The organism is Enterobacter sp. UPMP2060, from assembly GCF_053709655.1.
On record NZ_JBSKJQ010000006.1, the window covers coordinates 1 to 113,886 of the forward strand.

The 113,886-nt window shown below is 55.6% G+C and carries 113 protein-coding genes, 4 tRNA genes, 1 other RNA gene and 1 other annotated feature (1 of these 119 only partly in view); of the genes, 59 read left to right on the top strand and 59 right to left on the bottom strand.

Annotation, left to right across the window (positions count from 1 at the left end):
* Nucleotides 1–479 precede the first annotated feature (479 nt).
* The 3 genes from clpB to rluD form a co-directional block, all read right to left on the bottom strand.
* On the bottom strand, nt 480–3,053 hold the full coding sequence (gene clpB, locus ACWKXN_RS13590; RefSeq protein ID WP_454543910.1) for an ATP-dependent chaperone ClpB: 2,574 nt from the start codon (nt 3,051–3,053) through the stop codon (nt 480–482).
* A 129-nt stretch (nt 3,054–3,182) separates the two neighbouring features.
* The gene (gene yfiH / locus ACWKXN_RS13595) at nt 3,183–3,914 is read right to left on the bottom strand and encodes a purine nucleoside phosphorylase YfiH (protein WP_039263469.1); all 732 of its coding nucleotides are present in this window, start codon (nt 3,912–3,914) and stop codon (nt 3,183–3,185) included.
* The gene (gene rluD / locus ACWKXN_RS13600) at nt 3,911–4,891 is read right to left on the bottom strand and encodes a 23S rRNA pseudouridine(1911/1915/1917) synthase RluD (protein ID WP_023308866.1); all 981 of its coding nucleotides are present in this window, start codon (nt 4,889–4,891) and stop codon (nt 3,911–3,913) included. The genes yfiH and rluD overlap by 4 nt, the downstream gene beginning before the upstream one ends.
* Nucleotides 4,892–5,022: 131 nt before the next feature.
* On the opposite strand from rluD, the gene bamD reads away from it, so the two are divergent.
* The 4 genes from bamD (at nt 5,023) to pheA (ending at nt 7,797) form a co-directional block, all read left to right on the top strand.
* On the top strand, nt 5,023–5,760 hold the full coding sequence (gene bamD / locus ACWKXN_RS13605) for an outer membrane protein assembly factor BamD (protein ID WP_023308867.1): 738 nt from the start codon (nt 5,023–5,025) through the stop codon (nt 5,758–5,760).
* Between the two features lie 268 nt (nt 5,761–6,028).
* On the top strand, nt 6,029–6,370 hold the full coding sequence (raiA, locus tag ACWKXN_RS13610; RefSeq protein WP_003863162.1) for a ribosome-associated translation inhibitor RaiA: 342 nt from the start codon (nt 6,029–6,031) through the stop codon (nt 6,368–6,370).
* A 110-nt stretch (nt 6,371–6,480) separates the two neighbouring features.
* Nucleotides 6,481–6,606, top strand: a sequence feature (Phe leader region).
* Nucleotides 6,482–6,529 (top strand): pheA operon leader peptide PheL, encoded by a 48-nt coding sequence (gene pheL / locus ACWKXN_RS13615; protein WP_100249759.1) that lies wholly within the window; start codon nt 6,482–6,484, stop codon nt 6,527–6,529. (Overlaps the previous feature by 48 nt.)
* Before the next feature lie 30 nt (nt 6,607–6,636).
* Nucleotides 6,637–7,797, top strand: a complete 1,161-nt coding sequence (pheA, locus tag ACWKXN_RS13620) for a bifunctional chorismate mutase/prephenate dehydratase (protein WP_048979764.1) — start codon at nt 6,637–6,639, stop codon at nt 7,795–7,797.
* Here the strand turns inward: pheA and ACWKXN_RS13625 are convergent.
* From ACWKXN_RS13625 to aroF, 3 genes are read right to left on the bottom strand one after another with little or no spacing between them, the layout of a single operon-like run.
* The gene (locus ACWKXN_RS13625) at nt 7,794–8,666 is read right to left on the bottom strand and encodes an SMP-30/gluconolactonase/LRE family protein (RefSeq protein WP_454543911.1); all 873 of its coding nucleotides are present in this window, start codon (nt 8,664–8,666) and stop codon (nt 7,794–7,796) included. The two genes, pheA and ACWKXN_RS13625, sit on opposite strands and share 4 nt — an antisense overlap.
* A gap of 60 nt (nt 8,667–8,726) precedes the next feature.
* Nucleotides 8,727–9,848 carry a bifunctional chorismate mutase/prephenate dehydrogenase gene (tyrA, locus tag ACWKXN_RS13630; RefSeq protein ID WP_211438852.1) on the bottom strand — a complete coding sequence of 374 codons (1,122 nt, stop codon included), beginning with the start codon at nt 9,846–9,848 and terminating at the stop codon, nt 8,727–8,729.
* Between the two features lie 10 nt (nt 9,849–9,858).
* Nucleotides 9,859–10,929 (bottom strand): 3-deoxy-7-phosphoheptulonate synthase AroF, encoded by a 1,071-nt coding sequence (gene aroF / locus ACWKXN_RS13635; RefSeq protein WP_033146251.1) that lies wholly within the window; start codon nt 10,927–10,929, stop codon nt 9,859–9,861.
* Nucleotides 10,930–11,143: 214 nt separating this feature from the next.
* On the opposite strand from aroF, the gene ACWKXN_RS13640 reads away from it, so the two are divergent.
* From ACWKXN_RS13640 to ACWKXN_RS13655, 4 genes are all read left to right on the top strand, one after another.
* Complete coding sequence (locus ACWKXN_RS13640) at nt 11,144–11,518, top strand: DUF2799 domain-containing protein (protein WP_454543912.1); 375 nt, start codon at nt 11,144–11,146, stop codon at nt 11,516–11,518.
* Nucleotides 11,519–11,670: 152 nt separating this feature from the next.
* Nucleotides 11,671–12,207: a YfiR family protein gene (locus ACWKXN_RS13645; RefSeq protein ID WP_033146572.1), complete on the top strand. Its 537-nt coding sequence runs from the start codon at nt 11,671–11,673 to the stop codon at nt 12,205–12,207.
* Nucleotides 12,200–13,420, top strand: a complete 1,221-nt coding sequence (dgcN, locus tag ACWKXN_RS13650) for a diguanylate cyclase DgcN (RefSeq protein ID WP_029741024.1) — start codon at nt 12,200–12,202, stop codon at nt 13,418–13,420. The genes ACWKXN_RS13645 and dgcN overlap by 8 nt, the downstream gene beginning before the upstream one ends.
* Nucleotides 13,421–13,432: 12 nt before the next feature.
* Entirely contained in the window at nt 13,433–13,918 is a 486-nt protein-coding gene (locus ACWKXN_RS13655; RefSeq protein WP_029741023.1) for an OmpA family protein, read from the top strand.
* Nucleotides 13,919–13,920: 2 nt separating this feature from the next.
* Here the strand turns inward: ACWKXN_RS13655 and ACWKXN_RS13660 are convergent, their stop codons facing one another.
* From ACWKXN_RS13660 to ffh, 7 genes are all read right to left on the bottom strand, one after another.
* The gene (locus ACWKXN_RS13660; RefSeq protein ID WP_096151141.1) at nt 13,921–15,291 is read right to left on the bottom strand and encodes a PepSY-associated TM helix domain-containing protein; all 1,371 of its coding nucleotides are present in this window, start codon (nt 15,289–15,291) and stop codon (nt 13,921–13,923) included.
* 38 nt (nt 15,292–15,329) lie between these two features.
* On the bottom strand, nt 15,330–15,734 hold the full coding sequence (locus tag ACWKXN_RS13665; RefSeq protein ID WP_048979772.1) for a DUF2946 domain-containing protein: 405 nt from the start codon (nt 15,732–15,734) through the stop codon (nt 15,330–15,332).
* Between the two features lie 132 nt (nt 15,735–15,866).
* A complete protein-coding gene (rplS, locus tag ACWKXN_RS13670; RefSeq protein WP_002914145.1) occupies nt 15,867–16,214 on the bottom strand; it encodes a 50S ribosomal protein L19 in 348 nt (115 codons plus the stop codon).
* Nucleotides 16,215–16,257: 43 nt separating this feature from the next.
* Nucleotides 16,258–17,025 (bottom strand): tRNA (guanosine(37)-N1)-methyltransferase TrmD, encoded by a 768-nt coding sequence (gene trmD / locus ACWKXN_RS13675; protein WP_014832949.1) that lies wholly within the window; start codon nt 17,023–17,025, stop codon nt 16,258–16,260.
* A gap of 31 nt (nt 17,026–17,056) precedes the next feature.
* On the bottom strand, nt 17,057–17,596 hold the full coding sequence (rimM, locus tag ACWKXN_RS13680; RefSeq protein ID WP_029741020.1) for a ribosome maturation factor RimM: 540 nt from the start codon (nt 17,594–17,596) through the stop codon (nt 17,057–17,059).
* 15 nt (nt 17,597–17,611) lie between these two features.
* On the bottom strand, nt 17,612–17,860 hold the full coding sequence (gene rpsP, locus ACWKXN_RS13685) for a 30S ribosomal protein S16 (protein WP_003863133.1): 249 nt from the start codon (nt 17,858–17,860) through the stop codon (nt 17,612–17,614).
* A 116-nt stretch (nt 17,861–17,976) separates the two neighbouring features.
* Nucleotides 17,977–19,338 (bottom strand): signal recognition particle protein, encoded by a 1,362-nt coding sequence (gene ffh, locus ACWKXN_RS13690; protein ID WP_014884878.1) that lies wholly within the window; start codon nt 19,336–19,338, stop codon nt 17,977–17,979.
* A gap of 166 nt (nt 19,339–19,504) precedes the next feature.
* On the opposite strand from ffh, the gene ACWKXN_RS13695 reads away from it, so the two are divergent.
* Nucleotides 19,505–20,296 (top strand): cytochrome C assembly family protein, encoded by a 792-nt coding sequence (locus ACWKXN_RS13695; RefSeq protein ID WP_014884879.1) that lies wholly within the window; start codon nt 19,505–19,507, stop codon nt 20,294–20,296.
* A gap of 18 nt (nt 20,297–20,314) precedes the next feature.
* A complete protein-coding gene (locus ACWKXN_RS13700; RefSeq protein WP_025759264.1) occupies nt 20,315–21,601 on the top strand; it encodes an HlyC/CorC family transporter in 1,287 nt (428 codons plus the stop codon).
* A 51-nt stretch (nt 21,602–21,652) separates the two neighbouring features.
* On the opposite strand, the gene grpE is transcribed toward ACWKXN_RS13700, so the two are convergent.
* Entirely contained in the window at nt 21,653–22,246 is a 594-nt protein-coding gene (grpE, locus tag ACWKXN_RS13705; protein WP_023333122.1) for a nucleotide exchange factor GrpE, read from the bottom strand.
* A gap of 122 nt (nt 22,247–22,368) precedes the next feature.
* Here grpE and nadK point away from each other — a divergent pair, with 122 nt between their 5' ends.
* The 3 genes from nadK (at nt 22,369) to bamE (ending at nt 25,471) form a co-directional block, all read left to right on the top strand.
* The gene (nadK, locus tag ACWKXN_RS13710; RefSeq protein WP_008502500.1) at nt 22,369–23,247 is read left to right on the top strand and encodes an NAD(+) kinase; all 879 of its coding nucleotides are present in this window, start codon (nt 22,369–22,371) and stop codon (nt 23,245–23,247) included.
* Between the two features lie 85 nt (nt 23,248–23,332).
* Nucleotides 23,333–24,994 carry a DNA repair protein RecN gene (gene recN, locus ACWKXN_RS13715; protein WP_412730062.1) on the top strand — a complete coding sequence of 554 codons (1,662 nt, stop codon included), beginning with the start codon at nt 23,333–23,335 and terminating at the stop codon, nt 24,992–24,994.
* Nucleotides 24,995–25,132: 138 nt separating this feature from the next.
* Complete coding sequence (gene bamE / locus ACWKXN_RS13720) at nt 25,133–25,471, top strand: outer membrane protein assembly factor BamE (protein WP_008502502.1); 339 nt, start codon at nt 25,133–25,135, stop codon at nt 25,469–25,471.
* Nucleotides 25,472–25,573: 102 nt separating this feature from the next.
* Here the strand turns inward: bamE and ACWKXN_RS13725 are convergent, their stop codons facing one another.
* Nucleotides 25,574–25,861: an RnfH family protein gene (locus ACWKXN_RS13725; protein WP_023308884.1), complete on the bottom strand. Its 288-nt coding sequence runs from the start codon at nt 25,859–25,861 to the stop codon at nt 25,574–25,576.
* Nucleotides 25,851–26,288 carry a type II toxin-antitoxin system RatA family toxin gene (locus ACWKXN_RS13730; protein WP_024908332.1) on the bottom strand — a complete coding sequence of 146 codons (438 nt, stop codon included), beginning with the start codon at nt 26,286–26,288 and terminating at the stop codon, nt 25,851–25,853. The genes ACWKXN_RS13725 and ACWKXN_RS13730 overlap by 11 nt, the downstream gene beginning before the upstream one ends.
* A 156-nt stretch (nt 26,289–26,444) precedes the next feature.
* Between ACWKXN_RS13730 and smpB the strand changes: the two genes are divergently transcribed.
* The 5 genes from smpB to ACWKXN_RS13755 all read left to right on the top strand — a co-directional run bounded on the left by smpB (nt 26,445) and on the right by ACWKXN_RS13755 (nt 29,566).
* Nucleotides 26,445–26,927, top strand: coding sequence for an SsrA-binding protein SmpB (gene smpB / locus ACWKXN_RS13735; protein ID WP_008502505.1), 483 nt, complete (start codon nt 26,445–26,447; stop codon nt 26,925–26,927).
* 89 nt (nt 26,928–27,016) lie between these two features.
* Nucleotides 27,017–27,380: a transfer-messenger RNA gene (ssrA, locus tag ACWKXN_RS13740) on the top strand.
* Nucleotides 27,381–27,547: 167 nt separating this feature from the next.
* Nucleotides 27,548–28,768, top strand: a complete 1,221-nt coding sequence (locus tag ACWKXN_RS13745; protein WP_434637448.1) for an integrase domain-containing protein — start codon at nt 27,548–27,550, stop codon at nt 28,766–28,768.
* A gap of 157 nt (nt 28,769–28,925) precedes the next feature.
* Entirely contained in the window at nt 28,926–29,333 is a 408-nt protein-coding gene (locus tag ACWKXN_RS13750) for a hypothetical protein (protein ID WP_102801050.1), read from the top strand.
* Entirely contained in the window at nt 29,333–29,566 is a 234-nt protein-coding gene (locus tag ACWKXN_RS13755; RefSeq protein WP_145931497.1) for a hypothetical protein, read from the top strand. Before ACWKXN_RS13750 ends, ACWKXN_RS13755 begins: the two co-directional genes overlap by 1 nt.
* A 211-nt stretch (nt 29,567–29,777) precedes the next feature.
* Here ACWKXN_RS13755 and ACWKXN_RS13760 read toward each other — a convergent pair whose 3' ends face one another.
* The 5 genes from ACWKXN_RS13760 to ACWKXN_RS13780 all read right to left on the bottom strand — a co-directional run bounded on the left by ACWKXN_RS13760 (nt 29,778) and on the right by ACWKXN_RS13780 (nt 31,554).
* Nucleotides 29,778–30,056 carry a hypothetical protein gene (locus ACWKXN_RS13760; protein ID WP_454543913.1) on the bottom strand — a complete coding sequence of 93 codons (279 nt, stop codon included), beginning with the start codon at nt 30,054–30,056 and terminating at the stop codon, nt 29,778–29,780.
* 186 nt (nt 30,057–30,242) lie between these two features.
* Complete coding sequence (locus ACWKXN_RS13765) at nt 30,243–30,479, bottom strand: hypothetical protein (RefSeq protein WP_172493945.1); 237 nt, start codon at nt 30,477–30,479, stop codon at nt 30,243–30,245.
* A complete protein-coding gene (locus ACWKXN_RS13770; RefSeq protein ID WP_454543914.1) occupies nt 30,476–30,886 on the bottom strand; it encodes a hypothetical protein in 411 nt (136 codons plus the stop codon). Before ACWKXN_RS13770 ends, ACWKXN_RS13765 begins: the two co-directional genes overlap by 4 nt.
* Nucleotides 30,879–31,229: a hypothetical protein gene (locus tag ACWKXN_RS13775; protein ID WP_079836874.1), complete on the bottom strand. Its 351-nt coding sequence runs from the start codon at nt 31,227–31,229 to the stop codon at nt 30,879–30,881. The genes ACWKXN_RS13770 and ACWKXN_RS13775 overlap by 8 nt, the downstream gene beginning before the upstream one ends.
* Complete coding sequence (locus ACWKXN_RS13780) at nt 31,219–31,554, bottom strand: hypothetical protein (protein ID WP_196345183.1); 336 nt, start codon at nt 31,552–31,554, stop codon at nt 31,219–31,221. The genes ACWKXN_RS13775 and ACWKXN_RS13780 overlap by 11 nt, the downstream gene beginning before the upstream one ends.
* A gap of 524 nt (nt 31,555–32,078) precedes the next feature.
* Between ACWKXN_RS13780 and mobQ the strand changes: the two genes are divergently transcribed.
* From mobQ to ACWKXN_RS13795, 3 genes are all read left to right on the top strand, one after another.
* Complete coding sequence (gene mobQ / locus ACWKXN_RS13785; RefSeq protein WP_434637455.1) at nt 32,079–33,380, top strand: MobQ family relaxase; 1,302 nt, start codon at nt 32,079–32,081, stop codon at nt 33,378–33,380.
* Nucleotides 33,381–33,742: 362 nt separating this feature from the next.
* On the top strand, nt 33,743–34,237 hold the full coding sequence (locus tag ACWKXN_RS13790) for a DUF4755 domain-containing protein (protein ID WP_434637457.1): 495 nt from the start codon (nt 33,743–33,745) through the stop codon (nt 34,235–34,237).
* A gap of 36 nt (nt 34,238–34,273) precedes the next feature.
* Entirely contained in the window at nt 34,274–34,651 is a 378-nt protein-coding gene (locus tag ACWKXN_RS13795) for a hypothetical protein (protein WP_196345180.1), read from the top strand.
* A gap of 1,002 nt (nt 34,652–35,653) precedes the next feature.
* Here the strand turns inward: ACWKXN_RS13795 and ACWKXN_RS13800 are convergent.
* The gene (locus ACWKXN_RS13800) at nt 35,654–35,857 is read right to left on the bottom strand and encodes a helix-turn-helix transcriptional regulator (RefSeq protein ID WP_001528738.1); all 204 of its coding nucleotides are present in this window, start codon (nt 35,855–35,857) and stop codon (nt 35,654–35,656) included.
* 716 nt (nt 35,858–36,573) lie between these two features.
* Between ACWKXN_RS13800 and ACWKXN_RS13805 the strand changes: the two genes are divergently transcribed.
* Together ACWKXN_RS13805 and ACWKXN_RS13810 are read left to right on the top strand one after the other, a co-directional pair.
* Complete coding sequence (locus ACWKXN_RS13805) at nt 36,574–36,930, top strand: hypothetical protein (RefSeq protein WP_029740047.1); 357 nt, start codon at nt 36,574–36,576, stop codon at nt 36,928–36,930.
* Between the two features lie 174 nt (nt 36,931–37,104).
* Nucleotides 37,105–37,662: a YceI family protein gene (locus ACWKXN_RS13810; protein WP_182072744.1), complete on the top strand. Its 558-nt coding sequence runs from the start codon at nt 37,105–37,107 to the stop codon at nt 37,660–37,662.
* Here ACWKXN_RS13810 and ACWKXN_RS13815 read toward each other — a convergent pair.
* Genes ACWKXN_RS13815 through ACWKXN_RS13825 form a run of 3 tightly spaced genes read right to left on the bottom strand, consistent with a single transcriptional unit; the run spans nt 37,654 to nt 39,507 of the window.
* Entirely contained in the window at nt 37,654–38,445 is a 792-nt protein-coding gene (locus tag ACWKXN_RS13815) for an anti-sigma factor family protein (protein ID WP_182072746.1), read from the bottom strand. The two genes, ACWKXN_RS13810 and ACWKXN_RS13815, sit on opposite strands and share 9 nt — an antisense overlap.
* The gene (locus tag ACWKXN_RS13820; RefSeq protein WP_454543915.1) at nt 38,442–38,972 is read right to left on the bottom strand and encodes a sigma-70 family RNA polymerase sigma factor; all 531 of its coding nucleotides are present in this window, start codon (nt 38,970–38,972) and stop codon (nt 38,442–38,444) included. The genes ACWKXN_RS13815 and ACWKXN_RS13820 overlap by 4 nt, the downstream gene beginning before the upstream one ends.
* Before the next feature lie 7 nt (nt 38,973–38,979).
* Entirely contained in the window at nt 38,980–39,507 is a 528-nt protein-coding gene (locus ACWKXN_RS13825) for a tetratricopeptide repeat protein (protein ID WP_033146334.1), read from the bottom strand.
* Between the two features lie 761 nt (nt 39,508–40,268).
* Here ACWKXN_RS13825 and ACWKXN_RS13830 point away from each other — a divergent pair.
* The 7 genes from ACWKXN_RS13830 (at nt 40,269) to nudI (ending at nt 56,563) form a co-directional block, all read left to right on the top strand.
* Nucleotides 40,269–50,324 carry a BapA/Bap/LapF family large adhesin gene (locus ACWKXN_RS13830; protein ID WP_454543916.1) on the top strand — a complete coding sequence of 3,352 codons (10,056 nt, stop codon included), beginning with the start codon at nt 40,269–40,271 and terminating at the stop codon, nt 50,322–50,324.
* A gap of 81 nt (nt 50,325–50,405) precedes the next feature.
* Entirely contained in the window at nt 50,406–51,809 is a 1,404-nt protein-coding gene (locus ACWKXN_RS13835; RefSeq protein WP_039263438.1) for a TolC family outer membrane protein, read from the top strand.
* Entirely contained in the window at nt 51,806–54,004 is a 2,199-nt protein-coding gene (locus ACWKXN_RS13840) for a type I secretion system permease/ATPase (protein ID WP_210867613.1), read from the top strand. The genes ACWKXN_RS13835 and ACWKXN_RS13840 overlap by 4 nt, the downstream gene beginning before the upstream one ends.
* A 10-nt stretch (nt 54,005–54,014) precedes the next feature.
* On the top strand, nt 54,015–55,184 hold the full coding sequence (locus tag ACWKXN_RS13845) for an HlyD family efflux transporter periplasmic adaptor subunit (RefSeq protein ID WP_086374946.1): 1,170 nt from the start codon (nt 54,015–54,017) through the stop codon (nt 55,182–55,184).
* A gap of 251 nt (nt 55,185–55,435) precedes the next feature.
* On the top strand, nt 55,436–55,735 hold the full coding sequence (locus ACWKXN_RS13850; RefSeq protein ID WP_033146338.1) for a type II toxin-antitoxin system RelE/ParE family toxin: 300 nt from the start codon (nt 55,436–55,438) through the stop codon (nt 55,733–55,735).
* 10 nt (nt 55,736–55,745) lie between these two features.
* Complete coding sequence (locus tag ACWKXN_RS13855) at nt 55,746–56,093, top strand: HigA family addiction module antitoxin (protein ID WP_033146339.1); 348 nt, start codon at nt 55,746–55,748, stop codon at nt 56,091–56,093.
* Nucleotides 56,094–56,137: 44 nt separating this feature from the next.
* Complete coding sequence (gene nudI / locus ACWKXN_RS13860) at nt 56,138–56,563, top strand: nucleoside triphosphatase NudI (RefSeq protein ID WP_033146340.1); 426 nt, start codon at nt 56,138–56,140, stop codon at nt 56,561–56,563.
* Here the strand turns inward: nudI and ACWKXN_RS13865 are convergent.
* Nucleotides 56,535–57,266 carry a helix-turn-helix domain-containing protein gene (locus ACWKXN_RS13865; RefSeq protein ID WP_454543917.1) on the bottom strand — a complete coding sequence of 244 codons (732 nt, stop codon included), beginning with the start codon at nt 57,264–57,266 and terminating at the stop codon, nt 56,535–56,537. The genes nudI and ACWKXN_RS13865 overlap by 29 nt on opposite strands.
* A gap of 97 nt (nt 57,267–57,363) precedes the next feature.
* Between ACWKXN_RS13865 and ACWKXN_RS13870 the strand changes: the two genes are divergently transcribed.
* Nucleotides 57,364–57,783: a nuclear transport factor 2 family protein gene (locus ACWKXN_RS13870; RefSeq protein WP_454543918.1), complete on the top strand. Its 420-nt coding sequence runs from the start codon at nt 57,364–57,366 to the stop codon at nt 57,781–57,783.
* Between the two features lie 2 nt (nt 57,784–57,785).
* Here ACWKXN_RS13870 and ACWKXN_RS13875 read toward each other — a convergent pair whose 3' ends face one another.
* The 3 genes from ACWKXN_RS13875 to ACWKXN_RS13885 all read right to left on the bottom strand — a co-directional run bounded on the left by ACWKXN_RS13875 (nt 57,786) and on the right by ACWKXN_RS13885 (nt 60,477).
* Complete coding sequence (locus ACWKXN_RS13875) at nt 57,786–58,304, bottom strand: DUF6622 family protein (RefSeq protein WP_069303206.1); 519 nt, start codon at nt 58,302–58,304, stop codon at nt 57,786–57,788.
* Nucleotides 58,305–58,388: 84 nt separating this feature from the next.
* Entirely contained in the window at nt 58,389–59,570 is a 1,182-nt protein-coding gene (locus ACWKXN_RS13880) for an aminotransferase-like domain-containing protein (RefSeq protein ID WP_048979785.1), read from the bottom strand.
* Between the two features lie 19 nt (nt 59,571–59,589).
* Nucleotides 59,590–60,477, bottom strand: coding sequence for a LysR family transcriptional regulator (locus tag ACWKXN_RS13885; protein WP_033146345.1), 888 nt, complete (start codon nt 60,475–60,477; stop codon nt 59,590–59,592).
* Between the two features lie 97 nt (nt 60,478–60,574).
* Between ACWKXN_RS13885 and ACWKXN_RS13890 the strand changes: the two genes are divergently transcribed.
* The gene (locus ACWKXN_RS13890) at nt 60,575–61,177 is read left to right on the top strand and encodes a short chain dehydrogenase (RefSeq protein WP_045888791.1); all 603 of its coding nucleotides are present in this window, start codon (nt 60,575–60,577) and stop codon (nt 61,175–61,177) included.
* Here the strand turns inward: ACWKXN_RS13890 and ACWKXN_RS13895 are convergent.
* From ACWKXN_RS13895 to ACWKXN_RS13925, 7 genes are all read right to left on the bottom strand, one after another.
* Nucleotides 61,171–61,905 carry a class I SAM-dependent methyltransferase gene (locus ACWKXN_RS13895; RefSeq protein WP_316961362.1) on the bottom strand — a complete coding sequence of 245 codons (735 nt, stop codon included), beginning with the start codon at nt 61,903–61,905 and terminating at the stop codon, nt 61,171–61,173. The two genes, ACWKXN_RS13890 and ACWKXN_RS13895, sit on opposite strands and share 7 nt — an antisense overlap.
* A gap of 177 nt (nt 61,906–62,082) precedes the next feature.
* Nucleotides 62,083–63,462, bottom strand: coding sequence for an amidohydrolase family protein (locus ACWKXN_RS13900; RefSeq protein ID WP_454543919.1), 1,380 nt, complete (start codon nt 63,460–63,462; stop codon nt 62,083–62,085).
* 1 nt (nt 63,463) lies between these two features.
* Nucleotides 63,464–64,420: a carbamate kinase family protein gene (locus ACWKXN_RS13905; RefSeq protein ID WP_454543920.1), complete on the bottom strand. Its 957-nt coding sequence runs from the start codon at nt 64,418–64,420 to the stop codon at nt 63,464–63,466.
* Nucleotides 64,417–65,997 (bottom strand): xanthine permease, encoded by a 1,581-nt coding sequence (locus ACWKXN_RS13910; RefSeq protein ID WP_454543921.1) that lies wholly within the window; start codon nt 65,995–65,997, stop codon nt 64,417–64,419. The genes ACWKXN_RS13905 and ACWKXN_RS13910 overlap by 4 nt, the downstream gene beginning before the upstream one ends.
* Before the next feature lie 11 nt (nt 65,998–66,008).
* Nucleotides 66,009–67,424, bottom strand: coding sequence for an oxamate carbamoyltransferase subunit AllG family protein (locus ACWKXN_RS13915; protein ID WP_454543922.1), 1,416 nt, complete (start codon nt 67,422–67,424; stop codon nt 66,009–66,011).
* A complete protein-coding gene (gene fdrA, locus ACWKXN_RS13920; protein WP_454543923.1) occupies nt 67,424–68,965 on the bottom strand; it encodes an acyl-CoA synthetase FdrA in 1,542 nt (513 codons plus the stop codon). Before fdrA ends, ACWKXN_RS13915 begins: the two co-directional genes overlap by 1 nt.
* Before the next feature lie 107 nt (nt 68,966–69,072).
* Complete coding sequence (locus ACWKXN_RS13925; RefSeq protein WP_454543924.1) at nt 69,073–69,678, bottom strand: ankyrin repeat domain-containing protein; 606 nt, start codon at nt 69,676–69,678, stop codon at nt 69,073–69,075.
* A gap of 320 nt (nt 69,679–69,998) precedes the next feature.
* Between ACWKXN_RS13925 and ACWKXN_RS13930 the strand changes: the two genes are divergently transcribed.
* A complete protein-coding gene (locus ACWKXN_RS13930; RefSeq protein ID WP_045888794.1) occupies nt 69,999–70,928 on the top strand; it encodes a LysR substrate-binding domain-containing protein in 930 nt (309 codons plus the stop codon).
* Here the strand turns inward: ACWKXN_RS13930 and ACWKXN_RS13935 are convergent.
* Nucleotides 70,925–71,083: a YqaE/Pmp3 family membrane protein gene (locus ACWKXN_RS13935; RefSeq protein ID WP_023308917.1), complete on the bottom strand. Its 159-nt coding sequence runs from the start codon at nt 71,081–71,083 to the stop codon at nt 70,925–70,927. The genes ACWKXN_RS13930 and ACWKXN_RS13935 overlap by 4 nt on opposite strands.
* A gap of 179 nt (nt 71,084–71,262) precedes the next feature.
* On the opposite strand from ACWKXN_RS13935, the gene ACWKXN_RS13940 reads away from it, so the two are divergent.
* The 3 genes from ACWKXN_RS13940 to ACWKXN_RS13950 all read left to right on the top strand — a co-directional run bounded on the left by ACWKXN_RS13940 (nt 71,263) and on the right by ACWKXN_RS13950 (nt 72,352).
* The gene (locus ACWKXN_RS13940; RefSeq protein WP_063144167.1) at nt 71,263–71,562 is read left to right on the top strand and encodes an ArsR/SmtB family transcription factor; all 300 of its coding nucleotides are present in this window, start codon (nt 71,263–71,265) and stop codon (nt 71,560–71,562) included.
* 9 nt (nt 71,563–71,571) lie between these two features.
* Nucleotides 71,572–72,093, top strand: a complete 522-nt coding sequence (locus tag ACWKXN_RS13945) for a rhodanese family protein (RefSeq protein ID WP_059347771.1) — start codon at nt 71,572–71,574, stop codon at nt 72,091–72,093.
* A 79-nt stretch (nt 72,094–72,172) separates the two neighbouring features.
* Entirely contained in the window at nt 72,173–72,352 is a 180-nt protein-coding gene (locus ACWKXN_RS13950; protein ID WP_023308920.1) for a hypothetical protein, read from the top strand.
* 38 nt (nt 72,353–72,390) lie between these two features.
* Here the strand turns inward: ACWKXN_RS13950 and stpA are convergent, their stop codons facing one another.
* Nucleotides 72,391–72,795, bottom strand: coding sequence for a DNA-binding protein StpA (gene stpA, locus ACWKXN_RS13955; RefSeq protein ID WP_033146355.1), 405 nt, complete (start codon nt 72,793–72,795; stop codon nt 72,391–72,393).
* Between the two features lie 496 nt (nt 72,796–73,291).
* Here stpA and alaE point away from each other — a divergent pair, with 496 nt between their 5' ends.
* Entirely contained in the window at nt 73,292–73,741 is a 450-nt protein-coding gene (gene alaE, locus ACWKXN_RS13960) for an L-alanine exporter AlaE (protein WP_008502567.1), read from the top strand.
* A gap of 32 nt (nt 73,742–73,773) precedes the next feature.
* Here the strand turns inward: alaE and ACWKXN_RS13965 are convergent, their stop codons facing one another.
* Nucleotides 73,774–74,118 (bottom strand): DUF2002 family protein, encoded by a 345-nt coding sequence (locus ACWKXN_RS13965; RefSeq protein WP_023308923.1) that lies wholly within the window; start codon nt 74,116–74,118, stop codon nt 73,774–73,776.
* A gap of 160 nt (nt 74,119–74,278) precedes the next feature.
* Here ACWKXN_RS13965 and ACWKXN_RS13970 point away from each other — a divergent pair, with 160 nt between their 5' ends.
* The 13 genes from ACWKXN_RS13970 (at nt 74,279) to leuA (ending at nt 89,035) form a co-directional block, all read left to right on the top strand.
* Nucleotides 74,279–74,605: a DUF883 domain-containing protein gene (locus tag ACWKXN_RS13970; RefSeq protein ID WP_023308924.1), complete on the top strand. Its 327-nt coding sequence runs from the start codon at nt 74,279–74,281 to the stop codon at nt 74,603–74,605.
* Nucleotides 74,606–74,848: 243 nt separating this feature from the next.
* The gene (gene nrdH / locus ACWKXN_RS13975; RefSeq protein ID WP_039263417.1) at nt 74,849–75,088 is read left to right on the top strand and encodes a glutaredoxin-like protein NrdH; all 240 of its coding nucleotides are present in this window, start codon (nt 74,849–74,851) and stop codon (nt 75,086–75,088) included.
* The gene (gene nrdI, locus ACWKXN_RS13980) at nt 75,085–75,495 is read left to right on the top strand and encodes a class Ib ribonucleoside-diphosphate reductase assembly flavoprotein NrdI (protein ID WP_021241965.1); all 411 of its coding nucleotides are present in this window, start codon (nt 75,085–75,087) and stop codon (nt 75,493–75,495) included. Before nrdH ends, nrdI begins: the two co-directional genes overlap by 4 nt.
* Complete coding sequence (gene nrdE, locus ACWKXN_RS13985; protein WP_454543925.1) at nt 75,468–77,612, top strand: class 1b ribonucleoside-diphosphate reductase subunit alpha; 2,145 nt, start codon at nt 75,468–75,470, stop codon at nt 77,610–77,612. The genes nrdI and nrdE overlap by 28 nt, the downstream gene beginning before the upstream one ends.
* Nucleotides 77,613–77,621: 9 nt before the next feature.
* The gene (nrdF, locus tag ACWKXN_RS13990) at nt 77,622–78,581 is read left to right on the top strand and encodes a class 1b ribonucleoside-diphosphate reductase subunit beta (RefSeq protein ID WP_454543926.1); all 960 of its coding nucleotides are present in this window, start codon (nt 77,622–77,624) and stop codon (nt 78,579–78,581) included.
* Nucleotides 78,582–78,912: 331 nt separating this feature from the next.
* Nucleotides 78,913–80,124 carry a glycine betaine/L-proline ABC transporter ATP-binding protein ProV gene (gene proV / locus ACWKXN_RS13995; RefSeq protein ID WP_167818907.1) on the top strand — a complete coding sequence of 404 codons (1,212 nt, stop codon included), beginning with the start codon at nt 78,913–78,915 and terminating at the stop codon, nt 80,122–80,124.
* Nucleotides 80,108–81,172: a glycine betaine/L-proline ABC transporter permease ProW gene (gene proW, locus ACWKXN_RS14000; RefSeq protein ID WP_182931116.1), complete on the top strand. Its 1,065-nt coding sequence runs from the start codon at nt 80,108–80,110 to the stop codon at nt 81,170–81,172. The genes proV and proW overlap by 17 nt, the downstream gene beginning before the upstream one ends.
* Before the next feature lie 9 nt (nt 81,173–81,181).
* Nucleotides 81,182–82,177, top strand: coding sequence for a glycine betaine/L-proline ABC transporter substrate-binding protein ProX (gene proX / locus ACWKXN_RS14005; protein ID WP_454543927.1), 996 nt, complete (start codon nt 81,182–81,184; stop codon nt 82,175–82,177).
* Nucleotides 82,178–82,391: 214 nt separating this feature from the next.
* Nucleotides 82,392–83,576 (top strand): MFS transporter, encoded by a 1,185-nt coding sequence (locus ACWKXN_RS14010; protein WP_039263411.1) that lies wholly within the window; start codon nt 82,392–82,394, stop codon nt 83,574–83,576.
* A 313-nt stretch (nt 83,577–83,889) separates the two neighbouring features.
* Entirely contained in the window at nt 83,890–84,420 is a 531-nt protein-coding gene (mprA, locus tag ACWKXN_RS14015) for a transcriptional repressor MprA (RefSeq protein WP_023333174.1), read from the top strand.
* 126 nt (nt 84,421–84,546) lie between these two features.
* A complete protein-coding gene (gene emrA, locus ACWKXN_RS14020; RefSeq protein ID WP_240609183.1) occupies nt 84,547–85,719 on the top strand; it encodes a multidrug efflux MFS transporter periplasmic adaptor subunit EmrA in 1,173 nt (390 codons plus the stop codon).
* A gap of 16 nt (nt 85,720–85,735) precedes the next feature.
* Complete coding sequence (gene emrB, locus ACWKXN_RS14025; protein ID WP_032660391.1) at nt 85,736–87,283, top strand: multidrug efflux MFS transporter permease subunit EmrB; 1,548 nt, start codon at nt 85,736–85,738, stop codon at nt 87,281–87,283.
* 96 nt (nt 87,284–87,379) lie between these two features.
* Nucleotides 87,380–89,035: a 2-isopropylmalate synthase gene (gene leuA / locus ACWKXN_RS14030; protein WP_048979804.1), complete on the top strand. Its 1,656-nt coding sequence runs from the start codon at nt 87,380–87,382 to the stop codon at nt 89,033–89,035.
* Here leuA and ACWKXN_RS14035 read toward each other — a convergent pair.
* The 18 genes from ACWKXN_RS14035 to mltB all read right to left on the bottom strand — a co-directional run bounded on the left by ACWKXN_RS14035 (nt 89,022) and on the right by mltB (nt 103,549).
* On the bottom strand, nt 89,022–89,786 hold the full coding sequence (locus ACWKXN_RS14035) for an AraC family transcriptional regulator (RefSeq protein WP_454543928.1): 765 nt from the start codon (nt 89,784–89,786) through the stop codon (nt 89,022–89,024). The two genes, leuA and ACWKXN_RS14035, sit on opposite strands and share 14 nt — an antisense overlap.
* A gap of 54 nt (nt 89,787–89,840) precedes the next feature.
* Complete coding sequence (luxS, locus tag ACWKXN_RS14040) at nt 89,841–90,356, bottom strand: S-ribosylhomocysteine lyase (protein WP_014884972.1); 516 nt, start codon at nt 90,354–90,356, stop codon at nt 89,841–89,843.
* Nucleotides 90,357–90,509: 153 nt separating this feature from the next.
* Nucleotides 90,510–92,054 carry a glutamate--cysteine ligase gene (gshA, locus tag ACWKXN_RS14045; protein WP_023333180.1) on the bottom strand — a complete coding sequence of 515 codons (1,545 nt, stop codon included), beginning with the start codon at nt 92,052–92,054 and terminating at the stop codon, nt 90,510–90,512.
* Nucleotides 92,055–92,137: 83 nt separating this feature from the next.
* Entirely contained in the window at nt 92,138–92,566 is a 429-nt protein-coding gene (locus ACWKXN_RS14050; protein WP_008499541.1) for a YqaA family protein, read from the bottom strand.
* Nucleotides 92,563–93,129: a fructose-1-phosphate/6-phosphogluconate phosphatase gene (yqaB, locus tag ACWKXN_RS14055; protein ID WP_023308940.1), complete on the bottom strand. Its 567-nt coding sequence runs from the start codon at nt 93,127–93,129 to the stop codon at nt 92,563–92,565. Before yqaB ends, ACWKXN_RS14050 begins: the two co-directional genes overlap by 4 nt.
* Before the next feature lie 257 nt (nt 93,130–93,386).
* Nucleotides 93,387–93,463 (bottom strand) — tRNA-Arg (locus tag ACWKXN_RS14060).
* 161 nt (nt 93,464–93,624) lie between these two features.
* Nucleotides 93,625–93,701, bottom strand: a tRNA-Arg gene (locus tag ACWKXN_RS14065).
* A 29-nt stretch (nt 93,702–93,730) separates the two neighbouring features.
* A tRNA-Arg gene (locus ACWKXN_RS14070) sits at nt 93,731–93,807 on the bottom strand.
* Nucleotides 93,808–93,811: 4 nt separating this feature from the next.
* Nucleotides 93,812–93,904, bottom strand: a tRNA-Ser gene (locus ACWKXN_RS14075).
* Between the two features lie 342 nt (nt 93,905–94,246).
* Nucleotides 94,247–94,432 (bottom strand): carbon storage regulator CsrA, encoded by a 186-nt coding sequence (gene csrA, locus ACWKXN_RS14080; RefSeq protein WP_000906486.1) that lies wholly within the window; start codon nt 94,430–94,432, stop codon nt 94,247–94,249.
* Between the two features lie 241 nt (nt 94,433–94,673).
* Entirely contained in the window at nt 94,674–97,301 is a 2,628-nt protein-coding gene (gene alaS, locus ACWKXN_RS14085) for an alanine--tRNA ligase (RefSeq protein WP_454543929.1), read from the bottom strand.
* 131 nt (nt 97,302–97,432) lie between these two features.
* Nucleotides 97,433–97,933 (bottom strand): recombination regulator RecX, encoded by a 501-nt coding sequence (recX, locus tag ACWKXN_RS14090; protein ID WP_033146366.1) that lies wholly within the window; start codon nt 97,931–97,933, stop codon nt 97,433–97,435.
* Nucleotides 97,934–98,001: 68 nt separating this feature from the next.
* The gene (gene recA / locus ACWKXN_RS14095; RefSeq protein WP_023308943.1) at nt 98,002–99,060 is read right to left on the bottom strand and encodes a recombinase RecA; all 1,059 of its coding nucleotides are present in this window, start codon (nt 99,058–99,060) and stop codon (nt 98,002–98,004) included.
* Between the two features lie 89 nt (nt 99,061–99,149).
* Complete coding sequence (gene pncC, locus ACWKXN_RS14100) at nt 99,150–99,647, bottom strand: nicotinamide-nucleotide amidase (protein WP_023308944.1); 498 nt, start codon at nt 99,645–99,647, stop codon at nt 99,150–99,152.
* Between the two features lie 128 nt (nt 99,648–99,775).
* Nucleotides 99,776–100,654 carry a metal ABC transporter substrate-binding protein gene (locus ACWKXN_RS14105; protein ID WP_094934785.1) on the bottom strand — a complete coding sequence of 293 codons (879 nt, stop codon included), beginning with the start codon at nt 100,652–100,654 and terminating at the stop codon, nt 99,776–99,778.
* Between the two features lie 14 nt (nt 100,655–100,668).
* Nucleotides 100,669–101,529, bottom strand: a complete 861-nt coding sequence (locus ACWKXN_RS14110) for a metal ABC transporter permease (RefSeq protein ID WP_454543930.1) — start codon at nt 101,527–101,529, stop codon at nt 100,669–100,671.
* Nucleotides 101,526–102,179: a metal ABC transporter ATP-binding protein gene (locus ACWKXN_RS14115; protein ID WP_069303223.1), complete on the bottom strand. Its 654-nt coding sequence runs from the start codon at nt 102,177–102,179 to the stop codon at nt 101,526–101,528. The genes ACWKXN_RS14110 and ACWKXN_RS14115 overlap by 4 nt, the downstream gene beginning before the upstream one ends.
* A 269-nt stretch (nt 102,180–102,448) precedes the next feature.
* Nucleotides 102,449–103,549 (bottom strand): lytic murein transglycosylase B, encoded by a 1,101-nt coding sequence (gene mltB, locus ACWKXN_RS14120; RefSeq protein ID WP_176690050.1) that lies wholly within the window; start codon nt 103,547–103,549, stop codon nt 102,449–102,451.
* Nucleotides 103,550–103,800: 251 nt separating this feature from the next.
* Here mltB and srlA point away from each other — a divergent pair, with 251 nt between their 5' ends.
* From srlA to gutQ, 7 genes are all read left to right on the top strand, one after another.
* Nucleotides 103,801–104,364, top strand: a complete 564-nt coding sequence (gene srlA / locus ACWKXN_RS14125; RefSeq protein ID WP_454543931.1) for a PTS glucitol/sorbitol transporter subunit IIC — start codon at nt 103,801–103,803, stop codon at nt 104,362–104,364.
* A complete protein-coding gene (srlE, locus tag ACWKXN_RS14130; RefSeq protein ID WP_023308950.1) occupies nt 104,361–105,320 on the top strand; it encodes a PTS glucitol/sorbitol transporter subunit IIB in 960 nt (319 codons plus the stop codon). The genes srlA and srlE overlap by 4 nt, the downstream gene beginning before the upstream one ends.
* Before the next feature lie 12 nt (nt 105,321–105,332).
* On the top strand, nt 105,333–105,695 hold the full coding sequence (gene srlB / locus ACWKXN_RS14135; protein WP_023308951.1) for a PTS glucitol/sorbitol transporter subunit IIA: 363 nt from the start codon (nt 105,333–105,335) through the stop codon (nt 105,693–105,695).
* Between the two features lie 14 nt (nt 105,696–105,709).
* Nucleotides 105,710–106,489: a sorbitol-6-phosphate dehydrogenase gene (gene srlD, locus ACWKXN_RS14140; protein ID WP_033146371.1), complete on the top strand. Its 780-nt coding sequence runs from the start codon at nt 105,710–105,712 to the stop codon at nt 106,487–106,489.
* A gap of 67 nt (nt 106,490–106,556) precedes the next feature.
* Nucleotides 106,557–106,916: a transcriptional regulator GutM gene (gene gutM, locus ACWKXN_RS14145; protein ID WP_454543932.1), complete on the top strand. Its 360-nt coding sequence runs from the start codon at nt 106,557–106,559 to the stop codon at nt 106,914–106,916.
* A 63-nt stretch (nt 106,917–106,979) separates the two neighbouring features.
* A complete protein-coding gene (gene srlR, locus ACWKXN_RS14150; RefSeq protein ID WP_032640855.1) occupies nt 106,980–107,753 on the top strand; it encodes a glucitol operon DNA-binding transcriptional repressor SrlR in 774 nt (257 codons plus the stop codon).
* Nucleotides 107,746–108,711, top strand: coding sequence for an arabinose-5-phosphate isomerase GutQ (gene gutQ, locus ACWKXN_RS14155; RefSeq protein WP_033146372.1), 966 nt, complete (start codon nt 107,746–107,748; stop codon nt 108,709–108,711). Before srlR ends, gutQ begins: the two co-directional genes overlap by 8 nt.
* Here the strand turns inward: gutQ and norR are convergent.
* Nucleotides 108,708–110,222 (bottom strand): nitric oxide reductase transcriptional regulator NorR, encoded by a 1,515-nt coding sequence (norR, locus tag ACWKXN_RS14160; RefSeq protein ID WP_454543933.1) that lies wholly within the window; start codon nt 110,220–110,222, stop codon nt 108,708–108,710. The two genes, gutQ and norR, sit on opposite strands and share 4 nt — an antisense overlap.
* 186 nt (nt 110,223–110,408) lie before the next feature.
* Between norR and norV the strand changes: the two genes are divergently transcribed.
* Both norV and norW read left to right on the top strand, forming a co-directional pair.
* On the top strand, nt 110,409–111,854 hold the full coding sequence (gene norV, locus ACWKXN_RS14165; RefSeq protein WP_064673533.1) for an anaerobic nitric oxide reductase flavorubredoxin: 1,446 nt from the start codon (nt 110,409–110,411) through the stop codon (nt 111,852–111,854).
* Nucleotides 111,851–112,984 carry an NADH:flavorubredoxin reductase NorW gene (gene norW, locus ACWKXN_RS14170; protein ID WP_033146375.1) on the top strand — a complete coding sequence of 378 codons (1,134 nt, stop codon included), beginning with the start codon at nt 111,851–111,853 and terminating at the stop codon, nt 112,982–112,984. The genes norV and norW overlap by 4 nt, the downstream gene beginning before the upstream one ends.
* Before the next feature lie 450 nt (nt 112,985–113,434).
* On the opposite strand, the gene ACWKXN_RS14175 is transcribed toward norW, so the two are convergent.
* A protein-coding gene (locus ACWKXN_RS14175; protein ID WP_048975979.1) for a HoxN/HupN/NixA family nickel/cobalt transporter crosses the window boundary here: on the bottom strand, nt 113,435–113,886 show its end. Its footprint extends 571 nt past the window's final position; the window shows 452 of its 1,023 coding nt (coding positions 572–1,023); its start codon lies off the right edge, out of view; it ends in the stop codon at nt 113,435–113,437.

The following is a 113,886-nucleotide window of genomic DNA, read 5'->3' on the forward strand; positions in this document are numbered from 1 at the left end:
TTAGGCCTGCCGCCAGCGTTCAATCTGAGCCATGATCAAACTCTTCAATTTAAGTTTGATGCTCGTGAATTAAACTTCGTAATGAATTACGTATGTTCACTCAGAGACTTGGTATTCATTTTTCGTCTTGCGACGTTAAGAATCCATGTCACTTTGAGTGCCCACACAGATTGTCTGATAAATTGTTAAAGAGCAGTGCCGCTTCGCTTTTCTCAGCGGCGCGGGGTGTGCATATTACGCTTTCCCGCTTCAGAGTCAAGTGATTAATTTCGCTATTCTCTGCTGACCCGGCGGCGTGTGTGCCGTTGTTCCGTGTCAGTGGAGGCGCATTATAGGGAGTAATTCCGAAGCTGCAAGGATAAAGTGACATTTATTTACTGACCGCTCACTTTCCAGGCAAATCTTACTCCAGACCTCAATTTTCGCCTGGTTTTTAAACAAAAACGAGCCGCAAGCGGCTCGTTTTTGCGTTTTGTGACTTACTGCACTGCCACAATACGATCGTCGTTGGCTTCCAGACGAATAACTTTGCCCGGAATCAACTCTCCGGAGAGGATCTGCTGCGCCAGCGGGTTTTCGATCTGCTGCTGGATAGCACGTTTCAATGGACGCGCACCGTACACTGGATCGTAACCATTCTCGCTCAGCAGCTTCAGGGCCTCGTCGGAGATGTGAATTTCATATCCACGCTCTTCCAGACGTTTGTACAGACGCTGCAGCTGGATCTGCGCAATCGACGCAATGTGTTTCTCACCCAGAGGATGGAATACTACCACTTCATCAATACGGTTGATGAACTCCGGACGGAAGTTATGGCTCACGACACCGAGCACCAGATCCTTCATATGGCTATAGTCCAGTTCACCGAAACGTTCCTGAATCAAATCGGAACCCAGGTTCGAGGTCATGATGACAACCGTATTACGGAAGTCGACCGTTCTCCCCTGTCCGTCGGTCAGACGGCCATCATCCAGCACCTGAAGCAGGATGTTGAACACATCAGGATGCGCTTTTTCCACCTCATCCAGCAGGATGACGGAATAAGGGCGACGGCGAACGGCTTCCGTCAGATATCCCCCTTCTTCATAACCAACGTATCCCGGAGGCGCGCCGACCAGACGTGAGACGGAGTGTTTCTCCATAAACTCGGACATGTCGATACGTACCATCGCATCGTCGCTGTCGAACATAAAGTTAGCCAGCGCTTTACACAGCTCGGTTTTACCGACGCCCGTCGGCCCCAGGAACAGGAACGAACCAATCGGACGGTTTGGATCGGACAGCCCTGCACGACTACGACGAATAGCGTTCGAAACCGCTTCAACCGCTTCGTTCTGGCCAATCACCCGATTGTGTAGATCTTGCTCCATGCGCAGCAGTTTTTCACGCTCGCCTTCCAGCATGCGCGCCACCGGAATACCGGTCCAGCGAGCAAGCACTTCTGCGATTTCTGCATCCGTCACCTTATTACGTAACAGACGCATCGTTTTCCCTTCTGACTGCGTCGCTATCTCAAGCTGTTTTTCCAGCTCAGGAATTTTGCCGTACTGCAGTTCAGACATCCGCGCCAGATCGCCGACACGGCGAGCCTGCTCAATGGCAATTTTGGCCTGTTCGAGTTCAGCTTTAATGGTCTGAGTGCCGGAAAGGGATGCTTTCTCGGCTTTCCACTCTTCTTCCAGCTCAGAATACTGGCGCTCTTTATCGTCCAGTTCTTCATTGAGCATATCCAGGCGTTTCTTACTGGCTTCATCAGACTCTTTCTTCAGCGCCTGCTGTTCCAGCTTGAGCTGAATGATGCGTCGGTCGAGCCTGTCCAGTTCTTCCGGTTTCGAGTCAATCTGCATACGAATGCTCGAAGCCGCTTCATCAATAAGGTCGATCGCTTTATCCGGTAGCTGACGGTCAGCAATATAACGATGCGAAAGCGTCGCTGCCGCAACGATAGCCGGGTCAGTGATCTGCACGTGGTGGTGCAGTTCATAGCGCTCCTTCAAACCACGCAGGATCGCGATGGTATCTTCAACGCTTGGCTCAGCAACAAACACTTTCTGGAAACGACGTTCCAGAGCAGCATCTTTCTCAATGTACTGACGGTACTCGTCGAGCGTGGTGGCACCGACGCAGTGAAGTTCACCGCGCGCCAGCGCAGGTTTCAGCATGTTCCCGGCATCCATCGCGCCGTCCGCTTTACCCGCACCGACCATAGTGTGCAGTTCGTCGATAAACAGGATAACGTTCCCTTCCTGCTTCGCCAGGTCGTTAAGCACGCCTTTCAGACGCTCCTCAAACTCACCGCGGTATTTCGCACCGGCCACCAGCGCGCCCATATCCAGCGCCAGTACGCGGCGGCCTTTCAGGCCTTCCGGCACTTCGCCGTTGACGATACGCTGCGCCAGCCCTTCAACGATGGCGGTTTTACCGACACCAGGTTCACCAATCAGCACCGGGTTGTTCTTGGTACGACGCTGCAGTACCTGAATCGTACGGCGGATTTCTTCGTCACGGCCGATAACCGGATCAAGTTTGCCCTGTTCAGCACGCTCGGTCAGATCGACCGTAAATTTATTCAAAGCCTGACGTTGGTCTTCGGCTCCCTGATCGTTCACGCTTTCACCTCCGCGCATTTTCTCAATCGCCTGAGTCACATTGGCGGTGGTCGCACCGGCAGATTTCAGCAGGTCGGTCAAGGTACCGCGTGATTCAAGCGCCGCCAGAACAAACAGCTCTGACGAAATAAAGTTGTCCCCACGTTTTTGCGCCAGCTTGTCGCAAAGGTTAAGCACGCGCACCAAATCCTGAGACGGCTGAACGTCGCCGCCGGTACCTTCTACCTGCGGTAAACGGCTCAGCGCCTGATCGATAGCGGTGCGTAACTGGCCAGCATTAATGCCAGCGGACGTTAATAAAGGACGTACCGATCCCCCTTCCTGATTCAGCAAGGCGCTCATTAAATGAAGAGGTTCGATAAACTGGTTGTCGTGCCCCAGTGCGAGGGACTGGGCATCGGCGAGAGCAAGCTGGAATTTATTAGTAAGACGATCCAGACGCATAACTCCTCCCATAACAGGTCAAATTTGCTACTGGAGATTAAATGAGGTCATCCCTCAATTATTCAAGGTTAATGACCTGAATTATGTGAAAAGAAAACGGCACGTACCGGATCGTCTTGATTCTTTAGGTTATATCAGCCAAATGAAACTTGCCATACGCCCCGTGGTCTTGTCGCGACGATAGGAGAAAAAATCACCCTTTTCGGTGAATGTGCAGCGATCGCCGCCGAAGATCTGCATCACGCCAACGTTATTCAGACGCTGACGGGCGAGCTGGTAAATATCGGCCAGATATTTATCCCCCGAAGGCAGGAAGGCTTCAACCGCTTGCGGATCTTTTTCCATAAAGGCTTCGCGAACCTCTGGCCCCACTTCGAAAGCGCGAGGACCAATGGCCGGGCCAAGCCAGGCCATAATATTGGCTGGCTCATCGCTAAAGCAGGCGACAGTTTCTTCGAGCACGCCTTCACACAGACCACGCCAGCCCGCGTGTGCTGCAGCCACCTCGGTACCTGCACGGTTACAGAACAGAACCGGCAGACAATCGGCGGTCATCACGGCACAAACGGTTCCCGGAGTATTACTGTAAGAGGCATCAGCGCGTTTAGAAGCATAGGGTTCTCCCGTCAACTTCAGCACTGCGTTACCATGAACCTGTTCCAGCCAGACCGGTTTCGACGGCAAGTTCCCCGCAGCAAACAGACGTCGGCGGTTCTCTTCAACATGTTCCAGGTTGTCGCCACAGTGCGCACCGAGGTTCAAAGACTCCCACGCGCCCTGGCTAACACCGCCAATACGGGTTGAACTGCAGGCGGCCACGCCTGCAGGCAATGGCCACTCCGGGACAATCAGTTTGGTCATAACCAGTCCACTTGATCCTTATGTTCTTCGAAATCAGCACGCATGGCGTCAATAAGGTCCACCATATCCTGCGGGATAGGCGCATGCCATTCCATCTGAATACCGGTGATAGGGTGGTAAAGACGCAGCATAGTCGCGTGCAGCGCCTGGCGATCGAATTTACGCAATACGCTGATGAACTCATCCGATGCGCCTTTAGGTGGACGCGGACGACCACCGTATACCTGATCCCCGACCAGCGGATGGGTAATGTGGGCCATATGCACGCGGATCTGGTGAGTACGTCCGGTTTCCAGACGCAGACGCAGGCGCGTATGAATACGGAAGTGCTCCATAATGCGATAGTGCGTCACCGCCGGTTTACCCATCGGATGCACCGACATATGGGTACGTTTGGTTGGGTGACGGCTGATTGGCTCTTCCACCGTTCCGCCAGAGGTCATATGCCCAATGGCTACCGCTTCATACTCGCGGGTGATTTCGCGCAGCTGCAGCGATTCCACCAGACGGGTTTGAGCAGGAACGGTCTTCGCTACCACCATCAAACCGGTGGTGTCTTTATCCAGACGGTGCACGATGCCCGCGCGCGGGACATCCGCGATCGGCGGATAATAATGGAGAAGTGCGTTAAGTACCGTACCGTCAGGGTTCCCCGCGCCCGGATGAACAACCAGGTCGCGCGGCTTGTTGATCACCAGAATGTCATCATCTTCATAGACGATGTCCAGTGGGATATCCTGCGGCTCGAAGCGGATTTCCTCTTCGATTTCAGCATTGATGGCGACAGCTTCCCCACCTAACACTTTCTCTTTTGGTTTGTCCCAGATCTTGCCGTTTACCAGCACGCGCTGGTCAAGGATCCATTCTTTTATGCGTGAACGCGAATAATCAGGGAACAATTCGGCCAAAGCCTGATCTAAGCGTTGACCGAGCTGATTTTCGGAGACTGTTGCGGTGAGTTCTACTCGTTGTGCCATAAACTGCTTCTTCGTTTAACGTTGGGTTTTACGGCTTTGCCGTTTAATATAGTGTGCTATTGTAGCTGGTCTTAATCGGGAGCAGGAACAGAGTTTCTCCCGGACAAACATTTGAGGAAAGTCAAAACGTCATGACGCGCATGAAATATCTGGTGGCAGCGGCCACGTTGAGCCTGGCTTTGGTGGGCTGCTCCGGTTCAAATGAACAGGTCCCTGACAATCCGCCGAATGAAATCTATGCGACTGCACAACAAAAGTTGCAGGACGGTAACTGGAAACAGGCGATAACGCAACTGGAAGCGTTGGATAATCGCTATCCATTTGGTCCATATTCGCAGCAGGTACAGTTAGATCTCATCTACGCATACTATAAAAATGCCGACCTGCCGCTGGCTCAGGCAACTATCGATCGTTTCATGCGTCTGAACCCGACTCATCCTAACATCGACTATGTGATGTACATGCGCGGCCTCACCAACATGGCGCTGGACGACAGTGCGCTGCAGGGCTTCTTCGGCGTGGATCGTTCTGACCGTGACCCGCAGCATGCGCGTGATGCCTTCAATGACTTCTCCAAGCTGGTGCGCGGCTATCCGAACAGTCAGTACGTGACCGACGCGACCAAACGTCTGGTGTTCCTGAAAGATCGTCTGGCGAAATATGAATACTCCGTAGCGGAATACTATACCCGTCGTGGCGCATGGGTTGCCGTGGTTAACCGCGTAGAAGGTATGCTGCGTGATTATCCGGATACTCAGGCAACGCGCGACGGCCTGAAGCTGATGGAAAATGCTTACCGTCAGATGCAGATGACCGCTCAGGCTGAAAAAGTGGCGAAAATCATCGCCGCGAACAGCAGCAACACCTGATATTGCCTCAATGCAAAACGGCAGCCCGAAGGCTGCCGTTTTTTTATTCATTTTAGCGCGTCGCTGAAGCGCTTAAGCCTCAACACATCCAGTCAACTATGGCCCCAATTTTTGCCTTCGACAAGGTAAATCTCACCTCTTCCTGCCCTGCCTCACAAAAAAGATTCCCTGACAAAAACCGACAAAATAACGTGATCTAAATCACACATTTTGACATTAGGTCGGGTATGCTGGAATCACCAAGACGGAAAGACAAGAGGTAAAATTTATGACAATGAACATTACCAGTAAACAAATGGAAATTACTCCGGCAATCCGCCAGCACGTCGCAGACCGTCTCGCCAAACTGGATAAATGGCAAACTCATTTGATTAATCCACATATCATCCTGTCCAAGGAGCCGCAGGGTTTCATCGCTGACGCAACTATCAATACTCCAAACGGCCATCTGGTCGCCAGCGCAAAACATGAGGATATGTACACAGCAATTAACGATTTGATCAACAAGCTGGAACGGCAGCTCAATAAAGTGCAACACAAAGGTGAAGCCCGTCGCGCCGCAACATCGGTGAAAGACGCCAGCTTCGCGGAAGAAGTTGAAGAAGAGTAATCCTTTAAATTGAGTGTACCGCCAACGCGCCTTCGGGCGCGTTTTTTGTTTTTTATTGACAGGGTGAAAACAGTACGGGTACTTTAACGGTATCAATCACAGGATGACTTTATGAAACTTACGCCGTTCTTCTTCGCATTCTTTTTTACCTTCCCCTGAACGGGAGGCGTTTCGTCGTGTGATAAAGAATGCGAAGACGAACAACAAGGCCTCCCACACCGGGGGGCCTTTTTTATTGATAACGATAAAATGAGACAGGCAACACTATGACACCGGAAAACCCGTTACTGGATCTGCGAGTAAAAATCAGCGCGCTGGATGAGAAACTGCTGGCGCTGCTGGCCGAACGCCGCGCGCTTGCCGTTGAAGTGGGCAAAGCCAAGCTGGACTCCCATCGCCCGGTCCGTGATATCGACCGCGAGCGCGATCTGCTGGAACGTCTCATTCAGCTCGGCAAAGCGCATCACCTCGATGCCCACTACATTACCCGGTTGTTCCAGCTCATCATCGAAGACTCCGTTCTCACTCAGCAAGCGCTGCTCCAGCAGCATCTGAACAAAACCAATCCACACTCTGCGCGTATCGCCTTCCTCGGTCCGAAGGGATCTTATTCTCACCTGGCCGCACGTCAGTATGCCGCACGCCATTTCGAAGAATTTATTGAGAGCGGCTGCGCGAAGTTTGCCGACATTTTTAATCAGGTTGAGACCGGCCAGGCGGATTACGCCGTCGTACCTATTGAAAACACCAGCTCCGGCGCCATCAACGACGTTTACGATTTGCTGCAACACACCAGCCTGTCGCTGGTTGGCGAGCTGACGATCCCTATCGATCACTGCGTGCTGGTCTCTGGCTCAACCGACCTGAGCAAGATCGAAACGGTTTACAGTCATCCACAGCCGTTCCAGCAGTGCAGCCAGTTCCTGAACCGCTATCCGAGCTGGAAAATTGAGTACACCGAAAGCACCTCGGCGGCGATGGAAAAAGTGGCGCAGGCTAACACCCCAACCGTCGCCGCGCTCGGCAGCGAAGCAGGCGGGGCGCTGTATGGTTTACAGGTGCTGGAACGCAATCTGGCGAACCAGACGCAAAATATCACCCGCTTCGTGGTGCTGGCCCGCAAGGCAATCAATGTGTCAGACCAGGTGCCAGCGAAAACCACGCTGCTGATGGCGACCGGCCAACAGGCCGGGGCGCTGGTTGAAGCCCTGCTGGTGCTGCGTAACCACAACCTGATCATGACCAGGCTGGAATCACGCCCAATCCACGGTAACCCGTGGGAAGAGATGTTCTACCTCGATATCCAGGCCAACCTGGAGTCTGCTTCCATGCAGAAGGCCCTGCGCGAACTGGGCGAGATCACGCGTTCCATGAAAGTGCTGGGCTGCTATCCGAGCGAAAACGTGGTCCCGGTTGACCCGGCTTAACGTTCGATAAAGCGGCTTTTCTTCATCCCTGCCACGTTCACCGGCAGGGTGAAGATAGCGCCGGAGAACGGATACTTCGCCACCTCGTCTGCGTCCATATTTTCCCGCGTGGTGGTAATAAACAGCGTTTTCATGTCATCGCCGCCAAAGCAGACCATCGTCGGGCAACGCACCGGCATGCGATACTCTTCCAGCTGCTCCCCTTGCGGAGAAAAACGCGCAATACGCCAGCCGTCAAACAGCGCGCTCCAGTAGCAGCCTTCCACATCCATGGCAGCGCCGTCCGGTATCCCTTCGCCCTCTTTAAACTGACGAAACACCTCGCGCCTGTCGGGTTCGCCCTTCTCATCAAGCGGCGTACGGTAAATTACGCCGTTTGGCGTGTCTGAGGTAAACATCCACTGCTTATCCGGGCTAAACGCTAAGCCGTTGTGGCCGTGAATATCACACTGGATCACTTTCGGCGTCAGGTCGTTGTCGATGCGCATCAGCAGGGCACCGTTGTAATCTCCCGGCCCCCAAAACGTGCCCGCGTAGAATCGTCCCAGAGAATCGGTGCCGCCGTCGTTAAAGCGTGCGAGCTGTGGGTTAGAGGGGTTATCGCACACCTTGCGGCGCAGCAGGCCGTGTTTATCGGTCAGCCAGATACCCGTTCGCATCGCAACGATAAAACCACCCTGCTCGCGCAGCGCGAAACAGCCCACCTCCTCATGGAAAGAGAGTACGGTGTGTTCTGCCGTCGGCAGATGGTAGCGGTGGATCTCCCCTTCCAGAATATCGGCCCAGTAGAGCGCGCGCTCTTCTGCGCTCCACGTCGGGCACTCAGGCAGATGCCCGGTGTAATTCAACAGCAGCTGCGGTTCGGCCATGACAGTTCCCCAAAATAAAAAAAGCCAGCATTGCTGGCTTTCAGTATATACATCATCGCATTACTGGCGACTGTCATTTGCCTGGCGCAACAGCGTCCGGCTCTCACTCTGGAAACGCTGCGCGTAATCGCCAAACCAGTGCTCAACCTTGCGGAAACTGTCGATAAACGCCTGCTTGTCTCCGTGCTCCAGCAGCGTAATGGCTTCGCCAAAGCGCTGATAGTAGCGCTTGATGAGCGCCAGATTGTTCTCGGAGGACATAATAATGTCCGCGTAAAGCTGCGGATCCTGAGCAAACAGACGCCCGACCATCGCCAGCTCCAGACGATAGATAGGTGAAGAGAGCGCCAGCAGCTGTTCAAGCTGCACGTTCTCTTCCGCCAGATGCAGACCGTAGGCAAACGTCGCAAAGTGGCGCAGCGCCTGAATGAACGCCATGTTCTGATCGTGCTCGACCGCGCTGATGCGGTGCAGTCGCGCGCCCCATACCTGAATCTGTTCCAGGAACCACTGATAGGCTTCCGGCTGACGACCGTCGCAGTAAACCACCACCTGCTTAGCCAGGCTGCCGCTGTCCGGGCCAAACATCGGGTGCAGACCCAGTACCGGGCCCGTATGCGCAGCCAGCATCGCCTGTAGCGGACCATTTTTGACGGAGGCCAGATCCACCAGGATGCAATCTTTCGGTAAAGCAGGAAGCTTTCCGATGGTCTGCTCCGTCACGTGGATCGGCACGCTGACGATAACCATCCCGGCATCTTTCATGAGTTCCGGAGCATGCGCCCAGTCCTCTTTTTCCAGAATGCGCACCTGATAGCCAGAAAGCGTCAGCATTTTTTCAAACAGACGCCCCATCTGTCCTGCCCCGCCGACAATCACCACCGGCCGCAGGGACGGACAGAGGGTTTTGAAGCCCTTGTCGTTTTCGCTGGAATAGGATTCCCGCATCACGCGACGCAGAACATCTTCAATTAAATCCGGCGAAACGCCCAGCGCCTGGGCCTCTTTGCGACGAGAGGCCAGCATTGAGGCTTCACGCTCCGGGACGTAAATCGGCAGGCCGTATTTGCTTTTCACCTCACCGACTTCGGCAACCAGCGCCATGCGGCGCGCCAGCAGGTCCAGCAGCGCCTTATCCACTTCATCAATTTGATCGCGCAGTGCGGTCAATTCAGCAACCATAACTAACCTCTTAAGCCAGACGCGTCGCCAGCTGGCCTTTCAAATCTTTGTGGATCTCACGCAGCAGCGCATCGGTAGTTTCCCAGCTGATGCAGGCATCCGTCACGGAGACGCCGTGCTTCATTGCACTGCGTGGTTGTTCAGATGATTGATTGCCTTCATGAATATTGCTCTCAATCATCAGACCGATAATCGAACGGTTGCCATCTTTGATCTGTGCGACCACGGATTCCGCAACCGCAGGCTGGCGACGGTAATCTTTATTTGAATTACCATGACTGCAATCTACCATCAGTGCCGGGCGCAGTCCCGCCTGCTCCATCTCTTTTTCACACTGCGCCACGTCCGCCGGGCTGTAGTTAGGTGCTTTCCCGCCGCGCAGGATCACATGGCCGTCCGGGTTACCCTGCGTTTGCAGGAGGCAGACCTGACCCGCCTGGTTGATACCGACGAAACGGTGCGGCATCGCAGCAGCGCGCATGGCGTTGATCGCCGTCGCCAGGCTGCCATCGGTACCGTTTTTAAAGCCAACCGGCATTGACAGGCCAGACGCCATCTCGCGGTGGGTTTGCGATTCCGTGGTACGCGCGCCAATCGCCGACCAGCTGAACAGATCGCCCAGGTACTGCGGGCTGTTCGGGTCCAGCGCTTCGGTTGCCAGCGGCAGCCCCATGCTGACCAGCTCCACCAGCAGGCGACGCGCAATCTTCAGGCCTGCTTCCACATCAAACGAGCCATCCATGTGCGGATCGTTAATCAACCCTTTCCAGCCGACGGTCGTACGTGGCTTCTCAAAATAGACGCGCATCACCAGATAGAGGCTATCGCTGACCTCCTCCGCTAACGCTTTAAATCGACGAGCATATTCAATGGCGGTTTCAGGATCGTGAATGGAGCAAGGACCGCATACCACCAGCAGGCGCGGATCGCGGCCGGCGATAATGTCAGAAATGGTCTGGCGAGAGTGCTCGATCTGAGCCTCCTGCGCGACGCTCAGCGGAAATTCCGCTTTCAGTTGATCCGGAGTGATTAACACCTGTTCGTCAGTGATATGTACGTTGTTCAGCGCGTCTTTTTGCATGATGGCGATCCTGTAAAGCTCGTTTGCGATAGTTGTTTTCCTCAATGAGGTGAAACCACGATACCATAAAAAGTAAACATTTCAATCCAAAATACGTACACATTACTTTACAGATGCCAATTTATTGCAAAAATCAGCCGATAAAAACGTAAACTTTAAATTACAGACAGGTTTTCTTTAGCCAGGCTATGCTGAAGAAAAAAGGAGAATGGCTATGCGTTCAATTGCTCTCGCGCTGTTGTCGATGTTTTTAACGGGCTGTCAGATCAATCCTTACACCTTCCAGCCCGACTGGACCAGCCCATCCTGGTTTGATGCAGGTAAAGAAGACGCCATGAATGGCCTGCCGGTTAAAGATAACCAGACCCTGGCCGATAGCTTTAACGACACACACGTTGATCGTAGTGAATATCTTCGCGGCTATGCTGATGGTCAGAAGAAAGTCTGCGAAGAAGGGTTTATTCACGCCTGGGGATTAGCAGGCAAATCTTTCCCTGCCAGTTGCGATACAGCCGAAAACGCGGCAAAACTGCGTGCGTCATGGCAGCAAGGGATGGATGAAAGTATGCGCTCCAGCAGACTGAATTAATCTATTTTTATCCACCGGAAAATAAACAACTGTAGGATTTAGCTTAGGTCGGCCTCATGCTATTTCTGACATAATGACGGCCCTGATAAACAATGGTATTCTGCCCGCAACTCTTAAGGACATCTATTTCCAGAGCGATGTGGCGGATTCTGGTGAGAAATTTATTCTTGATCTCTTTTTTCCGACTCACTCTGGTGATAATGCTGTTCCTTATGGTGGGCCCTGCGGCGGCAGGCACGCTTACGGAAACGGATAAATCGGTACGCTCGATTGTCTCAGGCATCGTGAGCTATACACGATGGCCGTCACTTTCCGGTCAGCCTAAACTCTGCGTCTACGCCACTTCGCACTATACGCACGCCCTCAGCGGCGATGAGGGGCATAGCGAGTTACCTTATACTCCCGTTATTGTACGTAACGATCAGGAAGCCCTGGCCGCGACGTGCGATGCGATCTATTTCGGGTCTGAATCACCGGCAAAACAACTTGAATTAATAAGTCAATATCAGGGCAGAGCGTTGCTATTAATCTCAGAGCAAAATCCGGAATGTGTAATTGGCAGTGCCTTTTGCCTGATAATCGATCGCGGCCAGGTACGGTTCGCCGTCAATCTGGATGCATTGACGCGCAGTGGCGTAAGAGTCAATCCGGATGTATTAATGCTTGCACGGAATAAGCAGCATGGATAAAGATTTCACTTCAACGCCACGTCCGACGTTTAAAAGAACGTTGAGGCGAAACAGCATGATAAGCGTCATCATCACGATGACGTTAATATGGCTGCTGCTCTGTTTTGCTTCCGTCGTGACGTTAAAACAATACGCGCAAAAGAATCTCGAATTAACCGGCGCAACAATGAGCCACAGCCTGGAAGCCTCGCTGGTGTTCAACGACTCGCTGGCGGCCAACGAAACGCTGGCTGCGCTGGGCAAACAGGGGCAGTTTGCCGTGGCCGAGGTTATTAACGCGCATAAAAAGCGGTTTGCCTACTGGTCCTGGAACCCGGAGGACAACAACGACACGCTGGGCGCACTGGTCAGCCGCTGGCTTTTCCCCGTACCGGTTGCGCAGCCCATCATGCATAACGGCGCAACGATCGGCGAAATTCGCCTGACCGCGCGTGACAGCCTGATCGGCCATTTCATCTGGATGTCGTTTGCCGTTCTGACCGGCTGTATTCTCTTTGCAACCGTCGTCGCGCTCACCATTACCCAGTCTTTACACCATGGTATGGTCACGGCCCTGCAAAACATCACTGACGTGGTGCATGACGTTCGTACTAACCGCAACTTCTCCCGCCGGGTGAAAGACGGCCGTATTGAAGAGTTTCACCAGTTTGGTGAGGACTTCAACAGCCTTCTGGATGAGATGGAGGAGTGGCAACTGAAGCTTCAGGCGAAAAATGCCCAGCTGCTGCGTACCGCCATGCACGACCCGCTCACCGGTCTTGCCAACCGCGCTGCGTTTCGTAACAGCATTGCAGCCTTAATGAACGACCCTTCAGCCAAAACAAACTCGGCCCTGCTCTTCCTCGACGGTGATAATTTCAAGTTTATTAACGACACCTGGGGGCACGCGGCAGGTGACTGCGTGCTGATAGAAGTCGCCAGCAGGATGATGGAGTTTGGCGACAAACGTCACCAGGCATACCGCCTTGGCGGTGACGAATTCGCCATGGTGCTGTACGGCGTACACTCTGAGCTCGAGGTTCAACACATTTGTGCTGCGCTATCGCAGCAGTTTATCCGTCCGTTTGATCTTCATAACGGACAAAAAGCATCGATGTCACTCAGCATTGGCTTTGCTCTGGCGTGGGAAAATGCTTCCGTGGAAGCATTACTGGAGAGGGCTGACCGCAACATGTATCAGGTGAAAAACCAGCGTACGAAAACAACAAGTTAGAAAGGATACACTATGTTAAAACGTTACTTCGCGCCGATAGTTCTGGCCTCACTGGTTCTGGCAGGCTGTCAGTCGCCCCCGGAAGGCAAATTCACTCCTGAGCAAATTTCGGCGATGAAGTCTTACGGTTTTAACGAACTGAACGGTGACTGGTCGCTTGGCATGTCGGACACCATCCTGTTTGATAAAAATGACGCCAGACTGCGCCCGGAAAGTGAAACGCAGATCCAGTCCATGGCCTCTCGCCTGGCGGAAACCGGCCTGAACCACGCGCGAATGGACGGTCACACGGATAACTACGGTGAAGAAAGCTACAACGAAGCGCTGTCGTTAAAACGCGCCAATGCCGTGGCCGATGCCTGGGCGAAGGGGGCAAATATCCCGCGCAGCAATCTCACCACGCGGGGGTTAGGTCAAAAATACCCGGTTGCGAGCAACAGCACTCCGCAAGGGCGCGCTGAAAACCGCCGCGTCGCAGTGGTGATCAGCACGCCATAGAGTTATTTAGCGGATGATTCGGCGAGCGTCACCCTGGTTGCCGCTCGCCAGCGCAGCCAGTCCACCACAACAAACAGCGTCAGACTCACGCCCATGACCGGCAAGGCGAGTCCTAGCAGTATGCTGATTACCACCGTAACGCCTCTTCCCCATCCTGACAGCGCCAGCCAGCTCTGGCAAAGCGTCTGCACCGGATCCACGGCCGACCGTGCAGGACGACGCATCCACCACATCCGGTAACCCCAGACGATGAGCACGCACAGGGCGAGGCCGAACGCCACCAGCAGCAGCTGATTCACCAGCCCGAATAAGATCCCCATATGGAAATCCACGCCCCAGCGGGTCAGTTTTGCCATTAACGGGAAATCCTCGAATCGGGTTCTGTCCACGACCTGCATCGTAGAAGGATCAACCGCAACGGCGTCCACCTGGGTCGGCCAGCTACGATCGATTTCCGTCACGGTCCAGGCGCGATCCGCCGTTTTTGCCGGGCGGATCTCCAGCCTGTTGGCATCAATTCCCGCGTTACGGGCCGCGCTTAATACTCCGTCAAACTGCGTCAGATCCATCGCCATTTCCGGCATCATCATTCCGCCGTGATGGCCTCGGTGTTCGGCGTGCTCATCCACGATCTTCTGTTGACCGGAAAGCATCGTGTTCACCTGCGGGGTAAGCCAGTTCATCTCTGCCCGCAGCTTATCAACGTTCCCGCCAGCCCACTGGGACCAGGTCAGGCCGGTTGCTGAGAACAACAGCATTCCGCCCAGCAGACTCCAGCCCAGCGTCACGTGCATCCGACGACGATTCTGGAAGCGATTATTGATTCGCCGTTTGGGCCGGGTATAAAACCACAGGGCAGCACCGCCCAGCGCGGCAACCCACATCCAGGAGGCTGCAAGCTCGCTGTAGAGCCGCCCCACGTCGCCCAGCATCAAAGAGGTATGCAGATAATCAATGGTCTGACGCAGCGGTAAAATCCCGCTGGTGCCGTATACCGTCATATCTCCCAGCACCGCCAGGCTTACTGGATCAATAAAGATAGCCCGGTTCTCCGATGGGCCAAGCGTCGGATCGGCAAACATCACGCGGGTGGTTTCGCCTTCAGCCAGCCCCGGACGCACGGCGTGCAAATGCAAATCTGAGCCAACGGTTTTTTCCGCCACGGCGATTTGCTCCGCCAGCGGCTGCAACTCGCCTACGGAATTCGTGTGGAGCGCGTGCCGGTAGAGCGCATTCTCCAGCTGCGGGGTCGCCACATACAGCGTACCGGTCAGCGCGGCAAAGAAGATAAACGGACCAACAAAAAGCCCGACATAGAAATGGAGGCGACGCAGCAGGTTTCCCCATGCCGCGCGCGGAGTGCAGGTAGTCATACTTTTCCTTTTTAAGGCAAAAAGTTATCGATTTAGTTTTAAAGGGAAAAAGCAGACTGCCGCGGCGGCGCGCGGGTATCAGGGTAAAGCCAGGGGAAAAAGTGCCAGTGGCTAACCGCCTGGCGCGGCGGCTTAATGCGAAGCCTCTGTAATACCGCGCTGAGCAGGACGATCAGCGCCAGCATCACGCCAGGGACATGCGCTAACAGCACGCAGTAGCCGCACGCTTCCGCATGGTCGACAGGCATCGTATGCGGCATATCGCCCTGATGCTCGTCCATCGACATCATGCTCATGTCATGATGCATGCCCGGCATCGCGCTCATGGGATCTTTCTGCAAGGAGACGGAGATAAGCGGCGCTACCACGATCAGCAGGATCGCAAACAGCGCGGTCAATGCCGCTGCGCGCTTCCGGTCAGGCTGATGCAGTACGTTATCCACGTCCCCTCCATTCAAGAGGCAAGCATTGTAAATGATTTATGACAAAAGGGTTAACGTGAGAAATGCGCAGGGATAAAAAAAGGGCCAGCCTTTCGGCCAGCCCTTTCTAACAGGATGTCGCTTAAGCGAATCTTAGTTCAGACGCTCTTTAATACGAGCAGACTTACCAGTACGCTCACGCAGGTAGTACAGTTTAGCTTTACGTACAGCACCACGACGTTTAACAGCAATGCTGTCAACTACCGGAGAGTGAGTCTGGAAGACACGCTCAACGCCTTCGCCGTTGGAAATTTTACGAACAGTGAATGCAGAGTGCAGACCGCGGTTACGAATAGCGATAACCACGCCCTCGAATGCCTGCAGACGTTTTTTGGAACCTTCAACAACCCATACTTTCACTTCCACGGTGTCACCTGGACGGAAGGAAGGTACGTCCTGCTTCATCTGCTCTTGTTCAAGTTGCTTAATAATGTTGCTCATAATTTAATCTCTTATCCTGGGTAAACTGATATTCGGGAGCGTATTACGCATTCCCATCATGTTCATGCTGCTGGTGCGCGTGTTCAGTTTTGAACTCGGCCAGCAACTTTGCTTGCTCTTCAGTCAGAGCCAGGTTTTCCAGAAGTTCAGGTCTTCTAAGCCAGGTTCGGCCCAGCGACTGCTTCAAACGCCAGCGACGTATCTCGGCATGGTTTCCAGACAGTAACACTGCCGGTACTTCCATCCCTTCTAACACTTCAGGACGAGTATAGTGTGGACAGTCCAGCAACCCATCGGCAAAGGAATCTTCCGTTGCCGAAGCTTCATGGCCCAGAACTCCCGGAATGAACCGGGCGACGGAGTCAATCAGCGTCATTGCGGGTAACTCACCACCGCTGAGAACGTAATCGCCGATAGACCATTCTTCGTCAATCTCGGTTTGAATTACGCGCTCATCTATTCCTTCGTAGCGCCCACAGACCAGAATCAGCTTTTGATTCGTCGCCAGTTCGCTCACGCCCGCTTGATCAAGCTTGCGTCCCTGAGGTGACAGATAAATCACCTTTGCGCCTTCACCTGCCGCGGCTTTTGCTGTGTGAATGGCGTCCCGTAAGGGTTGCACCATCATTAGCATCCCCGGTCCGCCGCCGTAAGGACGATCGTCCACGGTACGGTGCCGGTCATGAGTAAAGTCACGAGGACTCCAGCTCTGGATGCTCAGCAGGCCATTCTTTACTGCCCGGCCAGTTACCCCGTAATCGGTAATCGCGCGGAACATTTCAGGAAACAGGCTAATTATGCCAATCCACATAGCGCCGTCTTTTACCGTTTATCCGGAGAATTTAAAAACCAGGATCCCAATCTACTTCAATGGTTTGAGTAGTGAGATCGACTTTCTTGATAACCTGTCCATCGAGGAACGGAACCAACCGCTCCTTGATGCCAAATGCATCTTTCAGGTTTGCCTTAATGACGAGAACGTCATTTGACCCGGTTTCCATCATATCGATGACTTTCCCCAGGCTGTAGCCTTCGGTAGTGACTACCTGGCAACCCATAAGGTCTTTCCAGTAGTAGTCGCCCTCTTCCAGCTGTGGCAACTGCGACGAATCCACGACAATTTCACAATTAGTCAGCGCATTCGCGGCATCACGATCGTCAACGCCTTTCAGCTTGATGATGATGTCCTGATTGTGGTGACGCCAGCTTTCCAGCTCGACCTCTTCCCACTTACCGCCTTTCTGGATAAACCAGGGCTGGTAATCAAAAATGCTATCAGCGTCTTCAGTGGAGGAAAACACTCTGAGCCAACCACGGATACCGTAGCAAGAACCCATTTTTCCCAATACGATCGGTTCAACAGGTGCTTTATTGCTCATCATGACCACCGTGACAGATTAAGCTGCTTTGTTTGCTGCTTTGATCAGCGTAGCAACGCGATCGGAAACAGTAGCGCCCTGGCCAACCCAGTGAGCGATACGATCCAGATCCAGACGAGTTTCTTCTTCTGCGCCAGCGGCCAGTGGGTTGAAGAAACCAACGCGCTCGATGAAGCGACCGTTGCGTGCATTACGGCTGTCAGTCACAACAACCTGGTAGAACGGACGCTTTTTAGCGCCGTGACGAGCTAAACGAATAGTTACCATAACATCCTCTTGTGTGAATAAAACAACCGGGCCCCATCGAGGAACGGAGCCCGGGTGTCATATTAAAAGCCCGAAAATTTTACTCATTTTCGGGCAAAAAGCAATCTCAAAAGCGATTAACGCCCTGGAAAACCGGGTGGCATCATGCCTTTCATGCCGCGCATCATCTTCGCCATGCCGCCTTTCTTCATTTTCTTCATCATGCGCTGCATGTCGTCGAACTGTTTAAGAAGACGGTTAACGTCCTGCACCTGCATGCCGCAACCGGCTGCGATACGGCGTTTACGGGAACCTTTGATGATATCCGGGTTAGCGCGCTCTTTGAGGGTCATCGAGTTGATGATCGCCTCCATACGCACCAGCACCTTGTCATCCATCTGCGCTTTCACGTTGTCAGGGATCTGGCCCATGCCCGGCAGTTTGCCCATCAGGCTGGCCATGCCGCCCATGTTTTTCATCTGACGCAGCTGCTCAAGGAAGTCGGTAAGATCGAAACCGTCGCCTTTTTTCAGCTTGCTGGCCAGCTTCTCGGCCTGCGCGCGGTCAACCTTGCTCTCGATATCTTCGATCAGCGACAGCACGTCGCCCATGCCGAGGATACGGGAGGCAATACGATCCGGGTGGAACGGCTCGAGCGCTTCAGTTTTCTCGCCCACGCCGAGGAATTTAATCGGCTTACCGGTGATGTGACGAATCGAGAGCGCCGCACCGCCGCGGGCGTCACCGTCTACTTTGGTCAGCACTACGCCAGTTAACGGCAGCGCTTCGTTAAACGCTTTCGCGGTATTCGCCGCATCCTGACCGGTCATGGCGTCGACAACGAACAGGGTCTCTACCGGGTTGATAGAGGCATGTACCTGCTTGATCTCGTCCATCATCGCTTCGTCAACGTGCAGACGACCGGCGGTATCCACCAGCAGCACGTCGTAGAATTTCAGCTTCGCTTCTTTCAGCGCCGCGTTAACGATGTCGACAGGCTTCTGCGCCACGTCGGACGGGAAGAAATCTACGCCGACCTGCTCGGCCAGGGTTTCCAGCTGTTTGATCGCCGCCGGGCGATAGACGTCCGCAGAGACCACCAGCACTTTCTTCTTGTGCTTTTCACGCAGGAATTTACCCAGCTTACCGACGCTGGTCGTTTTACCCGCACCCTGCAGGCCCGCCATCAGCACCACGGCCGGCGGCTGAGCCGCCAGGTTAAGCACCTGGTTCTCTTCGCCCATCGCCGAAACCAGTTCATTACGAACGATTTTGACGAATTCCTGGCCCGGGGTCAGGCTCTTGTTAACTTCATGACCAACCGCCTTCTCTTTAACGCGGTTGATAAAATCACGAACAACCGGCAACGCGACGTCTGCTTCCAGCAGCGCCATGCGCACTTCGCGCAGCGTTTCCTTGATGTTCTCTTCAGTAAGGCGTCCGCGGCCGCTGATGTTGCGCAGCGTGCGCGACAAACGATCGGTTAAATTATCAAACATTGTCTCTCGCCTGAGTAGAAACGTTGGGCCGCCATGGGCGACACATACACAGAATTTTGCCGGAGTATAACATGAAGGCGCCTTTGTTGTTATGCAACGGTTGGAGCAGGCGTCACGTAACGTTATACTGCTTCTCTTTCTTATTAAGACAACTGTCGATGCCTATATGCCTGTTTTCGCACTGATCGCCCTTGTTGCCTACTCAGTCAGCCTCGCGCTGATCGTTCCCGGACTGCTGCAAAAAAACAGCGGCTGGCGGCGCATGGCTATTCTTTCCGCGGTGATCGCACTGATCAGCCACGCGTTTGCGCTGGAATCACGCATCATTCCCGGCGACGGCAGCGTGCAAAACCTGAGCGTCCTTAACGTCGGCTCGCTGGTCAGCCTGATGATCTGCACGGTAATGACCATCGTCGCGTCTAAAAATCGCGGCTGGCTGCTGCTGCCGATTGTCTATACCTTCGCGCTGATCAATCTGGCCCTCGCCACCTTTATGCCTAATGAATTCATTACGCATCTGGAGGCGACGCCGGGGATGTTGGTGCATATCGGCCTGTCGCTCTTTGCCTACGCGACGCTGATCATTGCCGCGCTTTACGCCATGCAGCTCGCCTGGATTGACTATCAGCTGAAAAACAAAAAGCTGGCGTTTAACCATGAGATGCCGCCGCTGATGGTCATTGAGCGTAAGATGTTCCACATCACCCAGGTGGGCGTTGTGCTGCTGACGCTGACGCTCTGCACGGGCCTGTTTTACATGAAGAACCTGTTCAGCGTGGAGAACATCGATAAAGCGGTGCTCTCCATCATCGCGTGGTTTGTCTATATTGTCCTGTTATGGGGCCATTATCATGAAGGCTGGCGCGGTCGTCGCGTGGTCTGGTTCAACGTCGCGGGTGCGGGCATTCTCACCCTTGCCTATTTTGGCAGCCGCTTCATACAGCAATTTGCTGGCTAAGAAACAAAGGAGTTCCCCCTGGAACACATCTCTACCACCACGCTGATCGTTATCCTGATCGTCATGGTGGTCATCTCCGCCTATTTCTCCGGCTCGGAAACCGGCATGATGACCTTAAACCGCTACCGGTTACGTCATCGTGCTAAACAGGGTAACCGTGCCGCTCGTCGCGTTGAAAAACTGCTTCGCAAGCCGGATCGCCTGATAAGCCTGGTGCTCATCGGCAACAACCTTGTCAACATTCTGGCCTCCGCCCTCGGCACCATCGTTGGGATGCGCCTGTACGGCAACGCCGGGGTGGCGATTGCCACCGGCGTGCTGACGTTTGTGGTACTGGTGTTTGCCGAAGTGCTGCCGAAAACCATTGCCGCGCTTTACCCGGAGAAAGTCGCCTACCCGAGCAGCTTCCTGCTGGCACCGCTGCAGATCCTGATGATGCCCCTGGTCTGGCTGCTGAACATGGTAACGCGCGTACTGATGCGGATGGTGGGAATCAAAGCCGATGTCACCATCAGCAGCGCGCTCAGCAAAGAGGAGCTGCGCACCATCGTGAATGAATCCCGCTCGCAGATCTCCCGGCGCAATCAGGACATGCTCCTGTCAGTGCTGGATCTGGAAAAGGTGAGCGTCAACGACATTATGGTGCCGCGTAACGAAATCGTCGGTATCGACATCAATGACGACTGGAAAGCCATCGTCCGCCAGCTGACGCACTCCCCGCACGGGCGCATTGTGCTCTATCGCGATTCGCTGGATGACGCCATCAGCATGCTGCGCGTGCGCGAAGCCTACCGTCTGATGACCGAGAAAAAAGAGTTCACCAAAGAGGTGATGCTGCGCGCCGCCGACGAGATTTACTACGTGCCGGAAGGAACGCCGCTCAGCACGCAGCTGGTGAAATTCCAGCGCAACAAGAAAAAAGTCGGCCTGGTGGTCAATGAGTACGGCGACATTCAGGGGCTGGTGACGGTCGAAGATATTCTGGAAGAGATTGTCGGGGACTTTACTACGTCAATGTCACCTTCCCTCGCGGAAGAGGTCACCCCGCAAAACGACGGCTCGGTGCTGATTGACGGTAGCGCGAACATTCGCGAACTCAACAAAGCCTTTAACTGGCATTTGCCGGAAGATGAGGCTCGCACGATTAACGGGATGATTCTGGAAGCGCTGGAAGAGATCCCGGCGGCGGGCACGCGGGTGCGCATTGAGCAGTACGATATTGATATCCTGGACGTGCAGGACAATATGATTAAGCAGGTGAAAGTCCTGCCCGTAAAACCCCTGCGCGAAAGTATCGCTGAGTAAGGCTGTAGGCCGGGTAAGGCGAAACCGCCACCCGGCACTACGAATGGCAAATTACGCTTTCGCTTTCGCCACGGTCACCATCGCAGCGCGAATGGTACGGCCGTTCAGGGTGTAACCTTTCTGCATCACGCCCAGCACTTTACCGGCTTCCACCTCTTCTGACTCCACCATTGCAATCGCCTGGTGGACGTTTGGATCCAGCGGTACGTTGGTATCGGCAATCACTTCCACGCCAAACTTACGCACCACGTCGAGCATGGATTTCAGCGTCAGTTCAATACCTTCGATCATCGCCGCGTTGTCCGGATTCGCTTTGTCAGCCACTTCCAGCGCGCGATCGAGGCTATCGATTACCGGCAGCAGTTCGTTGACGAATTTCTCCAGCGCAAATTTATGCGCCTTCTCAACGTCCTGCTCGGTACGACGACGCAGGTTTTCCATTTCCGCCTTGATGCGCAGAACACCATCGCGTTCGCGATTCTGTGCTTCTACCAGCTGGGCTTCCAGATTCGCAATTTTTTCATCGCGCGGGTCCACCTGCTCAGCAGATGCGTCTGGCTCTACAGCCTCAACTTCATCGTGCTGTTCCGTGATAATTTCTTCAGGGGCTTGCCCCTCAGGCGTTTTCTGTTCTTTACTACTCATGAATTTCTCCGCGTTTTTCTGCATTCATCTCGCTAACTTCGCTTATTATGGGGATCAGTTTCCGGGATTCAAGGGAACAAGACAGATTGTCATCATTCATCAGGCACAAGGACCTCCAGAAAATGAATAATCATTTCAGGTGTATTGGGATCGTCGGGCATCCGCGTCACCCTACCGCACTAACGACACATGAAATGTTGTATCGCTGGTTGTGTAGCAAAGGCTATGAAGTGATGGTCGAGCAGCAGATTGCGCAGGAGCTTCAGCTGAAGAGCGTCAAAACCGGCACGCTGGCGGAAATTGGCCAACAGGCCGATCTCGCCGTGGTGGTGGGCGGCGACGGCAATATGCTCGGCGCGGCCCGCACGCTGGCGCGTTATGACATTAAGGTCATCGGCATCAACCGTGGCAATCTCGGCTTTTTAACCGACCTCGACCCGGACAATGCGCAGCAGCAGCTGGCTGACGTGCTGGAAGGGCACTATATCAGCGAAAAACGCTTTTTACTGGAAGCACAGGTGTGCCAGCAGGACTGTCAGAAGCGCATCAGCACCGCAATTAACGAGGTGGTTCTTCACCCCGGAAAAGTGGCGCACATGATTGAATTCGAAGTTTACATCGACGAAATCTTTGCCTTCTCCCAGCGTTCCGACGGGCTGATTATCTCCACTCCGACCGGCTCAACCGCCTACTCGCTTTCTGCCGGCGGCCCGATCCTGACGCCTTCGCTGGATGCCATCACCCTGGTACCGATGTTCCCGCACACGCTCTCCGCCCGCCCGCTGGTCATCAACGGCGACAGCACGATACGTCTGCGCTTCTCGCACCGCCGTAACGACCTGGAGATCAGCTGCGACAGCCAGATAGCGCTGCCGATCCAGGAAGGTGAAGATGTTCTCATTCGTCGATGTGATTACCACCTTAATCTGATTCATCCGAAAGATTACAGCTATTTCAACACATTAAGCTCGAAGCTTGGCTGGTCAAAAAAATTGTTCTGATTTTGCATCCAGTACTTTACTGTATAAAAAACCAGTTTATACTGTATGAAAACACAGTTATGGTTTTTCATACAGGAAAACAATTATGCTGGCACAACTGACCATCAGCAACTTTGCCATTGTTCGTGAGCTTGAGATCGATTTCCACAGCGGCATGACGGCGATCACCGGGGAAACCGGTGCAGGTAAATCCATTGCCATTGATGCCCTCGGCTTGTGCCTTGGTGGCCGCGCAGAGGGCGACATGGTGCGCATGGGCGCAAACCGTGCCGACCTGTGCGCCCGTTTCTCCCTGAAAGACACCCCTGCCGCCCAGCGCTGGCTGGAACAGAACCAGCTTGAAGATGGACGTGAGTGTTTACTTCGCCGCGTGATCAGCAGCGACGGTCGTTCACGTGGCTTTATCAACGGCACGGCGGTCCCGCTCTCCCAGCTTCGCGAACTCGGCCAGCTGCTTATCCAGATCCACGGTCAGCACGCGCACCAGCAACTCGTCAAACCTGAACAGCAGAAAGCGCTGCTCGATGGCTATGCGGGTGAGTACGCGCTTACTCAGCTTATGGCGGAGCACTATCGCCAGTGGCATCAGAGCTGCCGTGAACTTGCCCAGCACCAGCAGCAAAGCCAGGAGCGCGCAGCACGTGCGGAGCTGCTGGCGTACCAGCTTAAAGAGCTCAACGAATTCAACCCGCAGCCGGGTGAGTTTGAGCAAATCGACGAAGAGTACAAACGTCTGGCGAACAGCGGCCACCTGCTCTCAACCAGCCAGAATGCGCTCAACCTGCTGGCGGACGGCGAAGACGTGAACCTGCAAAGCCAGCTGTATAACGTCCGCCAGCTCATTACCGAACTGGTTGGCATGGACAGCAAGCTTTCTGGCGTCCTGGATATGCTGGAAGAAGCGGCCATTCAGATCTCCGAAGCCAGTGACGAACTGCGCCACTACTGTGAACGTCTGGATCTCGACCCGAACCGTCTGTTTGAGCTGGAGCAGCGTATCTCCCGTCAGATTTCACTGGCGCGCAAGCACCACGTCACGCCGGAAGAGCTGCCAGGATTCTATCAGTCTCTGCTGGAAGAACAGCAGCAGCTTGACGATCAGGCTGACTCGCAGGAAACCCTCTCTCTCGCGGTGAACCTGCATCATGAACAGGCGCTGGCGACAGCGCAAAAGCTGCATGAAATCCGTCAGCATTACGCCCAGGAGCTAAGCCAGCACATCACCGACAGCATGCACACGCTGGCGATGCCGCACGGTATCTTCACCATTGATGTCCGCTTTGAAGAGAACCACCTGACGGCAGAAGGTGCGGACCGCATCGAGTTCCGCGTCACCACCAACCCGGGGCAGCCGCTGCAGGCTATCTCCAAAGTGGCCTCCGGCGGTGAACTTTCGCGTATTGCGCTGGCGATTCAGGTGATTACCGCGCGTAAAATGGAAACCCCGGCGCTGATTTTCGATGAAGTGGATGTCGGCATCAGCGGCCCAACGGCGGCGGTGGTGGGCAAACTGCTGCGCCAGCTAGGCGAATCAACGCAGGTGATGTGTGTCACCCACCTGCCGCAGGTCGCGGGCTGTGGTCATCATCACTTTATCGTCAGTAAAGAAACCGACGGTGAAATGACCGAAACGCATATGACGCCGCTGGATAAACGTGCGCGTCTGCAGGAGCTTGCTCGCCTGCTCGGCGGCAGCGAAGTCACGCGTAACACGCTCGCGAACGCGAAAGAACTGCTGGCGGCATAAACTTTTTCGGGATCTCAGGGTCATACAGAACAACAAAAACGCCGCCAGACCGGTTTCAAAGTGGGGCAAGGTCTATTATCATCGGCATATTACATATGAGCCGCGTTCTGCTCGGGCCCGAAAAGGAATCAAATCACTATGCGTTGTAAAATGCTGACCGCTGCCGCAGCGGTTCTTCTGATGTTGACCGCAGGCTGTTCCACTCTGGAGAAAGTGGTTTACCGTCCTGACATCAACCAGGGGAACTACCTTACCCCTAACGATGTGTCTAAAATCCGTGTGGGGATGACACAACAGCAGGTCGCTTATGCACTGGGAACCCCGATGATGTCCGATCCGTTCGGCACTAACACCTGGTTCTATGTATTCCGTCAGAAGCCGGGCCACGAAGATGCGACCCAGCAGACCCTGACGCTGACCTTCAGCAGCGCCGGTGTGTTGACCAACATCGACAACAAGCCTGCCCTGACCAAATAATCAGAAGTCAGAAATGCAAAAAGGTGCTCATTGAGCACCTTTTTGTTTTTCTTTTATCCCCTCGCCCCTTTGGGGAGAGGGTCAGGGTGAGGGGAAAACACGCTACTTACCCGCTTTCTCCGCACGCTGACGTCGCAGCTCTTTCGGGTCAGCAATCAGCGGGCGATAAATCTCAACCCGGTCGCCCTCTTTCAGCACATCACCCAGCTTCACCGGACGGCTATAAATACCGACCTTATTTTTCGCCAGGTCGATATCGCTGCGAAGTTCGAGGATGCCGGACGCGCGGATAGCCGCCTCAACGGTTGCCCCCTCTTCCAGCGTCACGCGCTGCAGATACTGCTTCTCCGGCAGCGCATACACCACTTCTACAGCAATCTTATGCGACACTGTAAACCTCTTTGGCGCGGGTGGTGAACGCCTGAACCATATTCGAAGCCAGCTCTTTAAAAATGCGGCCAAACGCCAGCTCAATCAGCTTATTGGTAAATTCAAAGTCCAGCTGGAACTCGATGCGACAGGCGTCAGCGCTCAGCGGCGTAAACTTCCAGCCCCCCATAAGGGTTTTAAACGGACCATCCACCAGATGCATCAAAATACTCTGATTGCTGGTCAGCGTATTGCGGGTGGTGAACGTCTTGCTGATCCCCGCTTTGGAGACATCCACCGCCGCAGTCATCTGCGTCGGGCCGGACTCCAGAACGCGGCTCCCGGTGCACCCCGGAATAAATTCTGGATAAGACTGAACGTCGTTCACTAACTGATACATTTGTTCCGCGCTGTAAGGCACAAGCGCAGTACGGCTAATCTGAGGCATAGCATTTCCCATGGTCACACAACGGACAAATAATAACATTTATCACCTGTTAAAAAAACGCTAAGCCTCATCTCGTGCTAAGATAGCGCGTTAGACCTCACAGGACGCAATGAGGTGACTTTTTGAAATCAGATTACCGACGGCTTTACGACACTTATGACGAAGAAAAAAGCACATAAACCAGGCTCGGCGACCATTGCGCTCAACAAGCGTGCTCGCCACGAGTATTTCATTGAAGAAGAATTCGAAGCTGGCCTTGCGTTGCAGGGCTGGGAAGTAAAATCGCTGCGCGCCGGGAAAGCCAACATCGGCGATAGCTACGTGATCCTGAAAGATGGCGAAGCCTTCCTATTCGGCGCGAACTTTACGCCGCTGACCGTCGCCTCCTCACACTACGTGTGTGACCCAACGCGCACCCGAAAGCTGCTGCTGAACAAGCGTGAGCTGGAATCCCTCTACGGACGCATCAACCGTGAAGGTTTCACCGTTGTAGCCCTGTCGCTGTACTGGAAAAACGCATGGTGCAAGGTGAAAGTTGGCGTCGCGAAGGGTAAAAAACAGCACGACAAACGTACTGACCTGAAAGAGCGCGAGTGGCAGCTTGATAAAGCGCGCATCATGAAAAACGCAGGACGTTGATTCTGCACACTTATTGTACTATTCAATAAGTTAGCGTTCCGGGCTGGTATCCAGGAAGTGAAATCTGGTATACTTAGTTCAACACTATTGGGGCTGATTCTGGATTCGACGGGATTTGCGAAACCCAAGGTGCATGCCGAGGGGCGGTTTGCCTCGTTAAAAGCCGCAAAAAAATAGTCGCAAACGACGAAAACTACGCTTTAGCAGCTTAATAACCTGCTCTGAGCCCTCTCTCCCTAGCTTCCGCTCTTAAGACGGGGATCAAAGAGAGGTCAAACCCAAAAGAGATCGCGTGGAAGCCCTGCCTGGGGTTGAAGCGTTAAAACTAATCAGGCTAGTTCGTTAGTGGCGTGTCTGTCCGCAGCTGGCGTGCGAATGTAAAGACAAACTAAGCATGTAGTACCGAGGATGTAGAAATTTCGGACGCGGGTTCAACTCCCGCCAGCTCCACCACTTTTTAGTAAAATGACGTCTACTCAAGTCTACAAAGGCCGCATCCCACAAGGGTTTGCGGCCTTTTTCATGTCCAGTGAAGTCTACTGAGAATTGCTAGAAACCATTCCTTATGGCACCCTCCTATTATCCCTCGTCGATGAGGGAGTAAAAACGAGGGAGCAAAAATGCCGAAAGTAGCAACAAAACTCACTGACACAGAGATCAGAAAGGCCAAGCCCACAGAGAAAGAGTTCACGCTATGGGATGGAGACGGCTTGTTCCTGCGTATCAAACCAAGTGGCAAAAAAATCTGGCACCTCGGCTATACCGTTCCTTTAACCAAGAAACGGGCCAAAATGAGTCTTGGGTTCTATCCCTACCTGACACTTGCTCAAGCAAGAGCGCTACGGGATGAATACCTCTCTTTGCTTGCACAGGGTATCGATCCCCAATCCCACAATGAGCAAAAAGCTCAAGCGCTCAAAGATGCCACTGAACACACATTCCAAACAGTGGCGAAAAAGTGGCTTGATGAAAAAATTAAAACATCAGGCATATCGCAAGATCATGCTAAGGATATCTGGCGTAGCCTTGAACGAAACATCTTTCCAACATTGGGGGATATTCCTATTAAAGAGATCCGCCCTAAAATGTTGAAACAACATCTTGACCCTATCGAGCAAAGAGGTGTTCTTGAAACTCTACGCCGTATAATTTCCCGACTGAACGAAATTTTCCGTTATGCGGCCACAGAAGAGCTTATTGAGTTCAACCCCGCAGATAATCTCACACAGCGTTTCAGCAAGCCAAAAAAGCAAAACATGCCAGCCCTACCCCCCAGCGAGTTACCAAGATTCATAGTGGCTTTAGCAAACGCATCTATACGCATAGAAACACGCCTGCTGATTGAATGGCAACTTCTTACATGGGTTCGCCCCGGAGAGGCTGTCCGTGCTCGTTGGACTGACATCGACGAAGAGAACCGATTCTGGAACATCCCCGCTGAGTTCATGAAGATGAAACGGCCCCACAAGGTTCCATTGAGTAAAGAAGCTATGCGTATTCTTGAATCCATGAAACCAATCAGCGGTCATCGTGAGTGGGTTTTCCCCAGTATCAAAGCTCCTCTTAGCCATATGCACGAGCAAACAGCTAACGCAGCGATCATCCGCATGGGTTTTGGCGGTGAACTGGTGGCACATGGTATGCGTTCTATTGCCAGAACAGCAGCCGAAGAAGCGGGGAAGTTTAGGATTGAAGTTCTTGAAGCAGCTCTCGCTCATTCTAAAAAAGATGAAATCATTGCGGCTTATAACCGTGCAGAATATTTAGCCGAACGGATAGAGTTAATGCAATGGTGGAGTGATTACGTTCAATCCCAAAAATACAAAGTCATTGCAGCATAGATTTTATTGTTCCATACTTACAATGTATCTTTGCTACTCTGATCAATACAGAGTCTAACCCTCCTCCGTGCGGCGGGAAAGGTCTGAGGTAAGTATCAAACGTGTTATCATTCACTCGCATGCAAAATTTTAATCTATCTATTTAAAGGTATTAATTGTGCCTGAATTTAAAATACTTAATCATGTAATAGATTATATGGAATCAACGGGTTCAACGAGTAAGTTAGTGACTTTATCTGTTGACCAAGAGCTTCTAGAAGAGATAAATGCAGAAAACAAAACTTCATATACACTTTCCGAATTAGAAAAAGCTACGGATAAATGCTTGGCGCATGAGTGGCTTGAGCATACATCGCTTGGAGGTAAAAAATACGGACATTTACGAATCACTCCGAAAGGAGTTGGTGCGGCAAGGTCAAAACGCAAGTCAGAAGAACAAAAAGCTTCTCGGAGCTTTTTTAAAAAGGCATCCGATTACGTTGAAGATCATAAAGGGTTATTTGTTGTTTTAGGTTTTTTATTAGCCTTAGCAACATTTTCACTAAAATTTTTTGGAGTAAATTAATGAAAGATAAAAGTTTCTCTGTAGAACTCAAGTGTTTATTTTGTGATTGCCCTTTAGAAGGAGATACTACAAAAGAGTATGTTTCTGGGGATATGCTTGAATGTCAAAATTGCCATGAACTTAATGATTATGATGCCTTAATCGACGTCGCAGCCGAAGAAGGTAAAGGGCTTGCAACTGAATATGTAAACAAAGAGATGGAAAAGATTCTGAAGGGTCTATTCAAAAAGTAAATGTTAAGTACAAATTTTTGTAGCCATTTTTCACTCAGACTCAGCACATATCGAAAATCTTATTATAAAGAGTTTATCAGGTGGATGGCTCACTACGTGAACCACCCACCTATGCAAAATGGTATTTGTTCTGAATATCATCAAGAACAATAGCGGAACCCTTAAAAGGGAACCCCCGCCATTCTTCTTGACGTCCTAAATATAGGGATTGTCATTTAGTCTTACTGGAGAGATTGCGACGTTCCATGAATAACTTATAACGTTCATCAGCTTCTTTTTGAAATTTCTCAGCGTCAAATGTGTCAGTTTCTATTTTTATTTTTTGTTTAACAGCTTCATCTAATATTTTATTTTCTTTCAGTCTTTCCTTTTCATTTAATATTAACCTATAGTATTTCATTTTAATATTAAAACTTGCTTTTACAAACTCGTTAGCATCAAAATCTATATTGTATTTTTTAAGAAGCTTTAATATATAATCTATATTCATTTTTTCACTTCCTTTTTTATTTTTTCTTCATGCGCATCTTTTTTTATACTCCCACTTTTTAACCATTGCTTAAACTTATAGCTGTTATAATGCTGCCACTGATATATTTCAGACGCATATATAACCGACAACATGCAAGCAATAAAAAATATGACCATAAAAAATATACATATTAAATAAAACATATCAGCCCCCACCTTTCTTTCTATACTGCTCTTTTATTAGTGCTATGTGATATTTTTTTGCATTGTTTATACTCACGTCTGCTGAATTTTTAGCAGAACGAAAAGCACTAGAAACAACAGAGGCAATGATAGCAACTAAAAAAGCACAAATAAAAAAACCCATCGCGGCTGGAATGAGACTACCGCCGCCATCGTCTACCGGAGGTTTTGCTTTTGCTATTAAACCTAATATATTCATATATTTTTCTCCTCAATAGTTTTAATCGCTGTTTCTATTCTTTGTTTTACAAAGTCTCTAAACACATAACCTATTATTCTCGCATCCTCCCCCATGTCTAACTCATCTTTTTTATTAAAATATAAATCAGCGCTCAATAGTTCTTCACTTTGAATATCTAACATTTTGCTAGCAAGTGATATTCTAATAATATTTAATATTTCTAAATCTAAACTTGCTCTATCATGCTTGTTTAAAAGCTGGAGCGGGTGAAAATCTTTTTTTCTTTTCATTTCTTGTATGTCATTATCAAAATCTATCATTAAAAAATGTAAGCAAGTAAAAGACGTATCATAGAAGTTCAGGCGGTTAATCATGTCCGCCGTTCCCTCGCGTGAAGGGTTCGGGTTAGGTCTTAAGTTATTCATCCGTTTTACTCCTTTTTTTATTATTTTTTATCTTCCATTCGTTAAGCCTCTTATCCCCTTCCGCTCTCAAAAACTCACGCTGATCGTATATTCTTTTTAAGACCATATGATTAGTTAAAGCCCCGACCAATAGTGATAAATCATTAGTAAAATCTAACTCGTCAGATACTTCTTTGCTATTTTCTCTAACTATTCTTATTAACTCAGCACCAATTTTTATTTTACGCGCTGTATCTTCTTTTCTTTTTTCAGCTTTCATTTCTTGCTCCAACCTATTTAGCAAGTTTGCTTTTTGTTCAAGTTCTTTTTTCACTTTATTATATTTATCAATATTAAATGCCATTTTTAAAACCTCTCTTTTCTTTTATCATAATAAAAAGCGCAATCAATCCAGCTATAAACAAAATCGGCAGCGTAAAAATAAACCCTAACAATAAAACAACGGTAAACCCAAAAACTCCGGACATTTCGTATAAATGACCAAAAAACGAATTTTCATTTTTATACTCAATCATTTTCTGTAAAACAGATTTTTTTTCTTGCTCTTGTTCTCTTAAATAATCCTCTCTATATTCGTCATCTTCACAGCTCAAAGGGATTTCTATAGTGTCATCATTTAAATACTCATTATCATCATAGTCGTAATCATTATCATAATTTCCAATCATTCTAGATCTCCCCCTAACGTGTCATAAACAACAGTAAAATCGCTTTCATGAGAAAAAAGATTGTAAGTTATAAATAAGCTTGTTCTACATATAACATCCGTATTTTCATCTTGTAGTTTTTTTTATAATCAATCGAACGAGTTCAGACGCTGCCACTTCTATTTTTTTATCAATATCATTCATATTTCACCTCTTTTATTTTTATGTTTTTCTGATATATATATTTTAAGTAATATATTTATTTATTTAAGTAAAGCGCGATATATGTATTTTCATTTCCAGAGCGCGATTTTATAGATGAAAGGTTTACGTGTAGCGGCTATTTTGGTTTTGCTAAAAACTACAATAGCGCACTTATACATTCTTCGAATGTGTGCGCCCCATAAATGGGGATTTACTAACGCATAAAAATAAAAAGTAATATTCGCTTTATGCTTAATATTACTTAATCGCTTTTTAAAAAAAGCAAATATATTTTGCTTGTTTTAAAAAGTATGTGCTTTCAATATCAGGAGATAAAAACAATGGCAATATTTCATATGAGCGCTCAAACAATAACACGCAGCAAGGGGCATAGTAGCGTAGCTGCGGCAGCTTATCGCCACGGCGAAAAGTTAATGGACGAACACACAGGAGAGATCCACGACTACAGCAAAAAGAAAGGTATTTCAGACAGTATGATATTAATACCTGAAAGCGCAGACCGTAATTTTTTAAAGCCTGCGTATTTATGGAACACGATAGAAAAAAGCGAAAAAAGAAAAGATGCGCAGTTAGCACGCGAGTTTAATATTGCGCTTCCTGTCGAAATGACAGACGAACAAAAAAAGGTGTTAGCAATAGATTTTTGCCAAGAGCATTTTGTAAAAAATGGAATGATTGCTGATATAGCCTTCCACAAACTCGATAGCGACAACCCGCATTTTCACGTAATGCTAACTACTCGCCGCCTTACTCCTGACGGCGCGGGGTTCGGTCAGAAGGAAAGGAAATGGAACGATAAAGAACTGTTAGAGCAATGGCGCAAGAGTTGGGCAGACACAGCAAACGAGCACATGCAAAAGGCTGGCATCGATGCGCATATCGATCACAGATCACTGAAAGAACAAAAAGCAGAGTTTGACGCTATCCTGCCCCCTCTCAGAACGGTTGAGCAAGAGGCGCAGGCAATCAGCTTAGACAGACCGCCGACTATCCATAGAGGCCATAGCCGCAATCCAGAGCGACAAGCACGCTTTGACGTGCTCCAAGAAGTGAAAGTATCACAAGAGGCAAAAGCACTTAACCACATTGAACAGAAACAGCTTAAGCCCTCGCCGCTGGCTCCAGCTTCCTCCCCTGCCGCATCTTTGCAAGATGCTACACAGGGAGGCAATGAAAACAACCCGCAAAATAGACTCGGCGAAGTTGGCGAATATCTTCAATCTAAACTCAATAAAGAAGATAAAGCAGATCTTAATGCTGATAATGAAATCAAAGTTCACACCACTAAAAATAATAGTAAAAGCAGTTCAGCAGCGGCTATAGGTTCAACATCAAATATTAATTTAACCGATGAGAAAGTAGATAAGAATCTACACTTAACAGAAGCACAAAAAGAAGAGTTAGAGGATTTAGAAAATAAAGAAGCAGCAGCAAAGAAAAAAGCTTATCTGATGGTCGGCGCTGCCGTTCCTGAACTTTCTCAAGATAACAAAACACAGTCAAAAAGTGAGTTTAAAAATAAACTTCATACAGCTAAACAATCAATATCATTAACTGAACAGAGATTTAATGAAGAACGTGAAACATATGAGAACAGAAGAAACCGACCAATACCGCGCTAGATATTTTGCTCATTTTTTATCCCCAATGAATGACTTGGAGTTATATTCACTTTAAACAATTGATAGTATTGGTTTATTTTCACCTGCCATCGTATCGTTTATATCGATCAAAATCAATATAATGATAGTTAATACCTATCATAAAGTCACTATCGATCGATTAAAACAATTGATACACCGATCGATAATCACTTTTTAATCGTTAAAAACTATCAATATTAAATAATTGATCTGTAATAACGATCATTTTACTTGAGAGCAGCCCTCTTCATGGTATGCTCGGAGCGTGGAAGACCGGGCGAATCACCTTGGTATCTTCATGATTAAGTTAAAAACTATCGCTCTATGAGGAATGAAATTTTATGAAAACCGAAAACATTATTTTTCTTTTTTGGGCAGTGATTTTTTTCCTGATTCTCTGCCAACTGTTTTACTTTGGCCCTAAAAAAAGAAGATATCTCAATACTTACACAGAGGTATTAGATGGTGATGTCCTCTCATATGAATGTCAAAACACCGGTGTAGTCATTGATACTAAAAAACACACAGTACGTATTTTCAATACAGATAAGGACAGCACTTTCAAATACGACAACATCAGGGAAATAAATTATACGCTATCCGAAGCCGGAAAAATTTATAGCACAGGTAATAATCTAAACTCTATGATAAAGTCCGCTGGAGCTAACAGTAATGAACAAATGTTAGCTAATCAGCGTTCCGGTATTTTTATACTGACAGATGATATAAAAAATCCTTCATGGAAAATCAATCTACCAATGAAAAACAAAACATCATCGACCAATCAGGAGATCTGCGATCGCTGGCTTCTCATTTTTAATAAATATGTTTTATAACCTTGTTATGTTTTATTATTTATATTTGGAGTTGATATGAAAAGATTGTTTGCGGCAGCATTTATTATTCTTCCTTTGGTGAGTTGTACCGTTTATGGAAACAAATCTATTAAAGACGAAACACAGCAAAATATAGCCTCTAAGATTATCAAGGGTAAAACTACTCAACAAGATATCCTTCGTTTTTATGGGGAGCCTCAGACTAAAGAAACTAACGATGGTAAAGAAATGTGGGGGTATTCTGTTATGTCCGGTGAATCCCAGATTTCAAATTACATACCGGGATTAGCATTATTAAAGAACAGCAGCACAGCGCACATGAAAGATCTTGAGATCTGGTTTAAAGGTGATGTTGTTGAACGCTATACCTTTAGACAAACGGCAAGTAAAACTTCTCGCGGGTTGTTAGATTAATCTAAATCCAATACCATTTTATCTATAAAAGAAGTTGGTGTAATCCGACTTCTTTTATATTTTATCCATGATCTGACATTACTTATACTTCTATTAGTGCTTCATGAAATGGCACTTTACTTTTTATATTTTTTATCTGGTCTTTTATCCTTATTTTTATTAAAAAAATTGTACTAGTAGTACTAATTAATTAATTTAAAAGTTTTTGGTTTTAAGGTTTTGGGGTTTGTGTTTTAGCGGGGCGGCTTTCAGCCGTAGTAGTTTTCCTCCGAAGGAGGAAATAGTTTTTCTTTAAGCATTCCCCCCCTACCCCCCACGCCAAAAAGGCTGAAATAGAGAGATAGGAGATGCTCATTGCGCCTTGAAAATATTCAGAACGTTTCCATTCTGATACTTCCCCCACGACCCACGCAAACACAAATCATGAAACTTTCAAACAACTCTCGTTTTACTAAAGAGTCTATACTACTGTTTGTAAATTTTTTAGATTGTGCGATTCAGGTTGGCAGCTACGCATATCCCGGTTAACCGCTGCCGCAATATTCTAAGTTTCACCAAACACTCGATGTCCTTCGTACTTAGACCTTGATACAACAAGGGTAATATTATATTGCTTTTGTAGATTAAATGTTTCTGGAAATGGTATTGTCATTTTATCTATGTCAAAGTCGGCGAAACTTGTTTAATCATGCAGATTAGAGGCTTCTGGAAGTGGTATTTAACATTAGTTAAAAGTCGACGAAGCATTTCTAATCTTTTGTATCTTTATATTATATAAATCTATATATAACATCAGTCAATAGATAAAATCAAAAATATTTTAAAAACATGATTAGATGAAAAACAAAAAAAAGACCAGATTAAACCCCAGTCTCTGTTTTACTTAATATCAGTTATGTTTTTCATATATAGTTCTAAAACGCTCTGTACGCGATTTTGAGACGTTTTACACTGGAAGCCGTGTAATCATATAAATAATAAAATAGAATACTGTAATGATTTTTACGCCGCTTGATTACGCGAATAAAAAATCTTTTCATCAATCCATTCGTCAACTTCACTTTCAACAAATGCGATAGTTCTTTCACCAGTCTTGATCGGAGAAGGGAAATCACCCCGGCTAATCAGCCGATAGATCCACGCTTTACAAAAACCAGTCTTGTTTAACACTTCGGGTAAGCGGATAAGTCTTTTTCTTTCGTTCATATATTTCCTCATAGTTGTTTTGATGAGGCTATTATTCGAATATCGCTTATGACAATCAACAACTTTTTTAGCAAAAAGTGCTTTTTTAGTTGACTATTTTAAATTAACAGTCATTCATTCACCTTCGGAAGTTGAACTCATGAGTTCAACTCCTCACCGCTAGTCATGACATTCAAAATGTGCTTATTTTTTAGCCACAATATTTTTTTTATCCCTTCATTGCACCTAAATGTAAAACACAAATAATTAATATATTTAATAATCAAATGATTAAACAGTCGATTACAGGGACGCCAGCCCAAAATTCTCCATCGGCGATCACCAGAGTCGACTGATGAAGTCCTGAAAGCCCGCACGGCGCAAGCCCTGCGGGCTTTTTTGTGCCCCATGCCCACGGTTCCTTCCATCCCTTTGACAAACATCAACCCCTCCCCCCTTCTCCTGTGCAAAATTACCCACACCACCCAGCGCTACGGAATAGCCGCTCAACCCGGAAGGAACCCCACCATGTACAGACCCATAACCGTTATTATCTTCATTCTCCTGACTCTCGCCGCCCTTGCTGAAATAGGCTTTTTATCCTTTGGATAATCCTCAGGCGAAATATCCCTCAGCAGGGCACATTGATCTCATTACAGTTTTTTCCTAAAGCCATCCCGTTTCGCCTGTGCCATGCTGAATCACGCTCATAACCGATAACGTTAAATGAGGATATTATGAAAAAAACAATTATCGCATTATCTGCCGTTCTGCTGGCTTCCCCAGTATTTGCTGCGACCACACATGCAACTGACGATACCGTCGCTGCGGCGAACGCAAACGCCAACGAGGCGAAGCAAAAACTGCACGAAGAGCAGAACAAAGGTGAAGAGCTGAAGCTGAAACAGAAGCATGCTGCGGAGGGTAAAAGCGAAAGCCTGGGCAGCAAGGTCAGCGAAGATTCCCAGAAAGCCTGGCATAAAACCAAACAAGGCACCGAGAAAGGGTGGGATGCCACCAAAGAAGGCGCTGAGAAAGGCTGGAACAAAACCAAAGAAGGTGCCAGCGAGCTGGAAAAGAAAGTCACTGAGTAATCCCTTTGAAAGGCCGCGCAAGCGGCCTTTTTTATTCCCCGCAGCTCTGCGTTCTCAAGGCTACACTTGTCACCAGGTCCGGTTGTCGCGCTCCGGTTGAAATAACGTCAACAAAGCCGAATAGATCCCGGGGGTGACGCGTTTACTCCCTGCCCCCCTAAAAGAGATCCTGAGATGCTTCGACGCCTGGTGATAGTGCTTGTTTTGATTTGTCCGTGGGCGATGGCTGCCCCGAAGAGCTACATAATTGACACCAATAACACCGCCATTCGGCTGTCGTGGCATGCCTTTGGCGGCATCCTCTCCTGGGCGACGTTCAGCGGCGTGACGGGCGCCGTGACGCTCAACCCGGAAAATGACGTCGACGACCATATTCACGTCACCATTCCCGTAGCGACTCTCGTAGCCTCAAACAAGCTGCTCACCTGGCAGCTGAAAAGCGATATGTTTTTTGAATCCGAGCGCTACCCGACTATCGAGTTCATCAGCTCTCGCGTGGTCGCCCAGGGCGACGGGCGGTTCAGGGTGTTCGGCACGTTGACCGTACGAAACATCGCCCGCCCGGTGATCCTGGAGGCCATCGTGAAAGACCCACACGCGCAGGCCCTCACGCTGGATGCCACGACGGCGATCTCGCGCGCGGCCTACGGGATGGATAAGTTTGCGCTGGTCGTGGACGATCGTATTGCCATCGCTATTGCGATTCAGACGAACGACGTGCCGTCATCCTGAGATGAGGCGCTGTAGCTGCTCCGCGTTTCCCCGCAGGTGAGACGGCGGGTTGCGGCCAATCAGGACAAACTGGTAGCCCGCCTCCTGCCACCACGCCAGGTTCATGCCGTGCCGCTGCTCCTGGCGCAGAGAGGCCATAGTCTTCTCATCTACAGGAGAGATACAGAGCGCCATCGGGCCGTAGTCGGCGTTAATCCAGGCAATCTGCGCGATCGAGGTGGTTTCATAGCGCAGCATTCGCACCATTTTCAGCTCTGCCCCCTGCAGGACAAGCTGCGACATGTGCAGCTTGATGCCGATGTCCTGCGCGGCTCGTTCCAGCCCGCGCTGCAGGACCGGCGTTGCGCTGTCCATATCCAGCAGCGTCTCAACGCTGTACAGGGACATATATTGCGCTTCGAGGTCGCGAATATGAGCGTTCTCATCCGCTGGCGCGGAAGCGGGCCGCAGCAGGTAGCCCAGCCCGGATCCGACCATCAAAAAACTGACCGACGCGGCGATCAGCGCCCGCCTGCTGACGCCAGCCGGCGTGGAGGATTGTGGATCGGGAAGTGCCGCCAGACGCGCCTGCATTGCCTCAAGTGGCGCCTCATCCAGCATGTGGGCAAACGCCCCGGCGAAATCCTGGCTGCTTTTCATCAGTTCGTTGGTTCGCCCGGAGAGGCGTTCGTCACTTTTCAACTGTTCTTCAAATTGCTGCGCGTCGACGCGGCACATCTCGCCATCTATCCATGCCACGATAGCGTCGTCGTTATAGGGCGGTGCAAAACGGTGCGAGTTCAAGAGCGTTTCTCCTTTGCCGGAGGCAGTGCGTCAGCGGATCTGGCAAGCCGAGCCCGCGCCGTCGCCAGCCGGCTCATCACGGTACCGACAGGCACCGCAAGAGTGTCCGCCGCCTCCTGGTAGGTAAAGCCTTCGACATAAACCAAAAATACCGCGTTGCGCTGGGCTTCAGGCAGCGCGTTGACGCGCTGCATCACCTTCATGTAATGCAGGCGCGTCTCATCCTGTTCGCGGGTGTCCGGCGCCAGAAGCTCGTCGCTGGCCACAAATCCCTGCCCCTGACGCACGTGTCGTGCCCGAAGCTCAGAGATCCAGATGGAGTGCAGTATCGCGAACAGCCACCTGTCGATGCGCGTGCCCGGCGTATACTGGCTGCTCCTTTCAAGCGCACGCACGCAGGTGGACTGAACCAGCTCTTCGGCGATATCCCTGTTTCGCGACAGCACCAGCCCATAGCGCCAGAGGCGCGGCAGGTGTGCGGCTAACTGTTGACGAACCTCACTGGTAGCGATGTGTTTTTCCTCCACGAGAAAATCAGGATTCCGGATGCCCGTTGATGGCGGCCTGCAGGTCACGGTACTCCTCGCAGGACTGGCCACAAATACCGGCAATCACCTTCAGCTGTTCTTTCGCGAGGTCAGGACGTCCTTTTACCATCCACGCTTCACCGAGGTATTCCCGGGCTTTGGCATAATCCGGTGCGATAGCCAGCGCGCGCTGGTAGTAACCAATCCCTTCGTCCGTGCGGCCAAGCTTGCGCGTGGCGAACCCGCGATAGTTCCACGCTTCAGCCGTATTGCCATTTTTCAGCGAATCAAGCAGGTTCAGCGCCGCCTGGTACTCGCCTTTCTTCGCGAGATGGTACGCATAGTTGGTTTTGTCCTGGTCGCTGAGGCTGCTGCTCTTGTCCGGCACGCATTTCTGGGTGGCGCTGTCATACACCTGTCCGGAAGGACAATCGGGCGTTTTGCTCTCGGTACTATTATTGCCCATTGCCAGCGCCAGGGGGGACAGCAGGGAAAAAATCAGCACCGGGATCAAACGAAACGAGATCGTGTTCATATAAAGCTCCAGGGTAAGAAGGAAGTGACGTCAGTAAACGCCCGACTGACGATTTTTATTCATTCTCCCCGTGAATTTTTTGCTGTCGCTAAATCATGCTGACGTCGTAGCACCAATGGAAATAAATCAGGTTATTTTACCCTTTACTTAACGCTATTATTTTCGCGTGATAGCAGAGTTTTAAGCCTGCATAAGAATATATTTTATTGTGTGAGTGACATAATATATCTTATATCAAAAACGTTACCCTAACTTAAATGCATATTAAGCGCGCTTAAACAATAACGTTTTATATTATATTAAAAATGTCCCCTACCAATTATCATACTGCGTAAATCATATTCAGAATCAACGTCACCGGTTAAAACTAAAATGATATAAAACAAAAGGTTGAGTCAAGTAAATTATTAACCACCCCAATACATTAATGCCCTCTTCATTGTTTTGGCACTTATTTACGAAAGCTTAATTTGCACAACCTTCGTTTTCTGTCTATATCATTTTTATATTCTAAAAAATAATTCCTCTATTAATTACAGGGTTTTACACGATACAAAACACCCATAAAAATTGTTCACTTTTATAAGTCATTAGATTCGCTCTGATGTTGCCACTCTGAATTCTGGCGGGCATCGTGCGCGCTAAAAACAACGGTCAGTGCTGCGTAATAACAGCGACTGCGCCGGGGGCGCCCTTTACCTTCTGCAGAGATGGCTCGTCTTGCTCGCCGTTCATGACACATCTGCTGGAGTAATGCCTAAATGAGCCAAATCTCTGTTATATCGAAACTTACTGGCGTGGAAACGACCACGGAAGGCACACAGGTTACCCTGAGCCATTCCTCTATCGTTGAGCTTAATGTCGAGCGAGCGAGCGTCTCCCACTTCGCGCGAAACGGTAACGATCTGCTGGTTACGCTGCACTCCGGCGAGGTGATCACCCTTAAAAACTTCTACGTCACGGACGCGCAGGGCGTGAGCCAGCTGGTACTGCAGGACAGCAACGGCGCATTATGGTGGATTGAAGATCCGACCGGAGCCGCCACGTACGAATCTATCGCGTCCACGGACGTGCTGCTTGCGGCCTCCGGGAGCGACGCCGGTGGTGCCGCCATCTGGCCATGGGCACTGGGCGGAATTGCCGCAGCGGGCGGCATCGCGGCGGCGGCAAGCACCGGCGGCGGTGATAGTGGCGGCAGTAACAATTCGGCCAATGCGGATACGACAGCGCCGAACGCGCCTTCCGGCCTTAAGTTCTCTTCAGATGGCAAAACCGTCACCGGTACCGCAGAACCCGGCAGTACCATCACGCTGAAAGACGCGAACGGCAACGTCATTGGCACAGGAAAAACGGGCAGCGACGGCAGCTTTACCGTCTCTCTCGGCACACCGTTGACTAACGGCGAGCAGGTGACCGCCACCGCGACGGATAACGCCGGGAATACCAGCCCGGGCACAACGCTCAACGCGCCGGACACCACCGCGCCCGATGCGCCAGCAATCACCAGCGTAACGGACGATATCGACCCGCAGACGGGAGCAGTCAGCAACGGCGGCAGCACCAACGATCAGCGTCCGCAGCTTACCGGCACCGGCGAGGCGGGCTCGACCGTGACGATTTATGACGGCGGAGTCGCCATTGGTACGGCGGTCGTCGCCAGCAACGGCACCTGGACCTTTACCCCGTCGGTTGACCTGAGCGAAAGCACTCACCAGATTACCGTGCGGGCAACCGACGCCGCCGGCAACACCGGGCCAGCCTCGCCGGTGTTTACCCTGACGGTGGATCTTACTCCGCCGGACGCGCCGAGCGCGATTGTGCTGACCGACGATACGGGCCTTATCAAGGGAACCATCACGTCTGTCGCGCCAACCGATGCTTCACTGCCCATCCTCGCGGGAACCGGCGAGCCCGGCGGAACCATCACCATCTACGATAACGGCGTGGTGGTTGGCACAACGACGGTGTTGCCCAACGGCACCTGGAGCGTCACGCCGAACGGCCCGCTCCCGGACGGGACACACTCCATAACCGTCACTGAAACCGATGCCGCCGGAAACCTGAGCGCGACCTCAGAGCCCGTCATTTTCACCGTGGACACCACGCCGCCGTCTGCCCCGGGTAATCTCGTGGTGTCGAATGATGGCGGCACCATCAGCGGCATCGCGGAAGCTGGCAGCACGGTGACCATCCGTGAAGGTAATGTCACCCTTGGCACTGTTGTTGCTGACAGCGAAGGGAACTTTAGCCTGACGCTGACCCCGCCGAAGCTCAACGGCGAAATCCTGACCGCTGACGCCACCGACGCGGCAGGCAACACGGGGCCCGCAACCTCCGCGGCATCACCGGATATTACCCCACCGCAGACGCCAATTATCGTGTCGGTGATTGATGACGTGCAGGCCACCACCGGCCCCGTGGGCCAGAACGGCCTCACCAACGACCGGGCCCCGACCGTGAACGGGACGGGCGAAGCGGGCTCGACCATCACGATTTATAACGGCAGCGATGTCCTCGGTACGACGGTTGTTCCCTCCTCCGGCCTGTGGAGCTTTACGCCGCCCGCACCGCTGACCGATGGCACCTGGGTGCTGACCGCGAAGGCGACGGATCCCGCCGGTAACCCAAGCGGGTTATCAGACCCGTGGACAATTAACGTCGACGGCACGGCACCTGGCGCCCCGGTGATTTCACAAGTTGTGGACGATGTTCCCGGTCGCACCGGCTCGCTCGACATTAATGAGACCACTAACGACGCCACCCCGACGCTCAGCGGTACCGCCGAAGCAAACGCGACGGTCACCGTGCGCGTGGACGGTGTTGCTATTGGTACGACCGTCGCCAATGGTCTTGGCGTATGGATCTTTACGCCTTCCTCGCCTATCGCCGAGGGCCCCCACGCCCTGACCGCCGTCGCGACCGATGCGGCAGGTAACACCAGCGGCGTCTCCAACACCTGGACTCTGACGATTGACAGCGTCGCGCCTGCCGCCCCGGTCATTACCCAGGTGCTGGATGATGTGCCGGAGCGCCTCGGCGCGCTCAACCCCAACGACAGCACCAACGACACCACGCCGACGCTTAACGGCACGGCTGAACCTGGCTCAAGCGTCACCATCCGCCTGGATGGCACCGATCTTTTCACGGTCCTGGTCGACGACAACGGCACGTGGACCTATACCCTCACCACGCCTCTTGGCAGCGGGCCTCATACCTTTACCGTTGTCGCCACCGATGCGGCGGGTAACACCAGCCAGCCGTCAGGCGGCTTTACCCTGACCGTCGATACCACGCCGCCTGCGGCGGCAACCATCGCCACCGTGACCGATGACGTCGGCGGCGTTCAGGGCACGCTCATCAGCGGCGATACCACGGATGACACCACACCGCTGCTGCAGGGCATCGCCCCGGCTGATGCGGCGATCACCGTCTATGACGGCGCCACCCTGCTCGGCACCGCCACCCTCGACGGCAGCGGGGGCTGGAGCTTTACGCCCGTTACCCCGCTCACCGACGGCCCGCATTCGCTGACGGTTCACGCCACGGATGCCGCCGGCAATACCACTGTCTCCAGCCCGTTTGTGTTGACGGTAGATACCGTCGCGCCCGCCACGCCGGACGTCCCGGCCATCACCGTCAATCCTGACGGAACAGCAACAACGCTAAACCCGGGCGAAACCACCCGCGACACCACGCCAACCCTGAGCGGTACCGGCACGGCGGGCGATACCGTGACGATCTACAACAACGGCGCCAAAATCGGCGACGCTGTCGTGGACAGTACCGGCAGCTGGTCGTGGACGCCATCACCCCCACTGTCCGGCGGTACCTATGACATCACCCTGACCGTCACCAACGTGGACGGCACGGGCAACGAAAGCGCCCCGTCGCAGCCGGTAACCATCACCATTGATACCGAAGCGCCGGCTACGCCTGCGGCACCGACCGTCACCGACAGCGTCACCCAGATCACCGGCCCCGTACCCGATGGCGGAACCACCAACGATCCGCGCCCGGTCCTGAGCGGCAACGGCACGCCGAACGACGTCATCAACATCACTGACACCGTCAACGGCATATCGACCGTCGTGGGCACCGTCACGGTAGACAGCAGCGGCAACTGGAGCTGGCGCCCTGGCAGCGACATTGCCGAGGGCAGCCACGCCTATACCGCCACCGCCACCGATGAAGCGGGCAACGTCTCTGATCCGTCGCCAGCGATTACGATCGTCGTGGATACGCTGGCGCCGGATACGCCGGTGATTAGTGCAGTGGGCGGTGAGCCGAACGGTGGCTACATCACGGATACCACACCGACAGTGGGCGGAACCGGCGTTAACGGTGAGACGGTGATCGTCTACAACAACGGCGTCGAAGTGGGCCGTGTCGTGGTGGCTAACGGGGAATGGAACCTGACGCTTCCAACGCAAACGGACGGTCCGCTCAACGTTACCGTGGCGGGCGTGGACGCAGCGGGTAACGTCAGCGCACCGAGTTCGGTCTTTACCGTTACCCTCGATACCGTTGCGCCTGAGATCCCCGTCATTAGCGCCGTAGCTGACAGCCAGCTGTCTAATAACGTGCTCTACACGAAGGACGGCACGCCAACCCTTACCGGGACCGGTGAACCCGGTACCACCGTTATCGTTTCCGTAGACGGCACGCCATCTACGGTGCTGGTGACGGTCCAGCCGGGCGGCACCTGGAGCTGGACTGCCGACACGACGCTGCCGGATGGCCCGCATACCTTCACCGTCTCTTCCCGCGACCCCGCGGGTAATCTCTCAGGCAGTTCAGCGCCGCTGAGCGTAACGGTAGACACCGTCGCCCCGGCAGATCCGGGCAACATGCTGCTGGCTGATGAAGGAACACCGCTGACCGGTACCGGTGAAGTGGGAAGCATCATTACCGTGACAAACGGTTCCACGGTCATTGGTACCGGCGTTGTCGGCAGCGACGGCAACTTCTCCATTGCGCTGAGCCCGGCGCAGCTGGATCCGACCACGCTGACCGTGACCGCTACGGATGCCGCAGGGAATGCCAGCGCGGGCGTGCCTTTTGTCGTCGTCGATTCACCGCTCGACCTGCCGCAGGTGCCCGTCATCACGGCGATCGTCGATGACGCAGACCCGATTACTGGCGATGTTAAAGGCAAAACCACTAATGACACCACGCCAACGCTTACCGGTACGGCCGAAGCGGGCAGCCTGATTACCATCTATCAGGACGGTAGCGCGACGCCATTGACGACGGTGACCGCCGACGGCAGCGGCAACTGGAGCTATACGCCAGACGCACTTGGCGAAGGGCTGCACACCTTTGAGGTGACGGCGACCCTCAACGGCCAGACCAGCGGCCGCTCTCCGGCGGCCAGCGTCACCGTCGACCTCACCGCACCGGGCACGCCAGCTATCGGCGCGGTGATTGACGACGTCGGTCCGGGCACCGGACCGCTGACCAGCGGCCAGACCACCAACGACAACCAGCCGACCCTCACCGGCACCGGCGCGGTCGGCGATACCATCTCCATCTACAACAACGGCGTGCTGCTGGGGACCGCGGAGGTCGGCAATACGGGCACCTGGAGCTACACCACGCCCGTCCTGACTGAAGGCAACCATATCCTGACCATCCGCGAGACCGATCCGGCGGGGAATCAGAGCGGTCCTTCGGCGGGCTTCACCGTCGTGGTGGACTCCGTTTCCGCCACGCCGGTCATCACCAACGTCACGGATAACGTCGGTAACGCCGCCACCACGGTGGTCAGCGGCACCGAGACGAACGATGCCACGCCAACCCTTTCGGGGACAGCGGACGCAAACAGCGTGGTGACCATTTTCGACGGCGGCACCCAGATTGCCGTGGTGACGGCTGATAACAATGGTACATGGACGTTTACCCCTGACACCGCGCTCGGCGAAGGCTCGCACAGCTTCACCGTCCGGGCGACCGATCCGCTGGGCAACGTCAGCGCGGTCTCAGCTCCCTGGAGCGTGGTGGTTGACCTGACGGCACCGACGGTTCCGACGCTGGATAATGTGAGCGACAACGTCCCTGGCGGCGTCCAGGGTAACCTCACCAGCGGCCAGGTGACCAACGACAGCACCCCGACCATCAGCGGCACCGGGCAGGCGGGCAGCACGATTCACATCATGAATAACGGCACGCAGATTGGCACGACGATCGTTGACGGCAGCGGGAACTGGTCCTTTACGCCGACCGCGCCGCTGGGTGACGGCAGCTACTCCCTGCGCGCGTATGCAACGGATACCGCAGACAACGCCTCGGCTAACTCATCAGTCTTCACCTTTACCATTGATACCGCAGCCCCCGGCGTACCGGTGGTGACCAGCGTGATTGACGACGTCGGTCCGGTCACCGGGGCGCTCACGTCGGGTAACAGCACCAACGACGCGCGCCCAACCTTCAACGGTACGGGCGAGGTGGGTTCTACCGTGCACGTGATCGTTGATGGCAACGAAATTGGCACTGCGGTGGTGAATGCCCAGGGCAGCTGGACCTTCACCCCGGGTACCGATCTGGGCGAAGGTCCACACGCCATCACCTTCAATGCCACCGACGTGGCTGGCAATACCGGCAGCACGACGACACCGTTTAACCTGACGGTGGATACGGGCGTGCCGTCGGCGCCGGTCATTTCGACCGCGAGTGACAACGCGGGCAGCATTCAAACTCCGCTCTCTTCCGGGCAGAGCACCGACGACACCACGCCGACGCTAAACGGCACCGCGACCGCCAACGCCACGGTCACCGTGTATGAGAACGGGCAGCCGGTCGGCACCGTTCAGGCGGACGGTACCGGCGCATGGAGCTTTACGCCGTCAACGCCGCTGACCAACGGCAGCCATACCTGGACCGCCACGGTCACCGATGCAGCGGGCAACGTCAGCCTGAACTCGCCGGACTTTACCCTGATTGTGGATACCACCGCACCGAACGCGCCGGTTATCAGCCAGGCGATAGACGACGTGGGCACCATCACCGGCCCGCTTACGTCCGGGCAAACAACCGACGACACCGTTCCGCGCCTTGTCGGAACCAGCGAACCGTTTGCTACCGTGAAGATCTATGAGGGAACTACCCTTGTCGGAACGGGCACCGCGGATGGCAACGGAAGCTGGAGTATCTTGCTCAACACCACGCTGACCGCGGGCGCGCACAGCTTCACCGCGCAGGCGACGGATGCGGCAGGCAACACCAGCGTGTCGTCCACCAGCTTTAGCCTCACCGTCGACACCACGCCACCTGCGCTGCCGGTGCTGACCAGCATTCTGGATGACGTGGGCAATGCGGCGACGCCGGTGGCGAACGGCGGGTTCACCAACGACGCGCAGCCAACCCTCAGCGGTACGGCGGAAGCCGGGTCGACGGTGAAAATCTTCGATAACGGCGTACAAATCGGCAGCGTGACGGCGACCGGCGGGGCGTGGAGCTTTACGCCATCCCCGGCGCTGGGCAACGGTCCGCACAATTTGACCTTTACCGCCACCGATGCGGTGGGCAACGCCAGCGCGCCGACCGCCGGGTACGTGATTAACGTCGATACCCTCGCGCCGGGCGCGCCGACCATCATTTCAGTGATTGATGACGTCGGCAGCGTTACCGGCCCGGTGACCGGTACGAATCCGACCAACGACACGCGCCCAACGCTGAGCGGGACGGCCGAAGCGAATGCCACGGTGCGGATCTACGATGGCATTACGCTGGTGGGCACGGTGACCGCCGACGGCAGCGGCAACTGGACCCTGCCGCAAACCACCACGCTGGCGCAAGGCACGCATAACTTCACCGCCACGGCCACCGATGCGGCGGGCAACACCAGCGTGGCGTCAGCCGTGACGACGATTATCGTCGATACGACCGCTCCAACGGCGCCGACCGGAACCTTCAACGCCGACGGTAGCGTCCTGACCGGGACTGCGGAAGCAGGCAGCACCGTCGCGATCCGCCTTGCGGACGGCTCGACGGTGACCGCCATTGCGGGCAGCAACGGCACCTACACCTACACCTTCATTAACAAACAGACCGAAGGCCAGACGCTGCAGATCACCGCCACCGACGCCGCGGGCAACACCTCGCTGCCGGGCTCCGCCCTTGCGCCGGTGGTGCCGCTCTCCGCCAGCAATAACGTCGAAGAGCTGAACCTCAGCACCACGGCAACCGTGACCAACAGCCAGTACAGCGATTACGGCTTCCTGCTGGTTGGCGCCGTGGGCAACGTCCTGACGCTGCTGGGCAATGATACGGCCCAGGTCAACTTCACGGTGGGCAGCGGCGGCAGCGCGGATATCGTGGTGAACGCCAACGCCACGGGTGCGGTGCTCTCTCTGCTCAACACCCTTGAGCTGGTGGTTCAGCATTACGTCAACGGCGCCTGGACCACCGTGGTGGATACCGGCCAACCGCAGTTTGCCGATCTCCTTACCCTCGGCGCAACCGGCGTATCGCTGAACCTGACCGGGCTGGCCGACGGCAACTATCGCGTGCTCAGCTACAACACCAACCTGCTGGCGACCGGCTCCTACACCAGCCTCGACGTGGCGGTGAAAGAGACCGGTCCGGGTACGGTCACGGGCGATACCAGCCTCAACGGCAACGTGATCCTCGATACGGACCCGACAGCCGGCAGCGACAACGCGCCGGCCGGAACCACCGTTTCCGCAGTCACTAACGCCCAGGGCGTCACCACCAGCGTGAACGCCGACGGCACGGTGATCCAGGGCAAATACGGTACGCTGACCATCAACCGCGACGGCAGCTACACCTACAACCTGACCGACACCAGCGCCGCGGTCGTTGGCCGGACGGAGAACTTCACCTACACCATCACCCATAACGGCGTCAGCGCGTCGGCGCAGCTGGTGTTGTCTCTGGGTGCCGGTACGGTAATCAACGGCATTGTGGCGGTGGACGATACGGCCTCGCTGACCTTTGACACCACCGTGAGCGAGATTAATAACGGCGCCTCGTCTCAGAACGGTTTTACCCTGGTGGGCATTAATCTCGGCAGCACGCTGGGGCTTAACCTGCTGGACGACATGACCAACCCGATTATCTACAACGTGGAGGAAGGCACGACCCGCACCATGACCATCCAGGCCTCCGTGGGCGGCGTGGCGCTGGCGTCGGTATTCGATCTGTACGTCTATAAGTTCAACAACGCCACCCAGACCTTCGAGCAGGTTCGCGTCGAGTCGGGCTGGCTGCGCGCTCCGCTGTTGGGGGGCTCGTCATCCCAGCTTACGCTGAATCTGCCGGCCGGGGAGTACCTGTTCTTACTCAATACCGCATCGGGGATCGCCGTCCTGACGGGCTACACGCTGAGCGTCCTGCAGGATCATGTCTACAGCGTGGCGAGCATCAGCGAAACCACCACGGGCGACGTGCTGGCGAATGACCCAGTTCCTCCAGGCACGTTGGTCACCGAAGTGAACGGCGTGGCGGTCAACAGCAGTGGAACCACCACCATTCAGGGGGAATACGGCACGCTGACCATCAATTCGTCCGGACAGTACACCTACACCCTGAGAAGCGGCGTGGGAGCGGACCATATCAGCACGCCGGATACCTTCGTCTACACCGTTACCGCGCCTGACGGCTCGAAGGATACGGCATCGCTCAACATCACCCCAACCCCTCGGGCGATGGATGCGGTGAACGATGTCAGCGCCACGATGGACCTCACCTCGGTGCACCACACGTCGGCATACTCGGATACGACCGTGGGCACCGCCAGCTGGACGACGGCCCTGCTCTCGTCAACCCAGGGCTCCGGCAGCGGAACCTTCGTGGTCGACGCGAACACCGCGCTGCACAACGTGTCGCTCCACTTTAACGTGGCCTCGCTGCTGGCGCTGGGCGGGCTAACGGTAAACTGGTCCATCAGCGACGGCTCGGGCGTGATACGCAGCGGCTCCTTCAGCGGCGGCTCACTGCTGGGCGGCAATATCGACATCCCGCTCACCGGGCTGGATCTGAACGCCGGAACCTATACGCTGAACTTTACCGGTAGCGTACCGGGGCTGAGCGTGGGGAACATCACCATCACACCAAGCGTGAACGGCACCACCTACTCGCTGAGTGATTTCGACGTCACCGGCAGCCACACCGTCAACGGCAATATCTTTGACGGCACCGATTCTGGCGGCGTGCTGGATCAGCTCCACTCGGTGGATACCCGTCTGAGCGTGACCGGGTACAACGGCGTGACCACCACGCTGGATCCGTATACCGGCAGCGCAACGGTGAACATCACCGGCCATTACGGCGTCCTGGCGATCGGCGCTGACGGCCATTACACCTATACCCTCAACAGCGGGGTATCGCTCTCATCCATGACGTCGAAGGAGACCTTCAACTACACCCTGACCGACTCTACCGGGAGAACGGACAGCGCCACGCTGACCATCAATATGGCGCCGCAGTTCATCAGTTCGGAACATAACGACGCCATCACCGGTACGGCTTACGGCGATACGCTGATTTACCAGGTGCTGAACAGTACGGTGGGGAATGCCACGGCGGGTAACGTCAGCAGCACCGCGGGCGATCACTGGACCGGCTTCTCGCTGGCGCAGGGGGACAAAATCGACATCGGCGATCTGCTGGTGGGCTGGAACGGTAGCGCCGCGACGCTGGGGAATTATCTCCATGTCACTAATAGTAATGGCAATACCGTGATCTCCATCGACCGTGACGGTGCGGGAGGCACCTACACTAATACCACGCTCGTTACGCTTGATGGCGTTCAGACCACCTACGACGAGCTGGTTAACCAGCAGCACATCATTACCTGATAGCACCTGCAAGAGATGACCCGGGCGCACAGCGCCCGGGCATAAATAATAAAGACATACTCTTTTTAATAGGGACATGACATGGGAATGAAGATGCCTCACTGGTGGCTCTCGTGCTGCCTGATATCTGTGCCCGCTCTTTGCGCGAACCCGGCGGCAATCATCAATACCGGACAGCTTCGCGAAACGCAGGAACTCCCCTCGCTCAATGGCCGCGTCGCACCTGCGGCTGGCAAAGCCGCACCCGGTTCATTGCAGCTTGGCGATGCCGTCAACCGCGCCGTCACCTGGCACCCGGCCATCAGCGAAGCCGTGGGGAAACTCTACCAGCAGAGCGAAGAGGTGGACGTCGCTAAATCAAAATACTATCCGCAGATTAATGCCGGCGTGGACAACGGTTATTCCCACGACGGCGACCAGAACGGCTTTACGCCGTCGCTGGTGCTTTCTCTCTCACAGATGCTCTACGACTTTGGCAAAGTGGACAGCCAGGTGCGGGCCGAGAGCGCGGGCGTTGCCCAGCAGCAGGCCAACGTGCTGGTGAGTATCGACACCATCGCTCACGATACCGCCATCGCCATGGTGCAGGTGCAAACCTGGCAGCAGATGGTCGAGACCGCTAAAGAGCAGCTCGACGCCCTCTCCTCCATTGGCACGCTGACCCGCCAGCGTAACGACGAAGGGGCCACGTCGCTCTCTGACGTGGTGCAGACCGATGCCCGTATCGAAGGCGCCCGCGCCCAGCTGATGCAGTACCAGGCCAGCCTGGACAGCGCCCGCGCCACGCTGATGAGCTTTCTCGGCTGGAACAGCCTGAACGCCATCAGCAATGACTTTCCGCAAAAGCTGGGCCGGAGCTGCGACATCGCCGAGCCGGATGACCGTCTGGTTCCCGCGGTACTTGCCGCCTGGGCGCAGGCTAACGTCGCCCAGGCTAACCTCGACTACGCCGACGCGCAGATGACGCCAACCGTCTCGCTGGAGCCGGAGGTGCGTCACTACATGAACGATCGCTACGCGGGGAGCGAAACCCGGGATCGCACCCAGTATTCCGCATGGGTGAAAGTGCAGATGCCGCTCTATCAGGGCGGCGGCCTCACCGCCCGGCGTAACGCTGCCGGACACGCGGTGGAGGCGGCGCAGTCCACCGTTCAGCGCACGCGCCTTGATGTCCGCCAGAAACTGCTGGAAGCCCGCAGCCAGGTGATGAGCCTGCAAAGCACGCTGCAAATCCAGGGTCGCCAGGAAGCCCTCAGCGCCCGCACCCGCGAACTGTACCAGCAGCAGTATCTCGATCTCGGCTCGCGCCCGCTCCTCGACGTGCTCAACGCCGAGCAGGAGGTCTACCAGGCGCGCTTCACCCAGCAGCAGACCCTCGGTCAGCTGCACCAGCTGCAGCTCAACTGCCTGTATAACACCGGGCAGCTGCGTCACGCGTTCGATCTTGATAACCGCACCATCCAGACCGTGGAGATCCAGCCATGAAGCAACGCGAAATCCCGCAGGGCGAAACGATGACGGATGAGGCGCTGGCGCAGTGGGCACAGGCCTTCGGTTTTGTCGCCACGCGCTACCGCGTGGCCTGCTCCCCCGGCGCGCTGATCGCAGGCGCGCCGTGGCTGAAAGGCAAACCGATGGTGCCCGCCCTCACCCAGCTGGCCCGCGAAGCGGGGCTGTCGTTTCAGCTCCTTACCGACGATCGGCAGGCGATCAACAGCTGGCGTCTGCCGGTGGTGGTGGCGATGAATGACGGCAGGATCGGCGTGATCGAGCATTTCGACGGGGACGATACGCTGGAAGTCAGCTTTTTCGACGATGAGACCTACACCAACCGGCTGTCGATGACGGCGATGCTGCCCGCTATCCGCCACGTCATTGCCCTGCGTCCACTCGCCGCGCTGAAGGACAGCCGCGTGGATGCCTATATCTCAAAATACCGCCCGGACTGGCTCTACCGGCTGGTGATGCGCGACCTGCGCCCCTACAGCTGGGTCATGCTGGCCGCCCTCTTTATCAACGTGCTGTCGCTCTCCGGGATCGTCTTTTCCATGCAGGTGTACGACCGGGTGATCCCCGCCCAGTCTTATCCGACGCTTTACGTCCTGACCATCGGGGTGCTGATTGCCACCCTGTTTGGCTTTGTGCTGCGCGTGGCGCGCGGGCACATTATGGATCTGCTCGGCAAGCGCTCGGACATGCGCGTTTCGGATCGCGTCTTCGGCCACGCGCTTCGGCTGCGCAACAGCGCGATCCCCCGCTCCACCGGCAGCTTTATCTCTCAGCTGCGCGAGCTGGAGCAGATCCGCGAGATGGTCACCTCGTCCACCATTTCGACCATTGTCGACCTGCCGTTCTTTCTCCTGTTCGTGGTGGTGCTGGCGATCATCGCCCCGCAGCTGGCGTGGATCGCCCCGGTCGCGGCGGTGATCATGGTCCTGCCCGGCCTGCTGCTGCAGAAGAAGCTGGCGGAGCTGGCAAAGCAGTCGGCCCATGAATCGACCCTGCGCAACGCGGTGCTGGTGGAGAGCGTGCAGGGGCTGGAGGACATCAAGCTGATGCAGGCGGAAAACCGCTTTTTGCAGCAGTGGAACAGCTATATCCAGATCACCGCGGAATCCGGCCTGCGCACCCGCGAGCTGACGCAGAACCTGATTAGCTGGGGGATGACCATTCAGAGCCTGGTCTACGCCGGGGTGATCGTGGTCGGCGCCCCGATGGTGATCGACGGCACCCTGACCACCGGTTCGGTGGTCGCCGCGTCGATGCTGGCCTCCCGCATGATCGCCCCGATGGCGACGCTGTGCGGCGTGCTGGCGCGCTGGCAGCAGGTCAAAGCGGCAAAAGAGGGGCTGGACAGCATCATGCAGCTTCCCACCGAAAATCAGCGCGAGGAGACGCCGATCCGCCAGGACGTGCTGCGCGGTCATTACCTCTTCGAGCAGGCGCAGTTCCGCTATCAGCCGGACGATCCGCGCATGGCGCTGCGCATTAACCGGCTGGAGATCAGGCCGGGTGAGAAAGTGGCGATCCTCGGGCGCAACGGCGCGGGCAAATCGACCCTGCTGCAGGCCATGGCGGGCGGAATGGATCTGGCGGCCGGCGAGCTGCGGCTTGATAACTTCAGCCTGCCGCATCTCGACGTCGCCGACGTCCGGCGCAACGTCGGCTTTATGACCCAGAACGCCCGGCTGTTTTACGGCACCCTGCGCGAAAACATCACCCTCGGCATGCCGCGCGCCACCGACGAAGAGATTTTCGAGGCGCTGGAGCTGACCGGCGCGGCAGGCTTCGTGCAGAAGCTGCCCAAGGGGCTGGACTACCCGATCATGGAAAACGGCGTGGGATTATCCGGCGGGCAACGCCAGTCGATTCTGCTGGCGCGGATGCTCCTGCGCGATCCGAATATCGTGCTGATGGATGAACCCACCGCGTCGCTGGACGAGCACACCGAGCGGGAATTCATCCAGCGTCTTGGCGACTGGCTCGGGCATCGCACACTGATTGTCGCCACGCATCGCGTACCGGTGCTGGAACTGGTGGAGCGCGTCGTGGTGTTGAAAGAGGGGATGCTGGTGATGGACGCGCCAAAAGCCCAGGCGCTGAACAACAGCCGTATGCAGCAGCAACAGCAGCAGGCAGCAACCGGACGGGAGTGGAAAAATGAAAATCAGTCAGCGTGACGTGGCGGCAATGGACGATCTGGATAACGCCCTCGACTCCGAAAGCGGCTACACCGGCGCGCGTCGGATCGTGATCTTCTCGCTGCTGATGTTTGTGGTGCTGGGCGTCTGGGCGTGGTTTGGCGTGCTGGATGAGGTATCAACCGGCTCGGGTAAAGTGATCCCCAGCTCGCGCGAGCAGGTCTTACAGTCTCTCGACGGCGGGATCCTTACCGAGCTGAACGTCCACGAGGGCGATCAGGTGCAGGCCGGGCAGGTGCTGGCGCGGCTCGATCCGACGCGTTCCGAATCGAACGTCGGCGAAAGCGCGGCGCGCTACCGGGCTTCACTGGCCTCCAGCGCCCGCCTGTACGCCGAGGTGAACGATCTCCCGCTGAAGTTCCCCCCTTCGCTGGCAAAGTGGCCGGATCTGATTGCTGACGAAACGCGGCTCTACAACTCCCGCCGCGCGCAGCTGGAGGATACCCAGCGGGAGCTGCGCGCCGCGTTAGATCTCGCCAATAAGGAGCTGGCGATCACCCAGCGGCTGGTCAAAACCGGCGCCGCCAGCCACGTGGAGGTGCTGCGCCTGCAGCGGCAGAAAAGCGACCTGGAGCTGAAGCTCACCGACGTACGCTCGCAGTATTACGTTCAGGCGCGCGAGGCGTTATCCAAGGCCAACGCCGAGGTGGATATGGTTTCGGCGATCCTCAAAGGCCGCCAGGATTCCGTCACCCGTCTGACGGTAAAATCCCCGGTGCGCGGGATCGTGAAAAACATCAAGGTCACCACCATCGGCGGCGTGATCCCGCCCAACGGCGAGCTGATGGAGATTGTGCCGGTGGACGATCACCTGCTGATTGAAACCCGCCTGTCGCCGCGCGATATCGCCTTTATCCACCCGAACCAGGAGGCGCTGGTTAAAATCACCGCCTACGATTACGCCATTTACGGCGGCCTGCACGGGGTCGTCGAAACGATCTCTCCGGACACCATCCAGGACGAGGCCAAGCCGGAAGTGTTCTATTACCGGGTGTTTATCCGCACCAGCCAGGATTACCTGGTCAATAAGGCGGGCAGGCACTTCTCGATTGTGCCGGGGATGATTGCGACGGTGGACATTAAGACCGGCGAGAAAACGGTGCTGGATTATCTGATCAAGCCGTTTAACCGGGCGAAAGAGGCGCTGAGGGAGCGATAGTCAATCGCCGGGTGGCGGCTCCGCCTTACCCGGCCTACATACCCGGAGGCCCTTGCAAGCGCAGCGCCGCCGGGTATTTAACCGCACGTCAGAACTGGAACCTACCTCGAAATATTAATCTTTAGTCATGCATCCCACTTCCCTTCAGCCATCGCCAAGGTAATATTAACCGCAGACAAAAACGCACTTGCGCACTGTGCAGGAGTGCATTACTATTCAATCAGCTTCAAGGACTGGAGCTCAGCACCATTATGATTAGTTATTTTCGGGATCAATGGCTTGAGGATTTTTTTCTTTACGGCAGATCGAGCAATGTTATTCCTGCAAATCTGGAAACAGCGCTTGCGAGAAAGCTCGATATCATCAGGGCAGCAACCTCGCACAGGGATTTGCGATCGCCACCGGGCAATATGTATGAAGCATTGAATCCTCCACTGAAGGGATATTCCTCAATCCGGGTAAACAGGCAATACAGGCTCGTATTTCGCTGGACAGAGGGTAAAGCAGAAGATCTCTACCTCTCTCCACACAAGTACACGCAACACAAGTGAGGCATCACCTATGACACTTCAACAGGCACTCCGCAAACCCACCACGCCGGGCGACGTGTTGCAGTATGAGTATCTTGAACCGCTCAATCTGAAAATCAGCGATCTGGCGGAGATGCTCAATGTTCACCGCAACACCATCAGCGCGCTGGTCAATAACAATCGCAAGCTGACTGCCGATATGGCGATCAAACTGGCAAAAGCCTTTGATACCACGATTGAATTTTGGCTTAACTTACAGCTGAACGTCGATATCTGGGAAGCGCAATCCAACCCCAGGACGCAGGAGGAGCTAAGCCGTATAAAGACCGTTGCGGACGTCATGGCTAAGCGAAAATCTGGCCAGCCGGATGTAGCCTGATTCGGTAAACACTTCACCTATTAATACTTTTTCAGGAAGAAATCATGCGCCAACGAACCATTGTCTGCCCCATCATCCAGAATGACGGTGCCTACCTCCTGTGTAAAATGGCCGACGATCGCGGCGTGTTCCCCGGCCAGTGGGCTCTCTCCGGCGGTGGAATGGAGCCGGGCGAAACCATGGAACAGGCGTTGCGCCGTGAGATCCGCGAAGAGCTGGGCGAAGCGCTGGAGATTGTCTCGGTTACGCCATGGGCTTTTCGCGATGACATTAGGGTGAAAACCTACGCCGATGGCACTACAGAGGAGATTTACATGATCTATCTGATCTTCGACTGCATCAGCGCCAACCGGGAAGTCACGTTTAATGAAGAGTTTCAGGAGATCGCCTGGGTTAATCCGGAGTCGTTAAAAGAGCTGGATCTCAACGCAGCCACGCGCATTACCTTCGCCCAAAAGGGCCTTCTTTAATCACCCACTGCCCCGGCGTTTTACCTGTCCATGCTCTGAAAACCTCAATAAATGCGCTGACGCTGCTGTAGCCGCAGGACAGCGCAATCCACCCTACCGGCTTCCCCGCCGCCAGCCACTCCATTGCCCGCATGACGCGAGCCAGCTGCCGCCAGTTAACAAAATTCATTCCGGTCTGGGCGCTAAACCGACGGTTGAACGTACGCACGCTCATCCCAGCATGAATAGCATGGCTCTCGACCGTCTGGTTATCATCGACAAACTGCAGCAAATGGCTGACCACGTTCTTCAGACGCGGATCCGTCGGCACGGGCAGAGAAAAGCGAGCCTGGGGCGTCAGGGCAAGCTCATCCAGCAGCAAAGAAAGCTTTCGCGGATCGTACTCGCTCTCTGCATCGCATAAACGGGAAAACAGTGCATGGGTGAGATCGTCGGGCTCGAACAGCGCGGGCGCATCGGGAAGCATTGCGCACACGGCGGGGTCAAGAAAGATAGCGCAGCCTTCTACCGCACTTTCGGAAAAAGCGGCGTGCTGCCGATCCGGAGGGATCCAGCCGATGTGTTTTGCCGGTACGACCGATCGCGCCTGCTGCGTCTCAATGACCAGCAGCCCCGTTGCAATGCGCCACAGCTGGCCGGTACGATGACTGTGCCGGGGCGTTCGGTACCCGCCGGGATGAAGGAGCGTTTCAACACTGACCATATCATTTTGACCGAAAATCGTTATTCTTCGGCGTATTAGAGAAACTGCGACTTCGGCTGTCAAGGATAATGGTGATTCAACCACATAAGGAGCCCGCATGAGCATTATCACGTCCCTGATAGCCCACACCGACAACGCCGCGCAGCGCGAAAAGATGGCCTGCCTGTTAACCCGCTTATTCAACGGCGATATCGATCCGGCAGAGGTATTTACGCCCGATTACCAGCAGCTTACGGACGGTCACGCGCTTGACTACCGGGGTTTTGTCCAGCATCTGAGCCACGTCAGCTCACAGATCCGCGCAATCGCCTTTACCGTGGTGGAGATAGCCTGCCATGACGAACTTCTGGCTGACCGGCATATCGTAACGGTCACGTATCCTGATGGTCGTCAGGCAGAGATCGAGGTTTACCTGTTTGCCGCGCTGCGTGAAGGGAAAATCTGGCGGATCCATGAAGTCACGCGAGCACTCAGCGGCGATGCTGCAGATCGCACGCTGGCACACGCGACAGAATAACCTTACTCCGCCGGGCGCGGTGCGGCACTGTTATACACCCCAACGTAACGCGCAAATTTCCCGAGAAACACGCCGGCAAACACGCCGCCGGAGACGATCGCCAGCGCGCTCATGGCGGGCTGCTGCATCGTCTGGGGAGAGACCGCGCTCATCACGCCCAGCACATACTTCACGCCGAACGCCAGCATCATAAACGGCAGCGCGGTGTAGTCTGCCTGGCGGTAAAGGGTGCGCGGCGCATCTGCGCGGGTGATAACCGCCTGCTTAATCAGGATATACCCCAGCGCGGCCCCGGCGAGGATCCCCGCCGTCCACAATGCGACAGTTCCGGGCGTCAGGGTGCGGTAGACCACCAGATCGTAGATATCCCAGATTAGAAATATTGCCGGAATGATGGCAAGCCTCTCCAGCGTGACGGTGGCGGGCCTGCGGGCTTTAATGCCGCGAGAGATAAGGAAGATAAACAGCACCCACACCCAGGCGGGCGTGTGCGTAACGACACCGAACAGAAATTCAAACATGGAGATCTCCATGGACGATTGCGGCCCGTGCCGCCTGAACGCGTATTGCGCATAACGGCAGGAAAACCATTATGCGCAGGTCTTTTACAGCGATTTTTTCAGGCGTTGAACCGCCTCCTTCAGCTCTTCATCCGTTGGCGTGACAAACGACATACGCAGCGTTGAATGGTCTGGCTCATTGCAGTAGAAAAATTCGCCCGGCACAAATACTACGCCGTTACTTAACGTTTTTTCCAGCCAGCGGGTGGTATTACTACCATTTTTCATATTCGCCCACAGGAACATGCCGCCCTTCGGCTTGTGGAACGACATCACATCGCCCAGCTCGGCCTCCAGCTCGGTTGCGAACGTCTGGTATTTCTGGCGATAGGCTTCGCGGATCGTTTTAATCTGATCGGGCAGGCGACCGGTTTTCAGGTATTCATACGTCATCAGCTGCGACAGCGTGCTGGTGTGCAGGTCGGTGGTTTGCTTAAGGTTTACTACTGCGCGCTTCAGCCATTCCGGCACCAGCACCCAGCCCACGCGGGTTCCTGGAGCAAGAATTTTGGAGAAGGTTGAGGTATACACCACGTTCTCTTCGTTGCCGATATCTTTGGCATGGGCAATTAACGGGCGGAAAACTTCATCGGTATAATTAATTTCGCTGTACGGATCGTCTTCAATAATGACGAAGTCATAGCGCTTCGATAATTCCACCAGCTGTTTGCGACGCGCCTCAGAAAGGGTTACCCCGCCAGGGTTGCCAAACGTCGGAACAATATAGACCGCTTTGATGGTTTTATTTGCCGCCAGCGCTTCAAGCTCGTCGACCTTCATTCCGTCGCCATCGGTGCCAACGGATTCAAAATTCGCCTGCGCCAGGCCAAATACCTGCAGCGCAGCAAGATAGGTTGGACGCTCAACCACAACGGTATCGCCCGGGTTAATTAATGCACGCGCCAGCACGTCGAGGGACTGCTGTGAACCGGAGGTCACGACCACATCATCCGCCTTGCAGCGGATCCCGCGCCCTTCACAGATGCGCTGAATTTCTTCCCGCAGCCCCGGTACGCCTTCGGTCAGACCGTACTGAAAGGCCTCACCAAAATGCTGTGATAATACGGCATCAGCGGCAATTTTCAGCCCTTCGTGATCGAACAAGGCCGGGTTAGGAATACCCCCACCCAGCGAAATGACGCCGGCCATTTTGCTATGTTTTAATAATTCACGGATGGCAGATGATTGCAGGCCCTGCGCGCTGCTGGCGAGTTTATTCACAGACATTCTTTGCATACCTTCTTTTTTATAGTGTGCCCAATCTTAGCAGAATATGGGCGATAAATTCCGTTAGCTTAGGGAGAGGTCGTAAATCCTGACGCCACAGCAAATGCACGGGTCTCGGCGCCGGAATATACGCCTCCAGCACCCGCACCAGCCTGCCGCTTTCCAGATCTTCCGCCACCAGCACTTCCGGCTGCAGCAGCAGTCCCGCCCCGGCTCTCGCGGCCATCCGCAGCCCGTAGCCGTCGTTGCATCTTAAGACCGCGTCCCGCTTCCAGCGCACTTCGCCCTCAACGCCCGGCAGCCGCCACTCGTTGCGCGCGGTCCACACGCTGTGGGACAGGCAGAGATGATCCACCAGATCGGCAGGGGTTTGCGGCGTACCGTAGCGCGCAAGATAGTCCGGCGCGGCGCAGATCACCATCCGGTAAGGGCAGAGGTATTTCGCCACCAGATCGTCGTTGTGAATGTCGCCAATGCGAATGGCCAGATCGATACCCTCCTCCACCAGATCCACCATCCGGTTGGTGAGATCCAGCTCAATGCGCACCTCCGGGTAGCGTTGTAAAAAAGAGGCCGTAAGCGGCGCGATCGCGCTGCCGCCAAACGAGGTGGGCGCCGTCACGCGCAGGGTGCCGGACGGCGCGGCGCGCAGGCGTTCCACGGCGCTTTCGGCGATCGCGACTTGCTCCAGCACCCGCTTCGCCTCGTCGAAATAGACCCGCCCGGCGTCGGTCAGGCTCTGGCGCCGCGTGTTACGCTCCAGCAGGCGGGTACCGAGCTGTGATTCCAGCAGCGCAACGTATTTCCCCACCATTACCGCCGACATCTCCAGCCGTGCCGCCGCGCCGGTAAAGCTGCCGCTTTCAACCACGGCAATAAAGGTCTCCATGCTGCGAAGCTTATCCATATTCCAAACTCCTGGTTAGCAATCTTTTAACTTTAGCCCAGTTTATCTCCATTTTTATTTATTAAAGAATGGGGGCTCACAACATAAGGAGTCAGCTATGAAAATCGTCATTATTGGTGCCAGCGGTACGGTTGGTCGTGCGGTAACGGAAGAGCTGAGTCGTCGCCACGAGGTCATCCGCGTCGGCCGCACGCAGGGCGACGAGCAGGTGGATATCACCTCGCAGGCGAGCGTCCAGGCGCTGTTTGAGAAAATCGGTCCGGTGGATGCGATTGTCTCCGCCAGCGGTGGCCTTTACTTTGGCCCGCTCGCGACCATGAAGGACAGCGACTTCAACCAGGGCCTGCAGGACAAGCTGCTCGGGCAGGTGCGCCTGGCGCTGACTGGCCAGCATTATCTGAACGAAGGCGGCTCGATTACGCTGATAAGCGGCATCGTGGCACACGAGCCGATTGCCCAGGGCGTGAATGCCACCACGGTGAATGCGGCGCTGGAAGGGTTTGTCCGCGCCGCAGCCTGCGAGCTGCCGCGCGGGATCCGCATCAACCTGATTAGCCCGACGGTACTCACCGAATCCGTCGAAACCTACGACGGCTTCTTCCCGGGCTTTGAGAGCGTTCCCGCCGCGACCGTGGCGCAGGCCTATCGACGCAGCGTGGAAGGCGTGCAGAGCGGGCGGGTGTATAGGGTGGGTTATTGAGCCTTACGGGCGGCGATCAGCACCAGCATCGGGCGCTCCGCCTCTTCGGCCAGCGCGGGCCAGGCGTTAATCTGCGCCTGCGCTGGCCCCCACTCGTTGACGTCGCTTATCGTTAATCCGGCCCCGATCAGCGCGTTAAGCGTGGTGCCGAGCGTGCGGTGGTATTTCACCACCCCGTCCGCCAGCCAGTTGCTGACGCGTTTGCCTTCATCCTGATAATGGTTCACGCCCCAGAACCGCTCGCCGTTATCGTCGGTCAGCCAGCCCTGACGGGTGGCGCAGGTGTAGATCGGGTGCTCCATTGAGAACACCAGGCTGCCGCCGGGCTTGAGCGCGCGCTGAACCCTGGCGAATAACGTATCCAGTTCCGGCAGGTAGTGCAGCGCCAGCGAGCTGTAGACCAGATCGAGGCTATTCTCGTTAAGCTTAAGAGATTCCAGATCGCTACGCTGATAGTGAATCTGTGGGTCAGCGGTAAGCTCCGCCGCGCGGGCGAGCATCTTTTCTGAGATATCGACCCCCGTGATGTCAGCAGCGCCCAGCTCGCGGGCCGCGCGGCAGAACCAGCCGTAGCCGCAGCCGAGATCGACAACCGATTTGCCGGTTAAATCCGGCAGCATACTTTTTAGCGCGGGCCACTCCGGCGCGCCGTCCAGACCCTGCACCGAGCGTGGAAGCCGGGCGTAGCCTTCAAAAAACGCCGGATTGTCGTAGATATTTTGTGCCATGGCAGATTCCTCTTTGAGAATGTGCATAGCAGTATACTGCATTGTCGGGTGGCGGCTTCGCCTTACCCGACCTACGGAAGTGCGGCCTGATGCCCTCACCCCAACCCTCTCCCACAGGGAGAGGGAGAAATGCACCTCACCCCAACCCTCTCCTACAGGGAGAGGGAGAAATGCACGTCAACCCACCGAGCCCCAGACAAGGTTGCCCTTATGGAACGTCGCGGTGCGCGGTGAAATGCGCGCCACCGCCTCGGAGGAGCAGGAGGCATCCACCAGCACAAAGCTGGCGTCGTCCTGCGCTTTCGGCCACACGCGCTCGCCTTTGTCGTTCAGCGGCAGCACGTCGCCGGTGGCAATACCGAGCGCGCGGGAGAGCGTCTGCTCGTTCGGGCGGATGTAGAGCTGAGCGTAAAGATTCGCTTTCTCCAGCATGTCCCCCAGACCGTACGGCGACCAGTGATCGATCACGCTGTCGGTCCCCGTCATTACGAACACGCCCTTCTCGCGCAGCTGCTTCAGCGGCATATGCAGGGTGCCAATCGGCACGGTGGAGGCGATGGTCACCCGCTGCGCCGCCATGCGGGTGGCGATCTCATCCACCTGCTGCTCGTTGAGCGTCGCCAGCGCGAAGGCGTGGCTGATGGTCAGCTTGCCCTTCAGCTCCGGCGTTTTCTCCACCGTCTCCACCATATAGTTCACCGCCGCCACGCCCGCCGGGCTGGTTTCATGCAGGTGGATATCCACCCCTTTGTCGTAGTCCAGCGCAATCTGGAACATGGTGTCGAGGGATTTCTCCATCGCGCCGTCGACGTTGGTTGGATCCAGCCCTCCCACGTAGTGCGCTCCGGCCTGCATCGCCTCGCGCATCAGCTTTTCGGAGTTTGACAGCAGCAGCCCGTGCTGCGGGAAAGCGACGATTTCGCAGTCAAAGCCGGGCTTACGGCGCGATAAAACCGCCTGCAGGTTTTCCAGATTCTTCAGGCCGGAGGTCGGCTCGATATTGCAGTGGCTGCGGGCGATGGTGGAGCCTTTCGACTGGATCAGATCGATCAGCTTTTCCGCGCGCTCCTGGGTGTAGGGCTGTAGCTCCGGCAGCAGCTTCTGCTCAAGGCGGATCATGTCCTGAATCGTCGTGCCCGCGGGGCGGTTCAGGGAGCGCCACGGACCGCCGTAAAAGGTTTTATCCAGGTGAATGTGCATGTCGCGCATCGCCGGGAGCATCAGCTTGCCGCCTGCGTCATAGTGCGGCAGCGTGGCGTCGGCGTGGCGCTTGTTATCGCGCAGGGCGACGATCTTCCCGTCGTTAATTTCCAGCGTTTTCAGCTCGGTGCGGGTGCTCGTCGCCACGCCGCCGTCGACGTTGAACCCGGCCTCCAGCAGCACGTTGTCCAGATAGTAATGCTTCGCGGTGATGCTCATCGGTTTACCCGTCTCGCAGGTTGGCTTCGCGGAGTCAGCAGCATACGCGACGGATCCGGTGGCGCCAAACAGCGCGCAGGCGGTGACCATTTTGCCGCTCTGGCTGATAAATTCGCGGCGGCTTTTGTTTTCACTCATCTTATCTTCCTTCATTAACAATATGGGTGCCGGTTTCCCCGCGCAGCGCCGCGGGCAGGCTGTCCGGCGAGGTGATAATCACGCGCCTGCCGCCGTGGTGTAAAAATTCCAGCGAGGCGACGATTTTGGGCAGCATGCTGCCCGCCGGGAAGTGGCCCTCTTCCCTGTAGCGCGTCATCTGCGCCACGCTGACGGTGTCCAGCGCCTGCTGGTTCGGCTTGCCGAAGTTGATGCACACCTTCTCCACGCCGGTGGTGATCGCCAGCACGTCGGCATCGATCTCCCGCGCCAGCAGCGCGGTGGAGAGATCTTTATCAATCACCGCATCGACGCTCTGGTAGTCGCCCTGCTCGCTGCGAATCACGGGGATCCCCCCGCCGCCCGCGCCGATCACCACAAAGCCTTTTTGCGTCAGCGTTTTGATGGCGTCGGCCTCAACGATGCGCAGCGGCTGCGGTGAAGCCACCACGCGACGGTAGCCACGGCCTGAATCCTCGACAAAATGCCAGTCCGGGTGTGCCTGCTGCAGCTCGTCGCGCTGCGCCTCGGTGAAGAACGCACCGATAGGTTTCGTCGGGTGCGTAAAGCCCGGATCGTTTTTATCCACCTCCACCTGCGTGACGACCGTGACCGCTTTTTGCTCCCCGCGCGCGGCCAGGCGGTTGTTGAGCGCCTGCTGGATCAGGTAGCCAATCCCGCCCTGGGTGTCCGCCACGCAGTTTGCCAGCGGGGTTAGCGGCAGCCCTTCCCGCTCGTGGGCGATTTCGGCGCGGCGCAGATCCAGCCCCACCTGGGGGCCGTTGCCGTGGGTGAGCACGATGTCATAGTCGGATGCCAGCATTTCCAGCACCGACTCTGCCACCGCTTTCACCGCCTGCGCCTGGTGTTCAATCGACTGGCTGGCGTTGTCTTTGATAATGCTGTTGCCGCCGATGGCGACGACCATAAGCTCTTTCATTTTGTGTCCTTTAGAAGGTGCGTTCTGGTGCCCTCACCCCGGCCCTCTCCCACAGGGAGAGGGGGAGTAACAGAGATATCCAGCACATGCTTCACCACAAACATGCCGCCCATCATCAGATACGCGGTGACGAACATCAGCGAACTGCCCTCGGCAAAGCCCACCACCGGGGCATGGATCACGCCAAACAGCGCCAGCAGCGCCCCGACGGCGGCGGCAACGGCTCCGCGCAGCGGCTTGTTGATGATGGCGAAAATGGCGATACAGCCCCACAGCATGCTGGCAAGCGGCGCGCCGTTGCCAAGATGCACCAGGCCTTCGTAGTAAATTCCTTTGCTGTGCAGCACGTCGGTGCCGATCTTCGCCGCGCTGGTGCCCGCCGCCCCCATCACGCTGTTCATCATCGTCAGCGCCCAGTTGGCGATCCACGGGAACAGGCAGATGAAGATCACCGGCACCTCCACTTTGGGCGTTTCCCTCACCACCTGGTTGGCGGTGACGACGCCGATAAACACCAGAATCGGCACGATGGCGGTCATCGGAATGATGGCGAGCATAAACGCCCCCAGCCCGAACAGCGGCACGATGAACATAGTCACGCCGGAGGCCAGCGTATAGCCGATGCTCGCGCCCATCGCTTTCCAGCCAGGGTGGCCAACGTAGACCGTCACCGGGAACGGGTTCCCCATCAGGCAGCCGAGCATCGACGCCAGACCGTTCGCCAGCATCACCTTACGCGTCGGGTACGCATCTCCCGCCGCGTGGGCGCTTTCGATGTTCTCCAGGTCAAAGATGTAGTTCGCCAGCCCCAGCGGCACGGCAGAGGCCAGATACGGCAGTGCGTGCGGCAGGCCCTGCATGAAGCTGTCCACGTGCACTTCCGGCGGGTTAAAGCCGAAGGATGACATGGACGCTTTAATCGCTTCCGGGCTTTGCAGGCCGGAGATCCACGCCAGTGCCGTACCGGCAATCAGCAGCAGCAGACCGGTCGGGATACGGGCGAAAATCGGCTTTTTACCGAACCAGTTGATGAAGATCAGCAGCAACACGATGAACGACACGGTCGGCGCTTCGAACGCCTGCAGCATCGGGTTCATCGCCAGCAGCAGCAGGCCCAAACCGGAGAGGCACGACAGCAGCACGGTGCGCGGGATCATCTTGCGGATGGTTTCACCGAGGAACGAACCGCCCGCGAGGATCATCGCCTCCACGAAGCACCACACCAGGCCAATCTGGAGCGCGAAGTCCGCATCGCCGGTTTGCTGATAAACCGGCATCAGGACCAGGAAGGTCACGGTAAAAATCGACGGCGCGCTCGGGCCGGACGGCAGCGCGGTCACGTCCGTACGCCCGGTGGCGCGCGCCATCTGCATGCCGAACCAGGCGTAGCAAATACTCGCGACCAGCACCGCCAGCCCGAAGGCCGGCGCGATGCGTCCATAAACAATCTCCTTCGGGATGCCGACGACAAAAATGAGCAGCCCCATCATGGTCAGCAAATTGGTCAGGTTATTGGTCATCAACCCGAAATACGCCGCCCAGTCACCTCTTTTCCACTCCAGCTTCATGTTTTTCATGGATGCATGCCTTATAAAAAGTAGCGATCGCGGAAAGTCAACAGCGCCTTTTCAAAACAGCTAAACGGCGGGTGAACGATGCCCGCCCCAATCATGCCGATGCCCGCGTCTTTATGGGCAATGGCGGTGTTAATCACCGGCAGAATGCCGCTGCCCGCGACTTTGGTGATGTCGATAGCGGTCGGAATGCCCATAAACGAGAGCAGCGGAATGGTGACGTTCGGGTTTTCGCCGAGGGTGATTTCGTGCATCTGACGGGAAAAGTCGATGGCTTCCTCCACCGTGCCGCCCACCAGCGCAACGATTGCCGGGGCCGTCGCCATCGCAAAGCCGCCAATGCCGTAGGTTTCGGTGATGGCGCTGTCGCCGATGTCCAGCCCGGAGTCTTCCGGCTTATAGCCCGCGAACATCGGGCCAATTACCTGCTGCGCCGGGCCGGTGAACCACTGCCCCGGCAGGCCGGAAACGCGCAGGCCGAACTCGTATCCGTTACGCGCCATGGTGGTGACGACGGTGCTGTACTCAATGCCGTGAGCGGCGTCCAGCGCAGCCTTACACATCACCATCCACGTCGGGCCGGAGAAGTAGTCGCTGCTGGCGACAAACTCGAACACCTCGCGCTGCTGCTCCACCGGGTAGCCCGCCTGAATCAGCCCCGGCGTCAGCGCCTGGATCAGCAGCGTGGTGCCCGCGTTGTTGCGGTTGTGGCACTCGTCGCCCATGTGCAGCGCCTGGGCCAGCATCAGGCGCAGGTCGATTTCGCCGACGATCTTCATCGCGTCGCGCAGCATCGGGCCGAGCACGTCGCGCATCCAGTTCAGGCGGTCGATCACGCTCTGGTCGTTGGCGCCCATGCGCAGGATCTTCGCCATCTGCTCACTGAGGTTGGTGAACGCGCGGTTGCCGTAGGTTTTGTTCTCCACGATGTGCATAAACATCGACGCGGAGGTGACGCCCGCCATCGAGCCCACGCAGTCGTGCTCGTGGCACGGCGAGAAGGTAATTTCTCCGGAGGCGGCGAGCCTTGCCGCGTCGTCCAGATCTTTCGCCAGCCCTTCAAACACCAGCGCCCCGGTGACCGCCCCCTTCATCGCCCCGCACATGTTCTCCCAGGCGACAGGCGGACCGGCGTGCAGAATGGTGGTGCGGGTCATGCCCGGCACAACGTTAATGGCCTGGTCATAGCCCACCAGCACCGGATGAGACTGAATAATGCGCTCAAGGGCGATTTGGTTAGCGGCGGCGATTTTCTCCGCCAGCGGTTTTTCCGCCAGCCGATCGAGCGCTTCAACGACCTGCATATTGCCCCGCCCCGGCGGCGTCCAGTCGAGCTGGGTGACGGGAACGTGCTGTTTTTTGAGATCGTCGCTGAACATCGCAATGCCGACGTTAATCACGTTCAGCGGCTGGTTGAATAAGGTCGTCATTATGCTTTCTCCCCTTTGCAGACAAATTCGCGTGCCAGTAATCCGGTGTTGGTGCTGCTGCTGGCCCAGATGACGCCTGCGTCGGTCAGCAGCTGGCACTGCTGCGCCAGCGACTGCGGATCCTGGTCGGTGCCGAGCACGTAGCCGAGAATTTCCAGCGGACGGTTATCGGCCTTCGCGATGGCCTGCGCCTCTTTAATGGCGTCGATCATTACGCCGACCGGATCCTCGTGCGCGCCGAAGCCCAGCACGAAGTCCATCACAATTACCCCGACTTCCGGGTCGCGGGCTTCCTGCAGCAGTCTGCTGATGCGGTTGGTCGGGTCGATCATCGGGTGCGGCTTGCCGTTGGTGAAATCGTCGTCGCCAAAGTCGAGGAAGGTGTGGGCTTTACTGACGCTTATGTCGCTCAGGCGCTTAGCCGGATCCGGCTGGATGTTGCTGTAGACGTCGTCGAATTTCGCAAGCGCCGCGAACATCGCCTCGTCGCACAGGGTGCCGCCGCAGAACAGGCCGCGAATGTACTTCTGCTGCGGGGTCAGGCGGGCGCGCACTTCTTCAATCAATGGCCAGTTGAGCGGATGTAGATCGAGGGACTCTTTATTGATGCCGGTGAGCAGGACCGCCTTCAGGGCCGCCTCTTTGGTGCCGCGCGCAAACTGCAGGCCGTCTTCATCGGCGGGCGGTTCGCTGCGGCCGAGGAAGCAAACAACCACCGGCTTGCGGCAGGCGCGCGCGCGGGCCAGCACTTTTTCCGCTACGGCTGGCGCTGGCGGCTTGGAGATCAGCGCGATAACCAGGGTGTCCTCGTCGGCTTCCAGCATGTCGATGGCGTCGAGCATCATCAGGCCGCCAATTTTCTCGCTGAGATCGCGCCCGCCGGTACCAATCAGCTGCGACACGCCGCCGCCGAATTCGTGAATGCGCACGCTCAGCTCCTGGCTGCCGGTGCCGGATGCGCCGACGATGCCAATCGGTCCGCGGCGCACCGCGTTGGCGAAGCACAATCCCGCGCCGTTGATGATGGCGGTGCCGCAGTCCGGCCCCATCATCAGCAGCCCTTTCTTATGCGCCAGCTGCTTCAGGGCCAGCTCGTCGTCGAGCGACACGTTATCGGAAAACAGCATCACGTTAAGATCGTTTTCCAGCGCCTGGCGCGCTTCGCGGGCGGCGAAGGTGCCGTTGACGGAAATCACCGCGAGGTTGCTCTCCGGCCGATGGGTTTTGGCGCTGGCAATCGTAGCGTAGCGCGCTTCATGGGCGCCGCCGCTCTCTTTACGCGTGAACAGCGCTTCGATGGCCGCCAGCGTTTCATCATTCGCCGCGTCGCCTTTAATTACGATCATCAGGTCGCCGTTTTTGGCTTCCGCTAATTCCGGCGTTAATAGCCCGAGGTTTTTTAATACGCCTTTGTTCATTTCCGTCGCCATCGCGACAAACGCCTGCTCGACGCCCGGTAATTTATTGGCTTTGGTGGAAACGGACATTAATGAGACGGAGTCAAAATAGGTGTTCTTTTTTATGACGATTTTTGTGGGCATTATTTTCTCCTGAACGCGGATAAAAGGGGGCCACCGTCGTGCAAAATGCACGTCGGTAAAAATGCTTTTTAAATTAACGGCCAGCCGGACGCGGCTGACCGAATGCGTTATGCGCCCGCTGCCAGCAGCAGGTCAGCTATTGCATCGAAGCCTTTTTCCCGCGCCAGCTCGAGCGGGGTTTTACCGTATTTATCGGTCATGTGCGGGTTCGCGCCGTGATCCAGCAGCAGCTTCACGATCTCCTGCTGCTTTGCGCCGCCGTCGTTGAGCACGATCGCTTCCAGCAGCGGCGTCCAGCCGACAAAGTTGGTGTGGTTGACGTTGATATCCGTTTTTTCCAGCAGCTCGCGCACGCTCTCCACGTGCCCCTTTTCACTGGCAGGGGTAATGCCCACGCCGCCAAAGCGCGTCAGGCGATCGAGATCCGGATTTGCCGGAAGGACAAGGCGCAGCAGGGTGATATCGTTGGTCAGGCAGCTAATCAGGAAAGGGTTAAAGCAGGTCTGATCCTGTTTATCAATATCCGCCCCGGCGGCAATTAATAACGCCACGCAGTCATAATGCTTTTTCAGGCTGGCAATAATAACGGCGGTTCTTTTCTGTCGATTGGTGGCGTTAATATCCACGCCTTTCTCCAGACAGGCTTTTAGCGCATCGCTATTGCCCTCTTCTGCCGCCAGCAGAAATTCAGTAACGAGTTCGTTCGCAGACATATTCAGACTCCCGATGTTTTTATTTCTGTTGACCTGAGAATAGCAACAGCCTGGTCATAAAAGAATCCGCTTAAAAATGATTCATCGACAGTCAATTCATTGTTGAGGTAAATTCAATAAACTGGTTAAAACGTGCGTCTGTGCAACCTTTTTCTTATGTTTCTCCGCTTTTTAGCGCTTCTGGCTGCATTATGCTTATGCCTGACGAAGCCTTACTGCGTGCGGCTTTCGACAAAGAGTCAGAACTGTGATCGGCTTCAAATGCGTTGTAACGACGCTGTTAAAATATGTTCAAAACTGATGGCTGAAGGGAGTGAGATATGAATTCCATCTTTACCGAGGAAAACCTGCTGGCCTTTACTACCGCCGCACGCTTCGGCAGCTTCAGCAAAGCCGCCGCCGAACTGGGCGTGACGACATCTGCCATCAGCTACACCATTAAGCGCATGGAGACCGGGCTGGACGTGGTGCTGTTCGTCCGCAGCACGCGCAGCATCGAGCTGACCGAGTCCGGGTTTTACTTTTACCGTAAGGCCACCGACCTGCTGAACGACTTTCACGCCATCAAGCGCGGGATTGATACCATTTCTCAGGGCATTGAGGCGCGGGTGCGCATCTGTATCAACCAGCTTTTGTATACCCCACGCCACACGGCGCGGCTGCTGCAGGTGCTGAAAAAGCAGTTTCCCACCTGTCAGATCACCGTGACCACCGAGGTCTACAACGGCGTCTGGGACTCCATTATCAACAACCAGGCCAACATCGCGATTGGCGCGCCGGACACGCTGCTGGACGGCGGCGGGATTGATTACACAGAGATCGGCGCCATTCGCTGGGTGTTTGCCATCGCGCCGGAACACCCGCTGGCATTCACCCCGGAACCAATAGCGGAAAGCCAGTTGCGCCTGTATCCCAACATCATGGTGGAAGATACCGCGCACACCATTAACAAAAAGGTTGGCTGGCTGCTGCACGGGCAGGAGGCGATTCTGGTCCCGGACTTTAACACCAAATGTCAGTGTCAGATCCTGGGCGAAGGGATTGGTTTTTTGCCGGAATACATGGTCCGCGAGGCGGTAGACACGGGGCTGCTGGTCACCCGACGGATTAACAACCCGCGTCAGGACTCGCGCATGCTGCTCGCCACGCAGCATGCCGCAACCGGCCAGGTCACGCGGTGGATCAAGCAGCAGTTTGGTCCGGCGGGGGTACTGACCGATATCTATAGCGATTTACTGTGGCGCGCCTAGCTTTTGCTCTGTACCCAAAACGCGTGAATGAGGCCGGGGAAGTAGCCCAGCAGCGTCAGAAGAATATTGATAATAAACGCCCAGCCAAACCCTTTACCCAACAGCACGCCCAGCGGCGGTATGAGGATCGTAAAAACAATACGCCAAAATCCCATATAAACACTCCGTTCAATCTAATCCATTGAAAATAATAAAGAGAACGTTGTAAGCATAGCCAGTTTATTCGTCTGTACCAGTTCCGGGCCTCGCGTTTACCCTCTTTTACGCTTTTGACGCTGGTTTAATGCACCGGATTAGTTTAGAATTCACTTAATTAAGCAAATACTAAACTATTATGACCGAACTCGAACAGCTTCAGGCCAGCGCCGGGCAGGCCGCCACACTTTTAAAAGCGATGAGCAACCCGCGTCGGCTGCTGATCCTCTGCACCCTGTGCGGAGCGCCCGGCACCAGCGCGGGGGAGCTTGCGCGAGCCACGGGGCTAAGTCCTTCCGCCACGTCGCAGCATCTGGCGCGCATGCGTGAGGAAGGGCTTATCGACAGCACTCGCGACGCGCAGCGCATTCTCTATTTCATTAAAAACGATGCGGTACATCAGCTTATCAGCACCCTGAAAACCCTTTATTGCCCGTAAGGAGTCGCCATGTCACTTCCTCTTCTTTCACCGCGCCAGGCCAATGCCCGCGTCGCTGAAGGCGCAAAACTGATTGATATACGTGATGCCGACGAGTACGCCCGCGAGCATATTCCCGCCGCTCGGTCCGTGCCGCTGGATACCTTACCCGGCGCACTTAACGCGCAGGCGGGCGATACGGTGATTTTTCACTGCCAGTCCGGCGCCCGGACGTCGGGGAATGCCGACCGCCTTGCTCAGGCCGCCGCGCCCGCAGAGGCATTTGTGGTCGAGGGGGGCATTCAGGGCTGGAAGCAGGCCGGACTGCCGACCGTTGAAGACAAATCCCAGCCGCTGCCGCTGATGCGTCAGGTGCAAATTGCCGCTGGGCTGTTGATACTCTGCGGCGTGGTGCTGGGCTATAGCGTCTCCAGCGGCTTTTTCCTGCTCAGCGGTTTTGTCGGAGCCGGGCTGCTGTTCGCCGGTGTGACGGGCTTTTGCGGCATGGCGCGACTGCTCAAGGTGATGCCGTGGAACCGGCGTACCTCGTAAGCAGTAATCGGTGAATTACGCTGTACCCGGCGTCATGCGTGGGCTAAGGTGAAGATCGCTAAAACGATGAGGAGGTAATATGTTTTCTGTCGGTGATTATGTGCAACCGCGTAAAGGCGGCCCGAAACTGAAAGTGCTCGAAGTGAACGGTGACAGCATTGTGGCGGTCCAGGCCAGCAATGAGCAAGGCGAGAAATATACGCTGAAAGCCGCCGACGTGGCGCCTTATACCGAAGAAGGCGATTTCGGCGTCTGCTGAACAGTCAGCCGGGCGGAGTGTTCCGCCCGGCTCATCCGTTAGATCAGAAAATCATCCAGTGATTTACCGTCTGCCAGCGCGCTGGCGATAGGCTTCGGCGTGCGGCCCTGGCCGGTCCACGTTTTCTCTTCGCCGTTCTGGTCAATAAAGCGATATTTTGCTTCACGCGGCTTACGCTTTTTCGCTGGCTTACCCGCCTGCGCCAGTTCAGAACCCAGCAGGTCAGTCGGGGAAATACCATCGGCTTTCATCCGCTCCAGCAGGGCATTAATTTTTTCCTGCTGCTCAGCACGCTGCTGCTCTAATTCCGTCAGCTCGCTGCGTTTCTCTTCAGTAACGACCCTGACCTTTTCCAGCATTTCCTCAAGAACGTCCAGGGATAATTCACGCGCCATAGCGCGCAGGGTTCGGATATTATTAAGATTCTGTAACGTCAAAGACATATTATTTGAAAACCTTTTCTTTGGGGGATAAATAGATAAATCGCCGACAGAATAATTCATTTGAGTTGAAATATCTACCCAAGGGTCCGTACGGGCATCAGCGTTAATATATTTAGAACTCGCTGTTAATAATAGCGCAAGGCGCTGACAGGACACCGGTGAATCCAATCACCACATTAATATAAATAGCTAACTTTAATCCAAACCACAGCATACTCCACCGCCATCAGGTGGGGATTCCTGCTTCTCGCCACCCACAAAAACAAGCTGTTGATTTTAATATGAAAAATATCAAACGAGACAGATTATAACGATCGGAACAAAAAACGAACAACTTTAGAGAATTTTGTGGACAAAAGGCGATTAAATAAAAATTAATCACTAGTTGTTAGTTCAAACACAGAGATATACGCTATACACGTCAAACAAACCAACCTAAAGCACTAACCGCTGAAGGAAAATCGTTTCTTTTGTGTTCTTCTCAAGGAGTTCAGACATGTTCTCGCCGCAATCTCGCCTGCGCCACGCGGTGGCGGATACTTTCGCGATGGTTGTTTACTGTTCCGTCGTGAACATGCTGATCGAAATATTCCTCTCCGGAATGTCCTTCGAGCAGTCGCTTTCTTCTCGTCTGGTGGCGATCCCGGTCAATATTATTATTGCATGGCCTTACGGTTTATACCGCGATGCGGTAATGCGTTTCGCGCGTCGTATCAGTCCTGCAGGCTGGGTGAAAAACCTGGCGGACGTTCTGGCGTATGTGACGTTCCAGTCGCCGGTTTACGTAGCCATTCTCCTGACAGTCGGTGCAGACTGGCACCAGATCGCTGCGGCGGTCAGTTCGAATATTGTTATTTCGATGTTGATGGGAGCCGTTTACGGCTATTTCCTCGACTACTGTCGCCGCCTGTTTAAGGTCAGCCAGTACAGCCAGGCAAAAGCGTGATGTGAAGCGACTGGCGCACGCCAGTCGCGGATTTACTGTACGTCGCCAAACAGTCCCTTCAAAAATCGCTCCAGCGCCATACGCGAGCTGAAACCGTGCGGAATACCATAATGCTCATGCCGTTCACCGCCTAAATAGAGCGGAAATTGCTGATAATGATCGCAGGTTTTAATATCCGAGGCAGGCTCAGCAAATGACAGACTTCTGTCTTTCAGCGTCGGGTGAATAATGAGAGCGGTACGTCCCATTCTTGCTTCGCGATTAACATAAACATAATTCTCGCCGCGGCGATATCCATACGCTTTTGGCGTCACCTCATCCATGGTGAATCCCTCTTTTTCAAGAACGCGTGCCACCTCGTCAGGTCGTAAATACATATCTTTTCCTCGTTATCTTTTCCTGCCCGGCAACCTTACAGTATTCAGCAATAGCAGGGCTTTCAGAATAGTCCATAAACTGCCGGATAACGCGTGATGCGCTTCAGATATTAAATTTCTGAACTAAACTGAACGGGAACACAAAATTACGGAGGATCGTATGTTTAACAGACCGAACCGAAACGATATTAACGACGACGCTCAGGATATTCGTAATGATGTCAGCCAATTAGCGGACACGCTGGAAGAGGTGTTGAAGTCCTGGGGAAGTGACGCGAAGGACGAAGCGGATGCCGCAAAGCGTAAGGCTCAGTCTCTGCTCCGTGAAACCCGCGCCCGTATGAACGGACGTTCACGCGCCACGCAGGCTGCCTGCGACATGGCAAGCTGTGCTACGACCTTCGTGCGTGAAAAACCGCTATGTACTCTGGGAACCGTCGCGGCGGTCGGCATCTTCGTCGGTGCCCTGCTCAGCCTGCGTAAATAATCCCGCGTATTCTGCCCCGGTAGCCTCAGGCGCCGGGGCATTTTTATGCCCGTTAGCCTGAAAAACCCGTACAGCCTGCCCTGCCCCGCTGTGCTCATCACAGGGGCGATATCAATCTAAATTTCCCATATCTTGTATGGTTGAAACTTAAGACAACTACATCTAGTATTCCTTTTAGCAAGACATACACAACCCGACGCGATGATTCGCGCCGTACCCTCATTTTAAATGGAAATACGAATCATGAGCATTATTATTTACACTCGTAACAATTGTGTTCAGTGCCACGCGACCAAACGGGCAATGGAAAGCCGCGGCGTGGCGTTTGAAATGGTGAATGTTGACCAGGTCCCCGAGGCCGCAGATACCCTGCGCAAGCAGGGTTTTCGTCAGCTTCCGGTGGTGGTCGCCGGGGAAACAAGCTGGTCTGGCTTCCGCCCGGACATGATTAACCGCCTGAGCGCTCAGGCCGCCCGGGCATGAGTGGGCTGGTTTTCTTCTCCAGCAGCTCGGAAAACACGCTCCGCTTTATTGAGCGCGTCGGGCTGCCTGCGGTGCGCATTCCGCTGAACGAGCGGGAGCGGATCCGGGTAGAGGAACCTTACATTCTGGTGGTGCCCAGCTATGGCGGCGGCGGCACGGCAGGAGCCGTGCCTCGCCAGGTGATCCGCTTTCTGAACGATCCTCATAACCGCGGGCTAATCCGCGGCGTGATCGCGGCGGGGAATCGCAATTTCGGCGATGCCTTTGGCCGCGCCGGGGATGTCATTTCTCAAAAATGCGGCGTGCCGTATCTCTATCGTTTTGAGCTGATGGGGACACAGCAGGACGTCGAAAACGTGCGTAAAGGAGTGAACGAATTTTGGCAACGACAACCGCAGAACGGGTGATTCAGGCGACACCGGATTACCACGCATTAAACGCCATGCTTAACCTCTACGATCGGGAGGGGCGCATTCAGTTCGATAAAGATCGTGAGGCGGTGGACGCCTTTTTTGCCGCCCACGTGCGGCCCAACAGCGTGACGTTTGCAAGCCAGAATGAACGTCTCGACTATCTGGTTAACGAGGGCTACTACGACGCGCGCATGCTCACCCGCTACGACCGCGCCTTTGTGGTGAAGCTGTTTGAGCGCGCCCACGCCAGAGGCTTTCGTTTCCAGACCTTCCTCGGCGCGTGGAAGTATTACACCAGCTACACCCTGAAAACCTTTGACGGTAAACGCTACTTAGAAAGCTTTGAAGATCGCGTGGCGATGGTGGCGCTGACCCTGGCGCAGGGTGATGAAGCGCTGGCGGAGCAGCTCGCCGACGAGATCCTTTCCGGACGCTTCCAGCCCGCCACGCCGACCTTCCTCAACTGCGGCAAAGCCCAGCGCGGCGAGCTGGTCTCCTGCTTCCTGCTGCGTATCGAAGACAATATGGAGTCGATTGGCCGCGCGGTGAACTCGGCGCTGCAGCTTTCCAAACGCGGCGGCGGCGTGGCGTTTCTGCTCTCGAACCTGCGTGAAGCGGGCGCGCCGATCAAGCGCATCGAAAACCAGTCCTCCGGCGTGATCCCGGTGATGAAGATGCTGGAAGATGCCTTCTCCTATGCCAACCAGCTTGGCGCGCGTCAGGGCGCGGGCGCGGTTTACCTGCACGCGCACCACCCGGACATTCTGCGTTTTCTCGATACCAAACGCGAAAACGCCGACGAAAAAATTCGCATCAAAACCCTGTCGCTCGGCGTGGTGATCCCGGACATCACCTTTAAGCTGGCCAAAGAGAATGCCGAGATGGCGCTCTTCTCGCCGTACGACATCGAGCGTATTTACGGCAAAGCGTTTGGCGACGTGGCCATCAGCGAACTTTATGACGAACTGGTGGCCGACGATCGTATCCGCAAAAAAACCATCAACGCCCGCGATTTCTTTCAGCGGCTGGCGGAGATCCAGTTTGAGTCCGGCTATCCCTACATCATGTTTGAGGATACGGTGAACCGCGCGAACCCGATTGCCGGGCGAATCAACATGAGCAACCTGTGCTCGGAGATTTTGCAGGTCAACAGCGCCTCCACCTACGACGAAAACCTGGACTACGCGGACATCGGGAAAGATATTTCCTGCAACCTCGGGTCGCTGAATATTGCCCACACCATGGACTCCCCGGACTTTGGCCGCACGGTGGAGACCGCCATTCGCGGGCTGACGGCAGTGTCGGACATGAGCCACATCCGCAGCGTGCCGTCCATTGAGGCGGGCAACGCCGCGTCGCACGCCATCGGGCTGGGGCAGATGAACCTGCACGGCTATCTGGCGCGGGAAGGCATCGCCTACGGCAGTCCGGAGGGGCTGGATTTCACCAACCTCTATTTCTATACCGTCACCTGGCACGCGCTGCATACGTCGATGATCCTGGCGCGCGAGCGCGACCAGCGCTTCGCGGGCTTTGAGCAGTCGCGCTACGCCAGCGGGGAATATTTCAGCCAGTACCTTGAAGGCGAGTGGCAGCCGAAAACCGAAAAAGTGCGCGAACTGTTTGCCCGCGCGGGGATTACCCTGCCGACGCGAGAGATGTGGCAGCAGTTGCGAGACGAGGTGATGCGCTACGGCATTTATAACCAGAACCTGCAGGCCGTCCCGCCGACCGGATCGATTTCCTACATCAACCACGCCACGTCGAGCATTCACCCGATCGTGTCGAAAATTGAAATTCGTAAGGAAGGCAAAACCGGGCGCGTTTACTACCCTGCCCCGTTTATGACCAATGAGAACCTGGCGCTGTATCAGGACGCGTATGAGATCGGCCCGGAGAAAATCATCGATACCTACGCGGAGGCGACAAAACATGTGGATCAGGGGCTGTCGCTGACGCTGTTCTTCCCGGACACCGCCACCACGCGGGATATCAACAGAGCGCAAATCTACGCCTGGAAGAAAGGCATCAAAACGCTCTACTACATTCGCCTGCGCCAGCTTGCGCTGGAAGGCACCGAAATCGAAGGCTGCGTGTCCTGCGCGCTGTAAGGAGAAAGGATGAAACTGTCACGCGTGAGTGCCGTTAACTGGAACAAAATCCAGGACGATAAAGACCTGGAGGTATGGAACCGCCTGACCAGCAACTTCTGGCTGCCGGAAAAGGTTCCGCTCTCCAACGATATTCCGGCCTGGCAAACGCTCGGCCACGCCGAACAGCAGCTGACGATCCGCGTCTTTACTGGCCTGACGCTGCTGGACACCATTCAGAATACCGTCGGTGCACCGGCTCTGATGAGCGATGCGCTGACGCCGCACGAAGAGGCGGTGATGTCGAACGTCAGCTTTATGGAAGCGGTGCATGCCCGCTCCTACAGCTCGATTTTCTCCACCCTGTGCCAGACCAAAGACGTGGACGCGGCCTACGCCTGGAGTGAAGAGAGCGAGTCACTACAGAGAAAGGCGGAGCTGGTTCTGGAATATTACCGCGCCGACGAGCCGCTGAAGAAAAAGATCGCCAGCGTGTTCCTGGAATCTTTCCTCTTTTATTCCGGCTTCTGGCTGCCCATGTACTGGTCGAGCCGGGGCAAGCTCACCAACACCGCCGATTTGATTCGGCTCATCATTCGCGATGAAGCGGTGCACGGGTATTACATTGGCTATAAGTATCAGAAAGGGCTGGAGAAAATCAGCGAGGCGAAGCGCGAGGAGCTTAAAGGCTTTGCGCTCGATTTGCTGATGGATCTGTACGACAACGAGCTGAGCTATACCGAGGAACTCTACGCCGGCACCGGCTGGGAGGACGACGTGAAGGCCTTCCTCTGCTACAACGCCAACAAGGCGCTGATGAACCTGGGCTACGACGCGCTTTTCCCGCCGGAGATGGCGGAGGTGAACCCGGCGATTCTGGCCGCGCTGTCGCCCAATGCCGACGAAAACCACGATTTCTTCTCGGGATCTGGCTCATCGTATGTGATGGGCAAAGCGGTGGAAACCGAGGATGAAGACTGGGATTTTTAATGAACGCTAACGTTCGTTAATTTAATATAAACCCAACAACTCCCGCTCTAATATTTACAAAACAACTACACTGTAATTTCCACGTCATATTCGCCTGAATCATTTCGATTCAGGCGAAATTTCCCGATGCAGCAGCAAAAAATTGAGAAAAATTCAAACCGCCCTCAGCCCTTTATTCATGGGAAATTCAGCCGTTTCGCTTACTTCAAAATTCCGCCCTTAGCCCGACTCAGGGTTGTCTCAGATTCTCAGTATGTTAGGGTTATGCCCGTTAACAATTTACCATGGTAATCATATCGGCATAAACAAATAACAGGACACTCTCTATTGCATGGCAATTAAATTAGAAGTGAAAAATCTTTATAAAGTATTTGGCGAGCACCCGCAGCGCGCATTCAAATATATTGAGAAAGGCCTTACGAAAGAGCAAATTCTGGAAAAAACCGGGCTATCGCTTGGCGTTAAAGACGCCAGTCTGGCCATTGAAGAAGGCGAGATTTTTGTCATCATGGGATTATCCGGTTCGGGTAAATCCACTATGGTTCGCCTTCTCAATCGCCTGATTGAACCCACCCGCGGGCAGGTGCTGATTGACGGCGTGGATATCGCCAGAATATCAGACGCAGAGCTTCGCGAGGTGCGCAGAAAGAAGATCGCAATGGTGTTCCAGTCATTCGCGCTGATGCCGCACATGACTGTGCTGGATAATACCGCTTTCGGCATGGAATTAGCCGGCACGCCGGCTCAGGAACGTCAGGAAAAAGCCCTTGATGCGCTGCGTCAGGTCGGGCTGGAAAATTATGCGCATGCGTACCCGGATGAACTTTCCGGCGGTATGCGTCAGCGCGTGGGATTAGCCCGAGCATTAGCCATTAATCCAGACATATTATTAATGGATGAAGCCTTCTCCGCCCTCGATCCGTTAATTCGCACCGAGATGCAGGATGAGCTGGTAAAATTACAGGCTAAACATCAGCGAACGATTGTCTTTATTTCCCACGATCTGGATGAAGCCATGCGTATTGGCGACCGCATTGCCATTATGCAAAACGGTGAAGTGGTGCAGGTCGGCACGCCGGATGAAATTCTCAATAATCCGGCGAACGATTATGTGCGCACCTTCTTCCGCGGCGTGGATATTAGCCAGGTCTTTAGCGCCAAAGATATTGCCCGCCGAACGCCAAACGGCATTATCCGTAAAACGCCAGGCTTCGGCCCGCGCTCGGCGCTGAAGCTGCTGCAGGATGAAGACCGTGAATACGGTTATCTGGTTGAACGCGGCAATAAATTTGTTGGCGTTGTCTCCATCGACTCCCTGAAAACGGCTCTTACTGAGAACCAGGGAATCGATGCGGCGTTAATTGACGCTCCGCTTGCCGTGGACGCCGAAACGCCGCTCAGCGAGTTGCTCTCTCACGTGGGCCAGGCGCCGTGCGCCGTGCCGGTCGTGGGTGAGGAACAACAGTACGTCGGCATCATCTCAAAAAGGATGCTGCTGCAGGCTTTAGATCGCGAGGGGGCAAACAATGACAGATCAATCTAACCCGTGGGGCGCCACTGAGGCAGCGGACAGCGCTGCGCAATCCGCCGACGCGTGGGGTTCCACGCCAGCGCCGACCGATGGCGGCGGCGCGGCAGACTGGCTCAACAGCGCACCCGCGCCTGCGCCAGAACACTTCAACATCATGGATCCGTTCCATAAAACGCTGATCCCGCTGGACAGCTGGGTCACAGAGGGGATCGACTGGGTGGTCACGCACTTCCGTCCGGTCTTCCAGGGGATCCGCGTCCCGGTGGATTACATCCTGAACGGCTTCCAGCAGCTGATGCTGGGCATGCCGGCGCCGGTGGCGATTATCCTGTTCTCCCTGATCGCCTGGCAGTTCGGTAGCGCGGGCATGGGGGTCGCCACGCTGATCTCTCTGATCGCTATCGGCGCGATTGGCGCGTGGTCGCAGGCGATGATCACCCTGGCGCTGGTGCTGACCGCCCTGCTCTTTTGCATTGTCATCGGCCTGCCGATGGGGATCTGGCTGGCGCGCAGCCCGCGAGCGGCGAAGATAATTCGTCCCCTGCTGGATGCGATGCAGACCACCCCGGCGTTCGTCTATCTGGTGCCTATCGTGATGCTGTTCGGCATCGGCAACGTGCCGGGGGTGGTAGTGACCATTATCTTCGCCCTGCCGCCGATTATTCGTCTGACCATTCTGGGGATTAACCAGGTGCCTGCGGACCTGATCGAAGCGTCACGCTCGTTCGGCGCCAGTCCGCGCCAGATGCTGTTTAAGGTTCAGCTTCCGCTGGCTATGCCGACCATCATGGCGGGCGTTAACCAGACGCTGATGCTGGCCCTGTCGATGGTGGTCATTGCCTCGATGATCGCCGTTGGCGGACTGGGTCAGATGGTGCTGCGCGGCATTGGCCGTCTCGATATGGGGCTGGCGACCGTCGGCGGCGTCGGCATTGTGATCCTCGCCATTATCCTTGACCGCCTGACTCAGGCCGTCGGTCGTGATTCACGCAGTCGCGGCAACCGTCGCTGGTATACCACCGGCCCTGTCGGGTTACTGACCCGTCCATTTACAAAATAAGGAACAACGATGCGACATAACGTACTTTTTGCCACAGCGTTTGCCACCCTTGTCTCCACCAGCGCGTTTGCGGCTGACCTGCCTGGCAAAGGCATTACCGTACAGCCGGTGCAGAGCACCATTTCGGAAGAGAGCTTCCAGACCCTGATCGTCAGCCGCGCGCTGGAGAAGCTGGGCTATACGGTTAACACGCCGAGCGAAGTAGATTACAACGTGGGCTACACCTCGATTGCCTCCGGTGACGCCACCTTTACCGCCGTCAACTGGCAGCCGCTGCACGACGACATGTATGCCGCCGCCGGCGGTGACAAGAAGTTCTTTCGCGAAGGGACCTTCGTGACGGGTGCGGCGCAGGGGTATCTGATTGACAAGAAAACTGCGGACCAGTACCACATCACCAATATTGAACAGCTGAAAGATCCGAAGATCGCCAGGCTGTTCGACACCAACGGTGACGGCAAGGCCGACATGATGGGCTGCTCGCCGGGCTGGGGCTGTGAAGCGGTAATTAACCACCAGAACAAAGCATTCGATCTGGCGAAAACGGTCGACGTGAGCCACGGCAACTATTCAGCGATGATGGCCGACACCATTGCCCGCTTCAAAGAGGGGAAACCGGTGATCTACTACACCTGGACGCCGTACTGGGTAAGCGACGTGCTGAAGCCGGGCAAAGACGTGGTGTGGCTGCAGGTGCCGTTCTCCTCCCTGCCGGGCGAGCAGAAGGATATCGACACAAAACTGCCGAACGGCATGAACTACGGCTTCCCGGTGAACACCATGCATATCGTGGCCAACAAAGCCTGGGCGGAGAAAAACCCGGCGGCGGCGAAGCTGTTCTCGGTGATGAAGCTGCCGCTGGCGGACATCAATGCCCAGAACGCGATGATGCATGCGGGCAAATCGTCTGAAGCGGATGTGAAAGGCCACGTGGACGGCTGGATCAAAGCCCACCAGCAGCAGTTTGACGGCTGGGTTAAAGAGGCGCTTGCGGCGCAGAAGTAAAAACAAAACCCTACCCCTCACCCTAACCCTCTCCCAAAGGGAGAGGGGACGATGACCTCCCTCTCCCCTTGGGAGAGGGCCAGGGTGAGGGGATCAAACCGCACAATCCCCCTAAACCGCACAATACATCACCCAACAATCCCCCAACTTTCACAATCATTAGCTATTATGGTTTCCGGAAAAATAATCACTCAACTAACGATTCCTGAAACTAATGACTAAAACAGCTCAAGGGCTTAGCCCCGCACTCATCCTTTTAATGTCCGTGGCAACGGGTCTGGCGGTCGCCAGCAACTATTACGCACAACCCCTTCTCGACACCATCGCCCGCGCGTTCAATCTCTCCGCCAGCTCCGCAGGCTTTATCGTTACCGCAGCACAGCTGGGCTATGCCGCCGGGCTGCTGTTCCTGGTGCCGCTCGGCGATATGTTTGAACGCCGAATGCTGATCGTCTCCATGACCCTGCTGGCCGCCGGTGGGATGCTGATCACCGCCAGCAGCCAGTCGCTGACGATGATGATCGTCGGAACCGCGCTTACCGGGCTGTTCTCCGTGGTGGCGCAAATCCTGGTCCCGCTCGCCGCGACCCTCGCCTCTCCGGAAAAACGCGGCAAGGTGGTGGGCACCATCATGAGCGGCCTGCTGCTGGGGATTTTGCTGGCGCGTACCGTTGCCGGGCTGCTGGCAAGCCTCGGCGGCTGGCGCACCGTATACTGGGTGGCGAGCGTGCTGATGGTCGTTATGGCGCTGGCGCTGTGGCGCGGGCTGCCAAAGGTGAAGCAGGAAAACCACCTGAACTATCCTCAGCTGCTGGCCTCCGTTTTCAGCCTGTTTACGCAGGACAAGCTTCTGCGCACCCGCGCCCTGCTGGGCTGTTTCACCTTCGCTAACTTCAGCATTCTCTGGACGTCAATGGCGTTTCTGCTGGCCGCGCCGCCGTTCAATTATTCCGAAGGGGTGATTGGCCTGTTCGGCCTGGCCGGTGCCGCAGGCGCGCTGGGCGCACGCCCCGCTGGCGGGCTGGCCGACAAGGGCAAATCCCACCTGACCACCTCAGCAGGGCTGGTTTTACTTCTGCTCTCCTGGGCGGCGATCTGGTACGGACACATCTCGGTGCTGGCGTTGATCGTCGGTATCCTGGTGCTCGATCTCACCGTTCAGGGCGTTCACATCACCAATCAGACCGTCATCTATCGCGTGAAGCCAGAGGCGCGTAACCGCCTGACGGCCGGATACATGACCAGCTACTTCATCGGCGGCGCAGCGGGTTCGCTTATTTCAGCGTCGGCGTGGCAGCATGCGGGCTGGTCGGGGGTATGCGCGATCGGGGCCATCGTCGCCACCCTCAACCTGCTAGTATGGTGGCGCGGTTATCACCGCCAGGATGCAATTAACTAACATTTACATTGAGTTGGCCTCTTAGGGTGTTAAGAGGCCCTTCACTCTGTTAATGTAAACGTAATCATTTATCCCAGAAATTTTAATGTGGGTGACATATTTACAATCGGCATGAATAGTTCAGACCCCCGTCCTCACATCCTCTCTTCAGCGGGTTCACACCCAACGCTTTCTGTGCTCACCGGGTCACGGACTTACCCGGCGCTTTCTGATGGTGACATAAGTTTGGCGGATATAACCGCACAAATAATTCATTTACATTATTTGTCACTATCGTTACTATATCGGCTGTAATTAATGAGGTTATGCCCAAATGGATAGTTCGTTTACGCCCATTGAACAAATGCTTAAATTCCGCGCCAGTCGCCATGAGGACTTCCCGTATCAGGAAATCCTGCTGACTCGCCTGTGCATGCACATGCAGGGTAAGCTACTGGAAAACCGTAATAAAATGCTGAAAGCTCAAGGGATTAACGAGACGTTGTTTATGGCGTTGATTACGCTGGAGTCTCAGGAAAATCACAGCATTCAGCCTTCCGAACTGAGCTGCGCGCTGGGCTCCTCCCGTACCAATGCGACCCGTATTGCCGATGAACTCGAAAAGCGCGGCTGGATTGAGCGCCGTGAAAGCGACAACGATCGCCGCTGCCTGCATCTGCAACTGACCGATAAAGGTCACCAGTTCCTGCGCGAGGTGCTGCCACCTCAGCACAATTGCCTGCACAAACTCTGGTCTGTCCTCAGCACCGCCGAGCGCGACCAGCTTGAGCACATCACTCGCAAGCTGCTCACCCGTCTGGACCAGATGGATGAAGACGGCGCCGTTCTTGAGGCGCTGCGCTAACGCGACGACACGCTCACCATTCCAGATTCATAAGAAAACCGACAGGCCAGCACGTCACAGTGCTGGCCTTTCTGACAACAGGTCGGCTCAGCCGATGTGAAAATAAGAAGATCGTGGAGAACAACAATGAGCGCAAATGCGGAGAGCACTACCCCGCAGCAACCGGCCAACAAGAAAGGCAAACGTAAGAGCGCCCTTCTTCTGTTGACCTTGCTCTTTATCATTATTGCCGTGGCATATGGGATCTATTGGTTTTTAGTACTGCGTCATGCTGAAGAGACTGACGACGCGTACGTGGCAGGGAACCAGGTACAAATTATGGCGCAGGTGTCGGGCAGCGTGACGAAAGTCTGGGCTGACAATACCGACTTTGTGCAAAAAGGCGATGTGTTGGTGACCCTCGATCCAACCGACGCCCAGCAGGCGTTTGAAAAAGCACAGACCACGCTGGCCTCCAGCGTCCGTCAGACCCGCCAGCTGATGATCAACAGCAAACAGCTGCAGGCCAACATCGACGTGCAGAAAACGGCGCTAGCGCAGGCGCAGAGCGATCTGAACCGCCGCGTACCGCTCGGCAGCGCCAACCTGATTGGCCGTGAAGAGCTGCAGCACGCCCGCGACGCCGTTGCCAGCGCTCAGGCACAGCTGGATGTGGCGATTCAACAGTACAACGCCAACCAGGCGATGGTGCTGGGCACCAGTCTGGAAAACCAGCCTGCCGTACAGCAGGCGGCGACCGAAGTGCGCAACGCGTGGCTTGCCCTGCAGCGTACCAAAATCGTCAGCCCGATGACCGGCTATGTCTCCCGTCGTTCCGTCCAGCCAGGGGCGCAGATTAGCCCAACCACGCCGCTGATGGCGGTCGTGCCGGCAGACAATCTGTGGGTAGACGCCAACTTTAAAGAGACGCAGCTTGCCCATATGCGTATCGGCCAGAGCGCGACGGTTGTCAGCGACATCTATGGCGATGACGTGAAGTACACCGGTAAAGTGGTCGGCCTGGACATGGGGACCGGCAGCGCTTTCTCCCTGCTGCCTGCGCAAAACGCCACCGGTAACTGGATCAAAGTGGTTCAGCGTCTGCCCGTGCGTATTGAGCTGGATGCCAAACAGCTTGCGGATCACCCGCTGCGTATCGGCCTCTCAACGCTGGTGACGGTCGACACCGCCAACCGCGACGGTCAGATCCTGGCAAGCCAGGTGCGCAGCAGCCCGGCTTATGAAAGTAACGCCCGTGAAATTAGCCTCGATCCGGTCAACAAGCTGATCGATGACATCGTGAAGGCAAACGCCGGTTAATCCGAAGGTGAGCGTTATGCAACAGCAAAAGCCGCAAAAACCGCTGGAAGGCGCGCAGCTGGTCATTATGACCATCGCGCTGTCGCTGGCGACATTCATGCAGGTGCTGGACTCCACCATCGCAAACGTGGCGATCCCGACCATCGCCGGTAACCTTGGCTCGTCGCTGAGCCAGGGGACCTGGGTCATTACCTCGTTTGGGGTGGCAAACGCCATCTCCATTCCGATTACCGGCTGGCTGGCAAAGCGCGTCGGTGAAGTGAAGCTGTTCCTCTGGTCAACGGTATTGTTCGTTCTTGCCTCCTGGGCGTGCGGCATGTCCAGCAGCCTGACGATGCTGATTTTCTTCCGCGTCATTCAGGGGATTGTCGCCGGGCCGCTGATCCCGCTGTCGCAGAGCTTACTGCTGAACAACTACCCGCCAGCCAAACGCTCGATTGCGCTGGCGCTGTGGTCAATGACCGTGATTGTCGCGCCGATTTGCGGGCCTATCTTAGGCGGCTATATCAGCGACAACTATCACTGGGGCTGGATCTTCTTCATCAACGTACCGATTGGCGCCCTCGTGGTAATGCTGACGCTCCAGTCGCTGCGCGGCAGAGAAACCCGGACGGAACAGCGGCGTATCGACGCCATTGGTCTGGCACTGCTGGTTGTCGGCATCGGTAGCCTGCAGGTCATGCTCGACCAGGGCAAAGAGCTGGACTGGTTCAACTCCCGGGAGATCATCATCCTGACGATTGTCGCGGTGGTGTCGCTGAGCTTCCTGATTGTCTGGGAGCTGACGGACGATAACCCGATAGTCGACCTGTCGCTGTTTAAGTCGCGAAACTTCACCATAGGCTGTCTGTGTATCAGCCTCGCCTACATGCTCTACTTCGGCGCGATTGTACTGCTGCCGCAGCTGTTGCAGGAGGTATACGGCTACACCGCAACCTGGGCAGGTTTAGCCTCGGCGCCGGTTGGATTGATTCCGGTTCTGCTGTCGCCGATTATTGGCCGCTTCGCCCACAAGCTCGACATGCGCCGGCTGGTGACGTTCAGCTTTATCATGTACGCCGTGTGCTTCTACTGGCGCGCGTATACGTTCGAACCGGGAATGGACTTTGGCGCGTCCGCGTGGCCGCAGTTTATTCAGGGCTTTGCCGTGGCGTGTTTCTTTATGCCACTGACCACCATCACGCTTTCCGGTTTACCGCCTGAGCGCATGGCGGCCGCATCGAGCCTGTCGAACTTTACGCGAACGCTGGCGGGCTCGATAGGTACGTCGATCACCACCACCCTGTGGACGAACCGTGAATCGATGCACCATGCCCAGCTGACCGAAGCGGTGAACCCGTTCAACCCGAACTCTCAGCAGATGTACAACCAGCTGCAGGGAATGGGCATGACGGAGCAGCAGGCGTCAGGGTGGATTGCCCAACAGATCACCAACCAGGGTCTGATTATCTCCGCCAACGAGATTTTCTGGATATCGGCGGGGATCTTTATCGTCCTGCTGGGGCTGGTGTGGTTTGCTAAACCACCGTTTGGCGCCGGTAGCGGCGGCGGTGGCGCGCACTAAATCGCGTTGTCCAGAACGCGACAGCGATTGTCAGTGTCGATAAAGCAGCGCTCCTGAAATCAATTCACGATAGTGAAAAGACAACAGGAGCGCATCATGCTGAACACACCCGCCGACAAGTACCAACCCTATCCGACCCTTTCCCTGCCCGACCGCCGCTGGCCGGAGCAACGCATCACCCGCGCGCCGCGCTGGCTCTCAACCGACTTACGCGACGGCAACCAGGCCCTTGCTGAGCCCATGGACAGTACCCGCAAGCTGCAGTTCTGGGATCTGCTGCTGGGCTGCGGCTTTAAAGAAATTGAGGTGGCTTTCCCTTCCGCCTCGCAGACCGACTTCAACTTCGTTCGCCAGCTGATTGAAGAGAACCGCATCCCGGATGACGTCACGATTCAGGTATTAACCCAGGCGCGGGAAGATCTCATCCATCGCACTTTCGAATCCCTGCGCGGTGCGAAACAGGCCACCGTCCATCTGTATAACGCCACCGCCCCGCTGTTCCGCCGCCTGGTGTTCGGCATGGAAAAAGCGCAAATCGTTGAGCTGGCGACGCGCTCCACGCGGCTAATTCGTCAGCTGTGTGAAGAGAACCCGGACACTCGCTGGCAGTATGAGTATTCCCCGGAGACCTTCTGCTTTACCGAGCCGGAGTTTGCACTGGAGATTTGTGAAGCCGTGGCGGAGATCTGGCAGCCGTGCGACGAACGGCCCATGGTGATCAACTTACCCGCAACCGTCGAAGTGAGCACGCCGAACGTCTATGCCGACCAGATCGAGTATTTCTGTCGCCACTTCAGCCGCCGCCGGGATGTCTGCATCAGCGTGCATCCGCATAACGACCGCGGTACCGGCGTCGCCAGCGCCGAGTTGGCCGTGATGGCGGGCGCAGATCGCGTGGAGGGCTGTCTATTTGGTAACGGCGAGCGCACGGGCAACGTCTGCCTGGTGACGCTGGCGATGAACCTCTACAGCCAGGGCGTCAGCCCGAATCTCGACTTTAGCGATATGAACCGGATCGTGGAAGTGGTGGAAGCCTGCAACCAGCTGCCGGTGCATCCGCGCCACCCGTGGGCCGGACGGCTGGCCTATACCGCCTTCTCCGGCTCGCACCAGGACGCGATCAAAAAAGGCTTTGATGCCCGCAGGCCTGGCGATCGCTGGGAGATGCCGTATCTGCCCGTCGATCCGCAGGATATCGGCTGCACCTACGAAGCGGTGATCCGCGTAAACAGCCAGTCAGGGAAAAGCGGCAGCGCGTGGCTCATCGAACAGAATCATGGCCTGAAATTACCCCGCACCCTGCAGCAGGATTTCAGCCAGCACGTGCAGCAGGAAACCGATCGCCACGGGAAAGAGATGACGCAAAATGCGCTGTGGCAGCTTTTCCGCACCCGCTACGGCCTGGTAGCTTCGCCGCAGTTTGCGCTGCAATCCTACCGCAGCGACAGCCAGCAGGACGGCCAGCTGCGTTTGACGGCAAGCATCGCTACGCAGGGGGGAACGCGTCAGCTGGAAGGTCAGGGTAACGGTCTGCTGTCCGCCGCCGCTCAAGGCTTAAGCCGCTGGATCAGCGCCCCGTTCGTGATTAAGGATTATCACGAGCATACGTTAGGCGAACGCAGCGACAGCCGCTCGGTGGCCTACATCCGCTGCCTGTTCCAGGACGGGAGCAGCCGCTGGGGCGTGGGCATCGACAGCGACGTGGCGCGCGCGTCGCTTCAGGCGCTTTTAAACGCCGTCAGTCGTTCTTAAAGTAATCGCTGGGAGAGATGCCCATAACCCGGCGAAACATCGCCGTAAAGGCGCTGTGGCTGCCGTAACCCAGATCCAGCGCCACGCGTAGTACCGGCTGGCCCTGCGCCAGCCGCACTAAGGCTTCCAGCAGGCGCGCCCTTCTCAACCACTCGCCGTAGCTTAATCCCGTCTGCTGCTGAAAATGGCGGTTCAGGGTGCGTTCGCTCACGTTCATCATGCTCGCGGCCTGCGCGCTGCTCCAGCTCTCCCCCGCGTTTTGCCGGATTTGCAGACACAGGTGACGTAACGCCTCGCTTTCCGGCTCCGGCAGATGAAACGGCAGCACAGGCATAGTGCGGATTTCATCAAGAATGAGTTCATAGACGCGTTCATCCCGGCTGCCGGGCGAGTACGATTCAGGTAAAGCAAGAGAGACGAGGATCAGCTCGCGCAACAGCGGCGCGATCTGCACGATCTGACAGGTGGCCGGGAGATCGGCCCGCGCCAGCGGATCGATAAACAGCGTTCGCGCCGCCACGTTGCCGGTGATGCGAAGCGAGTGGCGGGTCCCCGCCGGTAGCCAGACGCCGCGACCGGGAGGAACAACCCAACAGCCCGAAGCCGTATCGACCCGAACCACGCCGCTCAGGGTGTGCAACAGCTGTGCGCAGTCGTGCTCATGCCACGGCTCGCTGTCACCATGAACGTAATCATGGGCGAACGGAACGAGTGGACGATGGGTAAAGAAGAATGTTGAGGTTGTGGTCATGGGGTTAAACCACCCTCACCCTACCCTCTCCCGGAGGGAGAGGGAAAAGGTGCACTAGATGTGCAGTTCCTGCAGTTTTTCTTTTGGCAGGGCCAGCTCTTCGTTGCTGTTCACGCGAACATCACGCTCGATGATGTGACGCGCGATGTCCTGCGCTTCTTCCAGAGAGTGCATCTGGTAAGTACCGCACTGGTAAACGTTCAGCTCAGGGATCTGGTTCTGCTCTTTCACCTTCAGCACGTCTTCCATCGCCGCTTTCCACGCATCAGCGACGCGTTTCTCTTCTGGCTGGCCAATCAGGCTCATGTAGAAACCGGTACGGCAGCCCATCGGAGAGATGTCGATGATCTCAACGCCGTTGCCGTTCAGATGGTCACGCATGAAACCGGCGAACAGGTGTTCCAGGGTATGAATGCCTTTCTCTGGCATCACTTCTTTATTTGGCACGCAGAAACGCAGATCGAAGACGGTGATCGTGTCGCCGTGCGGGGTGTGCATGGTCTTCGCCACGCGTACTGCAGGTGCTTCCATACGGGTATGGTCGACAGTAAAGCTATCTAATAACGGCATACGTCACCTCCGACAGTGATTTTTTTTAAAATAAACTGAACTCTTCTACAGAATGCACGTCTGAGTATATGAAAGACGCGCATTTGTTATCATCATCCCTGAATTCAGAGATGTATATTTTGGCCACAGCGATGTGGCCTTTTTCTTTTCTGCTTAAGCCTGCTTCGCCAGAAACGCCTCAAACGACTCGGTATCCGCCGCTTCAACCTCTTTCTGACGCACCACGGACGCATCGCGTTCCGCGACAAAATCCGCTTCGCTCAGCACTTCTAACGGCTCCTGCATCAGCATCTCGCGGTACTCCGCTGAGAGTGAACGCCCGGTGCCGCCAATGCCCTGATCGATCATAGAACGCAGAATACGCGCTGAGAACGTCAGTTCCGGATTATCAAAACATTCCACCAGCTGGTCGCAGATCTGTTGATACGCGTCGCCGCCGTCGATGCTGTCCATTGTGCGTGCAACACGCTTCAGGTCGCGGAACAGATCTTTGCCGACTTTGGTCAGCGGGAACTGTGCCGTTTCGCAGCCAATACCCAGCGTCAGGCCCGGCTTACGCCCTTCCAGAATCACGCGATTCCAGTTTGTACGGGTACAGAGCAGTTCGTCTGAACTCATTTCCGGCGCATCCGCCAGCACGCACCAGACCATAAACAGATCCAGGAAGCGAATCTGCTGCTCATCAACGCCAATCGGTGAGAACGGGTTGATATCCAGCGAACGCACTTCAATGTATTCGATCCCGCCGCGCTGCAGCGCATCCGACGGGGTTTCACCGCTGCGCGTTACGCGCTTAGGACGAATAGGCGCATACAGCTCGTTTTCAATCTGCAGCACATTGCTGTTGATTTGCAGGCGCTTGCCGTCTTTTTCGAGGCCGATTTTCTCGTACTCTTCCGACGGGGTTTTGATCGCCCGCTTCAATCCTGCCACATATTCGTGCAATTCGTTAAACGTAATACCGAGATTGCTTTGCGATTTATTGGTATAACCGAGATCGCTCAGGCGCAGAGAGGTGGCGTACGGGAGATAGTACATTCCGCACTCGGTCTTCTCGAACGGCAGCGTGGTCGGTTTCCCCTGCAGGAACGAAGAACAGATCGCCGGGGAGGCACCAAACAGATACGGGATCACCCAGCCGAAACGGTAATAGTTGCGGATCAGGCGGAAGTAGCCTTCAGAGATCGCGTCTTTATCCGTTTCACCGCATTTCGCCTGCCAGAACGCCATTGGCAGCGAGAAGTTGTAATGCACGCCCGAGATCGTCTGCATCAACGCGCCGTAGCGGTTTTTCAGCCCTTCGCGATAGAGCGTTTTCAGCCGGCCGATATTTGACGTGCCGTACTGCGCCAGCTCAATCTCCTGGCCCTGCTCGATATAGCACGGCATGCTGAGAGGCCACATACGTTCGTCGCCCATGTTGCGCGCGGTGTAGCGATGGATATCGCGCATGATCGTCAGCATATGATCAATATCACCCTCTACTGGCGTGATGAACTCCAGCAGTGCCTCAGCGAAATCGGTTGTGATCCATTTATGTGTCAGCGCCGAGCCTAACGCCTTCGGGTGACCCGTCGTCGCTAAGCTACCGTCCGCGTTAACGCGCAGCGTTTCACGCTCAAGACCACGCTGAATACCCTTCAATGCCTGAGGGTGGTTTTCCAGCCAGGCCAGCGCCTGAGATACGTCCGGGATCAAATTGACCTCCCGCCTGTCAAAGTAATGTTACTCAGCATAATTGTAATGGTTGACGATTGAAGGTCGCGTATTCATTCCACCAATTAGTGCCACCACGTCATACCCTGTAGTGTTGCCCACGCCACGAGAACATAGCGCAACGCCTTGCCAAGGCACAAAAAAAAGAGCACCGGTCCCCAGGAGATGCGCATCCATCCCGCCAGCAGACACAGTAAATCGCCTATTACAGGCATCCAGCTTAATAACAGCGTGGCAGCGCCATAGCGTTTTAGCCAGCCGACTGCCTTTTCCTGCCAGCGCGATTTTTCGCGCAGCGGAAAGAAACGCCCAAGAATAACGTTAGTCAGCCCTCCAAGGCTATTACCCATTGTTGCTATTAATACAAGCAGCCAGGGCTGACTCACGCCGGACAACAGCATCGCCACCAGCACCACTTCCGAATTTCCCGGTAACAGCGTGGCGCTTAAAAAACTGCTGGCGAATAATGAGGCAAGTGACAGCGCGTCACTCACAGTAAGCGCACATCCACCGCATCCATTCCGGCATCACGCGCGGCCTGAATGCCGAAATCGGCGTCTTCAAACACGACACATTTTGCCGCCGGGACGCCCATTAATTCTGCGCAAAGCAGGAAGGTGTCCGGTGCGGGCTTGTGATGTTTAACATGATCGGCGGCGACCACGGCAGAAAAATAGTGGCGCAGGCCAAGATGGTTGAGCAAAGCTTCTGCAATCGAGCTTTCACTGCCTGTTCCTACCGACATCGGACGGCGCCCGTGCCACTCTTTTACCACATCAATAAGCGGCAGAGGGCGCACGGTATCTAAAAGCATGGCTTTTACCGCATCGGTTTTTTCGCGCGCGAGCAGGTGCGGGTCGAGATCGGCCTGATTCAGTTCAATCACGGCCTGCGCAATACGCCAGGTGGGGGATCCGTTGAGGGCAATCATCGCCTGAAGATCGAAACGCATGCCGTAGCGGCCCAGGACGTCAGTCCAGGCTTGACGATGCGTGGGTTCGGTATCCAGGAGAGTGCCGTCCATATCGAAGATCAAACCGTCATACTGTGCGTACATCGTGCTCTCGCTAAACGATTAACAAAGCATTACTTTATCGTAAATGGTGATTTTTGTCGCTGACTGAGAAGCCATAACTACGAGAGTGATTAAGAAATAAACATCGAAGGGAATAACAGAAGAGATGGTGCATCCGGGAGGATTACTCGGCTGCGCCTCGCCCTACGGGCCGTTGCTTAAGCAACGTTATCCTCCCTGGTGCTTGCGATTAACTCGCAGACCTTGAAACAACAGCGTGGCTATTATCTCGGAGAATATGGTGCATCCGGGAGGATTCGAACCTCCGACCGCTCGGTTCGTAGCCGAGTACTCTATCCAGCTGAGCTACGGATGCATCAGGGAACTACTTTCAGAAATAATAAATGGTGCATCCGGGAGGATTACTCGGCTGCGCCTCGCCCTGCGGGCCGTTGCTGAAGCAACGTTATCCTCCCTGGTGCTCGCGATTAACTCGCAGAACTTGAAACAACAGCGTGGCTATTATCTCGGAGAATATGGTGCATCCGGGAGGATTCGAACCTCCGACCGCTCGGTTCGTAGCCGAGTACTCTATCCAGCTGAGCTACGGATGCATCAGGGTACTGCTTTCAGAAATAGTAAATGGTGCATCCGGGAGGATTCGAACCTCCGACCGCTCGGTTCGTAGCCGAGTACTCTATCCAGCTGAGCTACGGATGCAAAATGGCGGTGAGGCGGGGATTCGAACCCCGGATGCAGCTTTTGACCGCATACTCCCTTAGCAGGGGAGCGCCTTCAGCCTCTCGGCCACCTCACCACACAACGCCTCTTTCGAGTGCTTCGAGTTACTCGTTAAGAGCTTCTCGTCGCTGCGTGGCGCATATATTACTTTCTGGGACTTATAAGTCAAACAATTTTCCAAAAGCTTTTATCGTTTGCACAAATCACACGCAATTCGCATGTAAAAGCCGCAAAGAGGGTGTTTTATAAGCGGATTTTGCAGGCATCTTCACAGAAAACCTTTGCAGAAATAGCGGCGTAAGGGCGAGTTTAGGGTAACGGAGTGGTTAAAAAGAGAGCGTTTGAAATTAAACGGTAACGTTGAGCAGGAAAAATGACAGGAGGGTTGCGTCTCGCCCGACAGCGAGACGCGACAATATCAGTAACTGGACTGCTGGGATTTTTCAGCCTGGATACGCTGGTAGATCTCTTCACGGTGGACAGATACTTCTTTAGGAGCGTTAACACCAATACGTACCTGGTTACCCTTTACCCCTAAAACTGTCACGGTGACCTCATCCCCAATCATGAGGGTCTCACCAACTCGACGAGTCAGAATCAGCATTCTTTGCTCCTTGAAAGATTAAAAGAGTCGGGTCTCTTGTATCCCGGCATTATCCATCATATAACGCCAAAAAGTAAGCGATGACAAACACGTAAAGTGTAAGCAGTCACGGCATCACATTCTGTTAAACGTAAGTTTAGCCGATATACACAAACTCAACCTGACTTTATCGTTATCGATAGCACAGTGAACAAGACGCCATAACGTTACCGCTATGGCGTCTGCTTGTGCTTTGTAGTTATTACAGTTTCGCGCTTACCCAGCTTTCAACGCTGGCCAAAGCTTGCGGAAGTGCCGCTGCATCCGTACCACCGGCTTGCGCCATGTCCGGACGACCGCCCCCCTTGCCGCCCACCTGCTGAGCGACCATACCAATCAGTTCCCCTGCTTTAACGCGGTCGGTCACATCCTTAGAGACGCCCGCAATCAGAGAAACCTTACCTTCTGCCACTGTCGCCAGCACGATAACGGTAGAACCAAGCTGGTTCTTGAGATCGTCGACCATAGTACGCAGCATCTTAGGCTCAACGCCCGCCAGATCGCTGACCAGCAGTTTGACGCCCTTAATGTCTACAGCCTTGCTGGAGAGGCTTGCACTCTCCTGCGCCGCAGCCTGCTCTTTCAGCTGCTGCAGCTCTTTTTCCAGCTGACGCGTGCGATCCAGCGCAACGCGCACTTTCTCGCCCAGGTTCTGGCTATCGCCTTTCAGCAGCTGCGCGATGTCGTGCAGCTGATCGCTCTGCGCATGCAGGCTGGCAATCGCACCTTCACCGGTCACCGCTTCAATACGACGCACGCCTGCCGCCGTACCCGACTCGGAAACAATGCGGAACAGGCCGATGTCACCGGTGCGCGATGCGTGCGTACCGCCGCACAGCTCGGTAGAGAAGTCGCCCATGCTCAGCACGCGAACGCGGTCGTCATATTTCTCACCAAACAGCGCCATCGCACCTTTTTTCTTGGCGTCCTCGAGCTCCATGATGTGGGTCTCGATTGGCAGGTTACGACGGATCTGCGCGTTCACCAGATCTTCCACCGCGCGGATCTCAGACGGTTTCATCGCTTCAAAATGCGAGAAGTCGAAACGCAGCACTTTGTCGTTAACCAGAGAACCTTTCTGTGCAACGTGGGTACCGAGTACGTCGCGCAGGGCTGCGTGCATCAGGTGGGTTGCAGAGTGGTTCAGACGAATGCGCGCGCGGCGAGCTTCATCCACGTTAGCCTGTACGCCCTCGCCCACTTTCAGAGAACCGGAAACCAGTTTGCCCTGGTGACCAATCGCCTGACCGTATTTCTGGGTGTCGCTGACGCTAAAGCTAAAGCCGTTGCCTTTCAGTTCGCCCTTATCGCCAACCTGACCGCCGGACTCCGCGTAGAATGGCGTTTTGTCCAGAATGACAACCGCATCCTGACCCGCGCTGATGCTGTCCACGGCTTTACCGTCAACAAACAGGGCGGTCACTTTGCCGGTCAGTTCCAGCGCGTCATAACCTTTGAATTCAGACGCGCTATCAACGCGAATCATCGCGTTGTAGTCCGCACCGAAACCGCTGGACTCACGCGCACGACGACGCTGCTCTTCCATCGCGGCTTCGAAGCCCGCTTCGTCAACTTTGATGTTGCGCTCGCGGCAAACGTCCGCCGTCAGGTCAACCGGGAAGCCGTAGGTGTCGTACAGGCGGAAAGCGGTTTCGCCATCCAGCGTGTCGCCCTTAAGTTTCGCCAGCTCTTCGTCCAGCAGCGCCAGGCCGCGCTCAAGTGTACGCGCAAACTGCTCTTCTTCGGTTTTCAGAACCTGCTCTACCTGCGCCTGCTGGCGTTTCAGCTCATCACCGGCAGCACCCATCACGCCAATCAGTGGCCCAACGAGTTTATAGAAGAAGGTGTCCTTCGCGCCCAGCATGTTGCCGTGACGGATGGCACGACGAATGATACGACGCAGCACGTAGCCACGGTTTTCATTCGACGGGATAACGCCGTCGGCAATCAGGAACGCACAGGAACGAATGTGGTCCGCGATAACGCGCAGCGATTTGTTGTTCAGATCGGTCGCGCCGGTAACGTTCGCAACGGCTTTGATCAGGGTGCTGAACAGATCAATTTCGTAGTTGGAGTTAACATGCTGCAGAACCGCGGCAATACGCTCCAGACCCATACCGGTATCGACGGAAGGCTTCGGCAGCGGCTCCATCGTACCGTCGGCCTGACGGTTGAACTGCATGAACACGATGTTCCAGATCTCAATGTAGCGATCGCCGTCTTCTTCCGGGCTGCCCGGAGGCCCACCCCAGATATGGTCGCCGTGATCGTAGAAGATCTCGGTGCACGGACCGCAAGGGCCGGTATCACCCATCTGCCAGAAGTTGTCAGACGCGTATGGCGCGCCTTTGTTATCACCGATGCGAATAATACGCTCGCGCGGGATACCGACTTCTTTTTCCCAGATTTCGTAGGCTTCGTCATCGGTTTCATAGACGGTAACCCACAGACGCTCTTTCGGCAGGTTGAACCAGTTTTCACCGGTCAGCAGTTCCCACGCATATTGAATAGCATCGTGTTTGAAGTAGTCGCCGAAGCTGAAGTTACCCAGCATTTCGAAGAACGTATGGTGACGCGCGGTGTAACCGACGTTTTCCAGGTCGTTGTGTTTACCGCCCGCACGCACGCAACGCTGTGAGGTTGTGGCGCGGGAATAATTACGCTTGTCGAGACCAAGGAACACATCCTTGAACTGGTTCATCCCGGCGTTGGTAAACAGCAGAGTCGGATCGTTGTTCGGTACCAGGGAGCTGCTGGCAACAACCTGGTGTCCCTTACTATGGAAAAAATCGAGAAACGCCTGACGGATCTCAGCGGTGCTCTTGCTCATAATTATCCTGAAATCAAGCTAACGAAATGTCGTAGCCAGCCTGTATCGGTAAACCGTTGGACAGACCAGCTACTGGAAAAAGTGGGAATAAGATAAGTTTTCTTTAGTGGGAAGTAAAATCCCGCATGCGTTCAATCGGCAAAATTACGCCAGATATCCTGAATATCTTCCATCAGAAAGCCGCGGTAGAGCAAAAAGCGCTGGATTTTAACTTTTTCTGAAAACTCACGCGGCAGCGGTTCGCCGTATTTACGAATCGCCTGTTCTCTGGCCAGCTCGCACCAGTCAGTATCGCATTCGCGCATCGCTTTTTCGATGGACTCCCTGGCCACCCCTTTCTGGTTCAGCTCCTGCCGGATGCGCGCGGGCCCATATCCTTTACGGCCGCGGCTGGCGAGAAACCGTGAGGCAAAACGCTCGTCATCAAGATAACGATGCTCATAGCACCAGGCAATCACGCGGTCATAATCTTCCGCGGTGGCATCAATCTCTTCCGGCCCGTTTTTACTCATCACCGGAGCCGACAGTTTTCGCCGCAGCTCCTGTTCACTGTGGTCACGAACGGCCAGGATGCGCACCGCGCGGTCCAGTAAGCGTGCATACGCGGGTCGACGTGTTGTCGGTTCACTCATAAAAAACCTGCTGATTCAGAAATGCAAAAAGGGCCGCATCAGCAGCCCTTCATTTTTAAACGAAACAATTAAAAGTCTTCGTTAGTTTCTTCAGCATCCGCGGCATCGACCACGAAATCAGGTTTGGAGTCCTGGTTGTTCAGCAGAAGCTCACGCACCTTCTTCTCAATCTCTTTCGCCGCAGCCGGGTTCTCTTTCAGCCAGGAGATCGCGTTCGCTTTACCCTGACCAATCTTGTCACCGTTGTAGCTGTACCAGGCGCCCGCTTTTTCAATCAGCTTCTCTTTCACGCCCAGGTCAACCAGCTCGCCGAGGAAGTTGATCCCTTCGCCGTAGAGGATCTGGAACTCAGCCTGTTTGAACGGCGCAGCGATTTTGTTCTTCACAACCTTCACGCGGGTTTCGCTACCGACTACGTTTTCGCCCTCTTTCACCGCGCCGATACGGCGGATATCCAGACGGACAGAGGCGTAGAATTTCAGTGCGTTACCACCGGTAGTGGTTTCCGGGTTACCGAACATCACACCAATTTTCATACGGATCTGGTTGATGAAGATCAGCAGCGTGTTGGACTGCTTCAGGTTACCCGCCAGCTTACGCATCGCCTGGCTCATCATTCGTGCCGCGAGGCCCATATGAGAGTCACCGATTTCACCTTCGATTTCGGCTTTTGGCGTCAGTGCGGCAACGGAGTCGACCACGATAACGTCAACGGCACCAGAACGCGCCAGCGCGTCACAAATTTCCAGCGCCTGCTCACCGGTGTCCGGCTGAGAACACAGCAGGTTGTCGATATCCACGCCCAGCTTGCGGGCATAAACAGGGTCCAGCGCGTGCTCGGCATCGATAAACGCACAGGTTTTACCTTCGCGCTGTGCCGCGGCAATCACCTGCAGCGTCAGGGTGGTTTTACCGGAGGACTCTGGCCCGTAGATTTCTACGATACGGCCCATAGGCAGACCGCCAGCGCCCAGCGCGATATCCAGAGAAAGCGAACCGGTGGAGATGGTTTCCACATCCATGGAACGGTCTTCACCCAGGCGCATGATGGAGCCTTTACCGAATTGCTTTTCGATCTGGCCCAGTGCTGCCGCCAACGCTTTCTGTTTGTTTTCGTCGATAGCCATTATTACTCCTGTCATGCCGGGAGAAGCGACTGTGCTTCACCGTGGATTTCTGTTCTGTTGGTGCAATTATACTGTATGGTCATACAGTATCAAGTGTTTTGTAGAAATTGTTGCCAGAGCGTTTTTAACGCATAAACGGTTGCCTGACGACGCACGCTTTCGCGATCGCCGCTGAAGCACTCCCGGCGGGTGATCCCTTCCCCTTTGGAGGTGGCGAACCCAAACCAGACGGTGCCGACAGGCTTCACGTCGCTGCCGCCGTCCGGGCCCGCAATGCCGCTAATGGAAATCGCGTAGTCTGCCCGCGCCTCTTTGAGCGCGCCAATGGCCATCTCGATCACCACCGGTTCGCTGACCGCGCCATGCTGTTCAAGCGTGGATTCACGCACGCCAATCATCTGAGCTTTAGCTTCGTTACTGTAGGTCACAAAACCGCGTTCAAACCAGGCGGAACTGCCGGCAATATCGGTAATCGCTTTCGCCACCCAGCCGCCGGTGCAGGATTCCGCAGTGGTGATTGTCGCGCCACGCTGCTTCAGCGCAAGGCCAACGATCTCGCTAAGCTGCATCAATTCATGGTCAGTCATTCTCGCTCCAGGCATCAGAAAAACGTGCTGCACAAGATAGCACTTTCTCGTCAGATGTGGGGATGGACTTCCGGTTTTACGAGGGGGCTTCAGAAAAAGCCGGTACGGACGCACCGGCGGTAGAAAGGTTATTTCATGCTGTCAGCGAGAGTGTTCACATTGTGGCGAAACGCCTTAATGTAGGTGTCTGCCACCCCACCTTTTGCCGACAGCGCTTCGGGGTAAAGCTCGCCCCCGGGCTGTGCGCCCGTCGCCGACGCAATCTGTTTCACCAGACGCGGATCGAGCTGATTTTCCATAAACCAGGTTTTCACGCCGTCGGCTTTGATCTGATTGATAATCTCAGCGACCTGCGCCGCGCTGGCTTCGCTCTCAGACGACAGCCCCTGCGGCGCCATAAACGTCACGCCGTAAGCGCGGCTGAAATAGCCGAACGCGTCATGGCTGGTCAGCACTTTACGCTTCGCCGGCGGGATCTGGCTAAAGCGCGTTTTGGCCCAGTTATCCAGTTGCGTCAGCTCCGCGATATACGGCTTACCGGTAGCCTCGAGCGCCGCTTTATCTTGCGGATCGGCTTTCACCAGCCCGTTCAGAATATTTTGCGCATAGAGCGCCCCGTTCGCCGCGCTGTTCCACGCATGGGGATCGGTCACAGTCTTTCCATCTTCCTCAAGCGTGTGGGTTTTCACCCCTGTTGAGGCGACAACCAGTTGCCCTTTGAACCCGGAGGCTTTCACCAGACGATCAAGCCAGCCTTCCAGCCCCAGGCCGTTCACCACCACCACATCAGCCTTGCTCAGGGCCGCGCTGTCTTTCGGCGACGGTTCGAAGGTATGCGGATCGCCGTCCGGCCCGACCAGCGTCGTCACGTTCACATGGTCGCCGCCCACCTCCTGCGTGATATCCCCCAGTATCGAAAAGCTGGTCACCACATTCAGCGTTTTCGCCATCACGCCGTGCGACATCATCCCCAGCGCGAGCGCCACTACAAATCCTGTACGTTTCATCGTTTCCCCTTGCGTTAAAAATACGCCCGCAGGCTGCCAGCGAGCCTGCTTCGCGTACCCAGTAAAATGGAAATAAAGAACAGCGCGCTGGCGGTGAGCACGATGGACGGCCCGGCCGGCAGACTCATCGCCCAGGAGAGGCTCAGCCCCAGCCATGCGCAGAAGGTACCGCTGATACCCGCCATCAGGAGTAAGGCAGGTAACGTGCGCACCCAGCAGCGGGCTGCCACGGCCGGAAGCATCATCAGCCCGACGGCCATCAGCGTGCCGAGCACCTGAAAACCGGCCACCAGGTTAAGCACCAGCAGCGCCAGAAACAGTCCGTGCAGCAGGCCAGGCAGCCAGCGGGCATTCACCTGCAGCCAGGCGGTATCAAACGCTTCTGTCACCAGCCCGCGATAAAACAGCGCCAGCGTGATAAGGGTGAACATGCAAACGCCCGTGACGAACAGCGCGGCGTCGTTGTCCACGGCGAGGATGGAGCCAAACAGCAGATGCAGCAGATCGACATTCGACCCGCGAAGCGACACCAGCGTGACCCCCAGCGCCAGCGAGCCGAGATAAAACCCGGCAAAGCTGGCATCTTCTTTCAGCGGCGTGCGTCGACTGACCAGACCGGCCAGCAGCGCCACGGTAATTCCCGCGATAAAACCGCCAATACTCATCGCCAGCAGCGACATACCGCTGAGCAAATACCCCACGGCGACACCCGGCAAAATGGCGTGAGAAAGGGCGTCGCCCATCAGGCTCATCCGACGCAGCTGAAGAAACACGCCGAGCGCGGTGGTGCTGACCGAGAGCGCCAGGCAAACCACCAGCGCGCGACGCATAAAGCCGTACTCAATAAACGGCTGAAAAAAGAGATGCCAGATCATGCCACCCTCACCCGCTCGGTTTTCCACTGGGGAACGTCAGCATCCAGCCGCAGCGTCTGCGGGAAATGGCGCGACACGCGCTCGCTGTCGTGCAGTACCGCGAGCAGCGTTTGCCCCTTCATATACATCTCCAGCATCAGATCCATCAGCACGTTGCAGGTGGCTTCATCGACTCCGGTAAAGGGTTCATCCAGCATCACCAGCGGCGCCTGCTGCACCAGGACGCGGGCAAACAGCATGCGCTGAAACTGGCCGCCGGAGAGTTCATCAATGGTGGATAACGCCATGGACTCAAGCCCAACGCGCTCAAGCGCGCTGGCAATGCGCAACCGCGTTTCGCGACGAAACCCGGAAAAAAGCGACATGCCCGGCCAGCAGCCCATGCTTACCACGTCCTGTACGGTCAGCGGAAACTGCGCCTCCAGCGCGTGACGCTGTGCCAGCCAGCCGATTACCGGCCGCTTACCCTGCCAGCGGAAGCCGCCGCTGACGGGAGGAATAAATCCCGCCAGCGTTTTCAGCAGCGTGGATTTCCCGCAGCCGTTAGCGCCGATAATGGCGGTCATGCTGCCGCGCTCAATCGTGCCCGAGAGGGGCCGCGTAACGGGCTGGCGTTCATATCCCGCGACCAGTTCATTCATCACAATCATGGCAATGCCACCGCCCAGCGCACGGCCAGCCCGATAAAGGCAACAAGCACCAGCGCCAGCAAAAGCCGAACCAGAGCAGACAGAGAAAAAAGGGACGTTGACATTCTGACACCACATTAAATGTTATAACATAACAATAATAAAAGGCGGTTAAGATGTAAATGGCGGGTTTGAAAAGGGAGTGTGCCGAAATGTTTCTGCAGGAAATAGGTGCGCGCGGGTGCCCTCACCCCAGCCCTCTCCCACAGGGAGAGGGGGAATAAGATGACTTACTGACTAAACGGAGACGCTGCCGGCACGCGGGCCTGCGATACCGCCAGCCCCAGCTGCCATACGGCCATCGCATAGTGGGTACTGTGGTTATAGCGGGTGATGGCGTAGAAGTTCGGCATGCCGTACCAGTACTGATAGCCCGTCCCGACATCCAGACGCAACAGACTTACCTGATCGACATTGCCCAACGGCTGAGTCGGTGTTAAGCCCGCCGCCGTCAGCTGCGCAACGCTGTATTTAGTTTTGAAGCCGTTTTCCAGCCCCGGTGCCTGACCGTTCGCCTGCACCGCCACCTGGCCGCCCGGCACCCAGCCGTGCGCTTTGAAGTAGTTCGCCACGCTGCCGATGGCATCCACCGGATCCCACAGGTTGATATGACCATCCCCGTTAAAGTCGACGGCATATTGCTTATAGGAGGACGGCATAAACTGGCCGTAGCCCATCGCGCCGGCAAACGACCCTTTCAGATCGAGCGGATCGTCCTGCTCGCTGCGCGCCATCAGCAGGAAGGTTTCCAGCTCGGAAGAGAAATACTCCGCGCGGCGCGGATAGTTAAAGGAGAGCGTCGCCAGCGCGTCCAGGATGCGGGTTTTACCCATCACGCGGCCCCAGCGGGTTTCCACGCCGATAATCCCGACGATGATTTCCGGCGGTACGCCGTACACCTGCCACGCGCGGTTGAGCGCATCTTCATACTGATTCCAGAACACCACGCCGTTTTGCACGTTGTCCGGGGTAATAAACTGTTTGCGATAGCGCAGCCACGCGCCGTTCGGCCCGCTCGGCACCTGGGCGGTTGGAGCCTGCCTGTCCATCAGGCGCAGCACGTAGTCCAGTCGCTTGGCCTGAGACAAAATTTCGTGCAGCTGCTGTCTGTCAAAGCCGTGCTTGCTCACCATTTTATCGATGAACTGCTCGGCCGCCGGGTTATTCGCGAAGTCGCCGCCCATCTGCATCATATTGTGCTGCGGCTCCAGCAGGAATCCTCCGGAAGGCGCGCCCGCCGTTTGCTGAACGGCTTCGGTCTTAGGTTTGCTACTACAGGCAGACAGCAGAATAAGCGCAGGCAACAGCGCTGCATAACGACGCTTGAACATGAGACATCCATTTAACGGGTTCGATAAGAACCCAGTATGGTAAAGCATCCGCAACACCTCAAGGAAGCGGTACGCGCCTCCCCCACGCAAATCCGCCCTTTTTTCCACCGAAAATCATTGACCCCATCAATAAACTTTCAAAATAATCCATTTTTCTTTCATTGTGAGATCTAACTAACACTTTAAAACCTTTCAAAGTGATTATTATTAGCCCCGCAAGACAAAAACAAAAAGCCCCACAGGAGAGAAGAATGATAGAAACCATCACCCACGGCGCCGAGTGGTTCATCGGGCTGTTTCAGAAAGGCGGAGAAGTGTTCACCGGCATGGTGACCGGGATCCTGCCCCTGCTGATCAGCCTGCTGGTGATCATGAACGCGCTGATTAACTTTATCGGCCAGCAGCGCATCGAACGCTTCGCCCAGCGCTGTGCCGGGAATCCGCTGTCCCGCTACCTGGTACTGCCGTTCATCGGCACCTTCGTGTTCTGCAACCCGATGACCTTAAGCCTCGGCCGCTTCATGCCGGAAAAGTACAAGCCGAGCTACTACGCCGCCGCCTCCTACAGCTGCCATTCCATGAACGGCCTGTTCCCGCACATTAACCCCGGCGAGCTGTTTGTCTATCTCGGGATCGCCAGCGGTCTCACCACCCTTGGCCTGCCGCTCGGCCCGCTGGCGGTGAGCTACCTGCTGGTTGGCCTGGCCACCAACTTCTTCCGCGGTTGGGTGACCGACCTCACCACCGCCATTTTTGAGAAAAAAATGGGCATCCAGCTTGAACAGAAAGTTCATCTTTCAGGAGCCACAGCATGAACCGGATCCGCATTGAGAAAGGCACGGGCGGCTGGGGCGGCCCGCTGGAGTTCGACGCCACCGAAGGCAAAAAGATCGTCTACATCACCGCAGGCACGCGCCCGGCGATCGTCGACAGGCTGCGCGAGCTGACCGGCTGGGAAGCGGTCGACGGCTTCAAGGAGGGCGAGCCGCCGGAAGCGGAAATCGGCGTGGCGGTGATCGACTGCGGCGGCACGCTGCGCTGCGGTATCTATCCGAAGCGCCGCATTCCGACAGTGAATATTCACTCCACCGGAAAATCCGGCCCGCTGGCGCAGTACATCCTTGAGGACATTTATGTCTCAGGCGTGAAGGAGGACAACATCACTCTGGTGAATGGTACTGCCGCGCCGCAAAAAGCGGCCCCGCGCGAGTACGACACCAGCAAGAAAATCACCGAGCAGAGCGACGGCCTGCTGGCGAAGGTCGGGATGGGCATGGGGTCCGCCGTAGCGGTGCTGTTCCAGTCAGGGCGCGACACCATCGACACGGTGCTGAAAACCATCCTGCCGTTTATGGCATTCGTCTCGGCGCTGATCGGCATCATCATGGCGTCCGGCCTGGGCGACTGGATTGCTCACGGCCTCGCCCCGCTCGCGAGCCACCCGCTCGGGCTGGTGACGCTGGCGCTGATCTGCTCCTTCCCGCTGCTGTCGCCGTTCCTCGGCCCTGGCGCGGTGATTGCCCAGGTCATCGGCGTGCTGATTGGCGTGCAGATTGGTCTGGGGAACATTCCCCCGCACCTCGCCCTGCCCGCCCTGTTCGCCATTAACGCCCAGGCGGCGTGCGATTTCATCCCCGTAGGGCTGTCGCTGGCCGAAGCGCGCCAGGACACCGTGCGCGTGGGCGTGCCGTCCGTGCTGGTGAGCCGCTTCCTGACGGGCGCGCCGACGGTGCTGATTGCCTGGTTTGTCTCCGGCTTTATTTATCAATAAGAGGTTCCTGCGATGACCGTCATTTACCAGACCACCATTACCCGCATCGGCCAGAGCGCGGCTGACGCGCTGAGCGACCAGATGCTGATCACCTTCCGCGAAGGCGCCCCGGCGGATATCGAAGAGTTTTGCTTTATCCACTGCCACGGCGAGCTGAAGGGCGAGCTGAAGGCCGGGAGCCAGCTGGAGCTGGGCGAGGCGCGCTATGCCGTGACCGCCGTCGGCGACGTGGCCGAGCAAAACCTGCGCGAGCTGGGCCACATCACCCTGCGTTTCGACGGCCAGCCGCAGGCCGAATATCCCGGCACGGTTCACGTGGCGGGCCCGGTTCCGCAGGCTGTCACCCCAGGCTGCACGTTAAAATTTGTTGCGTAATTAAGGAGAAACACATGAGTCAGGTTGCCGTTGTCATTGGTGGAGGACAAACCTTAGGCGAGTTCCTCTGCCGTGGGCTTGCCGCAGAGGGCTACCGCGTGGCGGTAGTGGACATTCAGAGTGAAAAAGCCGCCCGCGTGGCGGACACCATTAACACCGAGTTTGGTGAAGGGATGGCGTACGGGTTTGGCGCCGACGCCACCAGCGAACAGAGCGTGATGGCGCTGGCCCGCGGCGTGGACGAGATTTTTGGGCGTACCGACCTGCTGGTCTACAGCGCGGGGATTGCGAAAGCGGCCTTTATCAGCGATTTCGAGCTGGGGGATTTTGACCGCTCGCTGCAGGTGAATCTGGTGGGCTATTTCCTCTGCGCCCGCGAGTTTTCCCGTCTGATGATCCGCGACGGCGTTCAGGGGCGCATCATTCAGATCAACTCCAAATCAGGGAAAGTGGGCAGCAAGCATAACTCCGGCTACAGCGCGGCGAAGTTTGGCGGCGTGGGGCTGACGCAGTCTCTGGCGCTGGATCTGGCCGAGTACGGCATTACCGTGCACTCGCTGATGCTGGGCAATCTGCTGAAATCGCCGATGTTCCAGTCCCTGCTGCCGCAGTACGCCACCAAGCTCGGCATCAAGGCTGAGGAAGTGGAGCAGTACTACATCGATAAAGTGCCGCTGAAGCGCGGGTGCGATTATCAGGACGTGCTGAACATGCTGCTGTTTTACGCCAGCCCGAAAGCCTCGTACTGCACCGGGCAGTCGATTAACGTCACCGGTGGGCAGGTGATGTTCTGATCGAGCGGCCTGATGCCCTCACCCTAACCCTCTCCCACCGGGAGAGGGAACAAAACAAGGAGCCGATATGGTCACCGCAGTCATCACCGTCGCCGCCCTCGCCTGGATTTGCCAGATGGCGTTTGGCGGCTGGCAGATCCACCAGTTTAACCGCGCGTTTGACGCGCTGTGTCAGAAAGGTCGCGTCGGGGTCGGGCGTTCCGGCGGACGCTTCAAACCGCGCGTGGTCGTCGCCGTTGCGCTGGATGAAAACAATCACGTCTGCGATTCCCTCATCATGCGCGGCATGACCGTCTTCGCCCGTCCGGCGAAAATCCAGGCAATCAACGGCATTTCGCTGCAGGAATTACGGCCTGATGTGATCTTTCCCCATGATCCACTCTGTCAGAATGCACTATCATTAGCGCTTAATCTGAAACATGGATAATTTCGTTGTGAAAGCTATAGACTTGCGAAATTATCATTTCGCAACCTAAGGAACGAAGCGCCTATGAAACCTCGTCAGCGGCAGGCGGCCATTCTCGAACATCTGCAAAAGCAGGGAAAATGTTCGGTAGAGGATCTGGCCCACTACTTTGACACCACCGGCACGACAATACGCAAGGACCTGGTATTGCTCGAAAACTCTGGTGCCGTCATTCGAACCTACGGCGGCGTGGTGCTCAATAAGGACGAAGCGGACCCGCCTATCGATCACAAAACGCTGATCAATACCCACCAGAAAGCGCTGATTGCCGAAGCCGCCGTCAAATTTATCCACGATGGCGATTCCATCATTCTGGATGCAGGCAGCACCGTCCTGCAGATGATCCCGCTGCTCAGCCGCTTTAATAACATCACGGTGATGACCAACAGCCTGCACATCGTCAACGCCCTGTCGGAGTTCGACAGCGAGCAGACCATCCTGATGCCCGGCGGCACCTTCCGCAAAAAATCGGCGTCGTTTCACGGCCAGCTGGCGGAGAATGCCTTCGACCACTTCAGCTTTGATAAACTCTTTATGGGCACCGACGGCATCGACCTGAACGCGGGCGTTACGACGTTCAACGAGGTGTTCAGCGTCAGTAAAGCCATGTGCAACGCCGCGCGGGAAGTGATTTTGATGGCCGACTCGTCGAAGTTTGGCCGCAAAAGCCCCAACATTGTCTGTAGCCTTGAAAGCGTTGATAAGCTGATTACCGACGCGGGTATTGACCCGGCGTTCAAGAAAGCGCTGGAAGAGAAAGGAATCGACGTGATCGTAACCGGAGAGAGAGATGAGTGATTTTCTGTTAGAAACGGGCCGCCAGACGCTGATGCTGGAACTGCAGGAAGCCAGCCGCCTGCCCGAACGTCTGGGAGAGGATTTCGTCCGCGCGGCCAACACCATTATCCACTGCGAAGGCAAAGTGATCGTGGCGGGCATCGGTAAATCCGGCCATATCGGCAAAAAGATTGCCGCGACGCTCGCCAGCACCGGCACCCCGGCGTTCTTCGTGCATCCGGCAGAGGCGCTGCACGGCGATCTGGGGATGATTGAAAGCCGCGACGTGATGCTGTTTATCTCCTACTCCGGTTCGGCCAAAGAGCTGGATCTGATTATTCCGCGCCTGCAGGAAAAATCGGTCGCCCTGCTGGCGATGACCGGAAAATCCCGCTCGCCGCTGGCGCTGGCCGCCAAGGCGACGCTGGATATTTCCGTTGAGCGTGAAGCCTGTCCGATGCACCTCGCCCCGACCTCCAGCACCGTTAACACCCTGATGATGGGCGACGCGCTGGCAATGGCGGTGATGCAGGCGCGCGGCTTTAACGAAGAAGATTTCGCCCGTTCGCATCCGGCGGGCGCGCTCGGCGCACGCCTGCTCAACAAGGTTCACCACCTGATGCGCACCGACGATGCCATTCCGCAGGTCAAGCTCGATACCAGCGTCATGGACGCGATGCTGGAGCTCAGCCGCACCGGCCTTGGGCTGGTTGCGGTGTGCGATGACGGCGGGAGCGTTAAGGGCGTGTTCACCGACGGCGACCTGCGCCGCTGGCTGGTGGGCGGCGGCAGGCTGGAAACCAAAGTGTCGGACGCCATGACCAAAGGCGGGCTGACGCTGAACGCCGAGAGCCGCGCCATTGAAGCCAAAGAGGTGCTGATGAAGCGCAAAATTACCGCCGCACCGGTGGTGGATGACGCCGGCAGGCTGTGCGGCGCCATCAACCTGCAGGATTTCTATCAGGCCGGGATTATCTAACCCTTCAGTCCCAGACGCTTCGCCAGCCTGTGCAGGTTGGCGACGTCCATCTCCAGCGCCCGCGCGCACGCCGCCCAGCTGCGGTTATTCTGTTCCAGCGCGCGGGTAATCATCTGACGCTGAAACGCCTCTGTAGCTTCACGCAGATTTTCATTCGCTATCTCTGGCGCAGCCTGGGCGATAGCCGGTACGGTTTCATCCTGCAGCGCAAAATGCCGCGCGTGGAGCACCACTTCATTACCCGAACGCGTCGCCCGCGCCAGCACCACCGCGCGGTGGATCGCATGCTCCAGCTCGCGCACGTTGCCCGGCCAGCCGTAGCTCAGCAGATGCGCCCTCGCTCCCGAGCTCAGCACCACGCGGGAAAGCCCCATCCTGAGACGGCACTGCTCGCAGAAAAAGCCCGCCAGCAGCACCACGTCGTCACCGCGCTCGCGCAGCGGCGGCACGGTAAGCGGGAACACGCTCAGGCGATGGAACAGGTCGGCGCGGAACTGCCCTGCCAGCACCGCTTCACGCAGGTCACGGTTGGTGGCCGCCAGCACGCGAACGTCCACTCTGTGGCTGCGGTCATCCCCCACGCGCTGGATGTCGCCGTACTGCAGCACGCGCAGCAGCTTGGCCTGCAGCGACAGGGAGAGCTCGCCGATTTCGTCCAGAAACAGCGTGCCGTTATCGGCCATTTCGAACTTGCCGCTGCGGTTGCTGATGGCTCCGGTAAACGCCCCTTTTACGTGACCAAACAGCTCGCTTTCCGCCACGCTTTCCGGCAGCGCGGCGCAGTTGAGGTACACCAGCGGGTTCACCGCGCGCGGCGACGCTTCGTGAATGGACTTCGCCACCAGCTCCTTGCCGGTGCCGGTTTCCCCGAAGATCAGCACGTTCAAATCTGAGGCGGCGACAATCTCAATCTCTTTTTTGAGCTGCGCCATGCCCGGAGAGAGGCCGATCATCTCCGTGTGCGTCACCTGCTCAAACGCCGCCGGGCTGCCGGGAAGAATGTTCTGGCTCTCCAGCTGTTCAATCAGCAGGGCATTGTTCAGCGCCCCGGCGGCCAGGGCGGCAATCAGGCGCAGCTCTTCATCGCTAAAGGTGTCGAACTGGTCCGGCGACAGGCCGTCGAGGGTCAGTGCGCCGATCAGGTTTTGTCCGGCAAACAGCGGCAGGCCGATACAGGCGTGCACCTTCAGGCTCTCCTGTCCGGGAATCAACCCGTCGTACGGGTCGGGCAAGTCGCTGTCCGCCGGGAAGCGCACCACGTCACCCGCGCGGGCGATGGTTTCCAGACGCGGATGGCCCTCTAGGGTAAAACGCCGTCCGAGCACGTCCTTCGCCAGCCCGTCGATAGCCAGCGGAATAAACTGCCGCCCCTCGTAGCGCAGCAGCGCGGACGCATCGCACTCAAGCACGTGGCGCAGCGTGGAGATCAGCCGTTGAAAGCGGTCCTGATGGCCGATACCGGTCTGCAGCTCAATGGCGATCTTCGCCAGCACGTCTACGGAAAAGCTCATAGTGACCTCGCTGTCATTTTGACAATGAATATTGTCATATTGACACTAATTTTGATAGTCATAATGACTACCCATTACGGATCATAAAAATATTAATTAAGTAAAATCAATAAATTAAAAACTGGCACGCAACTTGATATAGGCAAAACATCTTATTTGAAAATGCTGTATTACGTAGAGGTTGCTATGTCTATTCTGGTTAAAAATAACATTCATTGGGTGGGTCAACGTGACTGGGAAGTGCGTGATTTTCACGGGACGGAATACAAAACGCTGCGCGGCAGCAGCTACAACAGCTATCTCATTCGTGAAGGTAAAAACGTGCTGATCGATACCGTCGATCACAAGTTCAGCCGCGAGTTCGTGCAGAACCTGCGCAGTGAAATCGACCTGGACGACATCGACTACATCATTATCAACCACGCGGAAGAGGACCACGCCGGCGCGCTGACCGAGCTGATGTCCTACATTCCGAACACGCCGATCTACTGCACCACCAACGCCATCGACTCGATCAACGGCCACCACCACCATCCGGAGTGGAACTTCCACACCGTGAAAACCGGCGACGCGCTGGATATCGGCAACGGCAAGCAGCTGATCTTCGTGGAAACCCCGATGCTGCACTGGCCGGACAGCATGATGACCTACATGACCGGCGACGCGGTGCTGTTCAGCAACGACGCCTTCGGCCAGCACTACTGCGACGAACGCCTGTTCAACGACGAAGTGGACCAGACCGAGCTGTTCGAGCAGTGCCAGCGCTACTACGCCAACATCCTGACGCCGTTCAGCCGCCTGGTGACGCCGAAAATCACCGAGATCCTCGGCTTTAACCTGCCGGTGGATATGATTGCCACCTCCCACGGCGTGGTGTGGCGTGAAAATCCCACCCAGATTGTGGAGCTGTACCTGAAGTGGGCGGCGGACTATCAGGAAGACCGCATCACTATTTTCTACGACACCATGTCCAACAACACCCGCATGATGGCGGACGCCATTGCCCAGGGCATCAACGAAGTGGACCCCAACGTGGCGGTGAAAATCTTCAACGTGGCGCGCAGCGATAAGAACGAGGTGTTGACCAATGTGTTCCGCTCCAAGGGCGTGCTGGTGGGCACCTCCACCATGAACAACGTGATGATGCCGAAAATTGCCGGTCTGGTGGAAGAGATGACCGGCCTGCGTTTTCGCAACAAGCGCGCCAGCGCCTTTGGCTCCCACGGCTGGAGCGGCGGCGCGGTAGACCGTCTCTCCACCCGTTTACAGGATGCGGGCTTTGAAATGTCCCTCAGCCTGAAGGCGAAATGGCGTCCGGATATCGACGCCCTGGAGATCTGCCGCCAGCACGGTCGCGACATTGCCCGTCAGTGGGCGCTCGCACCGCTTCCGCAAGCTGCCGAACCGACCGCACAGCAGGAAACCTGCGCCTGCGCCGCCGCGGCAGCCGCCGATCCCGGACCGCGCATGCAGTGCAGCGTCTGCCAGTGGATTTACGATCCTGAACTGGGCGAGCCGCTGCAGGACGTTGCGCCAGGTACACCCTGGAGTGACGTGCCGGACAACTTCCTCTGCCCGGAATGTTCCCTCGGGAAAGACGTCTTTGACGAACTGGGTACGGAGGCAAAATGAGCAACGGGATCGTCATCATCGGCTCGGGCTTTGCCGCCCGCCAGCTGGTGAAAAATATCCGCAAGCAGGACGCCAGCGTGCCGCTGACGGTGATCGCCGCCGACAGCATGGACGAGTATAACAAGCCCGATCTGAGCCACGTCATTAGCCAGAATCAGCGCGCCGAGGACCTCACCCGCCAGACGGCGGGGGAGTTCGCGGAACAGTTTAACCTGCGTCTGTTTCCCTACACCTGGGTCACCGACATCGACGCCGCCGCCCACGTGGTAAAAGCAAAAGAGAAAACCTGGCAGTACGACAGGCTGGTGCTGGCCACGGGTGCCTCTGCGTTTGTGCCACCGATTGAAGGCCGCGAGCTGACGATCACCCTCAACAGCCAGCAGGAGTACCAGGCCAGCGAAACGGCGCTTCGCGACGCGCAGCGGATAATGATTGTCGGCGGCGGGCTAATAGGCACCGAGCTGGCGATGGATTTCTGCCGGGCGGGTAAATCCGTGACTCTGGTCGACCATGCGGCGAGCATTCTGTCGTCGCTGATGCCGGCAGAAGTAAGCAGTCGCTTACAGCATCGCCTGACCGAAATGGGGGTGCATCTGCTGTTGAAATCGCAGCTGCAAAGTCTGAGCAAAACCGAAGGCGGCATTCGTGCCACGCTCGACCGCAGCCGCAGCGTTGAGGTGGATGTGGTAATCGCTGCAACGGGCCTGCGCCCGGAAACCGCGCTGGCGCATCGCGCAGGCGCCGAAATACAGCGTGGCGTGAAGGTAAATAGCTACCTGCAAACCACGCAACCTGATATTTACGCGTTAGGTGACTGCGCTGAAATTAACGGTCAGGTGCTGCCCTTTTTACAGCCAATTCAATTAAGCGCGATGTATCTGGCGAAAAATCTGCTCGGCGGCAGCGCGCCGCTGAAATTACCCGCCATGCTGATTAAAGTCAAAACGCCGGAATTACCGCTGCATCTTGCCGGTGAAACGCAGCGTCAGGATCTGAACTGGCAAATTACCCTCGAACCGCAGGGAATGGTCGCGCGCGGCGCGGATAACGAGGGTCAGATTCGCGCTTTTGTGGTTAGTGAAGACCGGATGAAGGAGGCTTTCGCTCTGCTAAAACTGTTACCTGCTTAACCCTCGCTTTGCCGAGCGGCGCTTCGTTTACCCGGCCAACAGCAAGTCTACGCTGTCTTAATCTTTGGATTTTATTATTCACCGCCCCGATATTCCGGGGCTTTTTTTTACGTATTCTATTCATCAAATAAATGCAAAGTAGATATATCATCGCTATCAATCCCTTATTTATTATTTTCGTAAATACTTTAATCTGAAACAGATTAAAAACATCATCCAGCTTTATTATTGGCAGCCGACTCAGTCTGAAAAGACATCATCAGCAGGAGGCGAATCATGGCGAATTTTTATAAATAACTCAATTATCTTTCTCGTTATTTCACACAAGCGAAGAATGCGGAATATATTTTATTCCGCAAAAGACCTATATTTTCAGCATCTTTTTATCGGTATGCCGCTATGCGCCAGCCATTGAGGAAGTCGCGGAGGTTGCGCAGTGCAGGAGCCGGTTCAGGAACGTACCACCAGCGCGTCATAGCCGCGCCAGCGGTAGTTGACCATGGAGATCAGCCAGCAGGCGACAAACAGCCCCACCACCACAAACCCGGCGTTGCCCAGATTGTCGTTTACCGTGCCAATCAGATCCCACACGCCGCCGCTGAGGGCAAATTTGTCCATCAGCAGACCCAGCGCTTCCAGCCCGCCGATAAACAGCGCCACCACCACGGAGGTGCCGGTGATGGTCATGTTGTAGTAGAGCTTGCGCTGCGGCTTGTTGAACGCCCAGCCGTAGGCGCCGACCATCAGCAGGTTATCGAGGGTATCCACCAGCGCCATGCCGCTGGCGAAGAGCGCCGGGAAGACCATGATTGACCACACCGACATCCCGCTTGACGCGCTGGCGGCAGAGATCCCCAGCACGCCAATCTCGGTGGCCGTGTCAAAACCGAGGCCAAACAGGA

Coding starts and splice junctions, on each gene's coding strand:
- emrA (WP_240609183.1), top strand. CDS start 84,547: ATGAGCGCAAATGCGGAGAGCACTACCCCGCAGCAACCGGCCAACAAG.
- smpB (WP_008502505.1), top strand. CDS start 26,445: ATGACGAAGAAAAAAGCACATAAACCAGGCTCGGCGACCATTGCGCTC.
- ACWKXN_RS13850 (WP_033146338.1), top strand. CDS start 55,436: ATGATTAGTTATTTTCGGGATCAATGGCTTGAGGATTTTTTTCTTTAC.
- srlA (WP_454543931.1), top strand. CDS start 103,801: ATGATAGAAACCATCACCCACGGCGCCGAGTGGTTCATCGGGCTGTTT.
- ffh (WP_014884878.1), bottom strand. CDS start 19,338: ATGTTTGATAATTTAACCGATCGTTTGTCGCGCACGCTGCGCAACATC.
- ACWKXN_RS13900 (WP_454543919.1), bottom strand. CDS start 63,462: ATGAGTGAAAACAAAAGCCGCCGCGAATTTATCAGCCAGAGCGGCAAA.
- pncC (WP_023308944.1), bottom strand. CDS start 99,647: ATGACTGACCATGAATTGATGCAGCTTAGCGAGATCGTTGGCCTTGCG.
- leuA (WP_048979804.1), top strand. CDS start 87,380: ATGCTGAACACACCCGCCGACAAGTACCAACCCTATCCGACCCTTTCC.
- proV (WP_167818907.1), top strand. CDS start 78,913: ATGGCAATTAAATTAGAAGTGAAAAATCTTTATAAAGTATTTGGCGAG.
- nudI (WP_033146340.1), top strand. CDS start 56,138: ATGCGCCAACGAACCATTGTCTGCCCCATCATCCAGAATGACGGTGCC.
- ACWKXN_RS13795 (WP_196345180.1), top strand. CDS start 34,274: ATGAAAAGATTGTTTGCGGCAGCATTTATTATTCTTCCTTTGGTGAGT.
- tyrA (WP_211438852.1), bottom strand. CDS start 9,848: ATGGTTGCTGAATTGACCGCACTGCGCGATCAAATTGATGAAGTGGAT.
- ACWKXN_RS13950 (WP_023308920.1), top strand. CDS start 72,173: ATGTTTTCTGTCGGTGATTATGTGCAACCGCGTAAAGGCGGCCCGAAA.
- ACWKXN_RS13805 (WP_029740047.1), top strand. CDS start 36,574: ATGAAAAAAACAATTATCGCATTATCTGCCGTTCTGCTGGCTTCCCCA.
- ACWKXN_RS13695 (WP_014884879.1), top strand. CDS start 19,505: ATGCCTGTTTTCGCACTGATCGCCCTTGTTGCCTACTCAGTCAGCCTC.
- mprA (WP_023333174.1), top strand. CDS start 83,890: ATGGATAGTTCGTTTACGCCCATTGAACAAATGCTTAAATTCCGCGCC.
- ACWKXN_RS13885 (WP_033146345.1), bottom strand. CDS start 60,477: ATGGATAAGCTTCGCAGCATGGAGACCTTTATTGCCGTGGTTGAAAGC.
- ACWKXN_RS13870 (WP_454543918.1), top strand. CDS start 57,364: ATGAGCATTATCACGTCCCTGATAGCCCACACCGACAACGCCGCGCAG.
- ACWKXN_RS13945 (WP_059347771.1), top strand. CDS start 71,572: ATGTCACTTCCTCTTCTTTCACCGCGCCAGGCCAATGCCCGCGTCGCT.
- clpB (WP_454543910.1), bottom strand. CDS start 3,053: ATGCGTCTGGATCGTCTTACTAATAAATTCCAGCTTGCTCTCGCCGAT.
- ACWKXN_RS13840 (WP_210867613.1), top strand. CDS start 51,806: ATGAAGCAACGCGAAATCCCGCAGGGCGAAACGATGACGGATGAGGCG.
- ACWKXN_RS14110 (WP_454543930.1), bottom strand. CDS start 101,529: ATGATCTGGCATCTCTTTTTTCAGCCGTTTATTGAGTACGGCTTTATG.
- grpE (WP_023333122.1), bottom strand. CDS start 22,246: ATGAGTAGTAAAGAACAGAAAACGCCTGAGGGGCAAGCCCCTGAAGAA.
- ACWKXN_RS13765 (WP_172493945.1), bottom strand. CDS start 30,479: ATGAATATATTAGGTTTAATAGCAAAAGCAAAACCTCCGGTAGACGAT.
- ACWKXN_RS13905 (WP_454543920.1), bottom strand. CDS start 64,420: ATGAAAGAGCTTATGGTCGTCGCCATCGGCGGCAACAGCATTATCAAA.
- ACWKXN_RS13640 (WP_454543912.1), top strand. CDS start 11,144: ATGCGTTCAATTGCTCTCGCGCTGTTGTCGATGTTTTTAACGGGCTGT.
- ACWKXN_RS14115 (WP_069303223.1), bottom strand. CDS start 102,179: ATGATTGTGATGAATGAACTGGTCGCGGGATATGAACGCCAGCCCGTT.
- ACWKXN_RS13760 (WP_454543913.1), bottom strand. CDS start 30,056: ATGAATATAGATTATATATTAAAGCTTCTTAAAAAATACAATATAGAT.
- ACWKXN_RS13660 (WP_096151141.1), bottom strand. CDS start 15,291: ATGACTACCTGCACTCCGCGCGCGGCATGGGGAAACCTGCTGCGTCGC.
- rplS (WP_002914145.1), bottom strand. CDS start 16,214: ATGAGCAACATTATTAAGCAACTTGAACAAGAGCAGATGAAGCAGGAC.
- ACWKXN_RS13925 (WP_454543924.1), bottom strand. CDS start 69,678: ATGTCTGCGAACGAACTCGTTACTGAATTTCTGCTGGCGGCAGAAGAG.
- ACWKXN_RS13790 (WP_434637457.1), top strand. CDS start 33,743: ATGAAAACCGAAAACATTATTTTTCTTTTTTGGGCAGTGATTTTTTTC.
- ACWKXN_RS13835 (WP_039263438.1), top strand. CDS start 50,406: ATGGGAATGAAGATGCCTCACTGGTGGCTCTCGTGCTGCCTGATATCT.
- trmD (WP_014832949.1), bottom strand. CDS start 17,025: ATGTGGATTGGCATAATTAGCCTGTTTCCTGAAATGTTCCGCGCGATT.
- norW (WP_033146375.1), top strand. CDS start 111,851: ATGAGCAACGGGATCGTCATCATCGGCTCGGGCTTTGCCGCCCGCCAG.
- ACWKXN_RS13775 (WP_079836874.1), bottom strand. CDS start 31,229: ATGGCATTTAATATTGATAAATATAATAAAGTGAAAAAAGAACTTGAA.
- fdrA (WP_454543923.1), bottom strand. CDS start 68,965: ATGCCCACAAAAATCGTCATAAAAAAGAACACCTATTTTGACTCCGTC.
- ACWKXN_RS13830 (WP_454543916.1), top strand. CDS start 40,269: ATGAGCCAAATCTCTGTTATATCGAAACTTACTGGCGTGGAAACGACC.
- proW (WP_182931116.1), top strand. CDS start 80,108: ATGACAGATCAATCTAACCCGTGGGGCGCCACTGAGGCAGCGGACAGC.
- srlB (WP_023308951.1), top strand. CDS start 105,333: ATGACCGTCATTTACCAGACCACCATTACCCGCATCGGCCAGAGCGCG.
- ACWKXN_RS13970 (WP_023308924.1), top strand. CDS start 74,279: ATGTTTAACAGACCGAACCGAAACGATATTAACGACGACGCTCAGGAT.
- ACWKXN_RS13930 (WP_045888794.1), top strand. CDS start 69,999: ATGAATTCCATCTTTACCGAGGAAAACCTGCTGGCCTTTACTACCGCC.
- rimM (WP_029741020.1), bottom strand. CDS start 17,596: ATGATGAGCAATAAAGCACCTGTTGAACCGATCGTATTGGGAAAAATG.
- pheA (WP_048979764.1), top strand. CDS start 6,637: ATGACACCGGAAAACCCGTTACTGGATCTGCGAGTAAAAATCAGCGCG.
- norV (WP_064673533.1), top strand. CDS start 110,409: ATGTCTATTCTGGTTAAAAATAACATTCATTGGGTGGGTCAACGTGAC.
- srlR (WP_032640855.1), top strand. CDS start 106,980: ATGAAACCTCGTCAGCGGCAGGCGGCCATTCTCGAACATCTGCAAAAG.
- csrA (WP_000906486.1), bottom strand. CDS start 94,432: ATGCTGATTCTGACTCGTCGAGTTGGTGAGACCCTCATGATTGGGGAT.
- ACWKXN_RS14105 (WP_094934785.1), bottom strand. CDS start 100,654: ATGAAACGTACAGGATTTGTAGTGGCGCTCGCGCTGGGGATGATGTCG.
- alaE (WP_008502567.1), top strand. CDS start 73,292: ATGTTCTCGCCGCAATCTCGCCTGCGCCACGCGGTGGCGGATACTTTC.
- norR (WP_454543933.1), bottom strand. CDS start 110,222: ATGAGCTTTTCCGTAGACGTGCTGGCGAAGATCGCCATTGAGCTGCAG.
- nrdF (WP_454543926.1), top strand. CDS start 77,622: ATGAAACTGTCACGCGTGAGTGCCGTTAACTGGAACAAAATCCAGGAC.
- recX (WP_033146366.1), bottom strand. CDS start 97,933: ATGAGTGAACCGACAACACGTCGACCCGCGTATGCACGCTTACTGGAC.
- ACWKXN_RS13940 (WP_063144167.1), top strand. CDS start 71,263: ATGACCGAACTCGAACAGCTTCAGGCCAGCGCCGGGCAGGCCGCCACA.
- ACWKXN_RS13915 (WP_454543922.1), bottom strand. CDS start 67,424: ATGACGACCTTATTCAACCAGCCGCTGAACGTGATTAACGTCGGCATT.
- ACWKXN_RS13890 (WP_045888791.1), top strand. CDS start 60,575: ATGAAAATCGTCATTATTGGTGCCAGCGGTACGGTTGGTCGTGCGGTA.
- ACWKXN_RS13965 (WP_023308923.1), bottom strand. CDS start 74,118: ATGTATTTACGACCTGACGAGGTGGCACGCGTTCTTGAAAAAGAGGGA.
- yqaB (WP_023308940.1), bottom strand. CDS start 93,129: ATGTACGCACAGTATGACGGTTTGATCTTCGATATGGACGGCACTCTC.
- ACWKXN_RS13910 (WP_454543921.1), bottom strand. CDS start 65,997: ATGAAAAACATGAAGCTGGAGTGGAAAAGAGGTGACTGGGCGGCGTAT.
- ACWKXN_RS13810 (WP_182072744.1), top strand. CDS start 37,105: ATGCTTCGACGCCTGGTGATAGTGCTTGTTTTGATTTGTCCGTGGGCG.
- ACWKXN_RS13800 (WP_001528738.1), bottom strand. CDS start 35,857: ATGAACGAAAGAAAAAGACTTATCCGCTTACCCGAAGTGTTAAACAAG.
- ACWKXN_RS13770 (WP_454543914.1), bottom strand. CDS start 30,886: ATGAATAACTTAAGACCTAACCCGAACCCTTCACGCGAGGGAACGGCG.
- bamE (WP_008502502.1), top strand. CDS start 25,133: ATGCGTTGTAAAATGCTGACCGCTGCCGCAGCGGTTCTTCTGATGTTG.
- rpsP (WP_003863133.1), bottom strand. CDS start 17,860: ATGGTAACTATTCGTTTAGCTCGTCACGGCGCTAAAAAGCGTCCGTTC.
- emrB (WP_032660391.1), top strand. CDS start 85,736: ATGCAACAGCAAAAGCCGCAAAAACCGCTGGAAGGCGCGCAGCTGGTC.
- ACWKXN_RS14035 (WP_454543928.1), bottom strand. CDS start 89,786: ATGACCACAACCTCAACATTCTTCTTTACCCATCGTCCACTCGTTCCG.
- ACWKXN_RS13755 (WP_145931497.1), top strand. CDS start 29,333: ATGAAAGATAAAAGTTTCTCTGTAGAACTCAAGTGTTTATTTTGTGAT.
- ACWKXN_RS13745 (WP_434637448.1), top strand. CDS start 27,548: ATGCCGAAAGTAGCAACAAAACTCACTGACACAGAGATCAGAAAGGCC.
- ACWKXN_RS13895 (WP_316961362.1), bottom strand. CDS start 61,905: ATGGCACAAAATATCTACGACAATCCGGCGTTTTTTGAAGGCTACGCC.
- ACWKXN_RS13880 (WP_048979785.1), bottom strand. CDS start 59,570: ATGTCTGTGAATAAACTCGCCAGCAGCGCGCAGGGCCTGCAATCATCT.
- recN (WP_412730062.1), top strand. CDS start 23,333: ATGCTGGCACAACTGACCATCAGCAACTTTGCCATTGTTCGTGAGCTT.
- ACWKXN_RS13655 (WP_029741023.1), top strand. CDS start 13,433: ATGTTAAAACGTTACTTCGCGCCGATAGTTCTGGCCTCACTGGTTCTG.
- bamD (WP_023308867.1), top strand. CDS start 5,023: ATGACGCGCATGAAATATCTGGTGGCAGCGGCCACGTTGAGCCTGGCT.
- ACWKXN_RS13855 (WP_033146339.1), top strand. CDS start 55,746: ATGACACTTCAACAGGCACTCCGCAAACCCACCACGCCGGGCGACGTG.
- srlE (WP_023308950.1), top strand. CDS start 104,361: ATGAACCGGATCCGCATTGAGAAAGGCACGGGCGGCTGGGGCGGCCCG.
- mltB (WP_176690050.1), bottom strand. CDS start 103,549: ATGTTCAAGCGTCGTTATGCAGCGCTGTTGCCTGCGCTTATTCTGCTG.
- stpA (WP_033146355.1), bottom strand. CDS start 72,795: ATGTCTTTGACGTTACAGAATCTTAATAATATCCGAACCCTGCGCGCT.
- ACWKXN_RS13730 (WP_024908332.1), bottom strand. CDS start 26,288: ATGCCTCAGATTAGCCGTACTGCGCTTGTGCCTTACAGCGCGGAACAA.
- aroF (WP_033146251.1), bottom strand. CDS start 10,929: ATGCAAAAAGACGCGCTGAACAACGTACATATCACTGACGAACAGGTG.
- raiA (WP_003863162.1), top strand. CDS start 6,029: ATGACAATGAACATTACCAGTAAACAAATGGAAATTACTCCGGCAATC.
- rluD (WP_023308866.1), bottom strand. CDS start 4,891: ATGGCACAACGAGTAGAACTCACCGCAACAGTCTCCGAAAATCAGCTC.
- alaS (WP_454543929.1), bottom strand. CDS start 97,301: ATGAGCAAGAGCACCGCTGAGATCCGTCAGGCGTTTCTCGATTTTTTC.
- gutQ (WP_033146372.1), top strand. CDS start 107,746: ATGAGTGATTTTCTGTTAGAAACGGGCCGCCAGACGCTGATGCTGGAA.
- srlD (WP_033146371.1), top strand. CDS start 105,710: ATGAGTCAGGTTGCCGTTGTCATTGGTGGAGGACAAACCTTAGGCGAG.
- yfiH (WP_039263469.1), bottom strand. CDS start 3,914: ATGACCAAACTGATTGTCCCGGAGTGGCCATTGCCTGCAGGCGTGGCC.
- recA (WP_023308943.1), bottom strand. CDS start 99,060: ATGGCTATCGACGAAAACAAACAGAAAGCGTTGGCGGCAGCACTGGGC.
- mobQ (WP_434637455.1), top strand. CDS start 32,079: ATGGCAATATTTCATATGAGCGCTCAAACAATAACACGCAGCAAGGGG.
- dgcN (WP_029741024.1), top strand. CDS start 12,200: ATGGATAAAGATTTCACTTCAACGCCACGTCCGACGTTTAAAAGAACG.
- ACWKXN_RS13625 (WP_454543911.1), bottom strand. CDS start 8,666: ATGGCCGAACCGCAGCTGCTGTTGAATTACACCGGGCATCTGCCTGAG.
- ACWKXN_RS13780 (WP_196345183.1), bottom strand. CDS start 31,554: ATGATTGGAAATTATGATAATGATTACGACTATGATGATAATGAGTAT.
- nrdI (WP_021241965.1), top strand. CDS start 75,085: ATGAGTGGGCTGGTTTTCTTCTCCAGCAGCTCGGAAAACACGCTCCGC.
- ACWKXN_RS13865 (WP_454543917.1), bottom strand. CDS start 57,266: ATGGTCAGTGTTGAAACGCTCCTTCATCCCGGCGGGTACCGAACGCCC.
- gutM (WP_454543932.1), top strand. CDS start 106,557: ATGGTCACCGCAGTCATCACCGTCGCCGCCCTCGCCTGGATTTGCCAG.
- luxS (WP_014884972.1), bottom strand. CDS start 90,356: ATGCCGTTATTAGATAGCTTTACTGTCGACCATACCCGTATGGAAGCA.
- ACWKXN_RS13845 (WP_086374946.1), top strand. CDS start 54,015: ATGGACGATCTGGATAACGCCCTCGACTCCGAAAGCGGCTACACCGGC.
- ACWKXN_RS14010 (WP_039263411.1), top strand. CDS start 82,392: ATGACTAAAACAGCTCAAGGGCTTAGCCCCGCACTCATCCTTTTAATG.
- ACWKXN_RS13935 (WP_023308917.1), bottom strand. CDS start 71,083: ATGGGATTTTGGCGTATTGTTTTTACGATCCTCATACCGCCGCTGGGC.
- ACWKXN_RS13825 (WP_033146334.1), bottom strand. CDS start 39,507: ATGAACACGATCTCGTTTCGTTTGATCCCGGTGCTGATTTTTTCCCTG.
- proX (WP_454543927.1), top strand. CDS start 81,182: ATGCGACATAACGTACTTTTTGCCACAGCGTTTGCCACCCTTGTCTCC.
- nrdH (WP_039263417.1), top strand. CDS start 74,849: ATGAGCATTATTATTTACACTCGTAACAATTGTGTTCAGTGCCACGCG.
- ACWKXN_RS13875 (WP_069303206.1), bottom strand. CDS start 58,304: ATGTTTGAATTTCTGTTCGGTGTCGTTACGCACACGCCCGCCTGGGTG.
- nadK (WP_008502500.1), top strand. CDS start 22,369: ATGAATAATCATTTCAGGTGTATTGGGATCGTCGGGCATCCGCGTCAC.